The 101,513-nt window shown below is 54.0% G+C and carries 81 protein-coding genes, 3 tRNA genes and 1 other RNA gene; 26 read left to right on the forward strand and 59 right to left on the reverse strand.

What is annotated here, in order from left to right:
* Positions 1–104: a transfer-messenger RNA gene (gene ssrA, locus WKJ04_RS12625) on the forward strand; the annotation flags it as partial.
* 222 nt (positions 105–326) lie between these two features.
* On the forward strand, positions 327–4,169 hold the full coding sequence (locus WKJ04_RS12630; protein ID WP_337880732.1) for a PAS domain S-box protein: 3,843 nt from the start codon (positions 327–329) through the stop codon (positions 4,167–4,169).
* On the opposite strand, the gene WKJ04_RS12635 is transcribed toward WKJ04_RS12630, so the two are convergent.
* The 3 genes from WKJ04_RS12635 to WKJ04_RS12645 all read right to left on the reverse strand — a co-directional run bounded on the left by WKJ04_RS12635 (position 4,166) and on the right by WKJ04_RS12645 (position 7,889).
* Entirely contained in the window at positions 4,166–5,824 is a 1,659-nt protein-coding gene (locus WKJ04_RS12635; RefSeq protein WP_337880733.1) for a diguanylate cyclase, read from the reverse strand. The genes WKJ04_RS12630 and WKJ04_RS12635 overlap by 4 nt on opposite strands.
* Positions 5,825–5,943: 119 nt before the next feature.
* Complete coding sequence (locus WKJ04_RS12640; protein WP_337880734.1) at positions 5,944–7,200, reverse strand: FtsX-like permease family protein; 1,257 nt, start codon at positions 7,198–7,200, stop codon at positions 5,944–5,946.
* Entirely contained in the window at positions 7,194–7,889 is a 696-nt protein-coding gene (locus WKJ04_RS12645; RefSeq protein WP_337880735.1) for an ABC transporter ATP-binding protein, read from the reverse strand. The genes WKJ04_RS12640 and WKJ04_RS12645 overlap by 7 nt, the downstream gene beginning before the upstream one ends.
* Before the next feature lie 69 nt (positions 7,890–7,958).
* On the opposite strand from WKJ04_RS12645, the gene WKJ04_RS12650 reads away from it, so the two are divergent.
* Positions 7,959–8,516 (forward strand): DUF3299 domain-containing protein, encoded by a 558-nt coding sequence (locus WKJ04_RS12650; protein WP_337880736.1) that lies wholly within the window; start codon positions 7,959–7,961, stop codon positions 8,514–8,516.
* Between the two features lie 57 nt (positions 8,517–8,573).
* On the opposite strand, the gene WKJ04_RS12655 is transcribed toward WKJ04_RS12650, so the two are convergent.
* Entirely contained in the window at positions 8,574–9,131 is a 558-nt protein-coding gene (locus WKJ04_RS12655) for a DUF2796 domain-containing protein (RefSeq protein WP_337880737.1), read from the reverse strand.
* A 214-nt stretch (positions 9,132–9,345) separates the two neighbouring features.
* Between WKJ04_RS12655 and WKJ04_RS12660 the strand changes: the two genes are divergently transcribed.
* Complete coding sequence (locus WKJ04_RS12660; RefSeq protein ID WP_337880738.1) at positions 9,346–10,614, forward strand: pirin family protein; 1,269 nt, start codon at positions 9,346–9,348, stop codon at positions 10,612–10,614.
* 4 nt (positions 10,615–10,618) lie between these two features.
* Here the strand turns inward: WKJ04_RS12660 and WKJ04_RS12665 are convergent, their stop codons facing one another.
* The 5 genes from WKJ04_RS12665 to metA form a co-directional block, all read right to left on the reverse strand.
* Positions 10,619–11,551 carry a M28 family peptidase gene (locus WKJ04_RS12665; protein ID WP_337880739.1) on the reverse strand — a complete coding sequence of 311 codons (933 nt, stop codon included), beginning with the start codon at positions 11,549–11,551 and terminating at the stop codon, positions 10,619–10,621.
* Positions 11,548–12,732, reverse strand: coding sequence for a tetratricopeptide repeat protein (locus WKJ04_RS12670; protein WP_337880740.1), 1,185 nt, complete (start codon positions 12,730–12,732; stop codon positions 11,548–11,550). Before WKJ04_RS12670 ends, WKJ04_RS12665 begins: the two co-directional genes overlap by 4 nt.
* Before the next feature lie 150 nt (positions 12,733–12,882).
* Positions 12,883–15,513 carry a methionine synthase gene (gene metH, locus WKJ04_RS12675; RefSeq protein WP_337880741.1) on the reverse strand — a complete coding sequence of 877 codons (2,631 nt, stop codon included), beginning with the start codon at positions 15,511–15,513 and terminating at the stop codon, positions 12,883–12,885.
* Positions 15,513–16,574, reverse strand: coding sequence for a homocysteine S-methyltransferase family protein (locus WKJ04_RS12680; protein WP_337880742.1), 1,062 nt, complete (start codon positions 16,572–16,574; stop codon positions 15,513–15,515). The genes metH and WKJ04_RS12680 overlap by 1 nt, the downstream gene beginning before the upstream one ends.
* Positions 16,575–17,501: a homoserine O-succinyltransferase gene (gene metA, locus WKJ04_RS12685; RefSeq protein ID WP_337880743.1), complete on the reverse strand. Its 927-nt coding sequence runs from the start codon at positions 17,499–17,501 to the stop codon at positions 16,575–16,577. It lies immediately after the preceding gene.
* A 160-nt stretch (positions 17,502–17,661) separates the two neighbouring features.
* On the opposite strand from metA, the gene WKJ04_RS12690 reads away from it, so the two are divergent.
* Positions 17,662–18,480: a hypothetical protein gene (locus WKJ04_RS12690; protein ID WP_337880744.1), complete on the forward strand. Its 819-nt coding sequence runs from the start codon at positions 17,662–17,664 to the stop codon at positions 18,478–18,480.
* Positions 18,481–18,631: 151 nt separating this feature from the next.
* Here the strand turns inward: WKJ04_RS12690 and recA are convergent, their stop codons facing one another.
* Together recA and WKJ04_RS12700 are read right to left on the reverse strand one after the other, a co-directional pair.
* Positions 18,632–19,690: a recombinase RecA gene (gene recA, locus WKJ04_RS12695; protein WP_337880745.1), complete on the reverse strand. Its 1,059-nt coding sequence runs from the start codon at positions 19,688–19,690 to the stop codon at positions 18,632–18,634.
* Between the two features lie 105 nt (positions 19,691–19,795).
* A complete protein-coding gene (locus WKJ04_RS12700) occupies positions 19,796–20,287 on the reverse strand; it encodes a CinA family protein (RefSeq protein ID WP_337842540.1) in 492 nt (163 codons plus the stop codon).
* Positions 20,288–20,318: 31 nt separating this feature from the next.
* Here WKJ04_RS12700 and mutS point away from each other — a divergent pair, with 31 nt between their 5' ends.
* The 4 genes from mutS to ychF all read left to right on the forward strand — a co-directional run bounded on the left by mutS (position 20,319) and on the right by ychF (position 25,424).
* Positions 20,319–22,898: a DNA mismatch repair protein MutS gene (gene mutS / locus WKJ04_RS12705; RefSeq protein ID WP_337880746.1), complete on the forward strand. Its 2,580-nt coding sequence runs from the start codon at positions 20,319–20,321 to the stop codon at positions 22,896–22,898.
* A gap of 171 nt (positions 22,899–23,069) precedes the next feature.
* A complete protein-coding gene (locus tag WKJ04_RS12710) occupies positions 23,070–23,666 on the forward strand; it encodes a 50S ribosomal protein L25/general stress protein Ctc (protein WP_337842538.1) in 597 nt (198 codons plus the stop codon).
* Positions 23,666–24,259, forward strand: a complete 594-nt coding sequence (gene pth, locus WKJ04_RS12715) for an aminoacyl-tRNA hydrolase (protein ID WP_337842537.1) — start codon at positions 23,666–23,668, stop codon at positions 24,257–24,259. The genes WKJ04_RS12710 and pth overlap by 1 nt, the downstream gene beginning before the upstream one ends.
* 73 nt (positions 24,260–24,332) lie before the next feature.
* Positions 24,333–25,424, forward strand: a complete 1,092-nt coding sequence (gene ychF, locus WKJ04_RS12720; RefSeq protein WP_337880747.1) for a redox-regulated ATPase YchF — start codon at positions 24,333–24,335, stop codon at positions 25,422–25,424.
* A 101-nt stretch (positions 25,425–25,525) separates the two neighbouring features.
* Here ychF and WKJ04_RS12725 read toward each other — a convergent pair whose 3' ends face one another.
* From WKJ04_RS12725 to WKJ04_RS12740, 4 genes are all read right to left on the reverse strand, one after another.
* Entirely contained in the window at positions 25,526–26,854 is a 1,329-nt protein-coding gene (locus WKJ04_RS12725) for a PAS domain-containing methyl-accepting chemotaxis protein (protein ID WP_337880748.1), read from the reverse strand.
* A 115-nt stretch (positions 26,855–26,969) separates the two neighbouring features.
* The gene (locus WKJ04_RS12730; protein WP_337880749.1) at positions 26,970–27,479 is read right to left on the reverse strand and encodes a hypothetical protein; all 510 of its coding nucleotides are present in this window, start codon (positions 27,477–27,479) and stop codon (positions 26,970–26,972) included.
* Positions 27,480–27,482: 3 nt separating this feature from the next.
* A complete protein-coding gene (locus WKJ04_RS12735) occupies positions 27,483–29,615 on the reverse strand; it encodes a TonB-dependent receptor (RefSeq protein ID WP_337880750.1) in 2,133 nt (710 codons plus the stop codon).
* A gap of 138 nt (positions 29,616–29,753) precedes the next feature.
* On the reverse strand, positions 29,754–31,301 hold the full coding sequence (locus tag WKJ04_RS12740; RefSeq protein ID WP_337880751.1) for an oligopeptide:H+ symporter: 1,548 nt from the start codon (positions 31,299–31,301) through the stop codon (positions 29,754–29,756).
* 251 nt (positions 31,302–31,552) lie between these two features.
* Between WKJ04_RS12740 and WKJ04_RS12745 the strand changes: the two genes are divergently transcribed.
* From WKJ04_RS12745 to WKJ04_RS12755, 3 genes are all read left to right on the forward strand, one after another.
* Positions 31,553–31,629, forward strand: a tRNA-Met gene (locus WKJ04_RS12745).
* Positions 31,630–31,648: 19 nt separating this feature from the next.
* Positions 31,649–31,733 (forward strand) — tRNA-Leu (locus tag WKJ04_RS12750).
* Positions 31,734–31,761: 28 nt separating this feature from the next.
* A tRNA-Gln gene (locus tag WKJ04_RS12755) sits at positions 31,762–31,836 on the forward strand.
* A 93-nt stretch (positions 31,837–31,929) separates the two neighbouring features.
* Here the strand turns inward: WKJ04_RS12755 and WKJ04_RS12760 are convergent.
* From WKJ04_RS12760 to WKJ04_RS12810, 11 genes are all read right to left on the reverse strand, one after another.
* Positions 31,930–33,438, reverse strand: a complete 1,509-nt coding sequence (locus WKJ04_RS12760; protein ID WP_337880752.1) for a glycoside hydrolase family 43 protein — start codon at positions 33,436–33,438, stop codon at positions 31,930–31,932.
* Between the two features lie 181 nt (positions 33,439–33,619).
* Positions 33,620–34,618: a family 43 glycosylhydrolase gene (locus tag WKJ04_RS12765; RefSeq protein WP_337880753.1), complete on the reverse strand. Its 999-nt coding sequence runs from the start codon at positions 34,616–34,618 to the stop codon at positions 33,620–33,622.
* Positions 34,611–35,549, reverse strand: a complete 939-nt coding sequence (locus WKJ04_RS12770) for an SMP-30/gluconolactonase/LRE family protein (RefSeq protein ID WP_337880754.1) — start codon at positions 35,547–35,549, stop codon at positions 34,611–34,613. The genes WKJ04_RS12765 and WKJ04_RS12770 overlap by 8 nt, the downstream gene beginning before the upstream one ends.
* Positions 35,542–36,498: a galactofuranose ABC transporter, permease protein YjfF gene (yjfF, locus tag WKJ04_RS12775; protein ID WP_337880755.1), complete on the reverse strand. Its 957-nt coding sequence runs from the start codon at positions 36,496–36,498 to the stop codon at positions 35,542–35,544. The genes WKJ04_RS12770 and yjfF overlap by 8 nt, the downstream gene beginning before the upstream one ends.
* On the reverse strand, positions 36,498–37,562 hold the full coding sequence (locus WKJ04_RS12780) for an ABC transporter permease (RefSeq protein WP_337880756.1): 1,065 nt from the start codon (positions 37,560–37,562) through the stop codon (positions 36,498–36,500). Before WKJ04_RS12780 ends, yjfF begins: the two co-directional genes overlap by 1 nt.
* 17 nt (positions 37,563–37,579) lie before the next feature.
* A complete protein-coding gene (locus WKJ04_RS12785; RefSeq protein WP_337880757.1) occupies positions 37,580–39,118 on the reverse strand; it encodes a sugar ABC transporter ATP-binding protein in 1,539 nt (512 codons plus the stop codon).
* Between the two features lie 10 nt (positions 39,119–39,128).
* The gene (locus WKJ04_RS12790; RefSeq protein WP_337880758.1) at positions 39,129–40,070 is read right to left on the reverse strand and encodes an ABC transporter substrate-binding protein; all 942 of its coding nucleotides are present in this window, start codon (positions 40,068–40,070) and stop codon (positions 39,129–39,131) included.
* A 70-nt stretch (positions 40,071–40,140) separates the two neighbouring features.
* On the reverse strand, positions 40,141–41,184 hold the full coding sequence (locus WKJ04_RS12795) for an aldose epimerase family protein (RefSeq protein ID WP_337880759.1): 1,044 nt from the start codon (positions 41,182–41,184) through the stop codon (positions 40,141–40,143).
* Positions 41,185–41,186: 2 nt separating this feature from the next.
* Positions 41,187–42,785 (reverse strand): aldehyde dehydrogenase (NADP(+)), encoded by a 1,599-nt coding sequence (locus WKJ04_RS12800; RefSeq protein ID WP_337880760.1) that lies wholly within the window; start codon positions 42,783–42,785, stop codon positions 41,187–41,189.
* Positions 42,786–42,851: 66 nt separating this feature from the next.
* The gene (locus WKJ04_RS12805; RefSeq protein WP_337880761.1) at positions 42,852–43,622 is read right to left on the reverse strand and encodes an SDR family oxidoreductase; all 771 of its coding nucleotides are present in this window, start codon (positions 43,620–43,622) and stop codon (positions 42,852–42,854) included.
* A 96-nt stretch (positions 43,623–43,718) separates the two neighbouring features.
* Positions 43,719–45,458 carry an IlvD/Edd family dehydratase gene (locus tag WKJ04_RS12810; RefSeq protein ID WP_337880762.1) on the reverse strand — a complete coding sequence of 580 codons (1,740 nt, stop codon included), beginning with the start codon at positions 45,456–45,458 and terminating at the stop codon, positions 43,719–43,721.
* 242 nt (positions 45,459–45,700) lie between these two features.
* Here WKJ04_RS12810 and WKJ04_RS12815 point away from each other — a divergent pair, with 242 nt between their 5' ends.
* Positions 45,701–46,639, forward strand: coding sequence for a glycoside hydrolase family 43 protein (locus tag WKJ04_RS12815; protein WP_337880763.1), 939 nt, complete (start codon positions 45,701–45,703; stop codon positions 46,637–46,639).
* Positions 46,640–46,750: 111 nt separating this feature from the next.
* Positions 46,751–47,746, forward strand: coding sequence for an AraD1 family protein (gene araD1 / locus WKJ04_RS12820; RefSeq protein WP_337880764.1), 996 nt, complete (start codon positions 46,751–46,753; stop codon positions 47,744–47,746).
* A gap of 62 nt (positions 47,747–47,808) precedes the next feature.
* On the opposite strand, the gene WKJ04_RS12825 is transcribed toward araD1, so the two are convergent.
* Positions 47,809–48,537 (reverse strand): FadR/GntR family transcriptional regulator, encoded by a 729-nt coding sequence (locus WKJ04_RS12825; protein ID WP_337843386.1) that lies wholly within the window; start codon positions 48,535–48,537, stop codon positions 47,809–47,811.
* Between the two features lie 279 nt (positions 48,538–48,816).
* Here WKJ04_RS12825 and WKJ04_RS12830 point away from each other — a divergent pair, with 279 nt between their 5' ends.
* From WKJ04_RS12830 to WKJ04_RS12840, 3 genes are all read left to right on the forward strand, one after another.
* On the forward strand, positions 48,817–50,064 hold the full coding sequence (locus WKJ04_RS12830; RefSeq protein ID WP_337880765.1) for a DUF3391 domain-containing protein: 1,248 nt from the start codon (positions 48,817–48,819) through the stop codon (positions 50,062–50,064).
* A 204-nt stretch (positions 50,065–50,268) separates the two neighbouring features.
* Positions 50,269–51,456 (forward strand): GGDEF domain-containing protein, encoded by a 1,188-nt coding sequence (locus WKJ04_RS12835; protein ID WP_337880766.1) that lies wholly within the window; start codon positions 50,269–50,271, stop codon positions 51,454–51,456.
* A 162-nt stretch (positions 51,457–51,618) separates the two neighbouring features.
* Positions 51,619–54,120, forward strand: a complete 2,502-nt coding sequence (locus WKJ04_RS12840; RefSeq protein WP_337880767.1) for an EAL domain-containing protein — start codon at positions 51,619–51,621, stop codon at positions 54,118–54,120.
* Positions 54,121–54,123: 3 nt separating this feature from the next.
* On the opposite strand, the gene WKJ04_RS12845 is transcribed toward WKJ04_RS12840, so the two are convergent.
* A complete protein-coding gene (locus tag WKJ04_RS12845; protein ID WP_337880768.1) occupies positions 54,124–54,594 on the reverse strand; it encodes a cupin domain-containing protein in 471 nt (156 codons plus the stop codon).
* 184 nt (positions 54,595–54,778) lie between these two features.
* Here WKJ04_RS12845 and WKJ04_RS12850 point away from each other — a divergent pair, with 184 nt between their 5' ends.
* A complete protein-coding gene (locus tag WKJ04_RS12850; RefSeq protein WP_337880769.1) occupies positions 54,779–55,480 on the forward strand; it encodes a hypothetical protein in 702 nt (233 codons plus the stop codon).
* A 6-nt stretch (positions 55,481–55,486) separates the two neighbouring features.
* Here WKJ04_RS12850 and WKJ04_RS12855 read toward each other — a convergent pair whose 3' ends face one another.
* The 8 genes from WKJ04_RS12855 to WKJ04_RS12890 all read right to left on the reverse strand — a co-directional run bounded on the left by WKJ04_RS12855 (position 55,487) and on the right by WKJ04_RS12890 (position 70,237).
* A complete protein-coding gene (locus WKJ04_RS12855) occupies positions 55,487–56,152 on the reverse strand; it encodes a DUF6445 family protein (protein ID WP_337880770.1) in 666 nt (221 codons plus the stop codon).
* 12 nt (positions 56,153–56,164) lie between these two features.
* Positions 56,165–57,670, reverse strand: coding sequence for a tryptophan halogenase family protein (locus WKJ04_RS12860; RefSeq protein ID WP_337880771.1), 1,506 nt, complete (start codon positions 57,668–57,670; stop codon positions 56,165–56,167).
* 83 nt (positions 57,671–57,753) lie between these two features.
* Positions 57,754–61,095, reverse strand: coding sequence for a TonB-dependent receptor (locus tag WKJ04_RS12865; RefSeq protein ID WP_337880772.1), 3,342 nt, complete (start codon positions 61,093–61,095; stop codon positions 57,754–57,756).
* Between the two features lie 312 nt (positions 61,096–61,407).
* Positions 61,408–63,120, reverse strand: a complete 1,713-nt coding sequence (locus WKJ04_RS12870) for a glycoside hydrolase family 9 protein (RefSeq protein WP_337880773.1) — start codon at positions 63,118–63,120, stop codon at positions 61,408–61,410.
* Entirely contained in the window at positions 63,117–64,238 is a 1,122-nt protein-coding gene (locus WKJ04_RS12875) for an endo-1,4-beta-xylanase (protein ID WP_337880774.1), read from the reverse strand. Before WKJ04_RS12875 ends, WKJ04_RS12870 begins: the two co-directional genes overlap by 4 nt.
* Positions 64,235–67,108, reverse strand: a complete 2,874-nt coding sequence (locus WKJ04_RS12880; protein WP_337880775.1) for a glycosyl hydrolase 115 family protein — start codon at positions 67,106–67,108, stop codon at positions 64,235–64,237. The genes WKJ04_RS12875 and WKJ04_RS12880 overlap by 4 nt, the downstream gene beginning before the upstream one ends.
* Positions 67,105–68,775 (reverse strand): glycoside hydrolase family 43 protein, encoded by a 1,671-nt coding sequence (locus WKJ04_RS12885; protein ID WP_337880776.1) that lies wholly within the window; start codon positions 68,773–68,775, stop codon positions 67,105–67,107. The genes WKJ04_RS12880 and WKJ04_RS12885 overlap by 4 nt, the downstream gene beginning before the upstream one ends.
* A 265-nt stretch (positions 68,776–69,040) precedes the next feature.
* Entirely contained in the window at positions 69,041–70,237 is a 1,197-nt protein-coding gene (locus WKJ04_RS12890) for a DNA-binding transcriptional regulator (protein WP_337880777.1), read from the reverse strand.
* Positions 70,238–70,486: 249 nt separating this feature from the next.
* On the opposite strand from WKJ04_RS12890, the gene xylB reads away from it, so the two are divergent.
* Together xylB and xylA are read left to right on the forward strand one after the other, a co-directional pair.
* Entirely contained in the window at positions 70,487–71,944 is a 1,458-nt protein-coding gene (gene xylB, locus WKJ04_RS12895) for a xylulokinase (RefSeq protein WP_337880778.1), read from the forward strand.
* A 259-nt stretch (positions 71,945–72,203) separates the two neighbouring features.
* A complete protein-coding gene (gene xylA, locus WKJ04_RS12900; RefSeq protein ID WP_337880779.1) occupies positions 72,204–73,523 on the forward strand; it encodes a xylose isomerase in 1,320 nt (439 codons plus the stop codon).
* An 87-nt stretch (positions 73,524–73,610) separates the two neighbouring features.
* On the opposite strand, the gene WKJ04_RS12905 is transcribed toward xylA, so the two are convergent.
* The gene (locus WKJ04_RS12905) at positions 73,611–73,820 is read right to left on the reverse strand and encodes a hypothetical protein (RefSeq protein ID WP_337880780.1); all 210 of its coding nucleotides are present in this window, start codon (positions 73,818–73,820) and stop codon (positions 73,611–73,613) included.
* Between the two features lie 221 nt (positions 73,821–74,041).
* Positions 74,042–75,007: an aldose epimerase family protein gene (locus WKJ04_RS12910; RefSeq protein ID WP_337880807.1), complete on the reverse strand. Its 966-nt coding sequence runs from the start codon at positions 75,005–75,007 to the stop codon at positions 74,042–74,044.
* Positions 75,008–75,184: 177 nt separating this feature from the next.
* On the opposite strand from WKJ04_RS12910, the gene WKJ04_RS12915 reads away from it, so the two are divergent.
* The 3 genes from WKJ04_RS12915 (at position 75,185) to WKJ04_RS12925 (ending at position 78,684) form a co-directional block, all read left to right on the forward strand.
* Positions 75,185–76,720 carry an MFS transporter gene (locus tag WKJ04_RS12915; protein ID WP_337880781.1) on the forward strand — a complete coding sequence of 512 codons (1,536 nt, stop codon included), beginning with the start codon at positions 75,185–75,187 and terminating at the stop codon, positions 76,718–76,720.
* 2 nt (positions 76,721–76,722) lie between these two features.
* Positions 76,723–77,727: a glycoside hydrolase family 43 protein gene (locus WKJ04_RS12920; protein WP_337880782.1), complete on the forward strand. Its 1,005-nt coding sequence runs from the start codon at positions 76,723–76,725 to the stop codon at positions 77,725–77,727.
* Positions 77,728–78,120: 393 nt separating this feature from the next.
* Positions 78,121–78,684, forward strand: a complete 564-nt coding sequence (locus tag WKJ04_RS12925) for a hypothetical protein (protein ID WP_337880783.1) — start codon at positions 78,121–78,123, stop codon at positions 78,682–78,684.
* Between the two features lie 22 nt (positions 78,685–78,706).
* On the opposite strand, the gene WKJ04_RS12930 is transcribed toward WKJ04_RS12925, so the two are convergent.
* From WKJ04_RS12930 to WKJ04_RS12945, 4 genes are all read right to left on the reverse strand, one after another.
* Entirely contained in the window at positions 78,707–79,015 is a 309-nt protein-coding gene (locus WKJ04_RS12930) for a DNA-binding transcriptional regulator (RefSeq protein ID WP_337880784.1), read from the reverse strand.
* Positions 79,008–79,484, reverse strand: a complete 477-nt coding sequence (locus WKJ04_RS12935; RefSeq protein ID WP_337880785.1) for a type II toxin-antitoxin system RelE/ParE family toxin — start codon at positions 79,482–79,484, stop codon at positions 79,008–79,010. The genes WKJ04_RS12930 and WKJ04_RS12935 overlap by 8 nt, the downstream gene beginning before the upstream one ends.
* 73 nt (positions 79,485–79,557) lie before the next feature.
* Positions 79,558–80,766 (reverse strand): D-mannonate dehydratase ManD, encoded by a 1,209-nt coding sequence (gene manD / locus WKJ04_RS12940; protein ID WP_337880786.1) that lies wholly within the window; start codon positions 80,764–80,766, stop codon positions 79,558–79,560.
* Positions 80,767–80,956: 190 nt separating this feature from the next.
* On the reverse strand, positions 80,957–81,400 hold the full coding sequence (locus tag WKJ04_RS12945; protein ID WP_337880787.1) for a MarR family transcriptional regulator: 444 nt from the start codon (positions 81,398–81,400) through the stop codon (positions 80,957–80,959).
* A 258-nt stretch (positions 81,401–81,658) separates the two neighbouring features.
* On the opposite strand from WKJ04_RS12945, the gene WKJ04_RS12950 reads away from it, so the two are divergent.
* Positions 81,659–82,330 carry an alpha/beta hydrolase gene (locus tag WKJ04_RS12950; protein WP_337880808.1) on the forward strand — a complete coding sequence of 224 codons (672 nt, stop codon included), beginning with the start codon at positions 81,659–81,661 and terminating at the stop codon, positions 82,328–82,330.
* Between the two features lie 252 nt (positions 82,331–82,582).
* Positions 82,583–84,490 (forward strand): sialate O-acetylesterase, encoded by a 1,908-nt coding sequence (locus WKJ04_RS12955; protein WP_337880788.1) that lies wholly within the window; start codon positions 82,583–82,585, stop codon positions 84,488–84,490.
* A gap of 72 nt (positions 84,491–84,562) precedes the next feature.
* On the opposite strand, the gene WKJ04_RS12960 is transcribed toward WKJ04_RS12955, so the two are convergent.
* From WKJ04_RS12960 to WKJ04_RS12980, 5 genes are all read right to left on the reverse strand, one after another.
* Entirely contained in the window at positions 84,563–85,264 is a 702-nt protein-coding gene (locus WKJ04_RS12960; RefSeq protein WP_337880789.1) for a DUF6445 family protein, read from the reverse strand.
* Positions 85,258–86,772, reverse strand: coding sequence for a tryptophan halogenase family protein (locus tag WKJ04_RS12965; RefSeq protein WP_337880790.1), 1,515 nt, complete (start codon positions 86,770–86,772; stop codon positions 85,258–85,260). The genes WKJ04_RS12960 and WKJ04_RS12965 overlap by 7 nt, the downstream gene beginning before the upstream one ends.
* 27 nt (positions 86,773–86,799) lie before the next feature.
* Positions 86,800–87,834: a cupin-like domain-containing protein gene (locus WKJ04_RS12970; protein ID WP_337880791.1), complete on the reverse strand. Its 1,035-nt coding sequence runs from the start codon at positions 87,832–87,834 to the stop codon at positions 86,800–86,802.
* Complete coding sequence (locus WKJ04_RS12975) at positions 87,831–88,580, reverse strand: SapC family protein (protein ID WP_337880792.1); 750 nt, start codon at positions 88,578–88,580, stop codon at positions 87,831–87,833. The genes WKJ04_RS12970 and WKJ04_RS12975 overlap by 4 nt, the downstream gene beginning before the upstream one ends.
* Positions 88,581–88,662: 82 nt before the next feature.
* On the reverse strand, positions 88,663–91,734 hold the full coding sequence (locus tag WKJ04_RS12980) for a TonB-dependent receptor (protein WP_337880793.1): 3,072 nt from the start codon (positions 91,732–91,734) through the stop codon (positions 88,663–88,665).
* A gap of 339 nt (positions 91,735–92,073) precedes the next feature.
* Here WKJ04_RS12980 and WKJ04_RS12985 point away from each other — a divergent pair, with 339 nt between their 5' ends.
* On the forward strand, positions 92,074–92,901 hold the full coding sequence (locus tag WKJ04_RS12985) for a hypothetical protein (protein WP_337880794.1): 828 nt from the start codon (positions 92,074–92,076) through the stop codon (positions 92,899–92,901).
* 101 nt (positions 92,902–93,002) lie between these two features.
* On the opposite strand, the gene WKJ04_RS12990 is transcribed toward WKJ04_RS12985, so the two are convergent.
* From WKJ04_RS12990 to WKJ04_RS13045, 12 genes are all read right to left on the reverse strand, one after another.
* A complete protein-coding gene (locus WKJ04_RS12990) occupies positions 93,003–94,244 on the reverse strand; it encodes a cyclopropane-fatty-acyl-phospholipid synthase family protein (protein ID WP_337880795.1) in 1,242 nt (413 codons plus the stop codon).
* Positions 94,245–94,264: 20 nt separating this feature from the next.
* Positions 94,265–95,068 (reverse strand): DUF1365 domain-containing protein, encoded by an 804-nt coding sequence (locus WKJ04_RS12995; protein WP_337880796.1) that lies wholly within the window; start codon positions 95,066–95,068, stop codon positions 94,265–94,267.
* Entirely contained in the window at positions 95,061–96,341 is a 1,281-nt protein-coding gene (locus WKJ04_RS13000; RefSeq protein ID WP_337880797.1) for an FAD-dependent oxidoreductase, read from the reverse strand. The genes WKJ04_RS12995 and WKJ04_RS13000 overlap by 8 nt, the downstream gene beginning before the upstream one ends.
* Before the next feature lie 57 nt (positions 96,342–96,398).
* Positions 96,399–97,124 carry an SDR family NAD(P)-dependent oxidoreductase gene (locus tag WKJ04_RS13005; RefSeq protein WP_337880798.1) on the reverse strand — a complete coding sequence of 242 codons (726 nt, stop codon included), beginning with the start codon at positions 97,122–97,124 and terminating at the stop codon, positions 96,399–96,401.
* Entirely contained in the window at positions 97,121–97,597 is a 477-nt protein-coding gene (locus tag WKJ04_RS13010) for a nuclear transport factor 2 family protein (RefSeq protein WP_337880799.1), read from the reverse strand. The genes WKJ04_RS13005 and WKJ04_RS13010 overlap by 4 nt, the downstream gene beginning before the upstream one ends.
* 69 nt (positions 97,598–97,666) lie before the next feature.
* Positions 97,667–98,344, reverse strand: a complete 678-nt coding sequence (locus WKJ04_RS13015; protein ID WP_337880800.1) for a ChrR family anti-sigma-E factor — start codon at positions 98,342–98,344, stop codon at positions 97,667–97,669.
* Positions 98,337–98,963, reverse strand: a complete 627-nt coding sequence (locus WKJ04_RS13020; RefSeq protein WP_337880801.1) for a sigma-70 family RNA polymerase sigma factor — start codon at positions 98,961–98,963, stop codon at positions 98,337–98,339. The genes WKJ04_RS13015 and WKJ04_RS13020 overlap by 8 nt, the downstream gene beginning before the upstream one ends.
* Before the next feature lie 55 nt (positions 98,964–99,018).
* On the reverse strand, positions 99,019–99,594 hold the full coding sequence (locus tag WKJ04_RS13025; RefSeq protein WP_337880802.1) for an LON peptidase substrate-binding domain-containing protein: 576 nt from the start codon (positions 99,592–99,594) through the stop codon (positions 99,019–99,021).
* A 16-nt stretch (positions 99,595–99,610) separates the two neighbouring features.
* Entirely contained in the window at positions 99,611–100,195 is a 585-nt protein-coding gene (locus WKJ04_RS13030; protein WP_337880803.1) for a DUF3833 domain-containing protein, read from the reverse strand.
* Positions 100,182–100,727 (reverse strand): chalcone isomerase family protein, encoded by a 546-nt coding sequence (locus tag WKJ04_RS13035; RefSeq protein ID WP_337880804.1) that lies wholly within the window; start codon positions 100,725–100,727, stop codon positions 100,182–100,184. The genes WKJ04_RS13030 and WKJ04_RS13035 overlap by 14 nt, the downstream gene beginning before the upstream one ends.
* Entirely contained in the window at positions 100,699–101,217 is a 519-nt protein-coding gene (locus tag WKJ04_RS13040; protein ID WP_337880805.1) for a DUF2878 domain-containing protein, read from the reverse strand. The genes WKJ04_RS13035 and WKJ04_RS13040 overlap by 29 nt, the downstream gene beginning before the upstream one ends.
* 72 nt (positions 101,218–101,289) lie before the next feature.
* A partial coding sequence (locus tag WKJ04_RS13045) for a hypothetical protein (protein WP_337880806.1) occupies positions 101,290–101,513 on the reverse strand: 224 nt, incomplete at its 5' end.

The raw sequence follows: 101,513 nt of genomic DNA on the forward strand, positions 1-101,513 counted from the left end.
CCTGCCAGCTGGCGCTCATAGGGTTAACTAAATAACTGGCTAAGCATGTAGTACCAATGGGCTAGGTTTTTCGGACGGGGGTTCAAATCCCCCCAGCTCCACCACCTCAAAACCCCTGTCATCTGACAGGGGTTTTTGTTTTCTGCTTCAGCACTCATCGTTTTTTCGGTTGCCTTGCTTTGGGCTATCGCTGTTGTTGCCTGAAAAATGACGTTGTTTTTCTGCTGCAAAAACAAAAACTTTTTTTGATTTCAGCCGAGTCTGTGCCTGCCCGAACTGGAAAATAGGCGTTACACTGAATCCATCTTTTGGTTGTGAGCGATGTTATGCGGGCAAGTCTCCCCCCAAATGAAGAACAACGGCTGTTAAGCCTCAAAGCACTGCATATTCTGGATACCGACCCCGAACAATCGTTTGACGATCTGGTGCAGCTGGCGGCCTATGTCTGTGGTACGGCTTATGCGCTGATTGGTTTTATTGACGAACATCGCCAATGGTATAAAGCCAAACTTGGCGTGGAGCGCAGCGAAGTTGAGCGCGAACTGAGCTTTTGCAGCCATGCACTGCTGCGCCCGACTGAAACAACCTATGTCAGTGACGCCCGTCACGACCCGCGTTTTGCCGATAACCCTGCCGTTTTGGCCGACCAGGGCTTACGGCTTTATGCCGGTGTACCGCTGCTGCTGGATCAACAGTATGCTGTGGGCACCTTGTGTGTGTTCGATACCGAAGTCAAACCGCTGAGCCAGAACCAGTTATCCGCCTTGCAACGGTTGGCCAATCAGGTGATGCATTTACTCAGTGCCCGCCTGCTGGCGCACAAGGAAGAACTGCAGCGCCAGACTCTGGAAACCATTACCAACAACGTGCCCATTCTGATTAGTCAGCTCGACCGCAATTACCGCTATCTGTTTTGCAATGACAAATACCGGGACTGGTACCAGCTCGACCCACACTCGCTGATAGGGAAAACACCGGCTGATTTATTTGGTAAGGAAAAATTCAACGAAATCAAACACCGGATGGATGCAGTTCTGGCCGGAGCCACACAGAAATTCCATCTTCAAATGCCGGACCAACGTATTCTGCAGGTCAGCTACGTGCCCCAGCGCGATCAGCATCAAGCCATCACAGGTTTCTTTGTTGTGGGTGCAGATGTCACGTTAGAGCAACAGCAGGCTGAGATGATCAAATCCGATCGGAACAGGTTCGAATCCATTATCGACAGCACCGGCGTAGGAACCTGGGCATGGAATATTCATGCCGGAGTCAGTCAGGTAAACGAGCGCTGGGCGCAGATGCTGGGGTATCAGTTGGGCGAACTGGCACCTGTTACCTATCAAACCTGGCTGGCTTTAGTGCACCCCGATGATGTCACAACGGCAGAGCACCAGGTGCAGGCACATTTTCGACGCGAACAGCCCTATTACGACAGCATCTACCGGATGCGCCACAAGGCCGGACATTGGGTCTGGATCCACGCCAGAGGCCAGGTCAAAGTCTGGTCTGAGCAGGGGCAGCCCTTGCTGATGTATGGCATTAATACCGATATTACGGACAGTCATCTGGCCGAGCAGGAGCTGGCGCAAACCAAAGGGTTACTGCAAGCCGTAATCGATTCGTCCACCGAAGCGGCCCTTATCGCCACCAGCCTGACCGGCGAGATCTGGCTGTTTAATACCGGGGCAGAACGTATGTTGGGCTACAGCTCCGCCGAGGTACTTGGCAAAACCACGGCCCGTTTTCATAAAAAAGACGAAATCCGCTACCGCCAGCAACAAATTCGCCAGCACTATGGTGTGGAGGTGTCTGATTTTGACAGCTTTGTGTTTACCGCCCGGCAGCAGGGCAGCGAAACCCTGCAATGGACGTACCTGTGCAAAAATGGCGAAGAAAAACAGGTCCGGCTCAGCATCAGCCCTATCTACAATCCGGACGGCAGTCCGCAGGGTTATTTAGGCGTGGCCATCGACATCACGCAACTGGAGCAGCTTAATCAGGCCTTACTCAGAAGTGAACAACGTTACCGCTCCATGCTGGATAACCTGCCAGGTGCCATGTACCGCTGCAAAAATGACGAATTCTGGACCATGTTGTTTATCAGTGACGAAGTCAGCCAGCTGACCGGCTTTGAAGCCCGGCAGTTTATTTTTAATAAAGAGCTGAATTTCGCGTCTTTGTACCACCCGGAGGATCTGCCGCGGGTCAATGAAGCGGTGCAACAGGCTTTGTCGCAAAAACAGCGGTTTAGTATTGAATACAGGCTAAAACACAAAGATGGCAGCTGGCGCTGGGTGCAGGAACTGGGCCAGGGCATTTTCAACACTCAGGGGGAGTTGCTGTTTATCGATGGCTTTATCTGGGACGTCACCAGCTCACACGAAGCCATCCAGGCCCTGAGTGACAGTCAACAAAAGCTGTCCTCGCTGTACCAGCTCGCCCCCGTGGCAATTGTGTTACATAACCTGGTGGATGGCAGTTTTATTGAAGCCAACCCCGAGTTTTTCCGGCTTTATGCCGCCGGATCCGACACCGCAGCCAAGCCGGATTACCCGGGCCTGATGCAATCACATTACCAGCACTGGCGGCAGGACCTGTTGCAGGACAGACGTTTCGGTCCGGTTGAAACTGAACTGCTCACCACCACAAACCAGAAAGTGCCCGTAACCTTGTCCAGTGTGCTGATGGATACCTCCTCAGGTCAGCAGCACATCTGGACCCTGCTGCAGGATATGACTGAGCAGCGGCGGGTAGAACAGATGAAAAATCAATTTGTCTCCACCGTCAGCCATGAATTGCGTACTCCCTTAACCTCCATTTCCGGTTCACTGGGCCTGATTAGCGGCGGAGCTTTAGGAGAGGTGCCATCGGGCATGATCGCCATGCTGGACATCGCCCGAGAAAACAGCCTGCGCCTGAGCAAGCTGATTAACGATTTGCTGGATATTGATAAGCTGGTGGCCGGCAAAATGCACTTTGATGTGCTGCTGTGTGATGCCCCATCGCTGTTAAAAGAAGCGTTGCTATGCATTGATTCTTATGCCAGCAAATACCAGGTCCATTTCTCTGCCGCCACGCTGGAAGCCGGTTTTATTCTGGTCGACCCGTTACGCTTTCAGCAAATTATGCTGAATCTGCTGTCCAATGCAGCCAAATTTTCCCCGCCAGGTTCTGCTGTGGTGGTGCAATCCCGCTGTCAGCATGGCCAGTACCTGATCGAAGTGCTGGACCAGGGGCCTGGGATAGATGCCAACTTTGCACAACGTATTTTCCAGAAATTTTCCCAGGCAGACAGTGCAGACAGCCGGCGAAACGAAGGGTCAGGTCTGGGACTTGCCATTGTGAAAGAACTGACCGAACACATGAATGGTCAGGTCAGTTTCCGCAACAGGGATGAAGGTGGCTGTTGTTTTTATTTACGCTTTCCCCAGGCCACCACGCAACCACAAAGCCGTTTGCTGGTGGTTGAACCCGATAGCCGGGTCGCCGACCATATGATGCAGTTGCTCAAAGGCCAGAATTATTTATTGGATTGGGCGCGCACCCTGACCCACGCCATCAAAGCCTTGCGTCAGCACAAGTATCAGGCCATAACCCTGGATTTAAATCTGCCGGACGGTCATGGGTCAGCCTTGTTTGATGAACTGCGTGAGCTGGAGCTCAGCACTCCTGTCATTATCATCAACTCGGAATATCATGGTGAGCAGGTGGAACTCTCCGGCGGTCTGGCCACGCTGGACTGGCTGGAAACCCCCGGCGCCACTAAGGTGCTGCTGGATAAATTGCAGCATCAGCTGTTTAGCCAGCCTTCACCCAAACCCCGGATCCTGCATATTGAAGATGACCCGCATTTAAGCCAGATCCTGCAACTGCAGCTGGCAGAAGTTGCCCTCTGCCAGCAGGCTGTCAGTCTGAAGGCGGCCAACGATCTGCTGCTCCAACAGCAGTTTGACTTGATTATTCTCGATATAGGTTTACCAGACGGTTCTGGCCTGGCACTGCTACCGGAACTGGCCAGAGCACACCCTGGCGTTCCGGTGGTGATTTGGTCAGCACAGGAGCTGAGCCATGAAGCACGTCAACAGGTCAGCCTGGTATTAGCCAAAAGCCGGGTCGATATGGACACAGTACTGGCACAAATAAAAGCCTTGCTGGCGGGTCGCCGTTAAGTCTTTTTTGCGTCAAACACCATGGTTCTGTTGCGCCCGGCATGTTTGGCCTGATACAGGGCCTGATCGGCCTGTTCAATAAACTGTTCTGTATCCAGTCCGCTGTGCCATTGGCTGATACCGGCACTGAAAGTGCAGTTAAAATGCCCGTCAGCATAACTGAACGGAATGGCAGCAAAGGCTTTACGCAGCTGTTCAACCACAGTAAAGGCCTGCTCTTTGGTGCAGTCCGATAAAATCAGCAGATACTCCTCACCACCGTAGCGACCGACAATATCTATTTTCCGTAGCTGTTGTTTCAACAGGTTGGCCAGGCTGCTGATGACCTGATCACCAACAGGGTGACCATAACTGTCGTTCACCTTTTTAAACAGATCGATGTCGATCATCACTGTACTGACCGCAACACCAGTGCGGTCAGCACGCTGCAATTCGTACGTCAGTTGCTCTTTCACCCGCGCATGTTGTAATAACCCGGTCAGACTGTCTTTGGTCATCATATCAGCCAGTTGCCGGGCCCGCTGCGCCCTGGCGAATACAGCCACAATCAGCGCTGTATCCGTCATAGGTTTGGTCAGAAAATCATCACCACCTTTAACCAGGGCCGCCAGCTGGCGCTCGCTGTCGGTTTCGGAAGACAGATAAATAATAGGCACACTGAGCCACTGATCACTCAGCCGGATCAGCTGGGCCAGTTCTGGGCCAGTGCAATAAGGCATATTGACGTCCAGCAGCACCACATCCGGGTGAAAGCGGTTCAGGCTGTCATAAATTTTGGTTGGGTCGGCCAGAATTTCCGCTCTTAAGCCCGCGCCCTGCAGCACCAAAGCATAGTGTTCAGCCAGCAGCTGATCGTCATCAACAATCAAGACCCGAAACGCCTCGCGGCTGCGGATGGCCAGTAAACGCTGCAGCCGGGCCTCCAGCATGGTGGTATTTACGGGTTTCACAAAATAGCCCTGTGCACCAACCCGGACGGCAGCCAGATGCAGTCCAAAGCCGTCCTGTTCGCTCAGGATCAGCACAGGGATCGGCTCCTTTTGTGTACTTTGCAGCCTGGCAACAAAGCCCAGCCCGTCCTCAGCATCCGCCGCAGGCGAGATGTCCAGCACCAGCGCATCAGGAATTTGCGCATCCACCAGCTGCTTCAGTTCCGCCACACTAGTCGCCGTTTTCACCTGATAACCAAATGAGGTCAGGGTGAGTTCAATAAAACCTGAAATGTCCGCTTGCGCCTCCAGCACATAAATGCTGGCGTGACGCCCGCTTTGTTTTTGCAGCTGTGACGAGGTAACACTGAGCACATGATGACTGGCCTGATAGGCCTGATGAACCTGCTGGAACAGCGTAATAAAATCTCTGATTTGTTCCACGGCAGGTGCTGCTGGGGATTCCATCCAGTTACGCAGTTCAAGTTCCAGATTCTTCGAAATGCGGCCAAGTGCCGGAAAACCAAAAGTGCCGGCAGACCCTGCCAGCGTGTGCAGTTTAAACTTCAGCCCTTTGATTTCATCCCGCCAGTTCAGCTTTTGCGGCAATGCAGCCAAAGCGGACACCTGGCGTGCCAGCTCTGGAATTTCGTCCTGCAACCGTGCCAGATACTGTTGGTGCAACAAGGCCAGTTGGTGTTCAAGTTTGGATTGCTCTGTACTCATGTCCGTAAGAGTGCTTTTTTAAACTGAATTCACTATAACAAAGGCGGCCATAAAACCCAGCACTTTCTTCCAAATAAACAATAAAGTCAGCCACTTGGCATGTGGCTGACATAAAAACCCTATAACCTTACCGTTAAACCTGAGGCCAGAGTGCGCCGGTAAGCCAGATAAGCAGGAACAGCCCCCAATACTACACTGAGCCCGACCACTGCGGCTAACAGGGCGGCGGTATGCGAATGCCAGGGCCAGACACTGATAAACAGCCCGTATTCGCTGGACAATAATTCGCGGAACAGCCACAAGGCCGCCGTCAGGCCAGCCAGCGCCAACACCACCGACAACACCACCAGCAACAGCAATTCCAGTTCAATCAACAGGAAAATACTCAGCGGTGGAGCGCCCACCGCCCGCAGAATCGCCATTTCCCGTTGCCGCTCTTTTAATCCGGCCAGCAAGGTAGTGACAATACCCACCAGACTGGCCAGCAATACCAGAGCCGAAATCACCAGCAACATACTCTCCACCATGCCCAGCATTTGCCAGAGCTCCGCCAATGCCACGCCAGGCAAAATGGCCGTGAGGGGTTCGGCTTTGAAATCGTTGATTTGCCGTTGCAACACAAAAGTGGCAATTTTGCTTTTCAGCCCGACCAGAAAAGCCGTAATCACTTTCGGCTCTAAATCCATCTGCAGGCTTTGTTCGGCACTGACCACTTTTCCGGGCCGCGGAGCACCACTTTCCCAGCCGAGGTGAATGGCCTCAATGCCTTCGAGCGAAATATGCACACTCTGATCCACCGGGGTGCCGGTTGGCGCCAGAATTCCGACCACAGTAAAAGGTTTGTCTTTGTGTTGCGAGAAGCTGACACTGCCTACCCCATGGGACAACACTATGCTGTCGCCGACACGGTAACCCAATTTGGCCGCCACCACAGACCCCAGCACCGCGTCGTACACAGCAGAAAACTCTTTGCCTTCGGCCAGTGCCAAAGGCTGCTTTTCACCAAAGCGGTAGAATTTAAAGTAATCATTATTGGTGCCAATGACCCGGTAACCCCGGTGTGAATCCCCCAGCGATAAGGGAATTGTCCACTCCACCTGCGGATGCTGTTTCAGCTGCTGGTACGAAGACCACCCTATATTGTTCGTGGCGTTACCAATACGAAACACTGTGTACAGCATTAAATTCAACTGACTGGAGCGGGCACCGACAATCAGATCCGTCCCCGATACTGTGCTGGTAAAACTCTGCCTGGCCTCCTGGCGGATATGGTCGATCCCCAGCAACAAACCAATACTGATCACCAGTGACAACACCGTCATCAGCACAGTGCCCTTGCGGTTCAGTAAACTGGCTTTCGCCAACTGCATTAACATGGCTGCACTCCCCGTTCTAACTGCTCCATATCCAGCTGCAACCGGAAATGCGCTTTGAGTGTTGGATCATGGCTGACAAAAATCACCGTGGTGCCAGCCTGCTCAGCTTCACTGAGCATCAGTTGCATAAAGGCATCCCGGTGTTTGTGATCCAGCGCCGAGGTGGGCTCATCGGCAATCAGCAGCGCTGGCTGATTCAGCAAGGCTCTGGCTATAGCCACCCGTTGCTGCTGCCCGACACTCAGCTCTGTGGCCTTTTGCTGCCAGCTGTGTTCAGGTAAACCAAGCCGGCCAAGCAACTCTTTAGCACGTTGCTCTGCATCGGCCGGTTTGCCAGCAAAAGTACTGATCAGCAGCACATTTTGCAGCACTGTCAGGTAAGGGATCAGGTTCAGCTGTTGAAACACCACCCCAATGGCCGTGGCCCGCAGCGCGTCCCTTTTACGATCAGACAAAGCACTGGCTTCTGTGCCCTTCAGCCAGATCTCCCCCTGTTGGTTGCGATAAATACCACAAAGCAGGTTCAGCAAGGTGGTTTTACCTGAGCCAGACGGGCCATACACAAAAAGATGCTGGCCAGGCTGCAGTACTAAATGAGGGATATCAAGCAGCGGTGCCTGGCCAGGCCAGGCAAAGCGCAGGTTTTTGAGTTCAAGCGCAGGAAATTTCGGGTTGGTGTGCATTGTCATCAAAAGGCTCGTGTTATGATAACCGGCAAAAGTTGTGACCTTATAACACAAGCAAAGGGCCTGTCTCCAATGGTACGAGCGTTATACATAGCGTTATTTTCGGCATTAATCGCATTTGCGGCCCCGGCTGCTGTTGCAGAAGATTACAAGGCACTGGAATGGACGGATCTGCTGCCGGAAGAAGATTTGAAAAAGATGGAAGCCTTGCCGGAAATCAGCCATGAAGGTGGCGAAATGGCAGCCAGCAGCCCGCTGAACCAGGGCTATTCCAATCAGGACCCGGCGGCAGCAGCCTGGAACGAGGTGTTGCAATCGGCCAATGTCAAAGCAGAGCTGAACAAGAAGAAAGTCAAAGTTCCCGGCTTTATTGTGCCTGTGGAGTACGACGCAGAACAGAATGTTACCGCATTTTTCCTGGTGCCCTACTTCGGGGCCTGTATCCATGTGCCGCCACCGCCGCCAAACCAGATTATTTATGTCACCAACAAGCAGCCAATTAAGGCCGACATGATTTATTCGCCGTTTTGGATCAGCGGTACCCTGACCACGGACAGCATGCGCCACGACCTGGCCAACTCGGCCTATTCAATGAAAGCAGATAAAATTGAAGAGTATGTGTACGAATAGTCTGCACGCAGACTTTGGCACAAAAACCGGCTTCACGCCGGTTTTTTTTACGCCAGCTTACTGCAAACTGACGGGCCCCAGTGCGGGCGTCCATTCGGCCGCGCCCTGTACCCCATTGACAATCCACTGGACCGACACTTTTTCTACGCCCGGCCCCAGCTCTGCCAGTTGAATGCTCAGCTGCTTCAGCTGCTCCGGATCCTGACACAACAGGCTGTAACTGGCATTCAGATCGGCATGGCCATGTTCAGCCTCACGTTCAAGTTCAGAGCTGATCTCAGAGGAATTCACCACACAACCCGCTGCCGCATCAAAACTGAACCAGTGGCCCTGCCTGAATCCATCCAGCACTTGCTGCAACTTTTGCTGTTGGGCCGCATCTTTTGGTTTATGTTCAAAACCAACCAGACTGGCTGCCGGGCTGTCAAAGGCCAGCTCAACCTCATTCCCTTCCAGCACAAAGGTCAGCGTGGCCAAACCATGTTGATGGCTGCCATGACTTTCATGGCCAGCCTGAGGTTGTGGCACCTCGTCATGGTCGTGCTGCGGCTGCTGAGCAAAAACCGGTGCGCCCATCAGGCAGCATGCCAGTATGGCAGTGGAGACCCCTTTCATCTGTGTATTCCTTCGTTCGCGCTTTGGTCACTTAATGCTGTTATCTTAACAACTGCAATCTGTCTGGCGAGCACTCACTCGTCTTGTTTTTTCTGTCGTTAGACCTGGATTGCTACCGCAGCATGCAGCGGCTCTGTATCTGCACAGGTGAAAATCTGCGCAGCCGGACCAAACTGAGGTATGCTGGACTTCATTGCCATCAGGGAGCCTACAGATGAAACTCGAACTGACTCAGGATCAAAAAGGCCTGTTGCGTCAACGGATCCGGATCCGTGAACACCAGATTATTGCCGATCTGGAACAGGTGGCCGGCGGCACAGGTCTGGGCCCAGACCCACACGATTTATTCGATGCTTCGGTCGCCACCTGTAAAGCCATGACGTTGCAGCTTTACGCCAAACGCAAAGCGTTACCGCTGGAGGCCGTCAATGTGCTGCTGAGCCGGGATGACAGCGAAGAGCGCAAAGGCCTTTATACACTACAGATTGAACTCGAATTGGAAGGACCGTTAAGTGCTGAGCAAAAACAGCAGCTGTTGGAGATCGCCGACAAATGCCCGGTACATAAACTGATGACTCAGGCGGAGATCCAGATCAGCACCAGCCTGAAAGCAGAGCCTGCCCCTGCGGCTGCCGCCACACCGCTGTTAATTGAACCACAGATCAGAAACATTGGCTTTGATATCAAACGCTTGCTGCCATCCAAAGCACAGCGGCGGGTGGGCCCTTTTATCTTTGTCGATCATATGGGCCCGGCAACCTTTGCGCCAGGCACCACAGAAGGCGATGTGCGACAGCACCCTCATATTGGCCTTGCCACCCTGACCTGGCTGTTTCAGGGCGCCATGATGCACCGCGACACTTTAGGCAGCCGGCAACGTATTGAACCAGGTGCGGTCAACCTGATGCGGGCTGGCTCCGGTATTGCTCACTCCGAGCGGATCCCGGCCGATGTCCGTGAGCAGCAACAGGTGGTGGAAGGTATGCAGGTCTGGCTGGTGCTGCCGCCAGCCGAAGCGGAATCAGCCCCGGATTTTAAACATTACCCGGCTGCCTTATTTCCGATCATGCAGGTACCAGGCTGTTCGGTGCGGGTGATTCTTGGCGAATACTTCTCGCAAAAATCTGTGGTGAAATACCCGCTGCGTTGTCTTTATGTGGAGCTGAAGCTGGCCCCTTGCGCACAGTTGACTTTGCCTTTGACCGAGCAGCAACAGGCTGTTTATCTGGCCTCTGGCTCGTTAAAACAGCCAGAACTTCAGGCTGGCCAGATGCTGGTGCAGGCCGATGATCTTCAGGTAACAGCCGGCGATGAAGGCGCCCAGCTCATGCTGCTCGGCGGCGAAGCCGTGCCAGACCCGGTGTTACTGAACTGGAACTTTGTCGCCCGCACCCCGGAGCGGCTGTTACAGGCCAAAACCGACTGGAATGAAGGCCGCTTCCCTCGCCTGAGTGACGACCCGGAATGGATTGAAGCGCCCTGATCCTTTAGTCGTCCGTGCGTCGGGCCGCCAGAAACCAGGCTGGCGGCTGCTGCTCCAGATGCAGGATTATAGGTTGTAAGGTCTGAAAGACCTGGTGAATAAATTCCGGCTTGATGGCCTGCCAGTCATCCGTCGGGCTGTGGTAATCCTTGTGCATTGCGGTGGCAAAATACAACACGGGGTACCCGGCACGATAAAAAGGCGCGTGGTCACTGGCCGCAGCCCAGTCCACCTTTCCCCTGACATAACGGGATTCTTCCGTACGGCGCCAACGCAGCGGTAAGGCCAGTTGTTGCTGGACTATCCAGTCTTTCAATCCGGCAAGCTGAGTGGAACCAAACCAATACAGCCTTGGCACCCGCTGATACCTCCCTACCATATCCAGATTAATCACCAGCGCCAGCTCCGCTGGTTGCCAATGCCGCGATTTGACCAGATGCCTGGCGCCGTAAAGTCCGCTTTCTTCCGCATCTGTGGCCACAAACCAGTACTGATAAGGACGGCATTTCACCGCCAGCCAGCGGGCAAGTGCAAGCAGCATGGCCACGCCAGAAGCATTGTCATCGGCCCCGTTATAAACTTTGCCCGCCACTATCCCCAGATGATCATAATGTGCGCTCAGCAGCACCACAGGCGCATTTGGCTGGCAGGCTGGTAACACAGCAATCAGGTTGATGCCCTGACGCTCAGAAAACCCCGCCCTGTAGTTAAATGGCTGCGCATAGTCCTGTTGCCAGGGCCGCAGGCCGGCATTGACAAACTGTTGACGGATATAGTCCCGGGCCAGCGCCGCTCCGGCAGAACCTGTTTTACGCCCTTCGAGCCTGTCTGAGGCCAGATACTGAATATCGGCCATCAACTGGTCAGTGGCGTTGCCAAAGGCCGGAGGAACCACAAACCAGATTGCCCAGACAAAAAGAAAAATCCATCGCCTCACGGTTTGGCCTGCAATGCCGTCAGCGCATTGAGCTTGGCGTTAAAGCGTTCTTTCTCTCTGAAACTTTGCGCATAACGCCCGGCCAGTTTGAAGTATTTTTCAGACTGCTGATACTTTCCCTGCTGAAAATACAGGCCAGCCAGACCGGCCATGGCTTCAGTGAGAGCTGGCTCCAGGGACAGCGCATGGTGAAAATGCTGCTCTGCCTTTGCCAGTTTTTTATCCCTCATGGCTTCATGCGCTAACATCACGTGATAATAAGGATTTGCCTGCCGCAATTCCTCGACCTGCCGCTCGTATTGCCTTGCTTTGTCTTCCATACCTCTGAACCGGTACAACACCGCCAGGTTGGCCTTCATATTAATGGAACGCGGGTGTAACCGAATGCCATGCAAATAGACAGCTTCGGCTTCTTCCAGGTAACCAGTCTGCCGGTACAAAATGGCCAGGTTATTCAGCGCATCAGAAGCCAGACTATAAAGTGTCAGTGCCTGGCGCAGGTACGCATAAGCCAGATTAAAATTTTGCTCCAACATCGCCTTGGCACTTTTGTTGGCATAGAACATGGACACAATTTCTTGCTGACTGATGGTGCGGACCGGAAAGTGCGATTTATTGGTTTCTAAATCAAAATCAATTACATAGCCAGGGTTTCTAAACCAGGTCGAACCATAGGTACTGGGCGATTGCGGCTCTTTTACTTTTAAGTTTACATGGCCATTGAGCAGACTGGCGCCACGGATCTGTGTCCAGTATTCAGGGATTTGTACATCCTGGAAAGTAACAGTTAAATCTGCTGCTTTGGCCAGGCTATAGGACAACACCGTCAGGGACAGGCAATTGGCCTGCTGCATCTGCAGGGTTTCTTTCGCGGTCAGGGTGGCGGCATTGTCGTAATTCAGCCGCTTACCTTTTAAAAAGAAAATGTAATTGAGCAGCGCATCGGTTTTTTCTTTCGTACCCGGCAGCGGCCTGACCGTCAGCTCCATATCCCGGACAACATCGTCAGGCAACGCAAATATGTCCGCTTCGGTCTCGACAGGCTGATGTTGAAAATTAAAGGCGTTATCAATAAACAACGGGCTTGGGTCGGGCAATTCCTTATGGAAGGTCGCTAAACTGCTGCACCCCGCCAGGCAGCAGCTCAGCACAAGCAATAAAGCGCCATACCGGAAACACATCACAGCAACCTCAATTGCACAGGTAGTACTGAGAGTATAATGCTGAATTAACCAGCAGCCCGCCCCATCCGTCCCGCGGACTCAACCACTGATACCAAAGCAGCAAAGTAAAGCTGACAGCGGAGCCGGACAGAGCGGATCAAGGCAGGTTCAGGACAAGTTCGGTGCCAGCCAGCTTTCCGCTTCTTGCTGGCTCCAGCCTTTTTTACCCGCATAGTCCGCCAATTGATCCTGACCAATTTTGCTGACCGCAAAGTACTTGCTGTCCGGGTGGGCGAAGTACCAGCCACTAACCGCCGCGCCCGGCCACATGGCGTAACTTTCGGTCAGTTTGATGCCGGTTCGGGCTTCAACATCCAATAACTGCCACAAAGTGCCTTTTTCCGTGTGCTCCGGGCAGGCCGGGTAACCGGGCGCTGGCCGAATGCCCTGGTACAACTCACGGATCAGTTGCTCATTATCCAGTTGTTCATCCGGCGCATACCCCCAGTAGTCACGCCGGACTTTCATGTGCAGGTATTCAGCCAGCGCTTCGGCCAACCGGTCGGCCAGCGCTTTCACCATAATGCTGTTGTAGTCGTCATGGGCGGCAGCAAAGTCTGCGGCCAGTTCATCGGCGCCAAAGCCGGTGCTGACCGCAAAAGCGCCGATATAGTCGGCGACGCCACTGCCCACTGGCGCAATAAAGTCTGCCAGTGCGCAATTGGGTGCGTCGTTGCGCAGCTGCAATTGCTGACGCAGGTTGTACAGACGGCACTGCTCCTCGCTGCGGCTCTCGTCGCGGTACACCACTATATCTTCACCATCACTGGCGGCCGGGAAGAAACCGAAGATGGCTTTGCCTTTGACTTTGCCGGATTGGATCATCAAATCCAGCATCGCATTGGCGTCCTGATACACCCTACGTGCTTCCAACCCAACGTCCGGGTGGTTCAGAATGGCTGGGAATTTGCCGGACAATTGCCAGGTCAGGAAGAATGGCGTCCAGTCGATATAATCCCGCAACGTCTGTAAATCCACCTCCGCCCACAGATGCACACCAGGCTGCTTCGGCGCTGGCGCCACTTTGGTTAAATCCAGCGGGAATTTATTCTGCTGTGCTTCGCTAAAAGTAAGTAAGCGCTCACCGGGGCGGCTGCGGGCATGTTGGGCACGGGCTCTGTCGTATTCATCATTCACCCGGGCCAGAAAATCTGGCTTTTGCGCCTTGCTGATCAGCGCCTGCACCACGGAGACACTGCGCGACGCATTGGGCACATAGACGACACCATGCTGGTAATGTTGGGCAATTTTAATGGCGGTATGGGCTTTGGAGGTGGTGGCGCCACCAATCAGCAGTGGCACGTCAAAACCCAGGCGGGTCATTTCTTTGGCCACATGCACCATTTCATCAAGCGACGGCGTGATCAGGCCCGACAGGCCAATGACATCGACATTCTGTTCTTTCGCCACCTGCAGCAGCTGAGCACAGGGCACCATCACGCCCAAGTCAATCACTTCAAAGTTATTGCACTGCAACACCACACCAACAATATTTTTGCCAATGTCGTGTACGTCGCCTTTGACTGTAGCAAGCAGTACCTTGCCCTGGCTGCTGGCACCTGTACCGGCTTTTTCTGCTTCGATATAAGGCTGTAAGTAAGCAACCGCTTTCTTCATCACCCGCGCCGACTTCACCACCTGAGGCAAAAACATTTTGCCTTCACCAAAGAGGTCGCCGACCACATTCATGCCATCCATCAGCGGGCCTTCAATCACATGCAAAGGCCGCTCCGCCTGCTGGCGGGCTTCTTCCGTATCCTCGTCAATAAAGTCCGTAATGCCTTTGACCAGCGCATGTTCCAGCCGTTTACTGACAGGCCAGCTGCGCCAGGCCTCATCTTCTTTGACCACCACAGCACCGTCGCCTTTAAACTCTGCGGCAATCTCCAGCAACCGCTCAGTTGCATCCGGCCGGCGGTTGAGGATCACATCCTCGACCCGCTCACGCAGCAGTTCTGGAATATCGTCATACACCGCCAGTTGACCGGCATTGACGATGCCCATGTCCATGCCTGCGGCAATGGCGTGGTACAAAAACACCGAGTGAATGGCTTCACGTACCGGGTCGTTGCCACGAAACGAAAAAGACACGTTGGACACACCGCCGGAGATTTTGGCGTAAGGGCAGCTGGCTTTGATTTCGCGGGTGGCCTCAATAAAGTCCACTGCATAGTTGTTGTGCTCTTCAATGCCGGTGGCTACCGCAAAAATATTGGGGTCAAAAATAATGTCCTGCGGCGGAAATTTGGCTTGCTCCACCAGCAACCTGTAAGCACGTTGACAAATTTCCACTTTACGGGCTTTGGTGTCAGCCTGGCCTTTTTCGTCAAAGGCCATCACCACCACGGCAGCACCGTAACGACGCAGCAGTTTGGCCTGATGCAGGAAAATGGCTTCGCCTTCTTTCAGTGAAATGGAGTTCACCACCGGCTTACCCTGAATGCATTTGAGCGCCGCTTCGATAACGTCCCATTTGGACGAGTCGACCATAATGGGCACCCGGGAAATATCCGGTTCAGACGCCAGCAGGTTCAGATAACGCACCATGGCCGCCTTGCTGTCCAGCATGGCCTCATCCATGTTGATATCGATGATTTGCGCGCCGTTTTCCACTTGCTGACGGGCAACATCCAGCGCTTTTTCATACTGACCTTCGAGGATCAGCTTTTTAAAACGGGCCGAACCTGTAACGTTGGTGCGTTCGCCAACATTGATAAAACGGGCCTGAACTTGCTGCATTACCACTCCAGACTAAAGGCTTCAAGGCCAGATAAACAAAAACGATGGGACGGCAGCTTCGGCTGCCGGGGGGAGACGCCCGCCACCACCTGACTGATGGCCTGAATATGCGCCGGTGTACTGCCACAGCACCCGCCGACAATATTTAAAAAACCTTGTCTGGCCCAGTCGGCAATTTCAGCCGCCATCTCATTGGCGGTCAGGTCGTACTCACCAAACTCATTGGGCAAGCCAGCATTCGGGTGCACAGAGACATAACATTCGGCCATCTCTGACAAGGTTTCCACATAAGGCCGGAGCAAATCCGGGCCAAGCGCACAGTTCAGACCAAAGCTGAGCGGGTTGACATGGGACAGCGAATGATAAAAAGCTTCAGTGGTCTGGCCCGACAAAGTGCGGCCAGAGGCATCGGTAATAGTGCCGGAAATCATCACAGGCCATTCCTGCCCCAGTTCATCAAACACCGCCAGCACGGCAAAAGCAGCAGCTTTGGCGTTCAGGGTATCAAAGATAGTTTCCAGCATAATGATGTCGGCGCCGCCTTTCAGCAGTGCATGGGTCGACTCTTTATAGGCACTGACCAGGGTATCAAAATCCACATTGCGGTAACCCGGGTCATTCACATTGGGCGAAATGGATGCCGTTCTGTTCGTGGGGCCTAACACACCGGCAACAAAACGTGGTTTGTCCGCGGTACTGTATTGATCGCAGGCCTGCCGGGCCAGCCGGGCAGATTCATAATTAATTCGGGCCGACAAGGCCTGCATCTCATAATCGGCCATCGCAATGGGTGTGGCGTTAAAACTGTTGGTTTCCAGAATATCAGCGCCAGCCGCCAGATACTGGCGGTGAATGTCGAGGATCACTTCAGGTTTGGTCAGCACCAATAAATCATTATTGCCTTTGACATCAACAGGCCAGCCGGCAAACTCAGCACCGCGGTAATCGGCTTCCTGCAACTTGTATTGCTGGATCATGGTGCCCATACCACCATCCAGTACCAGAATACGTTCAGATAGCAGTGCTGCCAGCTGAGCTGGCGTGACAGTGGAATAACTCATTTATTGTGCTTGTCCTATCTGTTGCAGATCAAAAGGTGTCGCCTGATAGACATAATAATTCAGCCAGTTACTGAATAACAAAAAGGCATGGCTTTGCCAGAGTTTCAGCGGGCCTTGCAGTGGGTCATTGTGCCGAAAGTAATTCTCCGGCACTTTGGGGTTCAGTCCGGCAGCCAGATCACGCTGGTATTCGTCGTTTAGTGTACCCACGTCATATTCAGGATGACCTGTGACGAAAATCCGGCTGCCTGTGCTGTTTTGCAGCAAATACGCCCCTGTTTGATCCGCTTCAGCCAGCACATGCAAATCGGGGTGAGACTGGTACTTTTGTTTCGGTACCTGAGCATAACGCGAATGCGGCACCAGAAATTCATCGTCAAAGCCCCGCACCAAAGGACACAAAGGTTGCACCACCTGCTGCCAGTACACCCCAGACAGTTTTTCGCCGCGAATTTCCCGTTGCAGGCCATAGTAATAATACAAAGCGGCATGCGCCGCCCAGCATAAAAACAGGGTTGACGTCACGTTGTTATCGGCCCAGGCCAGAATTTCCGACAGCTGCGGCCAATAGCTGACCTCTTCATAATCCACCAGGCCCAAAGGCGCACCGGTAATTATCAGACCGTCATATTTTTGTTGCTGCACATCAGAGAAATAGCGGTAAAAACAGTTCAGATGACTTTCTGGTGTGTGCTTACTGACATGGTTATCCAGCCGGATCAGTTCAATGTCCACCTGCAACGGACTGTTGGCCAATAAACGCAATAATTGAATTTCGGTGGCCACTTTATTGGGCATCAGGTTCAGAATGGCAATTTTCAGCGGCCGGATGTCCTGCGACGCCGCCCGGCTTTCCGTCATCACAAAGACGTTTTCCACCGATAAGGCTTCTACCGCCGGTAATTGATCGATGACTTTAATGGGCATTCGCTACTCCACGCCTGTGCTTAAATGTCGTTAGTCTGGCTTGCAGATTTGGATATGTCAACTTCTATACGTTTAGACGGCCAAATGAAACCTATCAGGCGACAACCTGCACCAGGCGGCCTATGCTGTTCTTAATGAAACTGGTTGCGGGGTGATCAACGTGCGTGCTGTATGGGGGCTGCTGCTCTGCCTGGCGCTGCAATGCCAGGCGCTGGAAGACAAAATACCTGTCTATATCCGGGATGATGTCTATGCCGACTATCTGACGTTTTTGGCTGGGCGTGCTCCGGATGCCATCAATGACTTCAGCGGCCCAGGTATGCGTCGTGATGTGGCTGACCTGGTGTTATTGCACCAGGCGTTACTTCTGGGTGGCTTTAAGCGGCAATTTCAATACCTGCCGGGTAAGATCAACTTCCGCAACACCAGTATGCTGAAAAATGGCGATTCCCTGCTGAGCTTTGACACCTACTGGCTAAGTGATGCAGAAAAATTTGCCGGACAGGTGTATATCACCGAACCCATTATCGCGAAAGGCGATTACCTTGCCGGTGTTTTTGCCAGCCCCGCCAATGAAAAGGTCTTTCAGCTGCGCAGTCTGGAGCAATTGCGCCAGCTAACTGCGGTATCAACGCCCAAATGGCACACTGACTGGGCCACCCTGTCGGCGTTGCCGCTGAAACAATTGTTCAGGCAAGATGAATGGTTAAGTCAGGCCAGAATGGTGCATCTGCAGTGGGCAGATTTTATGCTGATGCCTTTCTTTCCTAATGAAAATCAGAGTTTCATTCTGGAAAAAATTGAATTAAAAGCAGTTCCCGGTATAGCGGTGTTATTGAATGACAGCCGTCATTTTGTGATCAGCCGTCAACACCCCGAAGGTGCAGCAGCTTTTGCGGCCTTAAACCTTGGTTTGCAGCAAATGAAACGACAATGCACGATCAACAGGTTGTACCGGCAGGCCGGTTTTTTTGGTTGATAAAAAACAGGTGCATATTTTAAACCCTCCATAAAGACGGAGAGACCTGGCGCAGCAGGCAGGATTTGTTCAGTTTGCATCTGACATAAAAACACAACACCCAGACTTGCCGGGTGTTGTGTTTTATTGAGACCGGGAGCTGCCAGTAAAATTACAGGTCCACCTCAGCATCTTCTGGCATCATGCCAAAATCTTCGCTGGCTGTCGGAGCTCCTTTGCCTGGTTCCAGCAGCAGCTGGCGACGGATTTCCGCTTCAATTTCTTTGGCCACCGTTGGGTTTTCTTCCAGAAACTTCATTGCATTGGCTTTACCCTGACCAATCTTATTGCCTTGGTAGGCATACCAGGCACCGGATTTATCAATCAGTTTCTGCTGCACGCCCAGGTCAATCAGCTCACCCGTTTTGCTGATCCCAGCACCATACATAATGATAAATTCAGCCTGTTTGAACGGAGGCGCCACTTTGTTTTTCACCACTTTGACGCGGGTTTCGTTCCCTGTCACTTCGTCCCCGTCTTTCACGGAACCGGTGCGGCGAATATCCAGACGCACAGAAGCGTAGAACTTCAACGCATTACCACCTGTGGTGGTCTCAGGGTTACCGAACATCACACCAATTTTCATGCGGATTTGGTTAATGAAAATACATAAAGTGTTGGAACGTTTGATATTACCAGTCAGCTTACGCAGCGCCTGAGACATTAAACGCGCCTGCAAACCCACGTGGCTGTCGCCCATATCGCCTTCAATTTCAGCGCGAGGGGTTAAAGCGGCTACCGAGTCGACGATAATCACATCCACAGAACCAGAGCGCACCAGCATGTCACAGATCTCCAGCGCCTGTTCACCTGTGTCAGGCTGAGAGACCAGCAGGTCGCTGACATTCACACCCAGTTTGGCGGCATACACAGGGTCTAACGCGTGCTCAGCGTCGATAAAAGCACAGGTCTTGCCCAGTTTTTGCGCTTCCGCCACCACTTGCAAAGTTAACGTGGTTTTACCGGACGACTCAGGACCATAAATTTCGACAATACGGCCACAAGGCAAACCGCCAATACCCAACGCAATGTCCAGGCCCAACGAACCGGTAGAAATTGCGTCAATATCCAGTGCCTGGGTATCACCAAGACGCATAATGGAGCCTTTACCAAATTGACGTTCGATTTGGCTTAACGCTGCGCTCAATGCTTTTTGTTTATTGTCGTCCATCTGTGTCTCCGCTGAATTCTGTGAATGCACCAAAGTGCTGTATGCTCATACAGTAGTCTTTTTCATTTCGACTGTCAATAACAGGCCTGGTTATTTAAACAGCATTTAATCGGCCAGCATCAACAGCAGTTGGTCCAAAGCAAAATCGATGGCCTGCTGCCTTATCGCGGCTCGGTCACCGGCAAATAACTGCTGCACACTGACCTGATGCCCGTGCAGATGAAAAGCAAACCAGACCAGGCCGACCGGCTTGGTTGGGGTGCCGCCTCCCGGGCCTGCGATACCGGATACCGCCACCGCCACCGGACAGCCAGCTGCCAGGGCTGCACCTTCGGCCATCTCCAGCACACAGGCTTCACTGACGGCGCCGTGTTGCAACAGGGTTTCGGCTTTCACATTCAACAGTTGCTGTTTGGCTTTATTGCTGTAGGTGACAAAGCTGCGGTCCAGATAGCCCGAACTGCCGGGCACTTCAGTCAGGCTATAGGCAATACCGCCACCAGTGCAGGATTCGGCGGTGGTGATAGCCAGATTTTTCCGTAATAATAGCGCTCCTAAATCCGCAGCCAGTTGATAGGTAGAAGCCGGAATAGTCATTGTGGACCCCAACAGGAATAAGAAACCTATTATGCCGTCAGAAATTTATGCCGGGCAAGCCGCCAGTCCGCACACCCCGATGATGCAGCAGTATCTGGGCCTGAAAAGCCAGCATCCGGACATTTTATTGTTTTACCGGATGGGTGATTTTTATGAGCTGTTTTACGACGATGCTAAAAAAGCAGCGGCTCTGCTGGATATTTCACTGACCAAACGTGGCCAGTCGGCTGGCCAGCCCATTCCGATGGCCGGTGTGCCTCATCATGCCGTGGAAGCTTATCTGGCCAAACTGGTGCAACTGGGTGAATCCGCCGCCATCTGTGAGCAGATAGGCGACCCGGCGACCAGTAAAGGGCCGGTCGAGCGCAAAGTGGTGCGTATTGTCACCCCTGGCACCGTGACTGACGAAGCCCTGCTGCAAGAGCGGCAGGACAATCTGATTGCGGCCATTTACCAGCATAAACAGCAGTACGGTGTGGCCTGGCTCGACCTTGGCAGCGGCCGCTTCCTGACCAATCAGGTTGGTCATATCGACGACCTACTGGCGCTGCTGCAGCGCTTAAGCCCGGCCGAGCTGTTGTACAGTGAAGACCAGCCCTGGCCTGATACCGTATTGCAGCGCAAAGGCACCCGCCGCCGCCCGGAATGGGAGTTTGACCTGCAAAGTGCACAGCGCCTGCTGACGCAACAATTCGGCACCCGTGATTTAGCCAGTTTCGGTGTGGACGAAGCCCCGGTGGCCTTAATGGCGGCCGGTTGTCTGATGACCTATGTGAAAGACACCCAACGCAGTCAGTTACCGCATATCCGTGCTATTGCGTTGGAACGGCATCAGGACAGCATTATTCTGGACGCGGCCACCCGCCGCAATCTGGAGCTGACCTTAAGTTTGTCGGGCCAGACCGAACATACGCTGGCGGCTGTGCTGGACCGCTGCCAGACCGCCATGGGCAGCCGCTTATTAAAGCGCTGGATCCACGCCCCGCTGCGCAACCAGTCCCGTGTGCAGGCGCGGCATCAGGCGGTGGCTGAGCTGCAAAGCTATTACGCCGAACTGCAGCCGCAACTTAAACAAGTGGGTGATTTAGAACGTATAGTCGCCCGACTGGCACTGCGCTCTGCCCGGCCACGGGATTTTGCCCGTCTGCGTTCCACCCTGCAGTTATTGCCGGAGCTCAGCCACAGCCTGCGGCCCCTTGGCAGCCCGCTGTTGAGTCAAATGAAACAAGCCACAGTGCCGCAACCTGAACTGTGCGCTTTGCTTGAACGTGCCATAGTGGAAAACCCGCCTGTGCTGATCCGTGATGGCGGTGTGATTGCCGACGGCTACCACAGCGAACTGGACCAATGGCGTGCGCTGGCCACAGGCGCTACCGACTATTTGGAGCAGCTGGAGCTACGTGAACGTGAACGCACCGGCATTGCGTCATTGAAAGTGGGTTACAACAAAATTCATGGCTACTACATTGAAACCGGCCGCTCTGCATCCGACCAGGTGCCGGCTGACTATCAGCGCCGCCAGACCTTAAAGAATAACGAACGCTATATTATTCCTGAGCTGAAAGAATACGAAGACAAGGTGCTGGGCAGCCAAAGCAAAGCCTTGGCACTGGAGAAGCAGCTGTACGAGCAGTTATTTGAACACACGGCGGTGTATCTGGATGCGCTGCAAAACCTGGCACAGGCCATTGCCGAGCTGGATGTGCTGGCCAACTTTGCTGAGCGGGCACAACAGCTGAACTACAGTCAGCCGACATTGAGCACAGAAGCAGGTATTGCTATTCAGGCCGGCCGCCACCCTGTGGTGGAACAGGTGATGGCAGAGCCTTTTATTGCCAACCCGCTGCAGCTGTCACCAGAGCGGCGTATGCTGATGATCACAGGCCCCAATATGGGCGGTAAATCCACCTATATGCGCCAGACTGCGTTAATAGTGTTAATGGCCTATATCGGCTGCTTTGTGCCGGCGCAACACGCTGTACTCGGCCCGGTCGACCGCATTTTTACCCGGGTTGGTGCATCGGACGATCTCGCCTCTGGCCGCTCCACCTTTATGGTGGAAATGACCGAAACCGCCACCATTTTGCACCATGCCACGGCCCAGAGCCTGGTGCTGATGGACGAAATTGGCCGCGGCACCAGTACTTACGATGGTTTGTCATTGGCCTGGGCCTGTGCTGAATACCTGGCACAGCAACTGAAAGCCATGACCTTATTTGCCACCCATTATTTTGAACTGACCGAACTGGCGTCCCAATTACCAGGTCTGGCCAATATTCATCTGGATGCGGTGGAGCACGACGAGCACATTGTGTTTATGCACCAGGTGCAGGACGGTGCCGCCAGCAAAAGTTATGGCTTGCAGGTGGCCCAGCTGGCCGGTGTGCCCAAAGTGGTGATCCAAAAAGCCAAACAAAAGTTGCGGCAACTGGAGCAACAATCGGCAGGCTCAGCCACCACAATAAGCCCGGCCTCAGCGCCTGTGCAACAAACCTTGTTTAGTGAACCGGAACCGCACCCCGTGCTGGAGCAGCTGCAGGCATTGGACCCGGATCAGCTCAGTGCCCGTCAGGCGCTGGAGCTTCTCTATCAATGGAAGCAATTGCTGTAAAGGATCAGAGTTGGGGTCAGAGTACTACTCTGACCCCAGGTTAAACTTGCGGGAGCAAGGCGCCGGTGCTACCATAGCGCGCTTTTTTCCGCCAGCCGAAAGGCCAGCCGAGAAAACCCTCCCCAAAACCAGGTCGCGGGTTTTGGGATTACCTTTATTTTGGAGATTAAAATGTCTGACATTTATGTATTAAATGCCGAAGTCCGTACAGACTTGGGGAAAGGTGCGAGCCGCCGCCTGCGTCATGCGGATAAAGTACCAGCCATCATCTATGGCGGTCACCAGGAAGCGCTGTCGATCACTCTGGAACACAACAAGCTGATCCAGGCTCAAGCCAACGAAGGTTTCTACACTCACATCCTGACCATCAAAGTGGGCGGTGAAGACGTAAAAGCTATCGTCAAAGCGATGCAGCGTCACCCGTTCAAGCCAAAAGTAATGCACGTTGACTTCCAACGCGTTGAAGCTGGCCATGAACTGCACACTGTAGTTCCAGTACACTTCATCAACGAAGCTGCTGCTGCGAAGAAAGGTGGTATCGTTGCTCACCACATCAACGAAATCGCAATTTCTGTGCTGCCACAGAACCTGCCAGAGTTCATCGAAGTTGACCTGGCCAACGTTGAAGTAGGTCAAACTCTGCACCTGTCAGACCTGAAAGTTCCAGCCGGCGTGACTATCGCTGAACTGGCTAAAGGCGCTGGCCATGACCAGGCTGTTGTTTCTGTAAACAAACCAGCTGGTAAAGCGGAAGAAACTGCTGAGTAATGTCTGACTTTGTTCAGCTGATCGTGGGCCTGGGTAATCCAGGCCCCGAGTATGAGAAGACCCGCCACAATGCCGGCCAATGGTTTGTTGAACAACTGGCCCGCCGCTATAACGCCCCGTTAAAAGCCGACCCGAAGTACCATGGCCTGACTGGCAAATTTTTGCTGAACGGTCAGGAAGTGAAGTTATTGATCCCGACCACTTATATGAATGTCAGTGGAAAAGCCGTGGCCGCGATGGCGCAGTTTTTTAAGATCAATCCGGAGCAGATTCTGGTGGCGCATGACGAGATGGCAATAGCACCGGGTTTGGCCAAATTTAAACTGGGTGGTGGCCATGCCGGTCACAATGGTTTAAAAGACATCACCAGCAAATTAGGCAATAATGCCAACTTCTACCGGTTGCGCCTGGGTATTGGCCATCCGGGCCATAAAGATTTAGTCACAGGTTATGTGCTGGGCAAAGCCCCACAAACCGAACAAAAATTAATAGAGGACGCGCTGGACGAATCCCTGCGCTGCCTTGAGCTGTGGCAAAAAGACGGCCTCGTCAAAGCCCAGCACCGTTTACACAGTTTTACCGCCACGGCCTGAGGGCCCAAGGCATACAGGGCGCAGCCATTGCGGCGCCTACTCAGTTGTGGCTCAGCACTTAAGGAATACGTCCATGGGTTTTAAATGTGGCATCGTTGGTTTACCCAACGTCGGTAAATCCACTCTGTTTAATGCTTTGACCAAAGCAGGCATTGAAGCAGCGAACTTCCCGTTTTGTACTATCGAACCAAACACAGGCGTAGTACCAGTGCCGGACCCACGACTGAATCAGTTGGCCGCTATTGTGAACCCGCAGCGTATTCTGCCCACCACCATGGAATTTGTGGACATTGCAGGTTTAGTCAAAGGCGCGTCTAAAGGTGAAGGTTTAGGCAACAAGTTCCTGGCCAATATCCGTGAAACGGACGCCATTGGTCATGTGGTGCGCTGTTTTGAAGACGACAACGTGATCCACGTTGCCAACAAGGTCGACCCGGCGGATGACATCGACACCATCAATATGGAACTGGTACTGGCCGATATGGACAGTGCTGAAAAAGCCATTTTCCGGGTCAGCAAAAAAGCCAAAGCCGGTGACAAAGACGCCAAAGCTGAAATCGACGTGCTGGAAAAAGTCAAAGCCCACCTGGAACAAGGCCTGACCTTACGCCAGCTGGAGCTGTCACCAGAAGAAAAAGCGCTGGTGTCCTACATGAACTTCCTGACCATCAAGCCCACCATGTACATTGCCAACGTGCTGGAAGATGGCTTTGAAAACAACCCGCATTTAGACGTCGTGCGTGAAATTGCCGCCAAAGAAGGCGCCATTGTGGTACCGGTCTGTGCCGCTATTGAATCGGAAATTTCTGAACTGGAAGACGACGAAAAAGCCGAATTCCTCGAGTCTATGGGCTTAACAGAGCCAGGCCTGAACCGCGTCATTCGTGGCGGGTACTCACTGCTGAACCTGCACACCTACTTCACCGCCGGTGTCAAAGAAGTACGGGCCTGGACCATCCCTGTTGGCGCCACAGCCCCACAAGCGGCCGGTGTGATTCACACCGACTTTGAAAAAGGTTTTATCCGCGCCCAGGTAGTCTCCTTCGACGACTTTATCGCCTGCAACGGCGAAGCCGGCGCCAAAGATGCCGGTAAGCTGCGCGTGGAAGGGAAAGGCTATGTCGTAAAAGACGGCGACGTGATGCACTTTTTGTTTAACGTGTAAGTCTTCAGCCCTGGAAAAAACCGGACTTTTGAGTCCGGTTTTTTTTACCTAATGTTCAGGTGAAGGTTGGCGTGACGCCGGCCTTTCGCATCACAGAGCCATCATTTTGCTATACGGTGAGCAAACTGCGACACGGCATCCACCACTCTTTTGGCCGCATCCTGTATTTGATGAATGCCTTGTTGCGCCTGAACAACTAACTCGTTCACCGCTTTCGCCTGTTGCTGACCGCCTTCAATAATGCTGACCGCATTGCCGGACAACTGCTGGTTTTTACTGACCACATCGACAATTTCCACTGTGGCGGCGCTGGTACGCGAAGCCAGCTGACGCACTTCATCGGCCACCACAGCAAAGCCCCGGCCCTGATCGCCAGCCCGTGCCGCTTCAATGGCCGCATTCAGAGCCAGCAGATTCGTCTGTTCAGCAATACTGCTGATGCTTTGGATGATGGAACCAATCAGCTGAGACTGAGTGGCTAAATCGTTGATATTCACCACCGCCTTTTGCATTTGCGACTCCAGCTGCGCCATCACCTCCGCCATTTGCTGCATCACCTGCATGCCATGTTGCGCACTGCTGTCCGTTGCCTGCGAGGTTTCATAGGCGACATGAGCGGCGCTGGCAATTTCCTGCTCCTGCCGCACCTGCTCAGTGATCAGGGTGGCGAACTTGACGACCTTCACCAGCTTCCCCCTGCCGTCTTTAATCGGGTTATAGGAGGCTTCCAGCCAGACTTCCCGCCCGGCTTTATCCACCCGCTGAAAACGCGACGCCACAAAATGCCCTTGCTGCAGCTGCTTCCAAAACTGTGCATACTCCGCACTCTGGCTGATTTGTGGCGAACAAAAGATCCGGTGGTGTTTCCCCTGAATTTCGTCCAGTCGGTATCCCATGCCTTTCAGAAACAAATCATTGGCCGTCAGCACATGGCCGCCCATGTCAAACTCAATAACGGCTGTCGAACGCTGCATGGCACGGATCAGTGCTTCATGTTGCTGTGAGCTTTCAATAGTGCGGGTCAGGTTGGTGGCGTACAGATCAAAGTATTCCACTTGCCCCTGACTGTCTTTTATCGGACAAACCGCAGCCCTTAACCAGAACAGCTGCTTTTGCGAATTACTGACCTGCCAGGCACCGACCCAAAAGCTGCCGTGACTGACCGCATGGGACAATTTTTGGAAATGCTCTGTGTTGCGCAGCTCTGCCGGCACCAGATCGATCACGGCACGCCCCACTAACTCAGTCGGACTGAACTCAAGTTCTGCCATGAAGTTGTGATTGGCCTGGCTGATTTTACCCTGCCGGTCCAGCTCCAGGCACAAAGTTTGTTGGCTGACATTCAACTGCGCTTGCTGCAGTTTGTGGATTTGCTGCTTTAACTGCTCATTTTCTCGTTGCAATGCGTTATGACCAAACCAATTCCACATAGGCCGTACTCCGATAGTCGTTCATTCATCTGTCGTTTAACAACTATAACCAAGCGTCTGAAAAATTTAGAAAATATTTCGATCTATACCGGCAGGGCCAGCCAGGGGGCGCTGATCACTGGCATTCAGGTGCCAGCAGTCCATGCTTTAACCGACGCAGTTTGTTGTCATCCAACATGCCGCGATGTTTGACCAGCAAGCGGCCTTCCTGATCAAGAATTAAATTGGTTGGCACCGCGTCCACACCGTCAATAGCGCGCAAAAAGGCGGCCGTCACGGCAAAGGCAGGCAGGCTGGTTTGTAACTGGCGGATCTCCTGACGTAATTCGTCTTTGGAGCCCTGCACACCAATAAGGGCCAATTGCACTGACGGGCATTGCTGCTGCAGCTGTTGCATCAGTCGGGCCTGTTGTTTACAAAAACGGCAATCCGGACCGAACAGTAACAATAAAGCCGCCCGCCCGCTGCTTGCAGCGGCCTGGTTCAGCCGGGGCAACTTTTGATACTGCAATACAGCCGCCTGGCTGTTATCCGCCCTGGCGTCTGCTGCGCTGAGCGGCGCTGCACACCAGAGCGGCATTAACAACACGGCACAACGCCATAGTGATCCCAGCGGGCGGCTCATTGTTTAAAAGGTCCAACGGGCACCGGCATACACACTGCGGCCCTGCAACTGACCGAAGATATAAGCCACGTCATAGCCACCTGAGCTGTCAAACATCAAAGGCGAACTGTGTTTGCGGGTTTGGGTGATATTCAGCAGGTTAGTGCCCCCTATATACAGCTGTACGTCCGGTTGCAGCTGCCACTGAATTTTGCTGTCGAGCTGACCATAAGCAGGCGCCCGCTGTGGTTTAAGCAACAACGCGGCCTGGTCGTCATAACCTTGATAACTGTATCGGGTTAAATCGCGGCTGCCAAACCAGACCCAGGCCAGATGCACTTCCAGTTGGTCTGTGTGGTAATCAAAATCCAGCGAGGCCCGGCGTTCCACCGGTGCTATGGCATAACTCTGGCGGAAGTTGTCATCGTAACTGAAGTACTCCGCGGTCGCACTGAAACGCAGCTGCTCTGTCAGTGGCAGGCTGAACACCAGATCGGTGGTTTGCACCCTGGCTTTGTCGTCCAGCTGGCTCAGTACAGGCGTGCCATCGTCTGTTTCTTCCAGACTGGCCAGGTGCTTCACTGAAGTGTAGGCATGTGACAAGGTTGCGTTTATACCATCACTTTCATAACTTAAGGCGTAGTTGGCTGACACAGACTGCTCCAGCTCTGTCACCCCAATCTGAAAACCTTTTTCTGCATCCAGAATGCCGTGTTCACTTTCGAAAAAAGACAAAGGCGCACGATACCCACGGCCTGCCGACCAACGTGAAGTCCAGTTTTCATTATGGTAATAACGGATATCCAGCCGCGGTGCCAGCACCTGCTGGTCAATTTCAGTGCCTGGTTTTTTCGGGTCGGTAAAATCGGCCTCTACCTGGTCGTAACGCAGTGCCAGGGCTAAATCCAATACATCACTGGGCTGCCAGTACAGCTGGCTGTAGAAGCCCTGGGTTTGGTAATCAAAGCTGTCGGACACAAAAGCAGGTACGGCTGACAAGGCGTCCGTGTCAGAGCGCATCTGTTCATCACGCAGATCCAGGCCATAGGTCATTTGGATCTGGTCATTCACCTGCTGGTCAAACTGCAGGCGACCGTACACCATGTCGTTGTTGGCTGCATAGTCAATGCCTTCGTAAAAGGAATCCTGCTGATGTTTGGCGTAACTGACCGCCGCCTCCATCGACCAGTCCGGGTTCAGCTCATGCAACCATTTGTTATAGGCCTCGCTGCGTTCGGTTTTGACCCACTCTGTGGTTTCCCAGGCCTTGCCTATGTAACGGCCTCTGATGGTACCGCCTTCAAACAATTGCTCAGAAGGCTCTGCGTCATACCCATCCAAAGCGGCGCTGATGGACTGGGTGGTGCGGCCAAGCACTGGGCCGCCGAACACTTCGGAACTGACAGTACTGACACGAAATACGGTGTTGGTGTGTTCAGACAGATCATGGCTTAAACGCGCGGTCAGGCTGTTATTACGCAAATAAGGGGTTTCTGACACGCCATTGTCGTCTTCATCATACTGATCGCGGCTGTCATGCTGGCCTGTGAAAGTCCAGCCGGTCGCGTCGTCGTCACTGATGCCGGAATGGTGCAACTGCACTGTGCGTAAGTCTTTGCTGCCAAAAGAGGCGTCCAGCATGGTGCTGTCTTCCAATGCCTCTTTACTGACCAGGTTCACAGTGCCACCAATAGCCTCAGGTGCCAATAAAGAAGCCCCAGCCCCCCGGGCGACATCAATCCGATCTAAACCGGCAGTGGCCACTGCATCGAGGGCATAAAAGCCGGAGAGCATGGTAAAGACCGGCAAACCGTCAACCAGAATAGTGGTGTGTTCACCCCGCATGCCGTTCAGCATCACCCGCTTGGCGCCACACATTGAACACTCATTCGACACCCGTACACCGGGTTCATCCTGCAAGGCGGTGGTCAGGTTAAAGGCGTTTTTATCTTGCAGAAAACTGGCATCCAGACTTTCGGTCTTCAGCAGCACATCCTGCAAACGCCCCTGCTGCGATAAACGCCCCCGTACCCCGCTGACCGAAATACGCTCCACCTGTGCTTCAGCGGTGGTTCCTGCGGCTGCAACGCCTGTAGTTTCAGCGGCGGCCACAGCAGTGCTGATACTTAATGCCATCAGGCTCAGAACAAACTTCAACAGCGAGCTCCTTTGAGGGAAATTCAGACATCAAAAAATGCTACATTATCACAAATAAATTCAACCAGCAGTGGCTGGTTCAGCGGCAGGAAATATGGGACCAATGCAGCAGTTACGGTGATTGGCCCCACCCACCCTTTATGCCGAAGCGGAGCGGTAGTTATCCAACATGGTGTAGCTGCGGGCATACAAGGCAAACACTGCGGCAGCAACCAATGCAAAACCGGCGAAGAAGAACATCAAAAATGCGGTTTGTGACAAGCCTGTGGCCGCCACATGCGACAGCACCGTTTCGCTGCGGATGCTGTTATTGGCTAAAAGCACCCACAAGTTACCGACTGTGACCGACAGCTGCCAGAAGCTGGTAATGGTGCCTTTCATTGCGGCCGGAGCCTGGCTGTAAGCAAATTCCAGGCCTGTGGCCGACACCAGTACTTCCCCAAAGGTCAGTAAGGCATAAGGCAATACCTGCCAGACAATGGACATCACGGTGCCGCCATCCATCATCAGCTGCACAGAACCAATCACAATCCAGGCAAGACCAGCAAAGGCAATACCGGCGCCCATCCGGCGCAGTGCGGTAATTTTAAGGCCAGCGCGCTGCAGCAGTGGGAATAACAGCAGGTGGTTAAAAGGGATCAGCAACATCACCAACAAGGGGTTCAGCGCCTGCATCATTGCAGGTTCAAACCAGTCCGGTTTACTCATCTCATTGGCCTGCAAAATCCAGGTAGAGGCTTTTTGGTCAAACAAGGACCAGAAGGGGGTAACCAGCGCAAACAGGATCAGAATACGCAAAACAGAGCGCACACCATCGACCGCGGCATCCGGGTGCATACCACGGGCCCGTTCCAGCTGCAGCGCTGCACCAGCGCCACCAAATCCCATCAGCAGCACTAAAGCCAGACAGAAAGCCGCCACAAAACCCAAAGCGGGCGTCTGACTTAAACTAAATAACGCCAGGGCAAGACCCACCAGCGCCAGATACAAACCAGGATTGGCCTGCCCCTGCTGTTTCGCCGTGAGTGCCGTCTTCACCACTTTCAAGAAGCTGTGTGGGTCTTTTGGTTCTGGTGCCACATGCACATACTTCTTGCGTCCCAGCCAGAAGAAGAAAGTCGCCAACGCCATCAATAACCCCGGAATGCCGAAGGCCACGGCAGGGCCAAAATACTTCAGCGTCAGCGGCATGAGTAAGGAAGCGAAGAAGGAGCCAAAGTTGATGGTGAAGTAAAAAATATCAAAGGCCTTTTGTGCCAGCTGTTTATTGCTTTGATCAAACTGGTCGCCCATAAAAGCCGACACCAGCGGTTTAATGCCACCGGACCCTAACGCAATTAAAAACAGGCCGGTGTAAAACCCTTCTTTACTGTGTTCAAACAGCGCCAGAAACAAATGGCCAATCACATAAACAATGCTCAGGTACAAAATAGTACGGTATTTGCCCAATAACCGGTCGGCCAGCCAGCCGCCCAATAAAGGAAAGAAGTAGACCCCAATCACAAAGGAGTGAAACACATCTTTGGCTTCGCCGGCCCGCAGGTGCTCGGGTACAGACAACAGCAGAGCAGTCATTAAAAATGGCGTCAGAATATTACGCATGCCATAAAAGCTGAACCGCTCACAGGCCTCATTGGCGATAATAAAAGGGATGGAACGCGGCCAGCGCGCTGTCGTGGTACTCATGGACTCGTCTCGTTTTGGCGCCGGTCAGGCGTCTTGGTTTTTATTTTTACTGCACCGGATGCTATAAGAAAAATGCCAATTCGCCAAAAGTTAAGCGCTCAATCCAGCTATTTTTGCTTGCAACGGCAGCAACATGGGCAGAAAATCAGCAAACGAGCCGTTCGGCACGGATTGAGGCAAAAAAACGGTTGACGCAAAAAAACCGCATGAGCATAATACGCGCCACTTGCTTAGGACGACTAAGACAATGTGGCTACATAGCTCAGCTGGTTAGAGCACAGCACTCATAATGCTGGGGTCGCAGGTTCGATTCCCGCTGTAGCCACCACTTTACTTTTCTCATGCATGCGGAAGTGGCGAAATTGGTAGACGCACTGGATTTAGGTTCCAGCGCCGCGAGGCGTAAGAGTTCGAGTCTCTTCTTCCGCACCAAGCAAGTAAGATTTCTGCAGTTTGCTGCAGGGGTGTAGCCAAGCGGTAAGGCAGCGGGTTTTGATCCCGCCATTCTGGGGTTCGAATCCCTGCACCCCTGCCATCATTAAGAACCCAGCCTTTGGCTGGGTTTTTTCTTTGTATTTTCCGAAAAAAATGACCGGGGCGCAGCTGATTGCGCCCGGACTTGAGAGGGTTAAGGGTTTTTCACTGCCCACAGACTGCGGCCCTGATCAGACAATACCGAGAAGGTCACAGCCCAGTTGGTGCGGCCCTGGTGCCATTGCTTCGACAGCACCCCATCAAAGTCTCCAGCGCCATCCAAAACCAATTTAATTTGTTGATTTGCACTCATGGTCCAGCTACCCGTCTGAGCACCACTGACCTTGCCATCTGCACTCAAGGTGATGGTGCTGGCAGTTTTTACCGTGGCAGAAATATCTTTGCCGTGATCGATCAACTGATAAGTTCCGGCCACCGCACTGCTGGCGACACTGCTGTCTGCTGGAGGCGCATACCGCAGCGGGGCCACCACGGGCCAGCCTTCAGAGTTGATAAACATCTGATGTACCCGCACTTCGTGCTGCTCACCCCGGCCAGGGAAACGGCTGTGAAAAATCAGGAAGTACTGTTTTTTCTCGGCGTCATACCAGGCGGAGTTATGGCCAGGCGACACATAACCAGGCGCCGCTGCCTTAGCGGCCAGAGCAGTAAACTGATGATTACCCATCAGTTTTTCAGCATAAGGCGCAATACTGGCGTCATCAAACAAGGTTTTTGCCGGGTCGGATTTCACCGACGCCATATCATTGCCGAGTGCATCAAAATAGGGCCCTTCCGGATTGCTGGAGCGAGCAACGCGGATATTGTAGCCCCCGGCCGCATCCAGTCCGCCAAAGGAGACAAAGAGGTAGTAGTAATCGGTGTCCGGACTGTACAGCACATAACCGCCTTCTATCCGGCTGTGATTTCCCCCCATCAGATGCGTGCCGTACCCTTGCTCCGGCAGCGGTAAGCCTGAGGTTTTGTCCAGCTCCAGAATAAACAGGCCCCCGGAATAAGAGCCATACAGCATCCAGAGCCGGCCGTTTTTATCGAAAAACACATCCGGGTCGACCACATTGGGGTGCTTTTGCGCGTCATAGACAGTGCCATCCGGGCTGGCTTCGCCCCACATACCGGATTTCAGCAAAATCTGTTTGTTTTTATAAGGCCCTTCCACTGAATCGGCCACTGCCACACCGAGTGCCGAGCGCGGCGAATCGCCTTTGCAGGCGTTGTAGTACATATAAAACTTGCCGTCCGCCAGTTGAATCACATCGGTCGCCCACAAGGTGGTGGCTTCTGCCCAATCAAAGGTTTCTTTTAATTCAGTCAGCACCTTGCTGATCAGCGGGTTCGTATTGTTGACGCCGTCAGCCACTTTGGTCCATTTCATCAGATCCGAGGATTTCGCGGCCGCCAGGTGGGAGCCAAAAATATAAAACTCAGAGCCGACTTTCAGCACTGACGGGTCATGCACCGACACTTCAGTAAAGCCGGGTGCATCTGTCGGTGCTGTCGGAGTTGTTGGTGTGGTGGGTGTCGTTGGGGTTCCGCTGCCGCCGCCCGTGGTGGGTGTGGTCGAGCCACCTCCACCGCCACCACAGCCGATAATCAGGCAGGCGCTGACCGCCAGCACCAAAGGTTGGAATTTCATTTTCATACTATCCCCTGTCGTTTTCAAAGACGCGGCCGCTATGCTGCAGCCTGCAATTAAAGTCAGGGTAAGTATTAGATCAACTTATTTGTATTACAATACTATTTTAATAAAAATAAACAAAAGGGGTCAGGTCTTGAATTTTGCGTTTCAATGCAAAATTCAAGACCTGACCCCAAAACGAAGCTCACCAACGGTCCGGTAACTGCTGACCAAACTGCAATTCGCCGTTTGCGGAAATGGGTAACTGGCGCAGCCGGGTGTGGCGATTGCCATCAGCCAGTGGGTTGCCTTGAATGTCTTTGTAATTGCGGGCGTGGTAAAGCATCAGCCAGTGCTGACCACTTTCATCCAACACAAAGCTGTTATGACCTGGGCCAAAACGTTGCAGTTGCTCATTGCTGTAAAACACCGGTTGCGCCGCTTTGTGCCAGTGGCTCGGGTCGAGCAGGTCGGCATCAGCTGACGCCGTTAACAGGCCCATGGCATAGTTGTGGTCGGTAGCACTGGCCGAATAGCTGATATACACCTTGCCATGGCTTTGCAGCACAGCCGGGCCCTCATTCACTTTGTAGCCAATGCGCTCCCAGTCCAGCACGGGTTCAGTCAGCAGCACAGGGGCTGTGGCCAGTTCAATCGGGCTTTTGAGCCGCGCTATCCAGAGCGCGCTGTTGTAGCTTTTTAATTTATCCTGCTGCGCCCACACCAGATAGTGTTGGCCATTGTGCTCAAAATGGGTGGCGTCCAGATTAAAACTATCCCAGGGCAATTGCAGTGGCCCCAGCTCCCGCCACTCGCCTTGCAGTGGGCTGGCGGAGGTATTTTTCAGTACATAGGTGCGAATATGAAAAGGCTTGTCCACCTCGCCAGCAGCAAAGTAAATATACCAAGCCCCATCGATCCGGTGCAGCTCAGGTGCCCAGATATTCAGGCTCATAGGCCCTTTGGCTTTTTTCCGCCACACCACCTGCGGTATCGCCTGCGCCAGACCCAAGACTGAGCTGGCATGGCGCAGCTCAATACGGTCAAATTCTGGCACTGAGGCGGTGAAATAATAAGAATCGCCAGACTCACGGTACACCCAGGGGTCGGCCCGGTTGAGGATCAGCACTGGTGCATCGGCAGCTTGGGCTAAAACACTGCCAAACATCAACACGGCAATCAGCCCTGCAAACAACTTAGGCATTGGCAGCCTCCTCAACCTGGGCCATTAGCTTCTGCCAATGCAGTGACTGCAATGCCGATTCAGGCAAGCCTTTGCTCTGGCTCTGGTACACCAGCAACGCGCCAGCCAGCGGCTCTGCAGCGCGCTGCTCTGCACTGAAGCCGACATGAGCTGTAGTGACAAAAATAAGGTCCAGCTCAGGCCCACCAAAAGCCAGGCAAGTTGGCTGCGACACCGGTAAGGAGTGGAGCTCCATCAGTTCGCCACTTGCATGGTAGCGCGCCAGAGCGCCGCCACCCCAAAGTGCGACCCAGAGGTTGCCTTGTGCGTCTATCACTGCGCCATCCGGCTCACCTTGTGGCACTTGAGCAAAGAGTTCGCCATCTGTCACAGCCCCTGAGGCAGCGTCAAAACCATAACGGCGTATCTGGCCGGTCGGCGAATCACCGTGATATATAAAGCGGCTGTCCGGGCTCCAGCATAAGGCATTGGGAATCGCCAGATCCGTCACGACCGCCTTTGCGCCTTCTGCGGTTAAACAATACAAAGTACCGCGCTGGCCCTGATCCTGCTCTACCATAGTACCGGCCCAAAACCGCCCCTGCCTGTCGACGCGGCCATCATTCATTCGGTTGTCTGGCAGCGTAAGCTCTGGCCTCGCCAGCCAGCGCCGCGCTTTGGTCACAGGGTGATACAAGGCAAAACCACTGGCAAAAGCCACCAGCAGCGGAAACTCCGCAGCCAGGCTGTCGTTTTCTGGCAGGTGAGCGAAACAGCTGATGCGCTCGTCCAGCTCAAATTTCTGCAGTTGCTGTGACGGCCAGCCCAGCTGATACAAGGCTTTGCCATGAATATCTGTCCACCACAGGCTCTGGCTGAGCGGATGCCAGACCACGCCTTCACCCAGCAGATTATCCAGTTGAAAGCTGGCGATTAACTTCAGCTCAGCCATGTGTTTTGCCCCGCTGTAATACTTTTTGTAATGCAATAAAACCAAACAGCAGCAGGCCAATGACAATTTTGCTCCACCAGCTGCTTAAGCTGCCATCAAAGGTGATGTAGGTTTGGATCAGCCCCATCAGCAGCACGCCAAGCACTGTGCCCAGCACAAAACCGACGCCGCCACTTAATAAAGTACCGCCAATCACCACAGCGGCAATGGCGTCCAGCTCAGTGCCCACTGCCGCCAGCGCATACCCCGAATAGGTGTACAGGCTTAACAGCAAACCTGCTGTTGCCGCCAATAAACTGGACAAGGCGTAAAGCTGGATAGTGGTACGGGCCACCGGCACCCCCATTAACGCGGCCGATTGCGCATTGCCACCCAGTGCATAAATGCGGCCACCAAAGCGGCTTTTATGCGCCAGCAGCGCCACCAGCAACACCAGCAGTAACGCCAGCAAGGAACTAGCCCCTAACCAGCCGCCATCGGGCAGGCTCAGGCCAAATTCAGACAGCTGATCATAAAAAGGATGCTCAATCGCCACCGACTCTTCACTAAGCAAGGTCGCCACACCACGGGCCAGAAACATGCCCGCCAGCGTGACAATAAAAGGCTGCAGCTGGTAATAGTGGATAAGTGCGCCCATGCCTGCACCGAACAAGGCAGCACAGGGCAAAATCAGCGCAAAAGCCAGCAGCGGGTGCCAGCCAAGTGACCCTATCAGCAAAGCAGCGGCCACACCGGATAGCGCTATCACAGAGCCGACCGACAAATCGATACCACCGGATAAAATCACCAGCGTCATGCCAAGGGCTGTCACCAGTAAAAAGGCATTGTCGCTGATAAGGTTGGTCAGCACGGCCAGGCTGGCAAAGCCATCAAACTGTGCGGCTCCTACCGCAAACAACAGCAGCAACAGTACAGAGCTGACATACAAAGGCAAATAACGGGAGGTCATCACAAGGCTCCTTTGGCTTTGAAGCGGCCAGTCAGGGCACGGAGCTGAGCGCGGAATAAAGGCGATTGCAGCAACAGCACCACCAAAATCACCAGGGCTTTGATCAACAAGTTAAATTTGGCCGGCAAGCCACTGACAATAATGGTGGTACTCAGGCATTGAATAATCACAGCGCCGAGTACCGAAAGCGGCAAACTAAAGCGGCCGCCGGTCAGCGCCGCGCCACCGATCACGACGGCCAGAATGGCATCCAGCTCCAGCCATAAACCGGCGTTATTGGCGTCTGAGCCCTGAATATCGGCGGTGGCCACTACACCGGCCACAGCAGCGCAGGCCCCGGCCAGCAGGTAGACCATCAGTTTGATTTGCCGATCCGGCAGGCCCATATAACGGCTGGCTTTGCTGTTGCAGCCCACGGCTTCAATAAAAAGCCCCAAGGCGGTTTTGCGGGTCAGCCCCTGCAGCACCACTAACATCAGCAACACTAACCAGACAGGCAGGGGCAGACCCAACCAGTCGCCTGTGCCCAACGCAGCAAAATCCGGGTTCTGAAAGGTGACAATCTGGCCCTGGTTCAACAGCTGCGCCACACCGCGCCCGGCCACCATCAGCAGCAAGGTAGCCACTATCGGCTGAATGCCCAGATACGCCACCAGCACGCCATTCAGTGCACCACACAGCAGACCCGTCGCCAGCGCAGCCAGCAACACCAGCGGCAAAGACCAACCGCTGGCCAGCAACAAGTTGGCACAGACAGCACCACAAATCGCCATCACAGCACCGACCGATAAATCAATGCCGCCTGTGGCAATCACCAGGCTCATCCCAAGCGCCAGCAGCGCCACAGGAGCGGCCCGGTTCACAATATCAATCAAAGGCCCATAGAGCCGGCCATCCTGCCACTGCAGGCTAAAAAACGCCGGGTCTATCACTAAGTTCACCAACAACAGCAAGCCCAGGGCTGCGACTGGCCACAACCACTGTTGCCAGCTTCGGGTCGAGTGGCCTTTGCTGTAACGGGCCGCTTTGGCAGCATCCAGCGGCGGCGTTTTGGTTTCATTCATGGGGCATTCTCCACTGCTCATGCCTGCGCTCCCTGCCCAACTGGCGACGTCCGCGCCGACGGTGCTATACCGGCAATAGCCGCCATAATGGCGTCGGGCCGGATTTGCTCAGCCGTCAGCTCTGCGACTTTTTGCCGGTCACGCAGCACCACCACCTTATGGGCAAAAGCCACCAGTTCTTCCAGCTCGGACGAGGTCACCAGCAACGACATGCCTTGTTCGCACAACTCATGAATTAACTGCAGAATTTCAGCGTGGGCACCTATATCAATGCCTCGGGTGGGTTCGTCCAATAACAACAGCTCAGGTTGCACCGCCAACCAACGCGCCAGAATGACTTTTTGCTGATTACCGCCACTCAGCTGGCCTATCGGCTTGTCGGCGTCCGGCGTGGCAATCTGCAGTTTGTCGATATACAGCTGTGCGAGCTGTTGCGCTTTGTGTTTACTGATAGGGCGCCACCAGCCTTGTTTAGCCTGCAGCGCCAGCTGAATATTTTCCCGAATCGACAAAAGCGCAATAATACCTTCGGTTTTGCGGTCTTCCGGGCACAACGCAATGCCTGCGGCGATCGCATCGGCAGGTTGCTTCAGACTGAGAGGCTGTCCTTTCCAGCGAATTTGGCCTTGCTGCAGTGGGTCTAGCCCAAACAATAAACGGCAGACTTCGGTGCGGCCCGAGCCAAGCAGCCCCGCCAGCCCTACCGCCTGACCTTTAGGTAAATCCAGATCCAGCTGCTGTACTGAAGCGGCAGCACAGGCTTGTTGGGTTTGTAGCAACGGCATACCTAAACTGGCTTTTTCTTTGGCGGCACAAGGCTGATGCGGCACCAGCTCACGCCCCAGCATAGCGGCAATTAAGTCTGCCCGTGGCAGGTCTGCCGTCAGGAACTCCCCCACCAGCGAACCATTACGCAGTACTGTAATGCGCTCACAGAGCCGGTAGACCTGCTCAAGAAAGTGGGTAATAAACACAATAGCCACCCCCTGCTGTTTCAACTGCTCCAACAGACTGAACAGTTGCTGCACTTCACCGGCATCCAGACTGGCGGTGGGCTCATCCAGCACCAGTACCCGAGCCTTTTGCGCCACACCACGGGCTATCGCCACCAGTTGCTGCACAGCCATCGAGTAGCAGGCCAGTGGTTTCGTCACATCAATATCAAGCGCAAAACTTTGCAGCAAATCACGCGCCTGCGCGGCCATTTGTGTGTGGTCTATCAGGCCCCAGCGTTTGGGTTCTGCCCCTAAATACAGGTTATGGGCCACCGACAAATTCGGCAATAAATTCACTTCCTGGTACACAGTGGCGATCCCTGCCTGCTGTGCATCCAGAGGAGTGGCAAATTTGCAGCTGTGCCCCTCAAACTGCAGAGTACCGCTGTCCGGCCGATACACCCCTGTCATCACTTTTACCAGCGTGGATTTACCGGCGCCATTTTCGCCCAGCAGTGCATGGGCTTCCCCGGCAAAGAGCCGCAGGCCAGCACCCTGCAGTGCTTTGACACCGGGAAAACTTTTGCAGATAGCGGTGAGTTCCAGCAGAGGCTGACTCATTGCAGCCTCCTTAGTTTAACCGGCGTTTTTCGTATTCCGCAGCTGCAGTGTCCTGGGTAAACAGGCCACCAGTGGTGCGGATAAGCTTAGGAATGGCTTTGTCGCCGTCCAGCACTTTGCTCACCACATCAAAAGCCGGGCCGCCCAGATGCGGGTTCAGCTCGACTGTGGCATTGGCGTCGCCATCGGCCATGGCTTTAAAATAATCCGGCACGCCGTCCACCGACACCACCCACATATCTTTGCCTGGCGCCAGGCCCGCTTCTTTAATGGCCTGAATAGCGCCGAGCGCCATTTCATCGTTATGGGCCCACAAGGCACAAATGCCTTTGCCGCCGTTTTCCGCTTTCAGTAAGGACTCCATCACTTCTTTGCCTTTGGCACGGGTAAATTCCGCAGTCTGGCTGCGCACAATTTTTGACTGAGGGTACTGCGCCAACACTTCGTTAAAGCCTTTGGCGCGGTCAATAGCCGCCGTGGCCCCAACAGTGCCCTGCAATTCAATGATGCTGCACTGGCCTTTGCTTTGCTGCATCAGCCAGCGCGCCGCGATGCGGCCCTCTTCGGTAAAATCGGAGGCAATACGGGTGACATACAAGGAGTCGTCGTTCAGCGCCACATTGCGGTCAAGAATAATCACCGGAATACGCGCCCGCTTGGCTTCACGCAGCACTGGCATCCAACCGGTCTCCACCACAGGAGCGAGCAAAATAGCGTCCACCCGCTGTGCGATAAAGCTTCTGACCGCTTTAATCTGGTTTTCTTGTTTTTGCTGGGCGTCGGCAAACTTCAGCTCAATGCCCCGCTTGGCGGCTTCGGCTTTGACCGATTCAGAAAACTGGGTACGCCAGCCACTTTCAGAGCCCACCTGAGCAAAACCCACAGTGGTAGCCCATGCCGTGGCGGAACAGACAGACAGCGCCAGAGCGCTCAGTACGAGTTTAAAATTCATCACAGTCTCCCCTGTTAAAACCGGCGCCTGTAAGTCTGATTATGGCGGCGCCGGTGCGATGTTAAATTGTTTAGCTGTAACCCAAACGGAACCTCGTCAGATGCCGGTAGGTCTCGCCTTTGCGCAGCAGCAAAGACGGAAAGTCCGGCTGGTTCGGCGCGTCCGGGTAGCCATGAGGTTCCAGGCATAAGGCGGCGTATTGCCGGATCAGCTGGCCATTCTGGCCTGGCAACCTGCTGTCAAGAAAGTTTCCGCTGTAAAACTGAATCCCCGGCTGGTCGGTAAACAACTGCAAGGTTCGCCCCGATTGCGGGTCTCGCAAAATAGCGGCAGGTAATTCGGCACTGCGCCCTTGGTTCAGCACAAAATAATGATCGTAACCACCAGGCACTAAACCAATGTCCTGCCCTATGGTTTTGCTGATACGAAAATCCATCACGTCGCTAACGGCACGAACCTCACCTGTCGGCAACTGGTCGCTGTCGAGCGCCAGATAATGCGAAGCCGAGAGCCAGAGTTGCTGAGTTAACACTGTACTCTGCGCTGCACCGGACAAATTCCAGTAGGCATGATTGGTCAGGCTCAGAGGTGTGTCGGCCGAACTGACAGCGCTGAAACTCAGCTGCACTTCACTCGCCAGCACTTTGTACTGCACCACAACATCCACAGCACCAGGATAGCCCTGGTCGCCGTCCGGGCTATGCAGGCGGTAGTCCACCAGCACCGCATCCGGAAGCTCTGTGGTCTGGCATGACCAAAAGCGCGAGCCAAAGCCATCGGGCCCGCCATGCAATTGTTTTTCGCCTTCATTGGCCTGCAATTCGACCCAGCCTGTTTCTGCCGGATAACGCGCCTGGCGGATCCTGTTGGCGACCCGGCCAATACAGACAGCAAAAAAATACGGGTTGCGGGCAAACTCCGCCGGGTTTTGGTAGTTCTGCAGCAACTCAACTTTGCTGTTGCCATCAAATGACGGCATTTGCGCCGACCAAAAACCTGCACCGAGATTAGAGAAACCAAAACGGTAACCGGCCGGCGTGTCCACCCAAGCCAGCTCCAGTGGCTGCTTCAGCGCAGCCACCTGCAAAGTTTCAGTCTGCAGTACAAAGCTCATGGTCAGGCCTCAACCGCCGCAGTGGTTTTGACGCCATTGATCAAACGAGGCAACTGCCATGGGTTGCTGTTTTGCAGCTCTGCAGGCAGCAGCGCTGCCGGGTAATTCTGGAAACAGATAGGCCGGACGAAACGGGCAATGGATGCAGTGCCTACCGAGGTAAAACGGGCGTCAGTCGCGGCCGGGAAAGGCCCACCATGCATCATGGCGTCACAGACTTCCACACCGGTCGGGTAGTTATTGACCACTAAGCGGCCGACTTTCTGCCGCAGCAGCTGCACCAGTTCCGGGTAAGCAGCCAGCTCGCCGGGCGCTGCCTGAATAGTGCCGGTCAGTTGACCTTTCAGGTTACTGACCACCTGCAGTAATTCCGTTTTATCCTGACAGACCACCAGCACCGATGCATGGCCAAACACTTCTTCCTGCAAATGCGGGTTGGTCAAAAAAGTTTGCGCCTGCACTTTAAACAGTTGAGCCTGCGAGCAGAAGCCCGCTTTGTCGCCCACCGCTTCACCCGACGCAAGCAGTTCAACCCCGGTTTGAGCAGCCAGATGGGCTGTACCTTTGTGATAGGCCGCCGCAATGCCTTCATTTAACATCACACCGGCCGGCACTTTGGCCAAGGCGTCGCTGGCGGCACTGCAAAAACGATCCAGCGCAGGGCTTTGCAATGCGATCACCACCCCTGGGTTCACACAAAACTGACCTACCCCCAACGTCAGGGAACCGACAAAACCCGTGGCAATACCCTGCGCATTGGCCGCCAGCGCTTCCGGTAACAACACCACAGGATTGACGCTGCCCATTTCAGCAAATACCGGAATAGGTTCAGGCCGGCTGTTGGCTAAATGGAACAGTGCCATACCTCCGGCTTGCGAACCGGTAAACCCCACAGCTTTGACTGCAGGAGCCTGCACCAGCTCAGCCCCCACCTCACGGCCCGAGCCCATAATCAATGAAAACACGCCACCTGGTAAGCCCGCTTTTTGCACCGCGGTCGCCAGCGCCTGTGCGACCAATTCGGACGTACCAGGGTGGCTGTTATGGCCTTTGACCAGCACAGGACAGCCTGCGGCCAGTGCGGCAGCTGTGTCCCCGCCAGCCACCGAAAAGGCCAACGGAAAGTTACTGGCGCCAAACACGACCACTGGGCCTAGTGGCTGATTGGTAAAACGGATATCCGGCCGTGGCACGGGCTGACGCTCCGGCAAGGCGGTATCGATACGGATATTCAGGTACTCGCCTTTGACAATGGAGCTTGCGAATAAACGCAATTGATTGCAGGTGCGGGCACGTTCGCCTTCCGCCCGCGCTTTCGGATAGCCAGTTTCCAGCGACAGGCGCTCCAGCAGTTCATCGCCGAGCGCCATAATTTCATCGGCACAAAGGTGTAAAAATGCAGCCCGCTCCGAGAGCGACGTGGCGGCAAACACCGGCGCAGCAGCTTCGGCTGCCGCCACAGCTGCTGCCACCTGAGCTTTGCTGGCATAACTCATCACGGGTTCCAGCGCCTGTGCTGTGGCAGGGTTGATCGCCTGATAACTGCCAGCGTCACCCTGTATCCACTGCCCGCTAATTAACTGTTTACCGCTGATTGCCATGTTTTCCCCCTGCAACACTCGCTAAAAACAAAAAAGATGGGGACCAGCAGGGCCCCTGAAGCCGGTTTAAATCCAGCCACCATCCACGATAAAATCCTGCGCCGAACACATGGCGCTGTCGTCCGACGCCAGAAACAGCGCCATAGCGGCAATATGCTCCGGCATCAGCCGCTGCTTCAGGCATTGGTTTTTCTCAATATCTTTGGCCGTTTCTTCATTCACCCAATGAGTCAGCTGGCGCTCTGTCATCACCCAGCCCGGCGTCAGCGCATTGACGCGGATATTGTCGCCACCCAAATCACGGGCCAGGCCACGGGTTAACCCAAGCACTGCGGCCTTTGAACTGGTGTAACCCGGCATACCGCCCTGACTTTCATGCCAGCTCATCGAGCCAAAATTAATCACCGAGCCGCCCCCCAACTCCAGCATGTGCGGGTACACCGCCTGAATAGCGAAAAATTTATGGCGCAAGTTCACATTGATGCGCTGATCCCAGTACTCAGGAGTCACGTCACGAAAATCATGCCGGGTGTCGCTGGCAGCATTGTTCACCAGCACACCAACAGGCCCTAAATCGTCACGAACCCGGGTAATGACGGCTTTCAAGGCGGCAATATCCAGCAAATCACAGAGATAAAATTTCAGCTGTGCCTGCGGGTACTGCACCAGCAGCTTTTGCACCAGTGCATCCGATTCGGCTTGAAGAATATCGACAAAAGCCACTTTGGCCTGTTGTGCGACAAAGGCTTCAACCAACGCAGCACCTATGCCAGAGCCCCCGCCGGTAATAAACACTGTTTTACCGGCCAGACTGGGGTAGTTATTGGTTAAATTCATTGTTTTGCCTCGTACAAAATAACCGGTCAGGCTGGCACCACCCACCTGCCCGGTCTCTGAAGAGCGTTGCCTAAACCTTACAAATATTTGCCAGACCTAGTGCGAGTGAGCCGGTACGGCCGCACCGCGACAGCCGACCAGGAAATCAAAATCGCAGCCCTCATCGGCTTGCAACACCCGCTCCCGGTACATTTCCAGGTAACCGCCAGTGCGGAAAATCACCTGACTGGCTTTCAGTTTTTCCAGCCGTGCCGCCAGTTCTTCGTCCGACACTTCCAGCTGCAAAATGCCATTGTGGGCGTCCAGCTGAATCATGTCGCCGTCCTGCACCGCCGCCAGAGGACCTAACTCCATGGCTTCTGGGGTCACATGCAACACCACAGTGCCAAAGGCGGTGCCGCTCATGCGGGCGTCCGAAATACGCACCATGTCTTTGACGCCTTGTTTCAATAACTTAGGCGGTAAGCCCATATTGCCGACTTCAGCCATGCCTGGGTAGCCTTTCGGACCACAGTTTTTCAGTACCATCACACAGCTGGCATCGATATCCAGCTCCGGGTCATTCACCCGCTGTTTGTAATGGTCAAAGTTTTCAAACACCACAGCCCGGCCACGGTGTTTCAGTAAGGCTGGAGTGGCGGCAGACGGCTTCAGCACAGCGCCGCGTGGCGCCAGATTGCCACGCAGCACACAAATACCACCGCTGGCGACCAGCGGATTGTCGACCGGGCGAATCACATCATCGTTGTAGCAGGCCGCCTCTTTGACATTGTCCCAGATGCTGCGGCCGTTTACTGTCAGCGCATCTTTATTCAGCCAGTCGTTTTCACCCAGGCGGCGCAGCACCGCCGGTAAACCGCCTGAGTAGTAGAATTCTTCCATCAGGTACTTGCCGGATGGCTGCAGATTCACCAGAGTCGGCACCACTTTGCCGTGGTTCCAGTCGTCCAGCGACAAATCCACGCCGATACGGCCAGCAATGGCTTTGAGGTGAATCACCGCATTGGTGGAGCCGCCAATGGCTGCGTTGGTGCGAATGGCGTTAATAAAGGCGTCGCGGGTCAGTACTTTCGACAGTTTTAAGTCTTCATGCACCATATCGACAATGCGCATACCAGATAAATGCGCCAGCACATAACGGCGTGCATCCACAGCCGGAATGGCGGCATTGTGCGGCAGACTGGTGCCGAGCGATTCAGCCATACAGGCCATAGTAGAAGCCGTACCCATGGTGTTACAGGTACCGGCCGAACGCGACATGCTGCCTTCCATCGCCATAAATTCGTCCAGCGAAATACGGCCGGCTTTGTATTCTTCATGCGCCTGCCACACCAGGGTGCCAGAACCGACGTCCTGGCCGTGGTGCTTGCCGTTCAGCATAGGGCCGCCTGTGACCACAATGGTCGGCAGGTCGCAGCTGGCGGCCCCCATCAGCAGTGCAGGGGTGGTTTTATCACAGCCCACCAGCAACACCACCCCATCAATAGGGTTGCCACGAATGGCTTCTTCGGTATCCATAGCCGCCAGGTTACGGGTCAGCATAGCGGTCGGACGCAGATTGGACTCACCGTTGGAAAACACCGGGAATTCCACCGGGATCCCCCCGGCTTCGCGGATACCGTTTTTTACCCGCTCAGCAATCTGACGGAAATGCGCATTACAGGGCGTCAGTTCAGACCAGGTGTTGCAGATGCCAATCACAGGTTTGCCCTGAAAGTGGTGATCCGGAATACCCTGGTTTTTCATCCAGCTGCGATACATAAAACCGTTTTTGTCGTTGGTTCCAAACCAGCTGGCAGAACGGAGCTGCACTTTTTTCTTATCGTCATTGGCCATAGCTGAATCCACTAGCAACTAATAAAATAATATTGTATTACTAATACATCAAGACAGCGGAACTCAGCAAGGCCCCTGCAGAAAAATTTTCACCAAAGCAGTGCGGAAATTTAATTTAAGCACTGATTTACATGAATTTTTTCTTTGCCCTGCTGTTGTGCAACTTTTGCACAGCTGACCCGTTTTGGTTAAATTACTCATACTATAAGATAATTTATGTGAAATCTCGACAGGGGAAAATGATGAAAAAACATCTCGCTATTACGGTATTACTGCTGACCAGCACAAGCCTGCTGGCTGCCAACCCGTTGTTCCCGGAAGTGCGCACTGCCGATCCAGCCGCTTTGGTGGTCGGGGATAGGGTGTATCTGTATGCAGGCCAGGATGAAGCCAAAGACAACAAAACATTTTTTGCGATGCATCAGTGGCTGGGCTTTTCCAGCAAAGATTTAAAAAGCTGGCAACGGCATGGCCCTTTATTGAAAGCCAAAGATTTCAGCTGGGCCAAAGGGGATGCCTGGGCGTCGCAGGTGATTGAAAAAGGCGGTAAGTTTTACTGGTACGTCACAGTGCGCCACGCCAGCATCAATGGTTTTGCGATTGGGGTCGCAGTCGGCGACTCACCGCTGGGGCCTTTTAAAGATGCACGGGGTACTGCGCTTATTACCAATGACATGACCACAGACACGGAAATTGACTGGGATGATATAGACCCGTCGGTTTTTATTGACGATGACGGTCAGGCCTATTTGTTCTGGGGCAACACCAAGCCGCGTTACGCCAAGCTCAAAGCCAGTATGACAGAACTGGATGGCCCCATTCAGAAACTGGATTTACCGAATTTTACCGAAGCCATCTGGGTGCATAAAAAAGCCGACACTTACTACCTGTCCTATGCGTCCGGCTTTCCGGAGAAAATTGTCTATGCCACCAGCAAGTCGATTCATGGGCCATGGCAGTACCGTGGCATTCTGAATGAAGTGGCCGGAAATTCACCGACCAATCATCAGGCCATTATTGAATTTAAAGGCAAAGATTATTTCTTTTATCACAATGGCGCCGCACAGCCTGATGGTGGCGAGTTTCGCCGCAGCGTGGCTGTTGAACCTTTGTATTACAACGCCGATGGCAGTATGAAACGCATTGTGATGACCAGCGAAGGGCTGGATGCCATTCCCTGATCCAGGCCTTTGTCTGGTTGCACTGAGTCGGGGCTTTTGCCCCTTGACAGTGCAACCAAACAGCTTCATATTAATCCTATTGTAATACAAATATTTGATGCAAGGACAAAGATGCGACTGATCCAATTTCTGACCAGCGCAGGCAGCCGGGCTGTCGCGTTAGTCAATTCCAGACAACAAGTGCAGCTGCTAAGCGGTGTCAACACTGTCTATCAGTTGGCCCAACAGGCCCTGAACACTCAAACCCCAATTCAGACCCTGGTCAGCCAGCTGCTGAGCAGTGAAACAGCGGACTATGCCGCCATTCGCAGCCAGGGCCGCTTGCTGACACCTTTTGATCATCCGGATCCGGCCCATTTGCTGGTGACAGGCACAGGGCTGACTCACCTGGGCAGTGCCGACACCCGCGCCAGCATGCACGCTCAGACCAGCGGTAAAACCCAGGCCGAGCTGACCGACACCATGAAGATGTTCAAATTGGGGGTCGAAGGCGGTAAACCGCAACCGGGCCAGCAGGGTGTGCAGCCGGAATGGTTTTATAAAGGAGATGGCAGCATAGTGGTCCCCCCCGGTGCTGCGCTGCCGTCTCCTGTTTTTGCGCTTGATGGTGGCGAAGAGCCGGAAATTGTCGGGGTTTATCTCAATGACGCCGAAGGTCAGCCCTGGCGTATTGGTTTTGCCTTGGGTAATGAGTTTTCTGACCATAAAACCGAACGGCTGAATTACCTGTACCTGGCGCATTCGAAGTTACGCCCCTGCTCTTTTGGTCCGGAATTATTAGTGGGTGAGCTGCCCGCTCATATTGAAGGCGTCTCGCGGATTTACCGCAATGGCGAGCTGTTGTGGCAAAAGGCCTTTGTCAGCGGTGAAGACAATATGTCGCACAGTGTGGCGAATTTAGAACATCACCACTTTAAATACCCCTTGTTCTGCCGCCCGGGCGACGGCCACTTGCATTACTTCGGCACTGCCACCTTAAGTTTTGGGGATGGTATTGAGACTCTGCCTGGGGATGTATTTGAAATTGAATCAGCGGCTTTTGGCGCACCGCTGCAAAACAGTCTGGGCCTGGAACAGCGCCCCATTCGTACCGTTAAGACGCTATAACTTCCATGGGGGCTGGTCTGGTATTTTGTGTTGCCATGCAAAATACCAGACCTGACTGCCTTCTAATCCTGACGCGCCAGGTTTTTCAGTGCGTATTCCAGGTTTTCTTTCGATTTGGCCAGTAACTGGAACATTTCCAGTTTAGCTTTGGTGGCATCTCCGGCCGCAATCGCCTGATACACACCTTTGTGACCTGGTAATGAATCTGTGTATTCCTCGCTGATGGAGCTGCTTAAGCGGAACAAGCCCATCAGGGCTGTCTGAATGGTCATGCCCAAGGAAATCATAAACTCATTGTTGGTCGCATCCAGTACCGCCATATGAAATTCCAGGTCACTGGAAAACACCGCATCCGTGCCAAGCTCAGCCTGCTCCATCGCTTCATAGGCTCTCGCCAGCACCAGCACCTGTTCCTCGGTGCGGTTCCGGGCGGCCAGTTCAGCGGCAGCCGGTTCAAAAATTTCGCGAATTTCAAATAACGAGATAAAAAACTGCGGCGAAGGCTTGGATTCAAAACACCAGCTTAAAATTTCACTGTCGAACATATTCCAGTGCTTGCGTGGGCGAATGCGGGTACCAAGTTTGGGCCTGGATTCCAATAACCCTTTGGAGGTTAGGATCTTAAACGCCTCGCGCAGCGCAGTGCGGGACACACCAAGCTCTTCACCTATGCTGGTTTCATTCGGAATGTATTCTCCGGGCGCATAAACACCGCTGACAATGCGGGTACCTAATTCTTCAGCCACCCAACCATGAATACTTTGAGGCCGGCTTTTTAACTGATTGGCCATGGAGTTCCCCTGCGCACTTCGCTCAGCCTGAGCACAATTACTACTACAATAATAGTTATAATATCTGATTTTCAATGCCAAAGTGGAATAAAGACCAGATTTCATTAGCTTTTTGTAAAAAACAGGAAAATCATAGGCATTGCACTATTAAATAGCAATACAGCCCGTTTTCTGAGGCAGAGTTCCCGGCTTTCATTTGATAAAAACTGCATTTTATTGCGGCAGAGAGTAAAATGCAGCTAAAGCGCTTTCACCACTACTGCTTTGGAGCTTATTGAATTGCCAGTCAAAATCAGCCCGGCCGATGTCAAAGTCGGTTATGCCATCAAATTACCAGTCGGCTGGATGAAACACCCCTTTCTGACCAATAAGCTGGTGGTGGAAAACCAGCAGCAGGTGCGCATTATTCAGTCGTTGGATTTGGACTATGTGTATTTTTACCCTGAACGCAGCTCAGTGCCCCTGGATGCTCCAGAAGAACCATCTGACTGCCCCGCGCTGGATATGGCTGATATTCAGGCCAAAACTGAAATGCAGCATGAAAAAATGCGCCGCATCGAACAAGCCAAAGCCCAGCGCCGAGAACTGCAGAAAACTGAAAAAGCCTTTGCCCAGTCGGTGGTGCAGGTGCGTCAGCTGATGAGCCAGATTGGCAGCCGGCCACTGAACGCCATTCAGGACGCCGATATGCTGGTGGGCCAGTTGGCCGACACTATTTTAGGTGCTGACGCCCTGGTATTGCACCTGATCTCTCAGGCCGGTAAAGAGCAGGAAGGGCTGTATTACCACGCCCTGAACGTTTCTATTTTGTCGATGATGCTGGCCAAACACCTGAACTTAGGAGCCGAGCAGGTCAGGCTGGTGGGTATTGGTGCTTTATTTCACGACATTGGCAAGCTGAAAGTACCGGCTCAAATACTGCGTAAAACCACAGAGCTGACGGCTCCTGAACAAAACTTTCTGAAACTGCATGGCAAACTGGGGCTGGATTTACTGAAACTCAGTGAGCAGTTTCCTGAAGCCGCCAAAACCATAGTCGAGCAGCATCATGAATACCTGGACGGCTCCGGTTATCCGGCCGGCTTAAAAGCCGGACAAATAGACGGGCTGGCCCGGGTGGTGGCGGTCGTTAACGAATTTGACAACCTCTGCCATCCGGTAGACCCCACCAAAGCCCGCTCGCCACACCATGCATTGTCAGCCATGTACAAAAGCATGAAAGGCAAACTGGGTGATACCGAAATGAAGCTGCTGATTAAAATGATGGGCATCTACCCACCAGGCACTGTGGTGCAACTCAGCGACCAGCGCATTGGCATAGTCCTGTCGGTCAACGAAGAGGCCATGCTCTATCCCAACATTCTGATTTATGACCCGGACGTGCCCCGGCTGGAAGCACCAGTGATCACGCTGGCAGCGGATGGACTGAAAATTGAAAAAGCCTTACGCGCGAAGAGCCTGCCACCAGAAGTTTACAGCTACCTGAACCCAAGAGCCCAGGTCAGTTATTACGTTCAACAAAAATAAATTATTCAGTTTCAGCCGTTTATTAAAGAAGTCAGACCTCAGCACAAAAAACTGCTGTTTCGGTTAACACACTTTGTTATGATACGCGGCCGTTTTTTGTACACAAAACGGCCGATTGTTGCAGGTTCCAGGGATTCAGACTGCAAAATTAATCGCTTTGGTCCCTGGCAGGCCCGCAGGGGAAAAGCACACTGATGTTTTGTTATGACCCCAAACCCACAAGCACAATTATTGATTTGGTTTGTCTTCCTGCTGGCTATAGTCGCAGGAGTGGCCTGGGCTCTGATGACCAGCCCTTTGCGTGTCGCCCCCAAAGCCAGTGGCCGCTTTTTTGTGACCAATCTGCTGTTAGCCTTGGGCGTATTTCTGCTGTTGCTGGGGCAAACGCACGCTTATTGGGCTATCTGGCTGGCGTCTGATCTGTTGATCCTGGCCAGTTTTGCATTTTTGGGCTGGGGTCTTCAGCACTTATTTAAACAAGAGTCCACCACGCGGCGGGACAGTCTGTTGTTGGCCGGCTGTGCCGCCTTGATGCTGTCCATGTATTTGTCCGCCTCCATCAACACTGAATTAGGTGTGCTGTTTTGTCTGATGGCCAGCTATTTATTGGGTCAGGCCAGCCACCATAAATTTATTGCCATCCGCCAGAATTTCAACAGCCTGGCCGCCAGCCTGATGGCGCTGCCACTGCTGCTCACCGCGCTGCTGTTTGTGGCCAGAGCCATAGCGTTAGTGGTGCTGCCCGCTGAGCACCAAGGGGTCCTCAGCCACAGTTCAGAACAAGGCCTGCCGATGCTCTGGACTTATGTGGTGCTGGTGCTGGCGGTCAATGCGACCGTCTTTGGCGGCGCATTGGCCCGGCTGGTCGCTAAAATCCGCTTAATGGCAGAGCATGATCAGTTAACAGGCCTTTACAACCGCCGGGCCGTGTTGAAAAAGCTGCATCAGTGTCACGACGATTTGCAAAAACAACAAATTCCTTATGGCTTGATCCTGCTCGACCTGGACCACTTTAAACAAATCAACGACAGCTATGGCCACGATGCCGGTGACGCCGCGTTATTGCAGTGTGCCAGGACCTTACGTCAATCTGTGCGGCCCAACGACATTCTGAGCCGTTACGGCGGAGAAGAGTTTTTACTGGTGCTGCCGGATTGTGCAGAAGCCTATGTGGCCGCCGTGGCAGAGCGGGTCTGTCAGGCTATCGGGCAATCGCCACTGCAATGGCAGCAGCAGGAACTGCAACTCTCAGCCAGCCTTGGTCATATCTGGGCCGATCCGGATCTGACCGTCGATCAGCTGTTAACACTGGCCGACAAAGCCATGTATAAGGCCAAAGGTGCCGGCCGCAATACCAGTGTGAAAGCCGCCCAGCATCACACCGATGGCTAAGACGGGTTGCCGGTAACTCACCGACAACTCTGAGCTTGTTTCAGATCAAAGCCTGATGCATAAAATCCGGTAGTCTGTGCACACTGACTACGCACCAAAGCCAGTCGGCCCCCCGCTGATGCGGGCCTGACAGGCGAAAGCGCCGGATGCCACAGGACCTTTATGCCCCTAACCCCGCCCCCGGATCTGACCCAGCTCAGCTCCAGCCAACCTTTAGCTGAACTGCTCAGCCAGCAGGCCCTGGTCTGTTGCCAGCCAGAACAGTCGGTGCAGCAAGTCGCCTGTATGATGGCCAGTCGGAATATCAGCTGCGTGCTGGTGGAGGAACAGCACAAGATTATTGGGATCTGGACTGAATCCGACAGCAAAAGACTGCTGTGCAGCGACTCCGATAACCTGGACCAGCCAATCCGTCAGGTGATGAGCCACCCGGTGATGACCATCAGCCATATGGCCAGCGCAGCCGACGCCACAGAGCTGATGAAAGGCTCCGGGATCCGCCGTTTGCTGGTGGTGGATGAGCAGGAACAGGCCTTAGGGATCCTGACCCAGACTGACCTGATCCGACAACAGCAGCTGGAGCATTATCTGGTACTGCGTGATATCTCCTCTTTGCTCAACGAAGCGCCTTTGGTGCTGCAAGGGCATCAGAGTTTGTCTACCGCCGCTTACGCCATGGCCGAAAGCCGCACTGACGCTGTGCTGGTGCAGCTCGAAACGGGGGAGTACGGCATAGTGACAGAACGTGATCTGGTCCGGTTAATTGCCGCCAAACGCACCCGACTGAATCTGGAGCAAGTGGCCAGCTTCCCGCTGTTGACCTTACCTGCGCATACCAGTCTGATGCAGGCGGTGCAGACACTGGAACACAATGGCTACCGCCATCTGGGCGTTACCTCGTCGAGTGGCCAGTTATGCGGTCTGCTGTCTTACAGCCATTTGTTGCTGAATATGGAGCACCTCTATATCCGGGAACTGCGGGCAGCACTGGAAGCGCATAATCTGGCACTGCGAAGTTCCGCCGAACACCTGAAACTGGCCTATCAGGTGATTGAAGCGTCCAAGGACGCCATTATGATCACGGATCGTCAGGGGGTGATCCAGTCGGTCAATCCGGCCTTTTGTCAGTTGACCGGCTACAGCGTCAGTGATGCACTGGGCAAGACGCCCAGATTACTGAGCTCGGGTCTGCACAACAGCACCTTCTACCAACAGATGTGGCAGCAGTTGCAGCAACAGGGCCACTGGCAGGGTGAAATTTACAATAAACGCAAAAACGGTGAAGTGTATCCGGAGTGGCTGTCGATCAGTGCCATTCGCAGTGAAGACGGCATGGTCAGCCAATACGCCGCCATCTTCTCTGATATGACGGAGCGGAAAAAGCGCGAAGAAAAAATCCATCAGCTGGCCTTTTTTGATGAAATGACCGGCCTGGCCAACCGACGTTTATTTCATGACAGGCTCGAACTCAGCCTGGCCAATGCCAAACGGCACCAGCATTTATTAGCCGTGCTTTTCCTTGATCTGGATTTGTTTAAACGCATCAACGACACGCTGGGGCATCAGGCGGGCGACCAGGTGCTGATCCAGGTCGGCAAACGCCTGAGCCAGGTCGTACGAACCGGCGAATCTGTCGCCCGGCTGGGCGGTGATGAATTTACCCTGCTGATGCCTGAGTGCAGCTCAGTGCAGGATACCGAACACCTGGCCCGCCGCATTGTGCAACAATTCAGTCTGCCTTTTTTAATCGGCGACCAGGAACTGGTGCTGACCACCAGCATTGGCATTGCATTTTACCCACAAGACGCCGACAGCGCCGATGAATTGTTACGCTGCGCCGATGTCGCTATGTACCAGGCCAAATCATCCGGCCGTAACCACTACGCTTTTTACCACCACAGCCTGGGCCAGCGTCACCGCGAAGCGCTGGAACTGGAACAGGCGCTGCGCCGCGCCATGGCAGAGCAGCGGCTGGAAGTACATTATCAGCCGAAAATCCGTCTGGCCGACGGCAGCACCGACAGTCTGGAGGCGCTGGTGCGCTGGACAGATCCACAACGCGGTGCTGTCCCGCCTGATTTATTTATTCCTGTGGCAGAAAACCTCGGCCTGATCCAACAACTGGGTGCCTATGTGCTGCAACAGGTCTGTGCTCAGCTTACACAGTGGCCAAAACACTGCCGGGTTGCGGTCAACATTTCGGCCAAAGAACTGAGCGCCAGCAGCTTTCTGCCTATGGTGCGGGAGTTACTGAACCGCTATGGCATCAGGCCTGGCCAGCTGGAACTGGAAATCACCGAAAGCTGCCTGGTGCCCGAGCAGGCGGAACAGACCTTACGTTTGCTTGGGGCGCTGCGACAAATGGGGATCCGCATCGCGATTGATGACTTTGGCACCGGCTATTCGTCCTTGTCTTATTTACGCCATTTGCCGATCGACAGCATCAAAATAGACCGCAGCTTTATCCGTGCTCTGCCAGAGGATCTCAATGATTGCCAGATCACCAGTGCCATACTGGCCATGGCGAAAGCTCTGGGGCTGCAGGTGGTGGCGGAAGGAATTGAAACGCCGCAGCAACTGGAGTTTCTGCTGCAGGCCGGTTGCGATTTAGGCCAGGGTTATTTGTTTGCCCGGCCAACACCGGCCTCACAGCTGGAGCTCTGACCCTCAATTGCGGCCAGACACCTGAGGCTGCGCCGGGACAGGCACACCTTTACTCTGCCATTTCATGACGACAAACTTCAGCGGCACTGTGCCTGTATTGCGGATGCCGTGAGAATCCCAGGGCGCGGCATACAACATATCACCGGCTTTGGCGGGCAGCTCTTTGTCGTGCAGAGACCAAACCCCGCTGCCTTCAATCACCATCAGGTATTCTTCTTCGGCATGCACATGAGGCGGATGAATTTCCTGGCCAGGTTCGATCACCGCCACGCCGGTCAGGGCATCCACAGTGCCAAAGGTTTCCCCGGAAAAATAGGTGCTGAACACATAACCTTTGCCGTGCTCGGCTTTGGCCTCACTGGCTTGTTTGATCGCGGAAGGCTGCCCAATGGCCTTCGGTGTCTGAGAGGCCGCAGGTTCAGCTGCCCATGCGGTTGCGCACAGACAGGTCAGACTCAGTATCAACAGACGCATAATTTGCTCCCGGTTTGAAAACACTGACGTCACTTTGCCAGCAACAGGGTCCGGATAACAGCTCAAACAGGCTCAATACCAATTTTCGTAACCTGATTAACAGCTCAACCAGCCAACAGCCGAGGCTCGCGCTAAACGGCCGGGCCTGATAGGCTGGTGTTTTTCCTGACCCCGGCCGCTGACGATGCAGACTGACCATCAAGATAAAATCACCCATAAAAACTGGCTGAATGCGCAGGAAAAAGCGCAGCTGATTGCGTTGATCGCAGCCTGCTTTAAAGGCGTTGACAGTGTGGCGTATTTTCAGCGTTATTTTGCCAATCCGGCGCACCAGCGCTGTGCGCTGCGGCTGTTTTATCAGGACGGACAACTGACCGGCTATTGCCTGCTGACCTTTACACAGAGCGGCAAAGCCACAGTGATGGGCGCGTCCGCCGCCTTTTTACCTGGCTTTCGTGGCCAGAACAGCACCTTTGCGTTTTCGTTGCGCTGGGCACTGCGCACCTGGCTGCGCCAGCCACTGCGGCCTTTGTATTACCTGGATACAATGCTGAGCCCGGCCATGTACCGCGCCATTGGCAAAAAAGTGGCACTGATTTACCCGAACCCGGCCATGAATGCAGCGGAAACAGCGCGCTATCGGGCCCTGGTTGGCAATGCAGAACCCAGTCCCTGGCGTGGCCTTGGCTGTTTAAAAACCGTTGGCCGCTCCAGCAATTACAGCGCTGCGGATCTGCAGCAACTGAAACAAAGCCAGAAAGCGGAAATTGCCTTTTATTGCCAGCTTAACCCCCATTTTGAGCAGGGCATTGCCCTGCTGGTGTTAATACCGGTCAGTTTTAAACAACTGATATGCACTTTGTGGAAGGGGCTGCGCCAATCCTGAGCCGGCTTAACACCAAAACGCCGTGAGGGTAAAACGGCCTGTCCTGGGGTTGTCATCGTACCGGTAATCAGCGCTGATATCCCCTGAATGCAAAGAGGAGCAGCGGTACAGCAGCAGGCGGTTTTTACGGGCCGGTATTTGCAGTACCCGCTCAAATAACAGGGTATCGCCACAAATATAGCCCTCAGGCTCACCAACCCTTTGCACGTCAGCGCCCAACTGCTGCTGATAGGCCCCAAGCCGCTGCTGGTCCACATATTCAAAGCCTGAGCTTCGGTGCCGGTAGAAACTGGTACCACCATGTTCGGCGCCACATAAATACAATACAGCCGCCAGCTCCTGCTGCACAGGCCGGTCAAAGTGTGGCAGCCGTTGCGGCAGGCTCAGCTGCTCAGCCGCTGTGGTAACCAGTGAATAAAAGCAGTTCAGCTGACGAAGCTGGCTGGGTTGCAGGTCAAACACCGGCTGTAGCACAGTGGCCAGTCGCTGCTGCATCCACTGGGCAAAACCAGGCGGGGCCGCTGAGCGCAAGCCTGGGTACAAGCCGGCGGCCTGCTGCACATCCTGTTGGGTCAAGGCGTAGTCAATCAGCGAGTCCGGTTCTGGCACAAAATCGTCCACCAGCAACAAAGGCTGCTGCTCCTGACCAAAACGCATGGCCTGACACTTCACAGCTATCTCCTGTTAGTTCATCGCTGCAGCTTTGCAGTGCCGGTTAATAAAATCCTGATGCGAAGGCATATAGTCCACCGATTTGCGGATCACGGCACGGATGCTGTCCATCCGTTTACCCAGTTCTTCATCACTGAACATGTCCGCCAGCGGGTGGTAGGAGGCCGGCGTAATGCCTTGCCCTAACATCACCTCAAACCAGCTTAAGTCGCTGAACATTTCCTGGTTAAAACGGAAGATCCGGCCCGAAGCACGAAATTGCTCAATTTTCTGGGTCAGCTCCTTTGGCACCTCCATGCCGCGGCAATATCGCCAGAAGGCGGAATCGTCCCGCTCTGTGGCATGGTAATGCAGGATCAGAAAATCGCGGATGCGCTCGTAGTCAAAATCCATCTGACGGTTAAATTCATCAATGTCGGCCTGCTCAAAACGCCGGTCCGGAAAAAAGCTGAACAACTTGGAAATAGCGGCCTGCACCAAATGCAGACTGGTCGATTCCAGCGGTTCCATAAAACCACTGGCGAGCCCAATAGCCAGGCAGTTTTTCGACCAGAACTTTTTGCGTTTGCCTGTCGTGAAGTTCAACAAACGGGGCTCAGCCAGCGCCTCGCCATCCAGCTGCTGCATCAGTACAGAAGTGGCTTCATCCACCGACATATAGCGGCTGCTGAACACATGGCCATTGCCGGTACGGTGCTGCAGCGGAATACGCCAGATCCAACCGGCTTTTTGTGCGCTGGCCCGGGTAAATGGCCAGGGGTCACCCGCTTTGGCACAAGGCACGGCCACGGCGCTGTCGCACGGCAACCACTGGCTCCAGTCGTCGTAACCGGCCTTGAGCGTTTTTTCAATCAGCAGGCCCTGAAAGCCGGAGCAATCAATAAAAAAGTCGGCCTCATGCACAGTGCCATCGTCCAGCTGCAAAGAGCGGATAAAACCATTGTCCCATTGTTGCACCGACTGTACCTTGCCTTCAGTGCGTTCCACGCCCCAGCCCTGTGCCAGTTCACGCAAATACAGCGCAAACAAACCAGCGTCAAAATGAAAGGCGTAGGCAATGTTGGATAACGGTGAATTGCCAGCGTCAATGGAACGCATAAAACGCCGCTCGTCACAGGCCAGAGAGGTTAAGGTGTACTGATCCAGCGGAGCCGCTTTGCCTTGCAGATGCTGACGCAGCCAATAATGGTAAAACTGGATGCCCTCCATGTTTTTACCCACTTCGCCAAAAGCGTGATAATAACTGTGGCCAGGTTTTAACCAGTCTTTAAACTGAATACCCAGCTTAAAAGTGGCCTGGGTACGGCGCATAAACTCGTCTTCATCCAGCCCTATCAGCTGGTTATACAACATGATCTGCGGAATGGTGGCTTCGCCGACCCCGACTGTACCTATCTGCTCAGACTCAATCAGCTGAATGTGGCAAAACTGGTTTTTCAGCACCTTGCCCAGTGCAGCTGCCGTCATCCAGCCGGCTGAACCGCCGCCTAATACGATGATTTTTCTTAGTTTATTCATCCGTTTTCTCAGCACGTCTTCAATAGAAAAATGCGCTCTTGTTTTCACAAAAGCGCATTTGGCTTAGTGGCCACACCACGATGTCAGAAATTGGCCCGCATCACCAGTGCCAGGCGACGGTCTGAGACAAACCAGGAACGTCCGGCTTCCACTCCTTCGTCGTTGAGCATCATCAGGGTTTCAGACTGCGAGTTGGTCAGGTTAGTGCCCTGTAAACCCACACTGAAGTTGTCGCTGACATTGTAAAACAGCGACGCATCCACCTGACCATGGTCGTCGTACCACAGCGGTGCCTTACTGATCACATCGCGGGTGGTCAGCAGGTACTTCGACCGCCAGTTGTAAGCGACCCTGGCACTCCAGCCGTTTTTCTCGTACATACCGACCAGGTTGAAGGTGCGGTCGGACTGACCCTGCAGTGGAATATTGTCCAGGCTGACCCGAATACCTGTGTCGGTGAAATCATCCCCAACCCAGCTTTCATCATCGGCATCGATCTGGTTATTTGGGACTCCACTGGCGTCAATGTAAGTAAAACTCGCCTGCATGCCTAAGCCATTCCAGGGCTCTGGCAACATGTCGTAAAACTGCTGATACGCAATTTCAAGACCATCCATTTTGCCGTCACCCGCATTGGTGGTGGTGGTGACCAACGCCGTCTGGCTGACTCCGGTCACCGGGTTGGTAAAGCTTTGCGGAAAGGCCCCCTGCACAAAGTAGTTTTTCAGCTCTTTATGGAATAAAGTCGCACTCAATTGCCCCACATCGGCAAAGTACCATTCGAGCGCAAAGTCATACTGCACCGACTCCATCGGCTTCAGATAAGGGTTGCCGCCGCTGCCGGTCCAGACAGGCACATAAGCCCGTTGGATCAGGTTGTCCTGTGGCAATGGCGGATTGTCTTCGTCAATGTCCGTAATGGGCCGCACGGCCATAACAGGCTCAGTCCCCAAAGAGACTTTGTTGATCACATCGCCCATATCCGGCAAGGCCACGGCTTTGGAAGCGGCAAAACGGCCAATCAGTTCATCCGTCAATTCCACCTTAATGTTAAAGCTGGGTAACGTCATGCTGAAATCCGTTTCTGCTTCCAGCCGGCTGTCGGTGTCATTACCAAAAGCGCGGTCATGATCAGGCAGGTAATTGACTGCATCCCCTATCCAGCGGTTTTCCGGAGCCCGCAGTGCCTCCTCTACCGTTGCGTAAGTGCCGGCAGCCACCTGCTGACCGACATAATCCAACACCAGTTGCGGGGTCAACTGACGGTTTTGCAGTTCGGCCGGCGGCAGGAAATCAGGCAGCAGATCAGGGAAATTGACATAACCATTGGCTTCACGGGTCAGTTTCACATAACGCAAGCCCAGATTGCCGCTGTAACGTAAATCGCCCTGACCTTCGAAGTTCAGCTTCAGGTACACCGCTTTATTGGTTTCGGTGGTGTCGTTGATTTCGCCAGGCTGGAAAATGCCAAACTCACTGTCAACCCCGTCCCGCTCTGGGTAAGGGATCCAGGTGCCGCCGTCCGACTTATACACCTGCCGTGCCGGATTCGCGCCCATAATAGAGCGGACATAAGCTTCGGTCATGGCAATGGTTTTGCCTCCCTGAATATTCACAATGCCGCCATCGTGGAAATCAGACCAGTCCACCAGTTCATAGTCGCCAGCCAACTCAGACAGGGTATCCAGCCAGCCAGCCGGCGCGGCCCCAGTGTATTCAGGGGCCAGAGCCCCCCAGTTCCAGCTGGTGGCCCGCACCGTCTGCTCACGTTTGGCATAACGCACACCGGCCTGCAGGGACGTCAGTACCCCTTGCCCATCAAACTGATACGTGCCATCAAGTCGCAGTGCAACCGAGTCGCCTTCGGAGCGCTCATAGTGGTCCATGGCACTGCGCAGGAAATAAGAGGTCGGGTCCTGGAAGTAATTGCTGTCACCGGCCGGGTCGCCGCTGAAGCCTGGGTAACCTGTGGCAAAATCATCCGGGTTGGCGTCCCGGGAGCCAAACCAGGGCTCCAGCAAGGTCATGGTCGGTGTGCTGCCAGTGACATTGTAGTCCTGACCGGCAAAAGCCCCGGTCATCACCACCACATCGTCATCCTGAGTGTTGGCTCTGACCACCTGAAGATCGCCGACCAGCTTCAACTGCTCTGTGGCTTTCCACTCCAGGTTTAACGAAAAATCTTCCACTTCGGTGTTGGTGTCTTTGACCCTGCTGTCAAACTGAGTGACGTAACCAAACTGATTACGGGCATTGGTGCCCCAACCGCGGGCCACGCGGTCTACGTTGCCATCAGCAGCGCGCCAGCCATCCACCCCCTGCGTAATAATGCCGGACTCAAACAGGCCGTTGTCGTCAAACTCAAACTCTGTGCCTTCCAGCGGGCGGGAGCGACGACCATCGATATTGTAGTACCCCCCCTGGTATTTAATGGCCTGTTCATGCCAGGACAAACGTGCATCGGAGCGGATGTACTGGAAGGTGCCAAGAAAGGTGTCGTCGGCGTTTTGAAACTGGAAGGCGGCCGAAGCCCCATTGCGTTCACGATCATCAAACTTCTGCAGTGCGTTGGCCGCATTGGGCATCCAGACCACCCCCTGACCGTCCTCACCGACAAAGTCTTCGGCGCCGGCCAGCGTATTGGCGTAGAACGGCACATAAGCGTCGGACTGAATACCATGCGACTCGCCATACAGCTGTGAATGCGCCAGGTTAAACAACAGGCCAAATTCCGCACCGCTGTCGAGCGTATAACGGTCACTGAATAACCCAGAAATGGTCGGGCTGCCTTTTTCAGCGATATCCCCATAAGACCAGTCACCACTGATGGCCACCACCCGACCGGCCGAGTCAAAGGGCTTACGGGTGCGCAAACTGACAGTGCCACCAATACCGCCTTCAATCATATCGGCGGTCTGGTTTTTATAAATATCAACACCACCCATCAGTTCAGGTGACACGTCCTGAAAGGACAAGCCCCGACCTGAGTTGGCAGTAAATGAATCCCGGCCATTAAATTCACTGCGGGTCTGAGTCATCCCCCGGATAATGGCCCCACTGCCTTCGACGCTGAAATGGTCCGGGTCGTCCGGGCCAGCAAAACGCTCCACAGACACACCGGGCACCCGCTGAATGGCTTCCAGCACACTGCGGTCTGGCAATACCCCAATATCTTCGGCTGAAATACCGTCCACCACAGTGTCGGCCAGACGTTTGATATTCTGTGCGCTTTGCAGGTTGGCTCTGGTGCCTCTGACTTCAATAACTTCGGTTTTTTCGTCGCTCTTGTCTGCCGTGTTTTCCGCTTGCGCCTGCTCTTGCGCATAAGCACCGGCAGAGCAGCCTAACATGGCCATCAGCAGCAAAGACGGCCTGAATGCAGGTAAACGAACACTGGTACGGTTCGCAGCTCGTGCAACCATCATAATCTCCCCGTTGTGTTGTTGAATCCCGGTCAAGTTGCGGCCTTTGGCCTGCTGTTGTTATGGCAACCGGGTCTGTTGTGATGCAGCTGGGCCTCTACAAAAGGCGCATAAACGCGAAGCGGCGAAAGCTGTCGGTATAGATACTGGAGTGAAGTATTCGTCAGGTCCAGCTCGTTGAAAAAAAACGGAATAGCAAAAACAGAATTCACACGAGAAAAATTCACTTGTCCGACAAGCCCAGTATATCTTTCTGTTTTATAAAGAAAAACCAGCCCCTGCCTCCAGACGCTGGTTTGAACTGAACTCAGGCCGTTACCTGAGTGGCTCTGCCGAAAACGCCGCCAGCAAATACACCAGTGGCGCATTCCAGTTGATGGCGATTTCATTGCTGGCATAGCTGCAATACTCATCCAGATAAGACAAAGCGGGCAGCTTACTGGGATACACACACTGGTCCTGCTGCCCCTGGTTGGGGCCGCCGGCCAACCAGCCGGGTACAGGCGCGTTGACTGCATCGGCTTCAGACGGCCTGTGGTGAATGTGCTGCGGGCTCTGGCGGCCAAAACCAGTGACAAACGAATAGCCGGTCGGGTTGCGGCCAAACAGGTAATCCAGCAGGTTCAGCGCCGCTTGCCGGTACGCCAGCTTGCCGCTTAGCAGGTAACCCTGATACAGCAGTACCGCCTTATTGGCCGCCACCGCATTGCTGCCCCAGATAAAGTCTGGCTGGGTCATTGCGACCCGATACGGCGACTGTTGCTCCTGGCGCAAAAACAATTCGGCTTCTGCCAGCAAGGCATCTTTCAATGGCTGCTTGATCCTGTCAGGCACCGCTTCGGATCGCAGCAGTTGCCAATAGGCCAGCGCCACAGGGTTGGCCCAGGACGCCACTTGCAGCGGCACTTTCAGCGCGGCAAACCACTGTAAATAGGCGGACTCTCTGGTCAGTAAAAACAGCTGAGCCGCCGCAGTGGCAAATTCATCGTCCAGTGTGTTGTCGCCATAAGCGCCGGTAAACACATCGGCCGGTTGCTGATAGATGACCGCAGGGTTCGCCTTGGCCCATTGCCAGGCCTTGACTGCGCTGTCGGCATACTCCTTGGCCAGGCCCGGCAGTTGTGCATCAAACTCCTGCAGTATCTGACTGGCTTTGGCCATCACAGCGGCATAATTCAGCGCGGCCGCCGTGGTTTTTTGCACCAGATACCGGGGGCTGTTGGCCTGGTCCGGCATCACAGTGCCATCAAAGTTCAGATTGGTCAGTTTGTGGTATACCCCACCGTCAGACGGGTCCTGCATGGTTCTCAGCCAGCGCAGATTCCACAACACTTCATCCACTAAGTCTGGTAAGGCATTACCGGACTCTGGGATAGCCCAGTCACGTTGCCGGTAAAATGCCGGGAAGTCACTCCAGGCCTGCAACAGGGTTAACAAGGTCACCCCTGAATTCACCACGTATTTGTTGTAATCACCAGCGTCGTACCAGCCCAGGGCAGAGGACAGCACTGTGCCTTCAGGCCGCGCCGCAGAGGCGGCTGACTTATGGATACGCACCTGATGATCCGGATGTCCGGCCGCTCTGGCCCAAGGCCCGGCAAACGGATCAGTTAAGGCCATGGATGCGCGGTTAAAATAATAAGCCTTGGCAGCCGCATCATGGGCAGCGGCAAAAGGCGCAGGGTGGATCTGCACTGTCTGGGCGGCACAGCCTTCAAGTTCCAGGCGGTATTCACCAGCCTGGGTCAGCGCGGACAGATCCAGCACACTGGCTTTGCGGCCAGAGGCTGGCCAGAGTTTCGGAGCGTCTGACTTACCGGACAGCAGAACAGTGCCCTCGCTGTCCAGCACCTGATAGAGCACAGACGATGAACCTTCCAGCACCAGCAGCTTGGGCTGTTCTGGCGCAAAACCCAACTGATTCAACCTCAGGGTCGGGCAGGTCGTTTTGGTTGTAGTGCAGCTGCTGAGCACCACAGCCAATAACAAAGCGGCTGCACTGCGCCCCCACCCGGTCACCAGCATCATGGCTTCACCTCGTCAACCAGGTTCAGCAGCGCCTTGACCACGGCTTTGGGTTGATTCTGCCGGTCAAACAGCAGCGCATAGTCGGTGCGCCCCTGCATAGGCCAGTTATTGCGCCAGCTTTGCTGATCATTCACCCCCCAAAGGGTAACCCGGCTGATGGTGTCGCTGTGACGCAAAAAAATACGGAACAGGCCAGTAAAGCGTTGCTGCTGCAGAGCCTCGATAGCCGCAGGTAAGCCCTGGCTGTAGGGGTTCAATTGCTGCTGCAGCTTCTGGTTCAGCGAAATATCTGCGCCTATGGCGTTATCGTCCACCCGCGGCAACACTGTGATATCCAGCTCTGTGATCATCACCTGAGCGCCGGTGGCCGCAAAGGCCACGATGGAGTCTTCCACCTGCTGCAGGTCGGGGTAATCCAGGCCATAATGGCCCTGCATCCCCACGCCAGTCAGTTTAACCCCGGCTTTTTGCAGCTGCTGCACTATACGCACGGCCCCCTGCCGTTTTTCCGGATTGTAAAGGTTGTAGTCGTTGTAATACAGCTCTGCCGCCGGGTCGGCCGCCTGAGCCAGCTGAAAAGCGGTCACAATATAGTCATCGCCGAGAATTTTCCGCCAGGGGCTGTCACGCAAAGAGCCATCGTCATTCAGCGCCTCGTTGACCACATCCCAGCCTTTGACTTTGCCTTTGTAGCGACCCACCACTGTGTTGATATGGGTCGTCAGCCGCTGCAACAGCAGAGCTTTGCTGGCGGTTTTGCCGTCTGGCCCGGTAAAGACCCAGGCCGGGGTTTGTTGATGCCACAACAAGGTATGGCCAATCAGCGTCGCCTGCTGCTGTTCAGCCAACTTCAGCAGTGCATCGGCCGGGCCAAAGTGAAAGTCGCCTTCTTTGGGTTGCAACTCTTCCCATTTCATCACATTTTCAGCCGTCAGCGCGTTAAAGTGCTGCTGCACCACCCCCAGGGCAGCCGGATCCTTGCCTTCAATCTGCGCCATGCTCAATGCGGTACCGACTAAAAAATGCGGTGCATAGGCCTGTTTTAAACTTATGTCACTGGCGGCCATGGCGCTCTGACTCAGCAGCACCCCAGCCAATAAGCCCATCACTGATTTCATGGTTCTGTCTCCCTGTTTTTCGTTTGTGGTTGAGCCGCCCGGTAGGGGCTGACCGGCGGCCCCAGATAACTGGGCTTCAGGCCACCTGTGTTAATCAGAATACGTTCGAGCACCACACCTGGGTCGACCAGGTAAATTTTCAGTTGATGGGTGCCGGCGTTCGGTACTTTCAGTGTGCTTTTTACCAGCCGGATGCCGTCCAGTACGCCCTGCTGCCAGGCCTGATTGCTGCGATCTGTCAGGGTATCCACAAGCACCGGCGTGTTGTTATCCAGCGCGACAGCGAGGCGCAGGGTGCTGCCGGGCACAAAATCCAGGCTGGGTGCGAGCATCAGCTGCAGTTCAAACTCACCTGAGCGCTGAAAATACAGTGGGTACTGCAGATAAGGCGCCTGGTTCAGGCTTTGGTGCCGGTACTCCGGAGCCGTGGTTGCCACCATGGCTCCGCTGCCACGGCCATGGCCAGGCAAGGCCTGCCAAAACGCGTCCGGCTGCGGCCGCATCGCGGTGCCGCTGGTGCCATCCAGCGCTATATACCCCTCTGTATCCAGATAGCCCTCGCCAGCCGCCTGGGTTTTCACCGCCTGTACTTTAACCCTGGCCCCACCCCAGCCAATGCCTTTAATATGCACCTCGCCCTGATTCAGCCCTGCGTCTGCTTTATCCCAGTTAATCCTGACCTGAATCACTTGCTGCTGCCTGACAGTACCCGAGCTGTGACTGAGCTCTATCCAATCCGATGACGCTTTGGCACTAAAGTCAAACGAGGTTAAACCGCGGTTAAATACCTCAATCCGCCTGCTGATTTGGCCGTCCGGATAAAAAGGCGGCAGCGCCAATGGCTGATGGCGGTACTCACTTTCAGGCCAATAATAAGCCGCGCCTTCAGCCATCACCCCCATGTCAGCCCCCCGGGGGGGATTGCGCTGCAATAAAGCCGGTAACTGATTTTGCGGTGGGTCGTTCCAGTAGTTGTACCCCAAATGCGGCTGCGACATCATCTGGTTCCAGCGCCCATCCCCCAGCGCATGGTAGGCCGCCGTCAGCTCTGCATCGCGGGCAAACCAGAAGTGCGCCTGCGCAGCCCAATCATTGGTGCTGGCACGGCCTTGCTGGCCATGCAGCTGGTTCATGGCCACGGCCCGGTTGATTTCAAACACCGCCTGGCTGGCTTTGAGTGGGTGCGCCACCAACTGAACATACGCATCCTGATAGGCAGCCCCCAGCTGTGACTGCACCTGATCGGCCAGCTGCACTAACGCAGCGAGCTCGCGGCTGACCCGCTCCGCTTCGTCATAATGCAGCAGGCTGTAAGTCGCTGGCTCCACCGCTTCAGGTTTGCGCCGGCCATTGTGTTTGGTGTAGCCCTGCAGCAGCTGCGCTATGGCCTGTGCCTGGTCCGGGCCAAATTGCTGCGCCGCCCACTGCACTGTCCATTGCTGCAGCTTGTCCGCCGCAAAACGCTCGGGGTTCCAGGCCATGCGCAGGAAAAAGTCGGTTGGCAATTCCATAGGTTTTAAATCACCAACATTGACTATCCAGATGCGGTCCGCACCATAACGCCAGGCTAAATCCATCTGTTGCCAGATTTTGCTGATTGGCACCGTATTGATCCAGCGGTACGAGCGTGGCTCGCCGACGTAATCAAAATGATAATAAACCCCGGCGCCTCCTGAGCGGTTGCGCTCTGCGGCAGTAGGCAGACGGCGGATATTGCCAAAGTTGTCGTCTGCCCACAACAAAGTGACATCCTCCGGCACCCGCATCCCACGCTCGTAGAAGCCCTGCACTTCTTTGTACAGGGCCCAGACCTGAGGCACCTGCTGCAACTGTTCTGCACCAAAGGTGTCGGCCAGGATCTGGCGTTGATCCGCGACAATCTGCTCCAGCAGAGCAATGTTTTCGCCCTCTTTCATCGGCTCGTCTTCCTGGCCGCGCATACCCAGAGTAAAAATGCTTTCCAGGTTTTTATGCCGCTGTGCGCCTTGCTGCCAGAATTTATACAGCTCGTCTTTGTTGGTGGAATACTCCCAGGGCCCCTGGCCATAACGGTTCCATTCTTTGTCGGCCCGCAGCATAGGTTCATGATGGCTGTTGCTCATCACGATGCCCATCTCGTCGGCCAGCAATGGGTTTTGCGGGTCATCGTCAGCAAAAGCATTGTTCCACATGGCCGGCCATAAGAAGTTGGCTTTGAGGCGCTGCAGCAGTTCAAACACATGCAGATAGAATTGATGGTTGTAACCACCAAATTTTTCCTGTACCCAGCCCGTTAACGCCGGCGCTTCGTCATTCAGGAAAATACCGCGGTATTTCACTTTGGGCGCGTCAAGCACACGGGTACCGGCCCGGACCCACAGCTCGTTTTTTTTCGCCACCGGCACATCGGCCCACCAGGCCCAGGGTGACACGCCAATCTGCTCAGCCAGGTCGAACACCGCATAAATAGCGCCGCGTTTATCGTTGCCTGCCAACACCAACGCCTGCTCTACGCCCGGCAGCGGCTGTTGCACCAGCTCAATCTGGTAACCATCCCAGCGGCCACGCAACGCGCTGAAGTTCAGCTTCCCGCGTTGTTCCAGCTGACGCAGCAGGCTGCTTTTGTCCAGACTGCCCATAATCAGCGCCAGCGGAGCCGACGGCCCGGCCCCTGGCGTCAGCTGCACACCAGTGACCTGTTGTATATTCAACTGCAGACTTTGCACGGCCCGCAACAGGCCAGGGTGATCCTTGGGATCCACCAGGATCTGCGCCTGCTGTGCCTGGCTAACCAGCAGCATAGCCCCCGGCTCGCTCTGTTCTGTGATATAACCGGCCGCTGCCAGGCCGCCACTCAGCAGCAGGCACAGGCCAAGGAGCAGGTTTTTCATGGCGTCTGCTCCAGCCGGCTGTAAAGCCCAAGGGTGGTGCCCACAAAACCGCCAGCCACCTGAGTGCTTAACAGGGTGCCATCCTGCACCGGCCCCAGTGGCTGCCAGTCCTGGCCTGGCAGCCGGTAATAAAACCACAGCCTGGCCCCGGCTCCTGCAACTTTAAACTGCAGTCCGGTGATCTGGCCCGCCAATTCTTGCGAACTAAGCACTTTCGCTTTGGCCCCTTTGGCCTGTTCTAAAAAAAGTTCTGTCCCTGTGCCGTTCCGGCGTGCTCCCAGATAGTAGTGGTACAACTCACTTTGCAGCAGCACCAGCCCGGCCGAACGGCCTGCGCCAGGCAAACTGAACCCGGTACTGGCATTGAAATTTATGTGCTGCAGTCTGCGGCCTATAAAAGCCGGTTGCCCCTGGCCTTCCAGCCGGTCGGCCTTGGCCTGCAGGGCCAGAACCCCCTCCTTAAGCTGCAACCAGGACAGATCAAACTGGCGTAACCAATGCCAGTTCAGATCCAGACGGGTGGCTGAAAACTCATCCCGCCACTGCAGATTGCCAGTTTGGGGCACGGCAACAGGCTGAGGTTTCAGGCTGACAGGGCCTGCCAGCTGATAGGGGATACTCTGACCTTTGGGCAGTATCTGCGGCCAGCCATCCTGCCAGTGCACCGGCAGTAAATAGGTCTCGCGGCCCAGATTGGAAAGGCGTTGCTGATAGGTGCGGGTGGCTAAAAAGACGGCCCACCAGCTGCCATCGTCCAGCTGAATAAAATCGGCATGGCCTGCGGTGGTAATGGGGTCCGGTCTGTCCGGGGCTAAATCACGTTGGGTTAAAATTGGGTTTTGGCTTGCAGGGACAAAAGGCTCAGACAGGCTGCGCGAGCGGAAAATGACCGCAGAATGCTGGTCGGCCGTGCCGCCTTCGGCACAGAGCAGATAGTACCAGCCATTGTGTTTATACAAATGCGGGCCTTCAATCCAAATCGGTTTCTGGCGGATATCGACACCACCATTGACCAACAGACGTTTCGACTCTGGTTTTACCTTTTTGGCCACAGGGTCAAATTCCCACAACCAGATAGCTCTGTGCCCTTCGTACAAAGGTTCACCCGGCGGCGCGTCATTGTGACTGATGTAGACCTTGCCATCCTCGTCAAAGAATAAATCCGGGTCTATGCCGCCCACCTCCGGCAACCAGATCGGATCCGACCAGGGCCCGGCCGGATCGGTCGCTGTCAGAATAAAATTCCCCCCCTGATCCACCACAGTGGTAATGAGGTAAAAAGTGCCGTTATGGTAACGCAGGGTTGGCGCAAAAATACCACGCGACAGCCCTGCACCGGCAAATTCAAACTGACCGGGTCTGGTCAGCGCATGGCCAATCAGTTGCCAGTTCACCAGGTCTTTACTGTGCAAAATGGGTAAACCCGGCAAGTAGCTGAAAGACGAATTCACCAGATAAAAATCATCACCTTTGCGGGTAATGCTGGGGTCGGGGAAAAAACCGGCCAACACAGGGTTACGGTAGTGCCCCGCCTGCAAAGGTTGGGCAAACACGTCATCCTCGCCCTGGTACTGAAACCAGTCAAAACGGGCGCTGTTGGTTTCGTCAGCCCACACGGCCTGAAAAACCGTGCAAAGCACAGCGCATAACGGCCACAGATGTCGCATTGGATCCCCTGTTGTCTTGTTTGCTTTTAGTGGATTAAAAAGAAAAATCCCCAGCAAGACAATGGGTTGAGACTTATGAAAACTGGGGGACTCTGTGCGTTTTTTGGCATATCCCCGTCGCCCCTGAAGCTGCAGCTTTGTTGACTGCGCCCTTTCGCCCCAGTCACACAGGTTACCTATACTCCTGCGGCCTCACTGGCTTGGGTACAAAGGCCAAAAACCACCCCGCCTGGCTGGCCGGGGTGGTGTGGGGAAGGCGTCTGACTTATTCGTTGACAGCCATCGCATTGACCGCAGCACCCTGACCTTCGCGGAACTCTTTGGGTGTCTGACCGAAGTGGCGTTTAAACACGGCATACATATATTGCAGTGACGGATAACCACAGATATTGGCAATTTCAGTCGGGCTGACCTGAGTTTCCAGCAGCATTTTACAGGCCCGGGTCAGTTTTTGGTTGTGCAGCTCCGTATGAATAGAGTGGCCACGCTCGGCACGGAAACGCTGCTCCAGATTGGAGCGGGAAATACCGACATAGTCCGTCACCTGCTCCACTTTGACTCCCCGGCTGGCGTTGCGGCGAATGTAATGCATGGCCTGGATCACATAAGGATCACGCAGCGCTTTGTAGTCGGTGGACTGGCGGGACGCGACACCGACAGGGGCCACCAGGGTGCGCTTTTTGCCGACATCTATATTGTTCAGCTGGGTATGCAGCAGCTTGGCCGCCTGATAACCCATTTCAAAACAGCCCTGAGTGACTGAACTTAAACTGATGCGGCTTAAGAAACGGGCTATGTCGTCATCATCAATGCCGATAATAGACACCTGATCCGGCACAATAATGCCCAGATGCTCACAGGCCTGCAGCAAATGCCGGGCTCTGGAGTCAGTCACCGCTATAATGCCGACTGGCTTGGGCAGGCTTTGTACCCAGTCGGTCAACCTGTTCATCGCGTATTGCCAGGTTTCAGGCCGGGTGCAGTGGCCCTGATAAATCTGGCAGTCAAAACCATCCTGAGCTGTCAGTTTCCGCACGGCGTTTTCCCGCTCTCGGGCCCAGCGGTGGTTGTCGTCTACCGGCACCGAATAAAAGGCAAAGCTGTCCAGCCCCTTGCGTTTTAAATGCTCATAAGCAGCTTCGACCAGCGCAAAATTATTGGTCGCCACATAAGGCACAGCCGGGTAATCCTCCGCATTGGCATAAGAGCCGCCTACGCCGACCACAGGTTTATTCCAGAGCGCCAGCGCCTGCTGAATATTGATATCGTCAAAGTCGGCAATAATACCGTCACCGCCCCATTCGTGGATGTGTTCCAGCCGGCAGGAAAAATCTTCTTCCAGATAGATATCCCAGTCGACTTTGGAGGATTGCAGATAGTGGCCTATGCCTTCAATCACCTGACGGTCATAGACTTTATTGGCGTTAAACAGCAGTGTGATGCTGTGTTTGGCTTTGAACATGATTTCACCATTGTTGTTTTTTTAGTTTTGGTGTAGCGACTACCAGAAATAGCTTCGCCCCTGTCGTCCAAAGCCACCTCTCTGATGCACCAACTTGTATCAAATCTGTTCAATCTTAGATCGGTTCCCTGCTTTTCTGAAACGAAAAAACATAATTCAGCACAGAAAAGTGAATTTTCATAATTGCCGCTTCATCACTCTGTCACCAAGGATGAATCCACAATTCGGCCGCAACACAGAAGGCATCCCATGAGTTATTTAGGCATAGATTTAGGCACATCCGGCATTAAAGTGATAGTGCTCAACGAACAAGGTAAAGTCACCGACAGCGCCAGCGCTGAGTTGCAGGTCAGCCGGCCACAACCGCTCTGGTCTGAGCAAAACCCGGAACACTGGTGGCTTGCACTGCAAAAATGCCTGGACGAACTGGCAACCAAACAGTGCCTGGCCGATGTCAAAGCTATAGGTCTGGCCGGCCAGATGCATGGCGCCACCTTGCTGGACCCTGAAGGTCAGCCGATACGCCCGGCCATTCTGTGGAACGATGGACGATCCTTCACCCAGTGCCAGCAAATGGAAAACGAAATTTCGCAATTGCATGCACTGACCGGTAATTTAGCAATGCCGGGGTTTACCGCGCCAAAACTGCTGTGGCTGCACCAGAATGAACCAGAGCAGTTTGCCCGGGTGGCAATGGTGCTCTTGCCCAAAGACTATTTACGTTATTGCCTGTCGGGCCATTACGCGTCAGATATGTCGGACTCTGCCGGCACCTTATGGCTGGACGTCGGCAAACGCGACTGGAGTGATGAACTGCTACAAGCCTGTGGCCTGAACCGCTCGCAGATGCCCGCTTTATTTGAAGGCAACCAGATCACCGGCCAGCTAAAGGCCGAGCTGGCCAGCCGCTGGGGTATGCCGCAGGTGCCACTGGTGGCCGGTGGAGGCGATAATGCCGCCGGTGCGGTAGGGGCGGGTTTAGTCCGGCCCGGTCAGGCCATGTTGTCACTGGGTACGTCAGGGGTGTATTTTGCCGTCTGTGACGGCTTTAAAGCCAATCCGCAGTCTGCTGTGCATGCTTTTTGCCATGCGTTGCCTGACAGCTGGCATTTAATGGCTGTTACCTTAAGTGCCGCCAGCTGCCTGCAGTGGTACGCCGAACAGATTGTAAAAACCCCGGTCGCCGACTTGCTGCAGCAGCTGGAACAAGGGCCAGATCCAATCACGGATGCCCCCCTGTTTTTACCTTATCTGTCGGGCGAACGCACGCCACACAATAACCCCAATGCCCAAGGGCTCTGGTTTGGCCTCACCCATAACACCGACCAACGCGCCATGACCTATGCGGTACTGGAAGGTGTCAGCTTTGCCCTGGCACAAGGGGCCGATGCGCTGCACGATTCTGGCCTGGTGCCGGACGAAATCAACCTGATTGGCGGCGGTGCCCGCAGTCCGTACTGGCGACAGTTACTGGCCGATGTGCTGAATAAAACCCTGACCTTCCGCGAAAGTGGCGAAGTAGGCCCAGCTTTGGGCGCTGCCCGGCTGGCGCAGCTGGCGATGAACCCGGACCAGCCGTTGGCGGCTATCTGCCCACCTCCGCCAGTCGTCAGTACGCATCAGCCAGACGCACAGCGCCATGCTCTGCTTACCAGCCGCTACCAGCGTTTTATGGCGTTGTATCACGCAGTTTCGCCGCTGTTTTAATAGCCGCCAGACTTGAAGCTGCAGCTGTGTTGACTGCGCCCTCACACCCCAGTCACCTAGTGTCACTATGCTGCTGGGGTCTGACGGGCCTGTCGCCTCCCTGTCATTTCAATGACCTGGGTAGTACCTGAGTGCAGACTTTTGCCCCCTTAAGCAAAAGCACAAACTGGCTCTGAAAAAACATAATTGTCCGGAGCCGCAACCCTACCCACACTAACGCCATTGTCTTTATCACAAGCCGTAGTAACAGGAGAGCAGCGTGGCTCAGTATTTCGATCAACTTCAGAAAATTGCCTTTGAAGGGGCGCAAAGCAGCAACCCTCTGGCGTTTAAACATTACAATGCCAGCGAAAAAGTGCTGGGTAAAACCATGGCTGAACATTTACGGATGGCTGCCTGCTACTGGCATAACTTCTGCTGGAACGGCCAGGATGTGTTTGGTCAGGGCACCTTTGGCCGTCCCTGGCTGGAAGCCGGAGACCCAATGGAAATGGCCAAATTCAAAGCCGACGTGGCCTTTGAGTTTTTCAGCAAACTGACCATTCCTTATTACTGTTTTCACGACGTGGATGTGGCACCGGAAGGCCGTACCATTCAGGAATACGTGAATAACTTCGCCGCCATGGTCGATGTCCTGGAGCAAAAACAAGCCGAAACCGGTGTGAAACTGCTGTGGGGCACCGCCAACCTGTTCTCTAACCCGCGTTATGCCGCAGGCGGCGCCAGCAACCCGAATCCGGAAGTGTTCAGCTATGGCGCCACGCAAGTGTTTCATGCAATGAACGCCACCAAACGTTTGGGCGGTGAGAATTATGTGCTCTGGGGTGGCCGTGAAGGTTATGAAACCCTGCTGAACACGGACCTGCGCCATGAGCGTGAGCAGTTAGGCCGCTTTATGCAAATGGTGGTAGAGCACAAACATAAAATTGGCTTTACCGGCACCTTGTTAATTGAGCCGAAGCCGCAGGAACCAACCAAACACCAGTACGATTATGACTCGGCCACTGTGTATGGCTTTTTGAAGCAATACGGCCTGGAAAAAGAGTTTAAGGTCAATATCGAAGCCAACCACGCCACACTGGCCGGTCATTCGTTCCACCATGAAGTAGCCACCGCCATTTCGCTGGATATTTTCGGCAGCATTGACGCCAACCGCGGTGATGCACAAAACGGCTGGGACACCGACCAGTTTCCGAACAGTGTGGAAGAACTGAGCCTGGTGATGTACGAAATTCTCAAAGCCGGTGGTTTCAGCACGGGCGGTTTTAACTTCGACGCCAAACTGCGCCGCCAGAGCGTGGACCGTTACGATTTATTCCATGGCCATATCGGTGGTATGGATCATCTGGCGCTGGCGCTGAAAAAAGCCGCCGCCCTGGTGGAAAATGACTTTTTAGCCACTGCCAAACAGCAGCGTTACGCCGGTTGGAATGCAGATTTAGGCCAAAGCATTCTGGCTGGCAAGCAATCACTGGAAAGCCTGGCTGCGCTGACCCAACAGCAGCAACTGGATCCGAAGCCCGTCAGTGGCCGTCAGGAATTGCTGGAAAACCAGGTCAACCTGGTGCTGTTCAGCTAAACCGAACCCTTGTCCTGTAATGTTCGTAGAGGTACGTATTGCCCGGCTTTTGCCGGGCTTTTTTATGGGTGGCCTTATGCAAGGCAGCTACTGCTGCAAGGCTTCCTGACGCAACTTTTCGTAGTCTTCGTAGCTCATGCCCTGATTTTTCATGCAGTCCTGATACTGGGCCGGAGGTGCCTTACGGCATTCCTCTTCATGATTTCTTTGCAGATTCTCATAACCAGTTTTATTGGGGTTATACGAGCCGCAACCGGCAACCCAGCACAGAACCATGACCAGCCACATGTTCTTCATCACAAAACTCCTTTTTATCGCCGAAAATCAAGGGTACAGCGGAGTATATACCGAAGAAACATGAAGTTGCAGGGCGGCGACACGTCGCGGCCCCCCAGGAGCATCGCCAGCCTGGCTGACTGGGGCAAGATGGCGAAGGCCGCAAAGCTGCAGCCTCAAGTACAATGGCTCTCTCAAGGGGCTAACAATACCAGTCTGGTTCAGACCAATTGCAGCGGCTCTTACCGCTCCAGCTGATAACGGATCTGGGCGCGAAAGGCTTGGTCCGGGCGGGTATAATGGAAAGGGAAACAAGGCTGATTCGGCGAATCCGGAAAAAACTGCGGCTCCAGGCAAATGCCTTGCCGGGCCTGAAAAGGCGCCGCTAAATGCTCGCCTGTATACACCTGCAAGCCAGGGTAATCGGAGCTGACCCGCAGTTTCAGCTGGCCGTCCGGGCTGGTCAGTTCGGCTGAGGCCTGGCGTACATCACCGGCCACCACAAAGTTATGGTCCAGTACAGCCCCGGCAAGCAGACGCGGCTGTTGAAAATCAAAAGCAGTGCCCTGCACTTTGGCCAGCTCGCCGGTTGGAATGCATTCGTTATCCACCACCGCATAATGGGCGGCTTTGAGCTGCAACTGATGAGCATCAATGCCCGCCTTCGCTCTCCCCTCTGGCACAGCCGCCAGATTAAAATAGGGGTGCAAGGTCGGCCCCACCAAGGTAACCCGTTCAGTCTTGGCCTGAAAAGTCGCCGCCAGCGCCCCATCGGGCGTTAACTGATACAACAGGCTGAAATGCACAGGCCCGGGGTACCCCCCCAGGCCGTCCGGCCTGCTGCAGACCAGTTCGACTGCATCCTGGTACTGCTTTTTCAGCTGCCAGTGCTGGCAATGCAGCCCCTGGCTGCCACCGTGCAAATGGTGCTGGCCTTCGTTGGCTTCCAGCTGATAACGCTGCTGCTCCAGCTTAAACGACGACCGACCGATACGGTTGGCATAAGGCCCGGCTACAGCCCCCAAATAACAACTGTCTTTCTGGTACTGCTCCGCATGTGGATACGACAAAATCAGCTCCCGCTGCTGGCTCCCCAACCGGGCAGACCAGTGCTGCAAGGTCGCGCCATACGACAACACCTGAAGCTGATCGCCGAGTGCATTTTTCAGCTGAAACTGCTGCATCTGTTTGTTCCTGAAGCTTTTTATCTGATATAGCCTAGCTGGCCACTCCTGATTGCTGTATAGCTTTTGCTGCTGTCGCCATTACGGAATTTGGCAGCGGCGATGAAAAAAAATAATTGGCTCTGTACATTCCGTTAGCCCAAAACAACAAGAGACCTAGTATGGTAAGGCCATAAAAAACATAAAGATGAATCAACAGGTATGACGACTCTCACCCGCAACAACAGCCTTTCTGCCAATGGAAGCCCGGCGATGCCACAAACCAGTGCCCGACTCAGTGTGACCGAAAAAATCGGCTATAGCCTGGGCGACCTGGCGGCCAACCTGATCTTCCAGACATTAATGACCTTTCTGGCGTTCTTTTACACCGACGTGTATCAGATCCCGCCCGATGCGGCCGCCAGCATTATTTTTGTCGGTGGCTTACTAGGCGCCTGCTTTAACCCAATAATGGGCATGATTGCCGACCGCACCCACACCCGCTTTGGTAAATTTCGCCCCTGGGTACTCTGGACCGCAGTGCCCTTTGGCGTGATTGCGCTTGCAGCCTTCAGCACGCCGGATTTTGGCCCGGATGGCAAACTGGTGTATGCCTTTGTCACTTATGTACTGCTGGTGTTGGTGTATTCGGCCAATAACCTGCCCTACTCGGCGCTGAGTGGCGTGCTGACCGGTAATATGGCCGAGCGCAACAGTTTGTCGAGTTACCGTTTTGTCGCTGTGATGGTGGCGCAGTTTATTATTCAGGCGCTGCTACTGCCTTTAGTACTGCTGATGGGCGATGGCGACAAAGCCGTCGGCTTTGAAAAAACCATGACGCTGTTTGCCTGGGTCGGCATTGTGTTTTTCCTGATCACCTTTATCACCACCAAAGAGCGGGTGAAAAGCTGCGAAAAAGAGGGCAGCATCCGCCAGGACATTGCCGACTTATTGCATAACAAACCCTGGGCTGTGATGCTTGCCGTGACCATTCTGGTGTTTATTACGCTGGCGCTGAAAGGTGGCACCTACATTTATTATTTTGAGCATTATCTGGACCAGCAGCAGATAGCGCTGTTTTTACAGGACATTGGTTTTAACCACTTTATTGCCGGGTTAAACCAAAGCTTAAATGCACTGGGCCTGACCAATTTCAGCTGGCCGGAAGACGCGGCTACCTCAGGTTTTAGCCTGTTTAATGCCGGTGGCATTATCTGTATGATTTTCGGTATTGGCTTCTCCAAACCGCTGGCTGACCGCTTTGGCAAACGCAATGTGTTTGCTGCGGCATTGTTGGTAGCCACACTGTTTGTACTGGCGTTTTATGTCATTCCTGCGGACGCTATTGGCCTGGTGTTTTTGTCGCAAATTCTGCACGGTTTTTTCTACGGCATCACCATTCCACTGCTATGGGCCATGATTGCCGACGTGGCGGACTTTTCGGAGTGGAAAAATCACCGCCGGGCCACCGCCATTATTTTCTCAGCGATGATTTTTGGCCTGAAGCTGGGCCTGAGTATTGGTGGTGCTTTGGTTGCAGCCATTCTGGCCAGCCTGGGCTATGACACTCACCTGCCACAGCAGACAGTCGAAACCGCCGAAGGTATTAAAACCGCCGTCAGCCTTTACGCCGCCTTGCCGTTTTTACTGGCGGTGGGGGTGATGTGTCTGTTCGAAATTAACAAACAAAAAGAGCTGCAAATTGAGCGGGAATTGCAAAGCCGCCGCATTGCAGCTGGTGTCAGCGAAGCGGAGTAGTGATGACTGAACCCAACTATCAAGAGTTAAAAGCCAAAGCCATTTCCCAGCCTTTGGTGGAGCATATCTACACAGCGGACCCGTCCGCCCATGTATTTGACGGCACCATTTATATTTACCCGTCACACGACATTGAGGCAGGCATCCCCTTTAATGACAATGGCGACCACTTTGGTATGGAAGACTACCATGTGTTGTCGCTGGACCGGCCTGGTGGCACCGCCACGGATCACGGTGTGGCCTTGCATGTGGCGGATGTGCCCTGGGCTGAGCGGCAAATGTGGGCGCCGGACGCGGCGAAAAAAGGCGACAGCTATTTTTTTTATTTTCCAGCCAAGGCACCGGATGGCTTGTTCCGCATTGGCGTGGCCACAGCCAACACCCCTTATGGCCCGTTCAAGCCAGAAGCGCAGGCCATTGAAGGCAGTTATTCGATAGACCCGGCAGTCTTTGCCGACGATGACGGCGCTTATTACCTGTACTTTGGGGGTATTTGGGGTGGCCAGCTGCAAAGCTACCGCCACAACAGCTACAGTGCCGCCTATCAGGAGCCTGCAGCCGGTGAACCGGCGCTGGGCCCCCGGGTCGCGCGTCTTTCCGACGATATGCTGCAGTTTGCTGAAGCCCCCCGTGAAGTGCAAATTCTGGACACCAACGGCCAGCCACTGCTGGCCGGTGACCACGACCGGCGTTTTTTTGAAGCCAGCTGGCTGCATAAATACAACGGGACCTACTACTTTTCTTACTCCACCGGCGACACCCACTTCTTATGCTACGCCACAGGCGACAACCCGTACGGACCTTTTACCTACCAGGGCCGCATCCTGGAGCCGGTGATTGGCTGGACCACCCACCACTCCATTTGCCAGTTCGAAGGCAAGTGGTACCTGTTTTACCACGACAGCATTTTGTCGGGAGGCGTCACGCACCTGCGCTCTGTGAAAATGACCGAACTGGTGCACGAAGCCGATGGCCGCATACGCACCATCCAGCCCTATCGGGATTAGAGGTTCGTGAAACTGTGGGATGCAATTTTGTTCATAATCCGCGCCCCAAAATGACGGCAGGGGCGTACCTTGGTGCGCCTTTTGTTTTAATCTGCATATTGGTTTGGATAGAAGGTTAATCGACAACAGCCAATTCGCCGGTAAGCAAACCTCTGGCGGAATTCCAGAACAAAAACAGTGGTAGGCAACCCAGCCCCCCGGAGACTACTGCGTTCGCCCGTTCGCGCCTCCCGCGCTCACTTTTATATCGCTCACTACGCAGTCACCGGGAGCTGATTGCTGAAATTTCAGCCTAATCACTCCCCTTATGCCTATGTATACTCAACATCGCAAACGTCATTTGCAAAATGATGATTTATCGTAAACATCAGTTAAAAAAGGTGATTCAATTCCATGAATACACAAATGAACGAATTTCATCTAAAAATTTATCTAAGTGAAATATCTTTTCAATGCCAACCAGCCCTGCAAGCGAACGATGGCGTAATGCATTTTTTGAAACAATTACCCAACGCAAACAGAGTCGATGCATCTCAATTTTTGCAAAATGAAGTTTTCAGAAACTTACATAGCTTGTTAACACATACAAGTAATGTGTCTCGCTTGTTATGGCATCCAAACAAAAAGGGGAAATCAAAAGATCGAGCTGAATACTTAAGGAGCTATCTAGGGCTCACCGAACATCATGTGGTTGCCGATCGGAGATTATGGGATCACTTAGAACACTTTGATGAGCGGCTAGACAACTGGAGAGAAGGTAGTAACGCAACTATGTTTGCTGATGCCACCATAGGACCGCAGGGGAAGACATTTGGCGGTATTGAGGAAAAGAGCATCATGCGATTCTTCGATCCTTACTCTTTTATTTATGTTTTCAGAGGTGAACCTTTCAGCATTAAAGAGATATCAAAGTCAGTTTGGGAACTGAATCAGCTGATTCGTTCCAAAATCCACTAGTCGCTGTAACTTTGAGATGCATCTAATACACCAAAACCCCCAGCCCCTTATGCGCCACTAAATTCAGCAGCTTTAACGAAGCACCTTTGGGGCTTTTGCCGCCTTGCTCCCAGGCGCGCACTGTGGATGGGCTGGTATTTAAGTAGGCTGCAAATACGGCCTGACTGACGCGGGCACTTTCTCGGATGGCTTTGATGCGGGCGGCATCGAAATGCTCAACCTCTGGCAAACAGAGCGCATCGAACTTGCGCATGGTTTGCACGTCCATCACGCCAGCCTTGTTTAACCCTTGAGCTGTTTGGTGTACTGCATCTAAGATGCTGTTACTCATCGATTTTCACCTCTATAAGCTCGCCAGCTTGTATGGCGCGATTTAACTCCACGGCAGTGTAAGCCAATAAATTTTTTGCCAATAACTTTAAAGCGTTCAGTTCTTTTCGGCTGATATTGTCTTGCTGGCTCTTTGCACAACCAAAGATAAAAAAGGCTTTGTCACCATGCTTAACGGCTAGCAAAGTGCGGGCCCCGCCCCTTTTACCTTGTCTTCGCAGCCCAACCCGCTTTTTTATCACATGGCCGCCGAGGTCAGCATCCATCAGTCCTGCTGTAATTTCTTGCACCGCATTGTATAGATCGCAGTCCGTCAGCCCTTCTTGCTCAGCCCATTTACTAAACCATTTTGATTTATAGGTCTGCATAGCGTCCTCGCCTTTCAAAACTATACCACCAAGTGATACAGATTGCATCCTGCAATAAAGGTTAGAAGTATAGTTGCAGGAGAACGTGAGCTGCTGTTTCAAGTTTTTCCAGCAGCCATAGAGCTATGAAAAAGGCGACTTGACGTCGCCCATAAGTTTGCAGAAACGCGCAAAACTACCAATTAAACAAGGTGCCATCTTCCAGCCGGTTCACCGGCAGGTAAGCGCGTTGGTAGGGGTATTTAGCCGCCAGTTTCTCGTCAATAGTGACCCCATGGCCCGGGGTTTCACCACAGTGCAGGAAACCAGTGTCAAAGTGGTAGTCGTGTGGAAAGACTTCGTCGGTGGCTTCGGTGTGACGCATGTATTCCTGAATGCCGAAGTTCGGCACCCAGGTGTCGAAATGCAGTGCCGCGCCCATAGTGACAGGCGATAAATCGGTAGCGCCGTGAAAGCCTGTGCGTACATGGTACAACTCGGCCAAAGCAGCAATACGGCGCAAGTGGGTAATACCACCACCATGCACCAGGGTGGTGCGGATGTAATCAATCAGCTGCTCGCTAATCAGCTGCTGGCAGTCATAAATGGACGAAAACACCTCCCCCACCGCCAATGGCGTGGTGGTGTGCCGGCGGATCAGCCGGAAGCCTTCCTGCAACTCGGCCGTCACCGCATCCTCCAGCCAGAACAGTTTAAACGGCTCCAGCTCTTTGCCCAGCCGGGCGGCCTCTATAGGTGTCAGGCGGTGGTGCACGTCGTGCAGCAGGTGAATATCATCCCCCACTGCGTCGCGCACTTTGGCAAATAACTTCGGCACATGATTCAGGTACTTGGTGGTGGACCAGAGGTTTTCCGTCGGCAGGTCGGCATCGGCCGGCTCGTAGAAGAGTTTGTCTTTCGACACGCCGTAAGTCGAGGCCAGACCCGGCACACCAGATTGCGCGCGAATGGCCACATAGCCCTGTTCTTTGTAACGCAGCACCGCCTCGACCGTGTCGTCGATGTCCTTGCCATTGGCATGGCCATACACCATAACTCTGGAGCGGCTGCGCCCGCCCAATAACTGATAGAGCGGCATGCCGGCTGCCTTGGCCTTGATGTCCCACAACGCCATATCCACAGCAGCCAGCGCCGTCATCCCCACAGGACCGCGACGCCAGTAGGCACCGCGGTAAAAAAACTGCCAGATATCTTCAATCTGCGAGGCGTCTTTGCCAATCAGGCAAGGGATCATATGGTCAGTCAGGTAACTGGCGACAGCCAGTTCACGGCCATTGAGAGTGGCATCGCCAATACCGGTCAGTCCCTGGTCCGTCTCAATGATTAAGGTGACAAAATTGCGGCCAGGGCTACAGACAATCACGCGGGCAGAGGTAATTTTCATCCGGGCATACTCGTTTAAACACAATGTGTTGCAGCATACCCAAGCCAGGCAGCGCGACAATTCTGAAAGCTGATAAGCGCATTATGCTTTGTGCTGACCACTTTATCGCCTCAACATGCCAAAGCCGAAACCACCTCACTGATTCTATCTGTATGCATCGCTATCCCCTGCTTGTTGAAGGATAAAACGGTCAAAGCAGGGCTTCGGATAAAGCATCTCTTAACTTGCAAACCTGATTGTTTAAGTTTTCCAGCTCTGACGGCTCCATTCCCGAATGGACGGCCAGGGCTTTAGCCAGACAGCCCGTTTTCTCGCGGACTGCGCGCCCAGTTGCAGTGAGATCAACAAATACCTGACGTTCATCCTGGGTACCCCGTCTTCTTAGGACCAAGCCCATGACTTCCAGCCTCTTCACCAGCGGAGTAATAGTACTGGATTCAAGAGACAGCCGGACACCTATACCACTGACAGTCAGGCCATCGTCTTCCCACAAAGCACTCATCACCAGATATTGCGGATAGGTCAGACCCAACTTATCCAGCAGAGGTTTGTAAGTGCGATTGATCGCAATAGAGAGCCCGTACACAGAAAAGCAGAGCTGACTATCCAGAGGATACAAGGCATCTGTGGTCATACTTAAACACCTCAAAAATAGATACTACATAAAATTTTATCACGATAAGAAAATCCTTGACAGCAAAACCCAACAAATCACATTATGTATCGCGATACTTATTATCGAAATAAATTATATTAGACTAACTTACATTGGAGTCATCTCATGAAAATTGTTCTCAACCGACTGACAGCAGCTGTGGTACTAGCGGCCACTCTAGTCACGTTCAGCTCTGCGGCTGCAACAACTGAAGCTCAGGATAAAACCACAGTCGTGATGGTACACGGGGCTTTTGCAGATGGATCGTCATGGAACAAAGTGATCCCACTTTTGCAGGAAAAAGGTTTAAATGTTGTTGCTGTGCAGAACCCGCTCACTTCTCTGGAAGATGATGTCACGGCCGCTAAACGTGCGATCGATGCGCAGACTGGGCCTGTCGTATTGGTTGGTCACTCATGGGCAGGAACTGTTATTACCCAGGCAGGTGACAACGATAAAGTAAAAGCCCTGGTTTATGTGGCGGCTTTTGCGCCTTCTTTAGGCCAGACCTCTGTCGAAGATTTGCAGCCTTTCCCAACTCCACCTGGTGTAGCTCAGTTTATTCAAAGTCCGGATGGTTTTATTTCATTGCCTGCGCATGCTATTGCCAGTGATTTTGCCCAGGATGTCACGGCCCAAGAGGCGAACCTGATTGCGGCCACGCAGGGCCCTGTTCGTGTTGCCAACTTTGAACAAAAAGTTTCTGCAGCCGCCTGGACCACCAAACCGAGCTGGTACATTGTTGCGGACAAGGATCGGATGATCCACCCTGATGCACAGCGCGCTTTAGCCAAGAAAATTAAAGCCACTACGACAACTTTAGCTACCGGACACGTTCCAATGGCGTCAGCTCCGGCAGATGTTGCTGAAGTTATTGTAAAAGCAGCAAAAGCTATCCAGTCGCATTGAGGTAACAGGCTCGCTTTGTGCTGAAAAAGCGAGCCTGTTCTGTTTGGCATCCCAGAAAAATTGAGTTGTCACCACGGCATTGAAAAGGCCCGGCACCTATGGCATTAACCTATGACCAGCCGCCATGAAAACTACACTAAGATTGTTTTGCCTTATGTTTTTTATTATCGGCTTCACCTTTACTGGCACCCCACTTTGCGACTGAGCAGATGCACAGTAGGCTGGGAAAAAACCATCTCAGGGCTGCTTCCAATGCGTATCCTCTTGTTCGTTCTTGCTGTTGTATCAGGCCAGCTGATGGCTGAAGTGAAACTGCCTCGCCTGATCAGTGATGGCGCCGTATTGCAACGCGATAAAAGCATCCCGCTTTGGGGTTACGGCAGTGATGGCGAAGCGGTGGAGCTGTATCTGAATAACCAGCTGATTGGCAAAGCCGTGACCCGCCTTGGCCGCTGGCAAATCCAGCTGCCCGCTCAAAGCGCTGGCGGCCCGCATCAGCTCAGAGTCAAAGGCCAGAATGAAGTGCAGGTGAACGACCTGTATTTTGGTGACGTCTGGGTGGCATCGGGCCAGTCCAATATGGAGATGCCAATGGCGCGGCTGGCCGAGGCTTACCCGGCCGATCTGGCTGCTGCCCATTTTCCGCTGATCCGCCAGTTCAGCGTGCCGCAACACTACAACTTTAAAGCCCCCCAAACGGATCTGAGTGATGGCCGCTGGATGCAGGCTACAGCCGCCGATATTCAGCATTTTTCTGCGTTAGCCTATTACTTTGCCCGCGACCTGCAGCAACAAATGAAGGTGCCCCTTGGTATCTTAAATAACGCGTTGGGCGGTTCGCCGGTGGAAGCCTGGCTGAGCGAAGAAGCACTACAGGCCTACCCGGAGGCACTGGCCGAAGCAAAAAAATTTAAAAACGATGGTTATATCGCCGAAGTAACCGCCGCGGATGCGGCGAAAAACCAGGCCTGGTATGGTGATTTAGCGGCCCGCGATCAAGGGCTGCAGGCCCCAACCCCCTGGTATCAGCCAGAATTGAATGACTCCGGCTGGAAAACTATTGAGCTGCCTGGCTTTTTACCCCAGGCTTTTACCGGGGTCTGGTGGTTACGCCAGCGCATTGAATTAACCGCTGAACAGGCCAAACGGGCCACCGTATTGCGTCTTGGCAGCATAGTGGACGCCGACGAAGCCTATTTAAACGGCCAGAAAATTGCCGAAACCACTTATCAGTATCCGCCACGGCGTTACGACATTCCGGCCGGTTTACTGAAGGCTGGAACCAACCTGTTAGCGGTCCGTATTACCTCCACCCAAGGCAAAACCGGCCTGATGCCGGACAAGCCGTATTGGATAGGTACCGATCAGCAGCAACTGCCTCTTGGTAAAAGCTGGAAAATGCAGTTGGGCGCCAGCGCCTCCCCCCTGCCTGGCGATACCTTTATCCGCTGGAAACCGCTGGGGCTTTATAACGGCCTGACTGCGCCTTTAACCTGGCTGCCGGTCAAAGGGGTGATCTGGTACCAGGGGGAGTCCAATGTGGGGGCTTGTGCTCAGTACCAACAACGTTTTGAACAGATGATTCACGTCTGGCGCCGCGCCTGGCAGCAACCGGATTTGCCGTTTTTGTATGTGCAGCTGGCCAATTTTTTAGAGAAAACCACCACACCAACAGACAGCAGTTGGGCAGGCCTGCGTGAAGCGCAGCGCCTGACACAGCGGGTACCGCACACCGCCATGGTGGTGGCGCTGGATACCGGCGAATGGAATGATATTCACCCGGTGGATAAACGTACTTTAGGGCAACGTCTGGCGCTGGCTGCCCGCGCTGTGGCTTACCAGGAGCCCTTGGGGTATCGCGGACCGGAAATTGCCTCGGTGAAAACAAAAGGTCAGCACTTGCTGCTGAGTTTTCACTTTACCGACCAAGGCCTGGTGCTGAAAGGGCCACACAGTGACCAGGCCTTTGCCATTGCCGGCAAAGACGGTCGTTATGTCTGGGCCAGGGTGCAGCAACAAGGCGACCAGTTACTGTTGTCTTCCCCTGAAGTGTCTGAGCCAGTGTCGGTGCGCTACGGCTGGGCCGATAACCCGGATGCCGTTCTTTACAACGGCCTGGGCTTACCCGCCAGCTCCTTTGAAGCCAAAGTGGATTTGTAAGCATTCAACTGCAAAAGTGGCGCAGCAAGCTACGCCACTACAATACACTGCTCTGTGGCCTGCGGTGCTGCTTTACGGCTGGCAATCAATAAAACTGCTGATGGTCAGCCGTCCCTGTCGAGGGTCGGCTGATAAGCAGGTGTCTGGCCCTATTTGGGCGCTGTGCAGCAAGGTGCGGCGGTACACCACCAGACGGTTAAAACAGCCCTCCACTGCGCCCAGCTGGCAGAACAGTGGGGTATCGCCCTGAATATAACCCGCGTCAGTCCCAGGAATGTCTGGGCCGGAGTTTTCACTTTCCAGTGAGCGGTAATAAAGCTGGGTTCGGCTTTCATCAATGGTCTCAAAGCCAGTTTTGCGGTGCCGGTAAAAAGCCGTGCCCCCCTGGTTGCCCTGAAACAGATAATGCACTGCCGCCAGCGCATGGGGGTCGGTGGTATCAAAATGCGGAATACGCTGCAATAACTTCAGCTGGTCTGGTGCAGTGGTCACCAGGGAATAATGACAGACTGAAAAGCTCAGTTTTTCCGATGGCAACGCGAACACCTTGCAAATTGTGCTTTGCAGGCTGTGCAAAAAACGCTGACGGTAGGCTTCTGGTGCCAGCGCCCGCACGCCAGGGTAATAAGGTGAATTGGCCACAAAACTTTGTTTGCAGGCGTCCTGCACCCACAGGTCTGGCCGGGCAGAAAAATGATCCACCACCAGCACCGGCTGCTGCTCCTGACCCAGCGGCAGTACCTTGAGCTGCATGGACGGTGCCAGGCCTAACATGCGCCGGCCATCATCTTCGACGGGCAGGCAATGCCGGATGCACAATAAGCACGGATAAAGTCCTGATGCGACGGCAAAGGTTCCACCGCCCGACGAATACTGCTGCGGATTTGCTGCAGATGCGCTTTCATCTCGGCTTCCGGCACGCTGGCCACCAGCTGATGGTAACTCTTGGGCTCCAACCGCTGACCCAACATTACATGAGTCCAGGATTCCAGCCGGAACATTTCATCACCGGTTTGAAAGGCCAAAGCACTGTCACGGAACAATTCCATACGATGCGCCAGGCTGTCAGGAATCGACATGGTACGGCAATAATTCCAGAACGCGCTGTCACTGCGTTCAGTCTGATGGTAATGCAAAATAATAAAGTCGCGGATTTTCTCCAGCTCCCGAATGGACTGCTGGTTGTATTCCCCGGCCAGAGCGTCAGTCACACCAGCAAATGGAAACAGCCGCAATAACCGAATGACACCATTCATAAAGAGGTAAATGCTGGTCGATTCCAGCGGTTCAATAAAACCACTGGACAAGCCGAGCGCCACACAGTTGCGGTGCCAGAACTTTTTACGCCGCCCGGTCTGGTAACTCAACACCCGAGGCTCCATCAAAGGGGCGGTTTCCAGATTCCCCAGCAACTGCTGGCGGGCCTGTTCATCCGACAGGTAATCAGCCGCATACACCAGTCCATTGCCCACCCGGCTTTGCAGCGGAATACGCCACTGCCAACCGGCCTGATGGGCCATGGCTCTGGTGTAAGGCGGCAGTGTTGCTGCAGACTCAGTTTGCACCACCACGGCTTTGTTGCAGGGCAACCAGTGGTCCCAGCGTTCAAAACCGGTGTTTAACGTCTGTTCAATCAGCAGAGCACGAAAGCCGGTGCAGTCGATAAATAAATCGCCATCAATGCGCTGGCCGTCGGCCAGCACTAACGCACTGATGTCGCCATTGGGGTGCTGCTCGACCTGCTGAATTTTGCCTTCAATACGACTGGCGCCCAAGGCCTCACTGAACTGACGTAAAAAACGGGCATAACGGCCTGCGTCCAGATGATAGGCGTAGCTCAGGCCGCCCTGGCTGCTTTTGGCAAACTTATGCGCCAGCGCGGCCTGCAGCTCGTAACAATAATCCGAGAATGGCGCGTCCTCCCCCAAAGTTTTGCCATGCAGGTAATAATGCTGAAAATCAGCCAGAAAACTGCCGCGGCCTGTGGTGCCAAAGGGGTGAATATAACGGTCGCCCTGCGCTCCCCAGTGTTCAAAGGAGATGCCCAGTTTAAAGGTGGCGTCAGTCGCCCGCATAAAGTCCTGCTCGTCGATGCCCAGCAGATTATGAAACAAAGTGACAGGCGGAATGGTGGACTCGCCAACCCCCACAGTGCCTATGTCTTCCGACTCCACCAGCACCAGCTCAATCTGGCCCTGAAGGCGTTTAGACAGCGCTGCGGCCGCCACCCAGCCGGCAGTGCCACCTCCTGCAACCACCACTTTTTTTACTTTGTTTTGCATGGTGTAAATCCCTGTCAATTGATTGGCTTATCGGTTCAAGCGTTGCAGCAACATAGCGCGCAACTGGCGGGCTTTTTGCTCGTCCAGCCCACCCAGCAGCCCCTGCGCAGCGTCAGGCAAATGCGCTACCGACTGCTCTGGTTCAAAAATGTAATAGTCGAGAATGGCGCGCCAGGCGCGGCGTTCATGCACGGGTTTATCTTTTAACGTCAACAAGGCGTGGTACAGCAGGTTGGAACCTGCGCCTGTGTAACGCGGTGCCTCACTCCACCAGTAATTAAGCAGCACATTAAAGGACCCCAGTGCCTCGACCTGATGCCACCACATGGCCGGTAAATACAAAGCGTCACCAGGCTCCAGCTCCACCACCTGTGCTACCGCCTGTGCTTTTGCAAAGTTGGGGAATTTCTGCAGGTCCGGATTGGCAACATCAACCAGACTAATCACCTGCCCGCCCGGTGTGGGCTCAAGCGGCCCAGGGTATAAATTGGCAATTTGCTCAGGCGGGAACAAGGTAAAACGGCGCTTGCCGGCAATAACGCACGCCAGGTTGTCGGACGAGTCATAATGACAGGCCGCCAATGAACGGTTGCCCAGCCACAAGCTGATCCGCTCTGCTTCTGTCGGATACGGCAAGGCTTGTTTTGGCCAGTCCAGCTGGTTTTGTTGCAGCAACAGCGGAAAATGACTTTGGATCAGGTTGGAGGCGATATAAAGCGATGGCGGTTGTGGTTCCTGCTGCCACTGCAACAGTTGGTGCAGTACGTCATCCACCCTGCCAATACGGGCTTCAAAGTTTAATGCCGTGTAATCGTCATTGTAAAAGTAGCGGCCATTCAGCCCCGGCTCGCCATAATAGACCTGGGTCGTGCGGCCGTTGTAATGGGTCAGCAGGTAATCGGCCACCGAAGCTGCGCTGTGCTGGCCAGCCTGCAGCAAAGGCCAGTGGCTCAGCAGACCTTTGATCAGTACCGGGCCCTGGCCGTCCAATAAATCGACCGGCACCTGGCCGGGGTCGCATTGCACCTGCCGCACGGCAACGACCTCTGGCGACGCACTCATCCGGCAACCCGCACTGTCTGTGGCGCTGAACTTTGCCGGTTTTTGCGTTCAATCAGCACTTGAATATTGCTCATGGAGCTGACCTGGGCAAACAGCAACGCCAGGAGACCGGTTTGGTTTAATGCGGCCAGCTCACTCCCTGTTAACTGGGCCAGCCGCTGCTGATCAATGCAGTAGTTGCCGAGCAGACGGTATTTTTCACCATTGTCCAGACTGAACTCAATGCTGACGGGCCGCAGCAAGCCCAAAGGCTCAATAGCGGCAAAAAAATCCGGTTGCCTCTGATGCCCCAGATGCAGACGCTGCAGCAGATCAATCATATGCTCCAGATAGGCGCTGTGGCCGCCCTGAGGTAAAAACAATGGCTGGCCCTGCTCTGTACTGACTTTAGGGTGCGCGGGATCAATATGGATCACCGGTGTCGGCTGTGCATCGCCCTGCTGGCGCTGAAAACCAATCAGAAAGGGGCCTTTTTCAAGGCTGGCCGGTACCACTCTGGCATCCCAGCCGGATGCCAGCGACTCATTCAGGTAAAGGTTTTCACCGGGCGCAAACCCCAGCAAGGCTGTGGCATAAAACACACCGTCCTGCTGGCGGAATAAAATTGGGTATTCTTTTTGCAATTGCAGAAATTCAGAAGGATAAACGGGCACTACGGCCTGGTTGTCGCCAAAAGCGGCAGAAAAACGCGGCAGAACGCGAAGATCCTGATGGTCGAGATTATTCAGTAATACATGCCTGTGCATACATTTCGTCCTGTTACTGCCAAAAAGGTCAAAGCGAAGCTGCGCCTGATGACGCAGCTTCGCTCACTACAGACCGACCAGGTTAGAAACTATACCTCATACCAATCTGATAACGGGCATCCAGATCGGTCAGATACCACATCATCGCTTCGTTACGGGCATGAGAGCGGCTGTCTTCGCCGGTCAGGTTCAGGCCTTCAAAAGACACCGTCAGCTTCTCATTAAAGGCGTAGCTGATGCTGGCGTCGATTTGCCAGTACGCTTCTTCAAAGCGTGGGTTGTTAGAGCCACCTTTGTTGACCTCCGCCAGGTATTTATCCCGCCAGTTCCAGGCCAGACGGGCCTGCCAGCCAGCGTTTTCATAAATACCCACCAGGTTAGCGGTGTCACTCAAGCCCACCAACGCAAACTGCGACTGGCTGGGGTCTGCGGCCACATCAAAGCCGACATCACCACGCACTATGGTGTAGTTGGCCTGCACACCAAAACCACTGTCGCCGAAGAAATGCTGCATCGCAAGCTCTGCCCCATAAATCTTCGCCGATCTGTTGTTATCCGGTGTGCTGGTCCGGAACACCACCTCTGGGTCATCAGCATTGGCACGCAAATCAAAGCCAGCATGGTTGGCCAGGAAATCGATTTGAGCGGCACTGCCGGTAAACTGAGGGTTGCTGCCGTACTCTGCAATCATGTCCGGATGAGTGCGGTATTCGTTAAAGACCATCATGGCATAGAGGTAAGTGTCATCAACCGGGTAACCACCCGCTCGCAGGTCTTCTACCGCAGCCAAAGCGCGAGGACCGGCAGTGACATCCTGAATCCCCAATAATGGCTGGTCAACCTGACGGCTGCCGATAAAGTTAATGACGTCTTTCTGGAACAGGCCAACAGCGGCATAACTGTCGTCTTTGTAGTAATACTCCAGCGACAAGTCGTAGTTGGACGATTCCAGTGGCAACAACCCTGGATTGGACGCATTGGCTGTCGGCTGCGCACCAAACAAGGTGGAACCACCACCGCCACCAAAGTTGGACGCCGATACCCCCAGGCTGCCTAAACCAGCGCGGGCCAGGGTTTTACTGAAGGAGAAACGGCTGATTAATTCATCCGACAGGTGCAAGGTTAAATCCAGGCTTGGCAACAGGTAATCGTACTTGTTATTGGCACTGAACGGTGCCGCCGGCACACTGCCGTCGACATAAGACACGATGTCGTTGTTGTCTTCCCACTGGAAGTAGACTCTGCTGACCAGCGAGCTGGACTCGGTTTTGGTTTCTTCATAACGTAAACCGGTCAACACATCAAAAGGCATTTTGCCAATTTCACCTTGCAGAAATACCTGGAAGTAAGCCGCTCTGGTGTCTTCCTGCACAATATTGTCAAAGGACAAACTGGTTTCTGACGCGGTCGGAATACCTGGGTACAGACCCAGCGCGGCTTCATACAAAGCGCGGGGGTCGGCGATAAAACCATAACCACCAGCCAAAGCGCTGTAATCGTCAAACTCACCTGGCAGATCAAATGGCTGAATTAGATCACCGAATTCGCCTGGGTTACCGACGTTCCAGTTGCCCAGCGCTATATTGTTACCCGCCGTTTGCATAGAGCGGGATTCCATATTGCGGGCTTCAATACCAAAGTCAAAATGCCCGTCATCCAGCAGGTAACGGCCATCCAGTTTGATTTGGGTAATGTCACTGCGCTGGCTGGCATTGCGGATACGGGCAATGGATGAACCCACATCACCGGCGTCGACCATGCCATTGGCATTGGCGCCTTTGCCTGGCACTGTGTCGTCGTACACATTGAGGTACGTGGGCAAATCGGCGCCCCAGAACCATTCACGCGAGGTGACAATAGGCGCCCCTAAACCAACCGCCAGCTCACCCGAGTTGCGTGGGCCTGTGCCGCGGCTGAACATACTGGAATCATGCGCATCCAGCGTCAGGCTGAGATCATCATTGATGTCATAATCCAGGTTCAGACCGGCAGATTTTAAGGTGTTGGTCTGTTCGCGCCATTGCTGCTCATAACCTTCGTCCACAGCGCCATTGTAAGTTTCCTGCACATAGACAGGGGTTTTCACAATGTTATTGTCAAACTCCACCACTTTGGTGTTGCTGCCGTTTTGCATCCAGTTGGTCACTTCACCGCGGTGTTCAGCCAGATTGTTTTCCGCAAAGGTGTAGTCTGCCGTGACGGTAAAGTTTTCTTTAGGCCGGTACTGCAAAGTCAGCTGAGCATTGTCACGTTCACGTTCTGTGTTGGAAAAGGCGTAACGAATATCGTTGGGCCGGGCATAGAGCTGCCCCTGTGAAGGTGCGTTGATCACCTGGGTATTGACGTTATTCCAGGTGCGGTCCAAATCGGCAATATCGTCCCAATAAGAAACCTGCCAGTCATTGACTGTGGCCCCTGTGTACCCTGAATCCCGCTGCTGATGGCTGGCAGACAGACTGACACCAAACGTATCGTCTTCGGTCACAGTACTGAAAATACCCGAGATTTCCGGCGTGACATCATCGCCGGTTCTGTTGGTGGTGTCGTGCGCAGCCTTCACACCTATGCTGGCCACATCCTGATCGCTTTCCAGCGGACGGGCCGTTTTGATATTCAGGGTTGCCCCCATACCGCCGGTGGCAATATTGGCTTTACTGGTTTTGTATACTTCCACACCGCTGATACTTTCAGAGGCCAGGTTGGAAAAGTCAAAAGCCCGGGCACTGCCGCCACGGGTGGTGCCATCTGCACCAGAACCCGCACCGTAGGTCGTTGCCGCCGGCATGGTGCGGCCGTTTAAGGTGACCATATTGTTGTCACCACCAAAACCACGCACTGTGACTTCAGCACCTTCACCATTGGTGCGGCTGATCGACACCCCTGTAATACGCTGCAAGGATTCAGCCAGGTTGGTGTCCGGGAATTTCCCTATGTCTTCGGCGGAAATCGCGTCCACCACCCCGATGGATTCTTTTTTAATGGCGGTAGCAGCCTGCATACTGGAGCGTATGCCTTTCACCTGGATAACTTCGACTTGCTGAGTGTCTGATGTGTTTGCCTGTTGTGCTATTACCGGAGTCACCACTGAACCACCGAGTAACACAGATAACGCTCTGGCTACTGCAGTTTGGGTGAACCTGCGTTGATTTGTCATTCTCGTACCATCCCTATTGATTTGTGCTGGCTAAGTCAACCAACTACCAGGCTTGCCGGCTTGTATTTATAGCGTGCGCCGGTTTTACCTGGAGCCTGCGGCACCACCAAATGTAAGCCCTTACAGAGGCTCAGTTCAGCAATGACCGCCATTGATTGTAGTGGCGGAAACCGCTGCAGGAAGTTGCCAAAATACGTTAGCTTTTTGCTTTTTTTGGTAACGCTACCATGGCCTAAAGACCGTAGCGCCTGAGACAAAACGCAGATTTGCAGCGCCGGATAGCGGTATAAGCGGTGATTTTGCTACTATGAAGGCATCTGCCTCCGTGAATTTTGTGCGATGAAGTACAGCTTAGTATTGATCGGTTTTCTCTGTGCGCTGCAAAGCCTGGCTTCTGCAGTGCCGGAGCGGTTGCTGACGTCCGAAAAACGGCCTTACAACTATCTGAATCATCAGTTAGTGACAGGCCTGACCATTGATTTGCTGCATACCATGTACCCACAACAGTTGCCGGCGGCAGTTGAACTGATGCCCTGGCCCCGCGCTTTACACACCGCCTTGCATACACCCAATGTGCTGCTGTTTACCATGGGTAAAACGGCCCTGCGTCAGCAGCAAGGCTTTCATTTTATCGGACCGGTATCGCGCCGGGAGCACTGGCTGTACAGTGCCGAGCCTGGTTTCAAACCCTTGCTCAGCCTTGAGCATTTAAAAAGCCGCAAGTTGCTGATTGTTGGTCTGAGAGCGGGCTGGCTGAGCGAATGGCTGCAAGAACAAGGTGTGGCACTGGAAACTGTTGGTGATTATGAGCAAGGCATGCAAATGCTGGCCAGAGACCGGGCTCAGCTTTGGTTGTCGACCGAACTGGAAGAACAGGTGTTAAGGAATCACAGCCCTGCCGGACAAAAACTCAAACCTGTGCTCAAGCTTGGCTGCTCTTACAACTACCTGGCACTGTCTCCCGGCAGCAGTCAGGCCCTGATAGAGGATACCAGGGCTCGTTTTGCGCTGGCTATCCGCAGCCCACAACTGCAGCAACACAGGCAAAACTGGCAGCAGGAACTGGGCCTGGCATTGGGGTTATCACCCAGCGCCGGCTTTTACCTGGTCCATGAAGGCGACGCCAAATGCACTATGGATTTAGCGTCCGGTGTGCGTACTCAGTAACGCCCATTCAGCAGCCGCCAGTCTCAACCGGCCAAAGTCAAAGCAGCCATGGAGATCCTGGCAACAGCGCTGCGTCACCTGACGACGGCTTAAAGCGCAGTTCAGGCTTTGCGCAGCACCAGCTGCACTGTGCTGGTGGCGCGCTCGAGAAAACCACCTTCACAATAGGCCAGGTAATAAAGCCAGAGCCGTTTAAAGCGCTCATCGTAACCAAAGGCCGGTAACTCAGACCAGTTTGCCAGAAAATTGCTGCGCCAGTCCGCCAGGGTGCGGGCGTAATCCAGGCCTATATCCTGCAGCCCCTCAATCACCATGTTGCTGTGTGCCGTGCAGGCTTTGGCCAGCTCAGTTACCGAGGGCAAAAAGCCCCCTGGAAAGATATAACGCTGAATAAAGTCGACATTGTCGCGGTAATACGCAAACCGCTGGTCGGCAATGGTGATGGACTGGAGCAGCATTTTGCCACCGGGTTTCAGCAGGCTGTTGCATTGAGAAAAGAAGCCCGGCATAAATTCCTCTCCTACGGCTTCAATCATCTCAATGGACACCAGCTTGTCGTACTGCCCAGTCAGATCACGGTAATCCTGTTTCAGTAGGGTAATACGATCCTGCAACCCGGCAGCTATCACTTGTTGCTGTGCGTACAGATACTGCTGCTCAGAAATGGTGGTGGTGGTGACCTTACAGCCAAAATGTTGTGCTGCAAACAGGGCCAGGCCTCCCCAGCCAGTGCCGATTTCCAGCAGATGGTCTGCCGGACTTAACTGCAATTTCTGACAAATCAGCTGCAGCTTGTGTTGCTGAGCCTGCGCCAGGCTGGCCTCTGCCGTCGGGTACACAGCCGCCGAATACATCATGCTGGGGTCAAGAAAACGACTGTACAGTTCGTTGCCTAAATCATAATGCGCCTGAATATTGGCTTTGGAACCGGTTTTGGTATTGCGGTTGGCCCGGTGAAACCAGGCGTCTTTCAGGCGGCCCCACCAGCCTTTATGCTGTTCCAGCTGATCAGTCATCTGTTGCGCTCTGGCAAACAGGCGGATCAGTGCCGTTAAGTCCGGTGAGCGCCACTTCCCCGCAATAAAAGCTTCAGCGGCGCCAATACTGCCACCGAGCACAATATCTTTGTAAAGACTGGCATCATCCACCAGCAGTGTGGCGTGCAGCACCTCATCCGCTGGCTGCACATGGCCGCTTTGACCAAAATAAAAACTGCCCTCTGATTCAACCAGCTGCAGGCTGCCGTCACGGATCTGTTCCAGCGCCTTGAACACCAGACTGCGGCAGCGCTTTTCAAACCAGCTCAGTGGCTGTGCTGTGGCCATATTTGTGATCTGTTCCACCCGTCACTCTCCGTTGCTACTTAGCTTTGTGTTGGTTTTTGATAAGGTACAAAGGGCACCCGCTTGGCAAACAACTTCAGCGCCTGCCAGTAAATGGCGGCCACCACTTTGAGCGTCATCAGTGACATCGACAGCCGTAAGCGCCATGCGCTGGCCTGGCCTGACGGCACTTTTCGCATCGTCAGTGTCGCGTCAAATAACTTCCCGTCACTGTGCGGCTGCGCGGCTGTCGCCCTTCTGTTTTCAATATGAATAAATAACCTGTCGCTGTCGGGCATTGGTGGTTTCAGCTGCCAGTGGTAGTTCATCAGCAAGTCCATAAAGGGCGACACATGAAAGGCTTTCACAGTCACCGCTTCCAGCTGCTGCAATGACACCAGGTAATAATGTTTTTCCAGCCAGGGAGTGTTACTGACTTCCACCAGCACCGAGTGGCAATACTCATTGCTGTCGTAACAAAAGAAAAAATTGGCCGGGCTGAAATACACACCAAAACTGCGCACCTGCACCAGCATCAATACCCTGGCAATCTCGACGTCACAGCCCAGCGCCCTGACTTTTTCTGTAATACGTTGCTTCAGTGGGGCCGGATCACCGGGCAGGTAATCTTGCTGCCGAAACCGCAGCGGTGACCACCAGGCGGTACCGAGCACGTCAGCCGGCACCCGCTGCGCAGCCAGTTCATCCGGATCCAGTGCCACCATATGCAACTGATAGGTAAACTGATGTGGTTTGGGGCTAAAGCGACGATGCCGCACCTGTCCGCTAAACACGGCACTGTGAATCACTGGGGACAGTGGAGGCTTGTCCTGAAGTTCAGCCATGACCGGCAGGCCCCGCTGCAGCCAGATCACAGTCAAAACGCTGCGCCACATCCAAAGCACTGCGCACACCATCTTCATGAAAACCGTTGTACCAGTAAGCGCCGGCAAAATGGGTGTGGCGCTGGCCACAAATCTGTGCCCGCTGCTGTGCTGCGGCCAGCGACTGCACCGAGTAGACCGGGTGGTGATAGACAAAACGACGCAGAATTTTTTCGGGGGCAATCTGCTCCGTCTGGTTCAGCGTGACGCAAAAGGTGTGCTCTGACTCAATGCCTTGCAGAATATTCATATTGTAAGTGACGCAGGCTGGCCGGTCTGGGTCTGCACCCAACTGATAATTCCAGCTGGCCCAGGCTTTACGCCGTTTTGGCAATAAAGATTCGTCCGTATGCAGCACCACCTGATTGGGGCTGTACTGCAAAGCCGACAGAATGCGCTGCTCCTCAGCCGAGGCGTCGGCCAGCATGGCCAGGGCCTGATCGGAATGGCACGCCAGCACCAGTTCATCAAAGCTCTGCTCTGAACCGTCGGCAAAACAAAGACGCACTTTATCTGACTCCCGGACAATCTGCCGGATATCGGCATTGCACTGAATGCGGTCGGCAAAAGGCTGAGTCAGAGGCCCCAGATAACTGCGCGAGCCTTGTGGGATCACATACCATTGTGGCCTGTCTGTGACATTCAACAGCCCATGATTATGGAAAAAGCGGATAAAAAACTGCAATGGAAACAGCTCCATCGCCGTTAACGAACTGGACCAGATGGCCGCCCCCATTGGCAATATGTAGTTTTGTGCAAAAAAACGTGAAAACCCCTGCTGCTGCAAAAAACTACCGAGTGTGGCGCTCTCTTCCAGAGACGGCCCTTGGTACAAGGCTTTGCATAAACGGTTGAATCTTAGTATTTCGCTGAGCAAGCCCCAGAACTTCGGATTCAGCCAATTGCGTTTTTGCGCAAATAAAGTCGACAGGCTATGGCCATTGTATTCCAGGCCAGTCAGGCTATTTTTCACTGAAAAGCTCATTTCTGTGGGCTGGCGACCGACGCCAAGCTCAGCCAGCAACGCCAGAAAATTCGGGTAGGTTTTGTCATTAAACACAATAAAACCTGTGTCTATGGCATAACGGCGACCAGCCAGCTCAATATCCACTGTGGCGGTATGACCGCCTATCACTGGTGCCTGTTCAAACACCTGCACCTGATGTTTCTTTGACAACAGATAAGCAGCGGTTAAGCCTGAAATTCCTGCACCTACAATGGCAATAGTCTTCATAGTCATCCAGATTAATTAATAAATAGTGCGCCGCGCCTGCCGCTGTTTTTATCTGGCTCAGGCCTGATCCATACGCCCAGCCAGCCAGTACCAGACCCGATCAGGCAACAAAGCCAGAACCTTGAGCAGCAGCGTCAGGCGTTTGGGAAAATGCAGGTACATGCGGCCTTGCTGCACGCCGCGATAAATCCGCTGCGCCGCTTGCTCTGCACTTTGCAGAAAGGGCATCGCAAAATCGTTTTTATCGGTCAGCGGGGTTTTGATAAAGCCCGGGTGCACCAAAGTGACCCCAATGTCGTACTGTTGCAGGTCCAGCCGTAAACTCGCGGCCAGATAGTCCAACCCCGCCTTGGACGCCCCGTACGCCTGAGCCCTGGTAAAAGGCAACAACGTGGCGCTGGAACTGACCACAACCAGTTGCCCCCCCCGCTTCAGCTTTGGCAGCAGGTGCTGCAGCAGGTACCCGGCAGAAATCAGATTGGTCTGAATTACCGAGGCAAAAAGTTCGCCGTCAAACTGCATCACGTCATCGATATAGCGGCAATCACCGGCATTCAGGATCAGCACATCCAGCTGCGTCACCTGAAGGGCTGCCGCCGCTATTTGAGCCGGATCTGTGATGTCAAAACGCAGTGGCTGAACTGCCGGTGAGACGGCAGACAGCTGTTGTAGCCTCGCGTCATTGCGGCCACAGGCAACGACCTGCCAGCCCTGTTTCAGGTACTGGTGAACTAACGCTTCACCAATGCCAGAACTGGCCCCCGTAATCAGCACCTGCTTCATTGGCTGGCCCGCCGTTTTACCCAGCGGATCAAGGCACCGACCACTGGCAGATGTTCGTACAGCATTTGCCCGGCGTCGAGGTAATCGCGGTGATACACCACCTTGTCCTGTTCACCGCGGATCAGCGAATGCCCTTCCACCCGAATGGGTTTTCCCTGATTCAGTTGCGGGTGCGCGTAGGTCATGGTCCAGTACAGCGCTGCACTGTTACCTTGATACAACACCGATTCAATCTGGAATTTGCATTGGGTCAGTTTACTGTACAGCCCGGCAAAATAGCTCAGCAACGATTCCAGCCCCTGCACCTGGTGCAAGGGATCCTGAAACTGAACCTGTGGGTGATACAAAGTGGCCAAGGGATCCAATGGACCTACCGCCAGTGACTGATAGGTCAGGATAAAACGCTTCAGCCACAGAGGATAATCTGCAACCGAAGTGTCTGAAACCTGGTTTTTCTGAACATCTGCTGGCATGGTCACTCCATAGGCTCTTAAATTGAGATATTAACATAACAATACGTCAAAATCTCAGCGCCGGATCACCTAATAAATAAAATTACCTATGGGGTTGAGCAATCTGTTCATCCCCTGCGTAAAGCGCTGGGGAGCATCGGCCACGGTAAAACACAGACAACCTGCCTCGGAAACCGGCTGGTGGGTATGGCTGCCGTCCAACATCATAAAATCACCCGGACCATAACGGCCATGAGCGTCGGTAAATTCGCCGCTGAGCAACAAAGTCAGCTCAAAGCCTTTATGGCTGTGCTCTGGCACTCCTCCACCCGGCTGGATATACAATAAACTGCTGTGTAATGATCCTTCATTCAGTGCAAAGCGGGCTCTGGATAATTTGCCGAACTGGCTGAAAGCCCCAAGTGGCAAAGATTGCAAGGCACGGGGCAAGGGGTACTGCTGACCAGCCACAGCAATAAATTTTGTCTTGCTCTGAACAACGGGCAACGGCTCATCATCCAACTGCATAGACCCCAGCATCTGTTCAAGGTCAGGGTCCAGTTGTTGCGGTTGCCAGGCAAAATCATGGTCACCGTTTTGCTCTGCGTCTAACCAGAGCGCAGACTGTTCCTGGGTCAGCTGTTCAATACGTTCAGCGCAGCAAGGACACATTTGTGCATGCACAGCCACAGCCGCTGTCAGAGAAACGGGCAATTCCCCGGCCACAAAAGCGGCCAGCATTGTTTCTGTCGGGTGATGGTTAATCATGGCCTTCTCCCAGTTGCTGCTTTAACTTCGCCAGTGCTAACCGCAGTCTGGACTTCACTGTGCCCAAAGGCACCCCCAGCTGTTCAGCCAGCTGCTGTTGGGTCAGTTCCATAAAATACACCCCATGCACGACCTGACGCTGATGCTCAGAGAGGCAGTCTAAACCGGCTAAAATAGCTTCCTTGGCCAGGTGATCGCCAATGGCAGGATCAGAGCTGTCTGCCTCATCCAATAAAGGCCAGAAATCGTCACTGATGCTGTCTTCCTGATTGGCTTTAATCTTGCGGAGTAAATCGAAGGTGACATTGCGCATGACCCGGTACACCCAGACGGTTGCAGAGCCTTTTTCCGGATCAAACAAATGAGCTTTACGCCAGATGTTGCTCATCGTTTCCTGCACCACATCATTGGCCAGATCTGAATTGATCAGTTTCGCTGCCGCCATCCGCTTAATCCTGGGCGCAAAAAAACGAAACAGTGCAGTAAACGCCTGTTTGTCCCTTTTCAGTGCAACTGCAGTAAGCAGTTGACTTAATTCCTGATTATCTGAATCTGTGCTCATAAGCCTAGATGTAATGCATCCTGTGGCCTTTTGCAATTCTGTTGTCACCTGCAACATATTCAGCTCTCGGTTGAACTCCGTAATGTCAGTACGATACAGAATCAGACCCGGATCACTGAGCGTCTGTTTTATTCAGTAAAATCTCAGAAAGCAAAGCAACGGCTTTGGGATAACTGTCTGGCAGGTAAAACAGCACTTTATAGCTGTTGGCAATAGGGGCAAGCTCCAGCCAACGGGCCACCACCCAGCTCTCCTGCTCAAACAGCGGTGCAGAGTACAACGAGCTGAGCTGTTCATTCTGCTGCAGGCATTGCTGCAATGAAGCAGCAAACAGCTGACTCGCGGACCCCGTCAGCTCTGCCGGCCAATGCGCCACCGGACTGGCTTGCGCCCAGAGTAGCTGATCCGGATCTCTGGCGGCCTGGCTGAGCAGCACCAAGCCTTTGCACAACACGTCAATTTGCAAGAGCCCGTTCTGGCTCTGACCAAAGTTGGTGATCTGCACCCAGCTGCCAAATTCAGACAAAGCCCCCCCGGTGCCAGTGGTCTGGATCACAAAACCATCCCCCTGACTCGCCACTTTCACCATTTTCAGGTAACGCGGCTCAAAGATATTCAGCCGGGTCATGCCACCCGGCAGCAAAAACACTGGCAGTGGAAATACTGGGATCCGCATTGTTTCTGTCAACACTGCTCTCCTAACCTCAGCCGCCAGCAGTTGCCTGCGCTTTTGGCTGGCATTGCCGTAACGGGCTTTCTTTATCAAAAAACAACGTAATTTCAGCCACAGTCAGCCCAAATTTTTTCATCTTGGTGCGGTTAAACAGACGGTATTCATCCAGTTGAAACATCCAGTCATCCAGCTCAAACTGATAGTCTTCACCATCAATGGTCACCATCAGCTGATACTGCCATTGCAACGCAAACCCCTGCTGCTCCCCCACAGCGGTACCTATCACATCATCGGCCTCGCCGCTGTATTGATGCTCAGCCAGACGGGTCAGGCGCCAGGTGCGCTGGTCAGTTTCGCCGTCGTCAAAGTAGAAGGTTTCCTCCAATGTTCCCTGCTGCTGTTGCCAGCGGCCCTGCAACTCAACACAAAAACGCCGGGTTACCTTCTGGTTGTAGTCCTGAACCATACCCCAGGCAATGGCAGGACCGTCAAAATACTCCGCCAGATCAAATTCAGGCTGAGTGCTTTGGTACTGCTGAACAGAGGTACTGCAGCTGCTTAACAGCAACCAGGCACCAGACCATGCGGCAAGGGAAACCCACTTACTCTGACGCATCTTGTGCTCCTAATAATTGCTGACGCAGTTTGGGTTCAGACGTCTGTGGTGATAACCAGATATCCAGAAACAGCGCGGCGAAGTCAGGGCTGGCGATCACCCCGGCAGGCTGTTGATTAAAATAGAACTCTGTGTGACCGGCTTCCACCTTCAGTGTCAGCACGTCCCCTTTACGGATATCCGGCCAGACCTGCTGCAACTGTGGCAGATAGTCTTGATACTGCGCCGGTGACACCTTCAGGTGCTGCCACTGTTTCACCGTATTCTCAATCAGCTGATCTTTGCTGATATCACGCAAATAGCGGATTTCAAACAGCACCCCAGGCTCCACACCGGTAAACCGCCCGCTTGGACTGTACAGCCAGCTTTGGTAGAGGTCCCAAAAGAGCACACTGAATTGGGCCTGCCCGACCAGCTTAAGCCCGGTTTTGCCGGTGGTATCCCTGGCTTGCTCTGCCACGGCCTGACCGACAAGCGTCAGCAGCAAAAGCGTGGTCAGCCCCTTAACCAGCACGGACAGCATTTTGCTCATGTTTATCTCCGTAAAGTCGTTGATTCAACCAGAAAAATGCCGGCAGCAGCAGGGCCCAAACCAGCCCGAGCAGCGGCAATACCCAACTGAGCGGCAAGCCAAACTCGACAGCGCCAAGCTGCTGCCCTGCCCAATAACTCAAAGGACCAGCCACAGCGCCAGTCAGACTTTGCAACAGCACTTTGCCTTTGAGCAGACTTAAATAGCCATTCAGCGTCATCGCAAACGCCAGCCAGAGCATGACCAGCCAAAACGGCAGCAGTGTCGGTTGCCCAGGGAACACCAACACAGACCCCAGCATCCACAATGAATCCACCAAGACCCCAGTGCAGGTCACACCAAACAATAAGGCCGCTTCTGTTTTGGCGGCCGGGCTCAACCACAAATGCATACAGGCCCAGACCAACACCAGGCCCGCCACGCCGTTGCCCCAATAGACACAAGCAAACCAGCACAGGTTAAATAAACAGGAATTCAGCACAAGGCGCATTGGCTCTGGCTCCGCACGCTCTGCCGGTATCAGTAACGGGCATGTTTTGTTTCAGTGTGTGGAATTACGAAGTCAACGCAGATTTGGTTCACCCTTTTTGCAGGCGCCACCAGATAAAAATGCAGTGATCGTTTCAGCTATCTGGTGAAGCGGCTGAACCGCTGTCGTCAGACAGCCGAATAAAAGACGTAAAAAAACCAGCTCCAGGCTGGTTGTTTTGATTACTGAGTCACAAACCCAGTAAAGTGGCGGAGCGGACGGGACTCGAACCCGCGACCCCCGGCGTGACAGGCCGG

The sequence above is a fragment of the Rheinheimera sp. genome, assembly GCF_037442345.1.
GTDB lineage: Bacteria > Pseudomonadota > Gammaproteobacteria > Enterobacterales > Alteromonadaceae > Pararheinheimera.

Coding starts and splice junctions, on each gene's coding strand:
- WKJ04_RS12630 (WP_337880732.1), top strand. CDS start 327: ATGCGGGCAAGTCTCCCCCCAAATGAAGAACAACGGCTGTTAAGCCTC.
- WKJ04_RS12635 (WP_337880733.1), bottom strand. CDS start 5,824: ATGAGTACAGAGCAATCCAAACTTGAACACCAACTGGCCTTGTTGCAC.
- WKJ04_RS12640 (WP_337880734.1), bottom strand. CDS start 7,200: ATGTTAATGCAGTTGGCGAAAGCCAGTTTACTGAACCGCAAGGGCACT.
- WKJ04_RS12645 (WP_337880735.1), bottom strand. CDS start 7,889: ATGACAATGCACACCAACCCGAAATTTCCTGCGCTTGAACTCAAAAAC.
- WKJ04_RS12650 (WP_337880736.1), top strand. CDS start 7,959: ATGGTACGAGCGTTATACATAGCGTTATTTTCGGCATTAATCGCATTT.
- WKJ04_RS12655 (WP_337880737.1), bottom strand. CDS start 9,131: ATGAAAGGGGTCTCCACTGCCATACTGGCATGCTGCCTGATGGGCGCA.
- WKJ04_RS12660 (WP_337880738.1), top strand. CDS start 9,346: ATGAAACTCGAACTGACTCAGGATCAAAAAGGCCTGTTGCGTCAACGG.
- WKJ04_RS12670 (WP_337880740.1), bottom strand. CDS start 12,732: ATGTGTTTCCGGTATGGCGCTTTATTGCTTGTGCTGAGCTGCTGCCTG.
- metH (WP_337880741.1), bottom strand. CDS start 15,513: ATGCAGCAAGTTCAGGCCCGTTTTATCAATGTTGGCGAACGCACCAAC.
- WKJ04_RS12680 (WP_337880742.1), bottom strand. CDS start 16,574: ATGAGTTATTCCACTGTCACGCCAGCTCAGCTGGCAGCACTGCTATCT.
- metA (WP_337880743.1), bottom strand. CDS start 17,501: ATGCCCATTAAAGTCATCGATCAATTACCGGCGGTAGAAGCCTTATCG.
- recA (WP_337880745.1), bottom strand. CDS start 19,690: ATGGACGACAATAAACAAAAAGCATTGAGCGCAGCGTTAAGCCAAATC.
- WKJ04_RS12700 (WP_337842540.1), bottom strand. CDS start 20,287: ATGACTATTCCGGCTTCTACCTATCAACTGGCTGCGGATTTAGGAGCG.
- mutS (WP_337880746.1), top strand. CDS start 20,319: ATGCCGTCAGAAATTTATGCCGGGCAAGCCGCCAGTCCGCACACCCCG.
- WKJ04_RS12710 (WP_337842538.1), top strand. CDS start 23,070: ATGTCTGACATTTATGTATTAAATGCCGAAGTCCGTACAGACTTGGGG.
- pth (WP_337842537.1), top strand. CDS start 23,666: ATGTCTGACTTTGTTCAGCTGATCGTGGGCCTGGGTAATCCAGGCCCC.
- ychF (WP_337880747.1), top strand. CDS start 24,333: ATGGGTTTTAAATGTGGCATCGTTGGTTTACCCAACGTCGGTAAATCC.
- WKJ04_RS12725 (WP_337880748.1), bottom strand. CDS start 26,854: ATGTGGAATTGGTTTGGTCATAACGCATTGCAACGAGAAAATGAGCAG.
- WKJ04_RS12730 (WP_337880749.1), bottom strand. CDS start 27,479: ATGAGCCGCCCGCTGGGATCACTATGGCGTTGTGCCGTGTTGTTAATG.
- WKJ04_RS12740 (WP_337880751.1), bottom strand. CDS start 31,301: ATGAGTACCACGACAGCGCGCTGGCCGCGTTCCATCCCTTTTATTATC.
- WKJ04_RS12760 (WP_337880752.1), bottom strand. CDS start 33,438: ATGAAAATGAAATTCCAACCTTTGGTGCTGGCGGTCAGCGCCTGCCTG.
- WKJ04_RS12765 (WP_337880753.1), bottom strand. CDS start 34,618: ATGCCTAAGTTGTTTGCAGGGCTGATTGCCGTGTTGATGTTTGGCAGT.
- WKJ04_RS12770 (WP_337880754.1), bottom strand. CDS start 35,549: ATGGCTGAGCTGAAGTTAATCGCCAGCTTTCAACTGGATAATCTGCTG.
- yjfF (WP_337880755.1), bottom strand. CDS start 36,498: ATGACCTCCCGTTATTTGCCTTTGTATGTCAGCTCTGTACTGTTGCTG.
- WKJ04_RS12780 (WP_337880756.1), bottom strand. CDS start 37,562: ATGAATGAAACCAAAACGCCGCCGCTGGATGCTGCCAAAGCGGCCCGT.
- WKJ04_RS12785 (WP_337880757.1), bottom strand. CDS start 39,118: ATGAGTCAGCCTCTGCTGGAACTCACCGCTATCTGCAAAAGTTTTCCC.
- WKJ04_RS12790 (WP_337880758.1), bottom strand. CDS start 40,070: ATGAATTTTAAACTCGTACTGAGCGCTCTGGCGCTGTCTGTCTGTTCC.
- WKJ04_RS12795 (WP_337880759.1), bottom strand. CDS start 41,184: ATGAGCTTTGTACTGCAGACTGAAACTTTGCAGGTGGCTGCGCTGAAG.
- WKJ04_RS12800 (WP_337880760.1), bottom strand. CDS start 42,785: ATGGCAATCAGCGGTAAACAGTTAATTAGCGGGCAGTGGATACAGGGT.
- WKJ04_RS12805 (WP_337880761.1), bottom strand. CDS start 43,622: ATGAATTTAACCAATAACTACCCCAGTCTGGCCGGTAAAACAGTGTTT.
- WKJ04_RS12810 (WP_337880762.1), bottom strand. CDS start 45,458: ATGGCCAATGACGATAAGAAAAAAGTGCAGCTCCGTTCTGCCAGCTGG.
- WKJ04_RS12815 (WP_337880763.1), top strand. CDS start 45,701: ATGAAAAAACATCTCGCTATTACGGTATTACTGCTGACCAGCACAAGC.
- araD1 (WP_337880764.1), top strand. CDS start 46,751: ATGCGACTGATCCAATTTCTGACCAGCGCAGGCAGCCGGGCTGTCGCG.
- WKJ04_RS12825 (WP_337843386.1), bottom strand. CDS start 48,537: ATGGCCAATCAGTTAAAAAGCCGGCCTCAAAGTATTCATGGTTGGGTG.
- WKJ04_RS12835 (WP_337880766.1), top strand. CDS start 50,269: ATGACCCCAAACCCACAAGCACAATTATTGATTTGGTTTGTCTTCCTG.
- WKJ04_RS12840 (WP_337880767.1), top strand. CDS start 51,619: ATGCCCCTAACCCCGCCCCCGGATCTGACCCAGCTCAGCTCCAGCCAA.
- WKJ04_RS12845 (WP_337880768.1), bottom strand. CDS start 54,594: ATGCGTCTGTTGATACTGAGTCTGACCTGTCTGTGCGCAACCGCATGG.
- WKJ04_RS12850 (WP_337880769.1), top strand. CDS start 54,779: ATGCAGACTGACCATCAAGATAAAATCACCCATAAAAACTGGCTGAAT.
- WKJ04_RS12860 (WP_337880771.1), bottom strand. CDS start 57,670: ATGAATAAACTAAGAAAAATCATCGTATTAGGCGGCGGTTCAGCCGGC.
- WKJ04_RS12865 (WP_337880772.1), bottom strand. CDS start 61,095: ATGATGGTTGCACGAGCTGCGAACCGTACCAGTGTTCGTTTACCTGCA.
- WKJ04_RS12870 (WP_337880773.1), bottom strand. CDS start 63,120: ATGATGCTGGTGACCGGGTGGGGGCGCAGTGCAGCCGCTTTGTTATTG.
- WKJ04_RS12875 (WP_337880774.1), bottom strand. CDS start 64,238: ATGAAATCAGTGATGGGCTTATTGGCTGGGGTGCTGCTGAGTCAGAGC.
- WKJ04_RS12880 (WP_337880775.1), bottom strand. CDS start 67,108: ATGAAAAACCTGCTCCTTGGCCTGTGCCTGCTGCTGAGTGGCGGCCTG.
- WKJ04_RS12885 (WP_337880776.1), bottom strand. CDS start 68,775: ATGCGACATCTGTGGCCGTTATGCGCTGTGCTTTGCACGGTTTTTCAG.
- WKJ04_RS12890 (WP_337880777.1), bottom strand. CDS start 70,237: ATGTTCAAAGCCAAACACAGCATCACACTGCTGTTTAACGCCAATAAA.
- xylB (WP_337880778.1), top strand. CDS start 70,487: ATGAGTTATTTAGGCATAGATTTAGGCACATCCGGCATTAAAGTGATA.
- WKJ04_RS12905 (WP_337880780.1), bottom strand. CDS start 73,820: ATGAAGAACATGTGGCTGGTCATGGTTCTGTGCTGGGTTGCCGGTTGC.
- WKJ04_RS12915 (WP_337880781.1), top strand. CDS start 75,185: ATGACGACTCTCACCCGCAACAACAGCCTTTCTGCCAATGGAAGCCCG.
- WKJ04_RS12920 (WP_337880782.1), top strand. CDS start 76,723: ATGACTGAACCCAACTATCAAGAGTTAAAAGCCAAAGCCATTTCCCAG.
- WKJ04_RS12925 (WP_337880783.1), top strand. CDS start 78,121: ATGAATACACAAATGAACGAATTTCATCTAAAAATTTATCTAAGTGAA.
- WKJ04_RS12930 (WP_337880784.1), bottom strand. CDS start 79,015: ATGAGTAACAGCATCTTAGATGCAGTACACCAAACAGCTCAAGGGTTA.
- manD (WP_337880786.1), bottom strand. CDS start 80,766: ATGAAAATTACCTCTGCCCGCGTGATTGTCTGTAGCCCTGGCCGCAAT.
- WKJ04_RS12945 (WP_337880787.1), bottom strand. CDS start 81,400: ATGACCACAGATGCCTTGTATCCTCTGGATAGTCAGCTCTGCTTTTCT.
- WKJ04_RS12950 (WP_337880808.1), top strand. CDS start 81,659: ATGGTACACGGGGCTTTTGCAGATGGATCGTCATGGAACAAAGTGATC.
- WKJ04_RS12955 (WP_337880788.1), top strand. CDS start 82,583: ATGCGTATCCTCTTGTTCGTTCTTGCTGTTGTATCAGGCCAGCTGATG.
- WKJ04_RS12960 (WP_337880789.1), bottom strand. CDS start 85,264: ATGTTAGGCCTGGCACCGTCCATGCAGCTCAAGGTACTGCCGCTGGGT.
- WKJ04_RS12965 (WP_337880790.1), bottom strand. CDS start 86,772: ATGCAAAACAAAGTAAAAAAAGTGGTGGTTGCAGGAGGTGGCACTGCC.
- WKJ04_RS12970 (WP_337880791.1), bottom strand. CDS start 87,834: ATGAGTGCGTCGCCAGAGGTCGTTGCCGTGCGGCAGGTGCAATGCGAC.
- WKJ04_RS12975 (WP_337880792.1), bottom strand. CDS start 88,580: ATGCACAGGCATGTATTACTGAATAATCTCGACCATCAGGATCTTCGC.
- WKJ04_RS12980 (WP_337880793.1), bottom strand. CDS start 91,734: ATGACAAATCAACGCAGGTTCACCCAAACTGCAGTAGCCAGAGCGTTA.
- WKJ04_RS12985 (WP_337880794.1), top strand. CDS start 92,074: ATGAAGTACAGCTTAGTATTGATCGGTTTTCTCTGTGCGCTGCAAAGC.
- WKJ04_RS12995 (WP_337880796.1), bottom strand. CDS start 95,068: ATGGCTGAACTTCAGGACAAGCCTCCACTGTCCCCAGTGATTCACAGT.
- WKJ04_RS13000 (WP_337880797.1), bottom strand. CDS start 96,341: ATGAAGACTATTGCCATTGTAGGTGCAGGAATTTCAGGCTTAACCGCT.
- WKJ04_RS13005 (WP_337880798.1), bottom strand. CDS start 97,124: ATGAAGCAGGTGCTGATTACGGGGGCCAGTTCTGGCATTGGTGAAGCG.
- WKJ04_RS13010 (WP_337880799.1), bottom strand. CDS start 97,597: ATGCCAGCAGATGTTCAGAAAAACCAGGTTTCAGACACTTCGGTTGCA.
- WKJ04_RS13015 (WP_337880800.1), bottom strand. CDS start 98,344: ATGATTAACCATCACCCGACAGAAACAATGCTGGCCGCTTTTGTGGCC.
- WKJ04_RS13020 (WP_337880801.1), bottom strand. CDS start 98,963: ATGTTGCAGGTGACAACAGAATTGCAAAAGGCCACAGGATGCATTACA.
- WKJ04_RS13030 (WP_337880803.1), bottom strand. CDS start 100,195: ATGCGTCAGAGTAAGTGGGTTTCCCTTGCCGCATGGTCTGGTGCCTGG.
- WKJ04_RS13035 (WP_337880804.1), bottom strand. CDS start 100,727: ATGAGCAAAATGCTGTCCGTGCTGGTTAAGGGGCTGACCACGCTTTTG.
- WKJ04_RS13040 (WP_337880805.1), bottom strand. CDS start 101,217: ATGCGCCTTGTGCTGAATTCCTGTTTATTTAACCTGTGCTGGTTTGCT.